The organism is Pseudomonas sp. AG1028, assembly GCF_007993955.1.
Taxonomy (GTDB): Bacteria; Pseudomonadota; Gammaproteobacteria; order Pseudomonadales; family Pseudomonadaceae; genus Aquipseudomonas; species Aquipseudomonas straminea.
The window spans coordinates 57,672-173,014 of record NZ_VIVP01000001.1 but is presented as its reverse complement, the minus strand read 5'-3'; the positions used below and the strand labels follow the sequence as shown (position 1 = coordinate 173,014).

General features: G+C 63.5%; 90 protein-coding genes, 4 tRNA genes and 1 pseudogene (2 of these 95 cut by a window edge). 51 read left to right on the top strand and 44 right to left on the bottom strand.

Features of this window, described 5'->3' with window-relative positions; genetic code table 11:
• The 7 genes from FB481_RS00725 to FB481_RS00695 all read right to left on the bottom strand — a co-directional run.
• Positions 1-3,158 carry the 5' portion of an alpha-2-macroglobulin gene (locus FB481_RS00725; protein ID WP_147174795.1) on the bottom strand. The gene continues 1,372 nt to the left of window position 1, outside the view, so the window shows 3,158 of its 4,530 coding nt (coding positions 1-3,158); its start codon is at positions 3,156-3,158; its stop codon lies off the left edge, out of view.
• The gene (locus FB481_RS00720) at positions 3,155-3,793 is read right to left on the bottom strand and encodes a DUF1175 domain-containing protein (RefSeq protein WP_093504295.1); all 639 of its coding nucleotides are present in this window, start codon (positions 3,791-3,793) and stop codon (positions 3,155-3,157) included. Before FB481_RS00720 ends, FB481_RS00725 begins: the two co-directional genes overlap by 4 nt.
• 8 nt (positions 3,794-3,801) lie before the next feature.
• Positions 3,802-5,445 carry a DUF2138 domain-containing protein gene (locus FB481_RS00715; RefSeq protein ID WP_147174794.1) on the bottom strand — a complete coding sequence of 548 codons (1,644 nt, stop codon included), beginning with the start codon at positions 5,443-5,445 and terminating at the stop codon, positions 3,802-3,804.
• A gap of 15 nt (positions 5,446-5,460) precedes the next feature.
• Complete coding sequence (locus FB481_RS00710; RefSeq protein WP_093504297.1) at positions 5,461-6,228, bottom strand: YfaP family protein; 768 nt, start codon at positions 6,226-6,228, stop codon at positions 5,461-5,463.
• A 318-nt stretch (positions 6,229-6,546) separates the two neighbouring features.
• The gene (locus FB481_RS00705; protein ID WP_147174793.1) at positions 6,547-7,488 is read right to left on the bottom strand and encodes an AEC family transporter; all 942 of its coding nucleotides are present in this window, start codon (positions 7,486-7,488) and stop codon (positions 6,547-6,549) included.
• A 145-nt stretch (positions 7,489-7,633) separates the two neighbouring features.
• A complete protein-coding gene (locus tag FB481_RS00700) occupies positions 7,634-8,194 on the bottom strand; it encodes a response regulator transcription factor (protein ID WP_147174792.1) in 561 nt (186 codons plus the stop codon).
• Between the two features lie 73 nt (positions 8,195-8,267).
• The gene (locus FB481_RS00695; RefSeq protein ID WP_013792793.1) at positions 8,268-9,527 is read right to left on the bottom strand and encodes an ATP-binding protein; all 1,260 of its coding nucleotides are present in this window, start codon (positions 9,525-9,527) and stop codon (positions 8,268-8,270) included.
• A 468-nt stretch (positions 9,528-9,995) separates the two neighbouring features.
• Between FB481_RS00695 and FB481_RS00690 the strand changes: the two genes are divergently transcribed.
• From FB481_RS00690 to FB481_RS00680, 3 genes are all read left to right on the top strand, one after another.
• Positions 9,996-11,297, top strand: coding sequence for an MFS transporter (locus FB481_RS00690; protein ID WP_147174791.1), 1,302 nt, complete (start codon positions 9,996-9,998; stop codon positions 11,295-11,297).
• Between the two features lie 179 nt (positions 11,298-11,476).
• Positions 11,477-12,181: an SIMPL domain-containing protein gene (locus tag FB481_RS00685; RefSeq protein ID WP_147174790.1), complete on the top strand. Its 705-nt coding sequence runs from the start codon at positions 11,477-11,479 to the stop codon at positions 12,179-12,181.
• Positions 12,182-12,378: 197 nt separating this feature from the next.
• Positions 12,379-13,977: an ABC transporter substrate-binding protein gene (locus FB481_RS00680; RefSeq protein WP_093504244.1), complete on the top strand. Its 1,599-nt coding sequence runs from the start codon at positions 12,379-12,381 to the stop codon at positions 13,975-13,977.
• 266 nt (positions 13,978-14,243) lie between these two features.
• On the opposite strand, the pseudogene FB481_RS00675 reads toward FB481_RS00680, so the two are convergent.
• Positions 14,244-14,372, bottom strand: a pseudogene (locus tag FB481_RS00675) (aminopeptidase P family protein); the annotation flags it as partial.
• 274 nt (positions 14,373-14,646) lie between these two features.
• Here FB481_RS00675 and FB481_RS00670 point away from each other — a divergent pair.
• Positions 14,647-16,245: an ABC transporter substrate-binding protein gene (locus tag FB481_RS00670; protein WP_147174789.1), complete on the top strand. Its 1,599-nt coding sequence runs from the start codon at positions 14,647-14,649 to the stop codon at positions 16,243-16,245.
• A 272-nt stretch (positions 16,246-16,517) separates the two neighbouring features.
• Here the strand turns inward: FB481_RS00670 and FB481_RS00665 are convergent, their stop codons facing one another.
• The gene (locus FB481_RS00665; protein WP_147174788.1) at positions 16,518-17,747 is read right to left on the bottom strand and encodes a Xaa-Pro peptidase family protein; all 1,230 of its coding nucleotides are present in this window, start codon (positions 17,745-17,747) and stop codon (positions 16,518-16,520) included.
• Positions 17,748-17,934: 187 nt separating this feature from the next.
• On the opposite strand from FB481_RS00665, the gene FB481_RS00660 reads away from it, so the two are divergent.
• From FB481_RS00660 to FB481_RS00630, 8 genes are all read left to right on the top strand, one after another.
• A complete protein-coding gene (locus FB481_RS00660; RefSeq protein WP_147174787.1) occupies positions 17,935-18,501 on the top strand; it encodes a helix-turn-helix domain-containing protein in 567 nt (188 codons plus the stop codon).
• 171 nt (positions 18,502-18,672) lie between these two features.
• Complete coding sequence (locus tag FB481_RS00655) at positions 18,673-20,268, top strand: ABC transporter substrate-binding protein (RefSeq protein WP_093499791.1); 1,596 nt, start codon at positions 18,673-18,675, stop codon at positions 20,266-20,268.
• A 207-nt stretch (positions 20,269-20,475) separates the two neighbouring features.
• Complete coding sequence (locus tag FB481_RS00650; protein WP_147174786.1) at positions 20,476-22,071, top strand: ABC transporter substrate-binding protein; 1,596 nt, start codon at positions 20,476-20,478, stop codon at positions 22,069-22,071.
• 69 nt (positions 22,072-22,140) lie between these two features.
• Positions 22,141-23,151 carry an ABC transporter permease subunit gene (locus FB481_RS00645; RefSeq protein ID WP_093499795.1) on the top strand — a complete coding sequence of 337 codons (1,011 nt, stop codon included), beginning with the start codon at positions 22,141-22,143 and terminating at the stop codon, positions 23,149-23,151.
• Between the two features lie 14 nt (positions 23,152-23,165).
• A complete protein-coding gene (locus FB481_RS23140) occupies positions 23,166-23,321 on the top strand; it encodes a hypothetical protein (RefSeq protein ID WP_167363071.1) in 156 nt (51 codons plus the stop codon).
• The gene (locus FB481_RS00640; protein WP_147174785.1) at positions 23,318-24,226 is read left to right on the top strand and encodes an ABC transporter permease subunit; all 909 of its coding nucleotides are present in this window, start codon (positions 23,318-23,320) and stop codon (positions 24,224-24,226) included. The genes FB481_RS23140 and FB481_RS00640 overlap by 4 nt, the downstream gene beginning before the upstream one ends.
• A gap of 63 nt (positions 24,227-24,289) precedes the next feature.
• On the top strand, positions 24,290-25,264 hold the full coding sequence (locus tag FB481_RS00635) for an ABC transporter ATP-binding protein (RefSeq protein WP_093499799.1): 975 nt from the start codon (positions 24,290-24,292) through the stop codon (positions 25,262-25,264).
• On the top strand, positions 25,264-26,232 hold the full coding sequence (locus FB481_RS00630; protein WP_093499801.1) for a peptide ABC transporter ATP-binding protein: 969 nt from the start codon (positions 25,264-25,266) through the stop codon (positions 26,230-26,232). The genes FB481_RS00635 and FB481_RS00630 overlap by 1 nt, the downstream gene beginning before the upstream one ends.
• Positions 26,233-26,455: 223 nt before the next feature.
• Here FB481_RS00630 and FB481_RS00625 read toward each other — a convergent pair whose 3' ends face one another.
• From FB481_RS00625 to rtcR, 7 genes are all read right to left on the bottom strand, one after another.
• Positions 26,456-28,978, bottom strand: a complete 2,523-nt coding sequence (locus FB481_RS00625; RefSeq protein ID WP_178109811.1) for a sulfite reductase flavoprotein subunit alpha — start codon at positions 28,976-28,978, stop codon at positions 26,456-26,458.
• Between the two features lie 158 nt (positions 28,979-29,136).
• Entirely contained in the window at positions 29,137-31,359 is a 2,223-nt protein-coding gene (locus tag FB481_RS00620) for a TonB-dependent siderophore receptor (protein WP_147174784.1), read from the bottom strand.
• A 143-nt stretch (positions 31,360-31,502) separates the two neighbouring features.
• Positions 31,503-32,597, bottom strand: a complete 1,095-nt coding sequence (locus tag FB481_RS00615) for an alpha-hydroxy acid oxidase (RefSeq protein WP_093499806.1) — start codon at positions 32,595-32,597, stop codon at positions 31,503-31,505.
• 2 nt (positions 32,598-32,599) lie between these two features.
• Positions 32,600-33,280, bottom strand: coding sequence for a Fe2+-dependent dioxygenase (locus FB481_RS00610; RefSeq protein WP_147174783.1), 681 nt, complete (start codon positions 33,278-33,280; stop codon positions 32,600-32,602).
• Between the two features lie 148 nt (positions 33,281-33,428).
• Positions 33,429-33,893 (bottom strand): hypothetical protein, encoded by a 465-nt coding sequence (locus FB481_RS00605; RefSeq protein ID WP_147174782.1) that lies wholly within the window; start codon positions 33,891-33,893, stop codon positions 33,429-33,431.
• Between the two features lie 134 nt (positions 33,894-34,027).
• Positions 34,028-35,362, bottom strand: coding sequence for an NADP-specific glutamate dehydrogenase (gene gdhA, locus FB481_RS00600; protein ID WP_147174781.1), 1,335 nt, complete (start codon positions 35,360-35,362; stop codon positions 34,028-34,030).
• Positions 35,363-35,556: 194 nt separating this feature from the next.
• Positions 35,557-37,161: an RNA repair transcriptional activator RtcR gene (gene rtcR / locus FB481_RS00595; RefSeq protein WP_093499814.1), complete on the bottom strand. Its 1,605-nt coding sequence runs from the start codon at positions 37,159-37,161 to the stop codon at positions 35,557-35,559.
• A gap of 275 nt (positions 37,162-37,436) precedes the next feature.
• Between rtcR and FB481_RS00590 the strand changes: the two genes are divergently transcribed.
• The 6 genes from FB481_RS00590 (at position 37,437) to rtcA (ending at position 43,007) form a co-directional block, all read left to right on the top strand.
• The gene (locus FB481_RS00590) at positions 37,437-37,826 is read left to right on the top strand and encodes a zinc-ribbon domain-containing protein (protein ID WP_218571893.1); all 390 of its coding nucleotides are present in this window, start codon (positions 37,437-37,439) and stop codon (positions 37,824-37,826) included.
• A 4-nt stretch (positions 37,827-37,830) separates the two neighbouring features.
• Positions 37,831-39,057: an RtcB family protein gene (locus FB481_RS00585; protein ID WP_147174780.1), complete on the top strand. Its 1,227-nt coding sequence runs from the start codon at positions 37,831-37,833 to the stop codon at positions 39,055-39,057.
• A 5-nt stretch (positions 39,058-39,062) separates the two neighbouring features.
• Entirely contained in the window at positions 39,063-40,415 is a 1,353-nt protein-coding gene (locus tag FB481_RS00580) for a HEAT repeat domain-containing protein (RefSeq protein WP_147174779.1), read from the top strand.
• 47 nt (positions 40,416-40,462) lie between these two features.
• Positions 40,463-41,041, top strand: a complete 579-nt coding sequence (locus FB481_RS00575; protein WP_147174778.1) for a hypothetical protein — start codon at positions 40,463-40,465, stop codon at positions 41,039-41,041.
• A 16-nt stretch (positions 41,042-41,057) separates the two neighbouring features.
• A complete protein-coding gene (locus FB481_RS00570) occupies positions 41,058-41,846 on the top strand; it encodes a nucleotidyltransferase domain-containing protein (RefSeq protein ID WP_147174777.1) in 789 nt (262 codons plus the stop codon).
• A gap of 135 nt (positions 41,847-41,981) precedes the next feature.
• A complete protein-coding gene (gene rtcA / locus FB481_RS00565; protein WP_147174776.1) occupies positions 41,982-43,007 on the top strand; it encodes an RNA 3'-terminal phosphate cyclase in 1,026 nt (341 codons plus the stop codon).
• Positions 43,008-43,289: 282 nt separating this feature from the next.
• Here the strand turns inward: rtcA and ettA are convergent, their stop codons facing one another.
• Positions 43,290-44,954: an energy-dependent translational throttle protein EttA gene (ettA, locus tag FB481_RS00560; protein WP_093499824.1), complete on the bottom strand. Its 1,665-nt coding sequence runs from the start codon at positions 44,952-44,954 to the stop codon at positions 43,290-43,292.
• A gap of 392 nt (positions 44,955-45,346) precedes the next feature.
• On the opposite strand from ettA, the gene FB481_RS00555 reads away from it, so the two are divergent.
• Positions 45,347-49,516 (top strand): EAL domain-containing protein, encoded by a 4,170-nt coding sequence (locus FB481_RS00555; protein ID WP_178109810.1) that lies wholly within the window; start codon positions 45,347-45,349, stop codon positions 49,514-49,516.
• 373 nt (positions 49,517-49,889) lie between these two features.
• Positions 49,890-51,143, top strand: coding sequence for a serine hydroxymethyltransferase (glyA, locus tag FB481_RS00550; protein ID WP_093499827.1), 1,254 nt, complete (start codon positions 49,890-49,892; stop codon positions 51,141-51,143).
• A 307-nt stretch (positions 51,144-51,450) separates the two neighbouring features.
• Here the strand turns inward: glyA and FB481_RS00545 are convergent, their stop codons facing one another.
• Positions 51,451-51,834: a hypothetical protein gene (locus tag FB481_RS00545; RefSeq protein WP_093499829.1), complete on the bottom strand. Its 384-nt coding sequence runs from the start codon at positions 51,832-51,834 to the stop codon at positions 51,451-51,453.
• Positions 51,835-52,021: 187 nt separating this feature from the next.
• Between FB481_RS00545 and FB481_RS00540 the strand changes: the two genes are divergently transcribed.
• On the top strand, positions 52,022-53,653 hold the full coding sequence (locus tag FB481_RS00540) for a hybrid sensor histidine kinase/response regulator (RefSeq protein WP_147174775.1): 1,632 nt from the start codon (positions 52,022-52,024) through the stop codon (positions 53,651-53,653).
• A 155-nt stretch (positions 53,654-53,808) separates the two neighbouring features.
• On the opposite strand, the gene FB481_RS00535 is transcribed toward FB481_RS00540, so the two are convergent.
• The 5 genes from FB481_RS00535 to FB481_RS00515 all read right to left on the bottom strand — a co-directional run bounded on the left by FB481_RS00535 (position 53,809) and on the right by FB481_RS00515 (position 57,838).
• The gene (locus FB481_RS00535) at positions 53,809-54,462 is read right to left on the bottom strand and encodes a response regulator transcription factor (RefSeq protein ID WP_178109809.1); all 654 of its coding nucleotides are present in this window, start codon (positions 54,460-54,462) and stop codon (positions 53,809-53,811) included.
• Positions 54,463-54,640: 178 nt separating this feature from the next.
• Positions 54,641-55,240 (bottom strand): acyltransferase, encoded by a 600-nt coding sequence (locus FB481_RS00530; RefSeq protein ID WP_256662691.1) that lies wholly within the window; start codon positions 55,238-55,240, stop codon positions 54,641-54,643.
• Between the two features lie 126 nt (positions 55,241-55,366).
• Positions 55,367-56,329, bottom strand: a complete 963-nt coding sequence (egtD, locus tag FB481_RS00525; protein ID WP_147174773.1) for an L-histidine N(alpha)-methyltransferase — start codon at positions 56,327-56,329, stop codon at positions 55,367-55,369.
• A gap of 2 nt (positions 56,330-56,331) precedes the next feature.
• Positions 56,332-57,615, bottom strand: coding sequence for an ergothioneine biosynthesis protein EgtB (gene egtB / locus FB481_RS00520; protein WP_093499838.1), 1,284 nt, complete (start codon positions 57,613-57,615; stop codon positions 56,332-56,334).
• A 146-nt stretch (positions 57,616-57,761) separates the two neighbouring features.
• A tRNA-Ile gene (locus FB481_RS00515) sits at positions 57,762-57,838 on the bottom strand.
• Positions 57,839-58,121: 283 nt separating this feature from the next.
• Here FB481_RS00515 and FB481_RS00510 point away from each other — a divergent pair.
• From FB481_RS00510 to argE, 5 genes are all read left to right on the top strand, one after another.
• On the top strand, positions 58,122-59,609 hold the full coding sequence (locus tag FB481_RS00510) for a sensor domain-containing diguanylate cyclase (RefSeq protein ID WP_147174772.1): 1,488 nt from the start codon (positions 58,122-58,124) through the stop codon (positions 59,607-59,609).
• Positions 59,610-59,774: 165 nt separating this feature from the next.
• Positions 59,775-61,076 (top strand): NAD(P)/FAD-dependent oxidoreductase, encoded by a 1,302-nt coding sequence (locus FB481_RS00505; protein WP_093499842.1) that lies wholly within the window; start codon positions 59,775-59,777, stop codon positions 61,074-61,076.
• A complete protein-coding gene (locus FB481_RS00500) occupies positions 61,076-61,501 on the top strand; it encodes a RidA family protein (protein ID WP_093499844.1) in 426 nt (141 codons plus the stop codon). Before FB481_RS00505 ends, FB481_RS00500 begins: the two co-directional genes overlap by 1 nt.
• Before the next feature lie 10 nt (positions 61,502-61,511).
• Positions 61,512-62,189: a DUF1028 domain-containing protein gene (locus FB481_RS00495; RefSeq protein WP_093499846.1), complete on the top strand. Its 678-nt coding sequence runs from the start codon at positions 61,512-61,514 to the stop codon at positions 62,187-62,189.
• A complete protein-coding gene (argE, locus tag FB481_RS00490; RefSeq protein ID WP_147174771.1) occupies positions 62,182-63,345 on the top strand; it encodes an acetylornithine deacetylase in 1,164 nt (387 codons plus the stop codon). The genes FB481_RS00495 and argE overlap by 8 nt, the downstream gene beginning before the upstream one ends.
• A 288-nt stretch (positions 63,346-63,633) precedes the next feature.
• Here the strand turns inward: argE and FB481_RS00485 are convergent, their stop codons facing one another.
• Positions 63,634-64,557 carry a LysR family transcriptional regulator gene (locus FB481_RS00485; protein ID WP_147174770.1) on the bottom strand — a complete coding sequence of 308 codons (924 nt, stop codon included), beginning with the start codon at positions 64,555-64,557 and terminating at the stop codon, positions 63,634-63,636.
• Positions 64,558-64,846: 289 nt separating this feature from the next.
• Here FB481_RS00485 and FB481_RS00480 point away from each other — a divergent pair, with 289 nt between their 5' ends.
• Positions 64,847-65,899 carry an ABC transporter substrate-binding protein gene (locus FB481_RS00480; protein ID WP_147174769.1) on the top strand — a complete coding sequence of 351 codons (1,053 nt, stop codon included), beginning with the start codon at positions 64,847-64,849 and terminating at the stop codon, positions 65,897-65,899.
• Between the two features lie 60 nt (positions 65,900-65,959).
• Here the strand turns inward: FB481_RS00480 and FB481_RS00475 are convergent, their stop codons facing one another.
• The 4 genes from FB481_RS00475 to FB481_RS00460 form a co-directional block, all read right to left on the bottom strand.
• Positions 65,960-66,808 carry an ureidoglycolate lyase gene (locus FB481_RS00475; protein ID WP_147174768.1) on the bottom strand — a complete coding sequence of 283 codons (849 nt, stop codon included), beginning with the start codon at positions 66,806-66,808 and terminating at the stop codon, positions 65,960-65,962.
• A 31-nt stretch (positions 66,809-66,839) separates the two neighbouring features.
• Positions 66,840-67,583 carry an SDR family oxidoreductase gene (locus FB481_RS00470; protein ID WP_093499857.1) on the bottom strand — a complete coding sequence of 248 codons (744 nt, stop codon included), beginning with the start codon at positions 67,581-67,583 and terminating at the stop codon, positions 66,840-66,842.
• Positions 67,580-68,974, bottom strand: coding sequence for an MFS transporter (locus FB481_RS00465; RefSeq protein WP_147174767.1), 1,395 nt, complete (start codon positions 68,972-68,974; stop codon positions 67,580-67,582). Before FB481_RS00465 ends, FB481_RS00470 begins: the two co-directional genes overlap by 4 nt.
• A gap of 257 nt (positions 68,975-69,231) precedes the next feature.
• Complete coding sequence (locus tag FB481_RS00460) at positions 69,232-70,173, bottom strand: LysR family transcriptional regulator (protein WP_027909883.1); 942 nt, start codon at positions 70,171-70,173, stop codon at positions 69,232-69,234.
• 382 nt (positions 70,174-70,555) lie between these two features.
• Here FB481_RS00460 and FB481_RS00455 point away from each other — a divergent pair, with 382 nt between their 5' ends.
• Together FB481_RS00455 and FB481_RS00450 are read left to right on the top strand one after the other, a co-directional pair.
• Positions 70,556-71,734 (top strand): fumarylacetoacetate hydrolase family protein, encoded by a 1,179-nt coding sequence (locus FB481_RS00455; protein ID WP_147174766.1) that lies wholly within the window; start codon positions 70,556-70,558, stop codon positions 71,732-71,734.
• A gap of 54 nt (positions 71,735-71,788) precedes the next feature.
• A complete protein-coding gene (locus FB481_RS00450) occupies positions 71,789-73,573 on the top strand; it encodes an IlvD/Edd family dehydratase (protein ID WP_147174765.1) in 1,785 nt (594 codons plus the stop codon).
• Between the two features lie 73 nt (positions 73,574-73,646).
• Here the strand turns inward: FB481_RS00450 and FB481_RS00445 are convergent, their stop codons facing one another.
• Positions 73,647-75,059, bottom strand: coding sequence for an amino acid permease (locus FB481_RS00445; protein WP_147174764.1), 1,413 nt, complete (start codon positions 75,057-75,059; stop codon positions 73,647-73,649).
• 879 nt (positions 75,060-75,938) lie between these two features.
• Positions 75,939-77,888: a DNA topoisomerase III gene (locus tag FB481_RS00435; protein ID WP_147174762.1), complete on the bottom strand. Its 1,950-nt coding sequence runs from the start codon at positions 77,886-77,888 to the stop codon at positions 75,939-75,941.
• Positions 77,889-78,026: 138 nt separating this feature from the next.
• Here FB481_RS00435 and FB481_RS00430 point away from each other — a divergent pair, with 138 nt between their 5' ends.
• From FB481_RS00430 to FB481_RS00415, 4 genes are all read left to right on the top strand, one after another.
• Positions 78,027-78,269, top strand: a complete 243-nt coding sequence (locus FB481_RS00430; RefSeq protein ID WP_013792851.1) for an exodeoxyribonuclease VII small subunit — start codon at positions 78,027-78,029, stop codon at positions 78,267-78,269.
• Entirely contained in the window at positions 78,266-79,153 is an 888-nt protein-coding gene (ispA, locus tag FB481_RS00425) for a (2E,6E)-farnesyl diphosphate synthase (protein ID WP_147174761.1), read from the top strand. The genes FB481_RS00430 and ispA overlap by 4 nt, the downstream gene beginning before the upstream one ends.
• 119 nt (positions 79,154-79,272) lie before the next feature.
• Complete coding sequence (gene dxs, locus FB481_RS00420; RefSeq protein ID WP_147174760.1) at positions 79,273-81,159, top strand: 1-deoxy-D-xylulose-5-phosphate synthase; 1,887 nt, start codon at positions 79,273-79,275, stop codon at positions 81,157-81,159.
• Positions 81,160-81,243: 84 nt separating this feature from the next.
• Positions 81,244-83,487 (top strand): methyl-accepting chemotaxis protein, encoded by a 2,244-nt coding sequence (locus tag FB481_RS00415; RefSeq protein ID WP_372239513.1) that lies wholly within the window; start codon positions 81,244-81,246, stop codon positions 83,485-83,487.
• A gap of 65 nt (positions 83,488-83,552) precedes the next feature.
• Here the strand turns inward: FB481_RS00415 and FB481_RS00410 are convergent, their stop codons facing one another.
• The 4 genes from FB481_RS00410 to FB481_RS00395 form a co-directional block, all read right to left on the bottom strand.
• Complete coding sequence (locus FB481_RS00410; protein WP_147174758.1) at positions 83,553-84,563, bottom strand: AI-2E family transporter; 1,011 nt, start codon at positions 84,561-84,563, stop codon at positions 83,553-83,555.
• 145 nt (positions 84,564-84,708) lie between these two features.
• Positions 84,709-85,122, bottom strand: coding sequence for an MFS transporter (locus FB481_RS00405; RefSeq protein WP_147174757.1), 414 nt, complete (start codon positions 85,120-85,122; stop codon positions 84,709-84,711).
• Positions 85,119-85,736, bottom strand: coding sequence for a GTP cyclohydrolase II (gene ribA, locus FB481_RS00400; RefSeq protein ID WP_027903065.1), 618 nt, complete (start codon positions 85,734-85,736; stop codon positions 85,119-85,121). Before ribA ends, FB481_RS00405 begins: the two co-directional genes overlap by 4 nt.
• Before the next feature lie 111 nt (positions 85,737-85,847).
• Positions 85,848-86,279, bottom strand: a complete 432-nt coding sequence (locus tag FB481_RS00395; protein ID WP_147174756.1) for a DUF192 domain-containing protein — start codon at positions 86,277-86,279, stop codon at positions 85,848-85,850.
• A 165-nt stretch (positions 86,280-86,444) separates the two neighbouring features.
• Between FB481_RS00395 and FB481_RS00390 the strand changes: the two genes are divergently transcribed.
• Positions 86,445-88,028 carry a peptide chain release factor 3 gene (locus FB481_RS00390; protein ID WP_147174755.1) on the top strand — a complete coding sequence of 528 codons (1,584 nt, stop codon included), beginning with the start codon at positions 86,445-86,447 and terminating at the stop codon, positions 88,026-88,028.
• 99 nt (positions 88,029-88,127) lie between these two features.
• On the opposite strand, the gene FB481_RS00385 is transcribed toward FB481_RS00390, so the two are convergent.
• The 3 genes from FB481_RS00385 to FB481_RS00375 form a co-directional block, all read right to left on the bottom strand.
• Positions 88,128-90,533, bottom strand: coding sequence for a membrane-bound PQQ-dependent dehydrogenase, glucose/quinate/shikimate family (locus FB481_RS00385; RefSeq protein ID WP_147174754.1), 2,406 nt, complete (start codon positions 90,531-90,533; stop codon positions 88,128-88,130).
• A gap of 450 nt (positions 90,534-90,983) precedes the next feature.
• A complete protein-coding gene (locus tag FB481_RS00380; protein WP_147174753.1) occupies positions 90,984-92,636 on the bottom strand; it encodes a PglL family O-oligosaccharyltransferase in 1,653 nt (550 codons plus the stop codon).
• A gap of 55 nt (positions 92,637-92,691) precedes the next feature.
• Positions 92,692-93,162, bottom strand: a complete 471-nt coding sequence (locus tag FB481_RS00375; RefSeq protein WP_147174752.1) for a pilin — start codon at positions 93,160-93,162, stop codon at positions 92,692-92,694.
• 260 nt (positions 93,163-93,422) lie between these two features.
• On the opposite strand from FB481_RS00375, the gene pilB reads away from it, so the two are divergent.
• The 7 genes from pilB to FB481_RS00340 all read left to right on the top strand — a co-directional run bounded on the left by pilB (position 93,423) and on the right by FB481_RS00340 (position 100,382).
• The gene (gene pilB / locus FB481_RS00370; RefSeq protein ID WP_147174751.1) at positions 93,423-95,123 is read left to right on the top strand and encodes a type IV-A pilus assembly ATPase PilB; all 1,701 of its coding nucleotides are present in this window, start codon (positions 93,423-93,425) and stop codon (positions 95,121-95,123) included.
• Positions 95,124-95,125: 2 nt separating this feature from the next.
• A complete protein-coding gene (locus tag FB481_RS00365; protein ID WP_147174750.1) occupies positions 95,126-96,349 on the top strand; it encodes a type II secretion system F family protein in 1,224 nt (407 codons plus the stop codon).
• A gap of 3 nt (positions 96,350-96,352) precedes the next feature.
• Entirely contained in the window at positions 96,353-97,225 is an 873-nt protein-coding gene (locus tag FB481_RS00360) for an A24 family peptidase (RefSeq protein WP_147174749.1), read from the top strand.
• A gap of 257 nt (positions 97,226-97,482) precedes the next feature.
• On the top strand, positions 97,483-98,091 hold the full coding sequence (coaE, locus tag FB481_RS00355; RefSeq protein ID WP_147174748.1) for a dephospho-CoA kinase: 609 nt from the start codon (positions 97,483-97,485) through the stop codon (positions 98,089-98,091).
• Entirely contained in the window at positions 98,088-98,288 is a 201-nt protein-coding gene (gene yacG, locus FB481_RS00350) for a DNA gyrase inhibitor YacG (protein WP_070884463.1), read from the top strand. Before coaE ends, yacG begins: the two co-directional genes overlap by 4 nt.
• Positions 98,289-98,322: 34 nt before the next feature.
• The gene (locus FB481_RS00345; protein WP_147174747.1) at positions 98,323-98,850 is read left to right on the top strand and encodes an MOSC domain-containing protein; all 528 of its coding nucleotides are present in this window, start codon (positions 98,323-98,325) and stop codon (positions 98,848-98,850) included.
• 233 nt (positions 98,851-99,083) lie between these two features.
• Positions 99,084-100,382 carry an NAD(P)/FAD-dependent oxidoreductase gene (locus tag FB481_RS00340; protein WP_093499904.1) on the top strand — a complete coding sequence of 433 codons (1,299 nt, stop codon included), beginning with the start codon at positions 99,084-99,086 and terminating at the stop codon, positions 100,380-100,382.
• Between the two features lie 376 nt (positions 100,383-100,758).
• On the opposite strand, the gene FB481_RS00335 is transcribed toward FB481_RS00340, so the two are convergent.
• From FB481_RS00335 to FB481_RS00325, 3 genes are all read right to left on the bottom strand, one after another.
• Positions 100,759-100,834, bottom strand: a tRNA-Lys gene (locus FB481_RS00335).
• A gap of 5 nt (positions 100,835-100,839) precedes the next feature.
• Positions 100,840-100,916 (bottom strand) — tRNA-Pro (locus FB481_RS00330).
• Positions 100,917-100,925: 9 nt separating this feature from the next.
• Positions 100,926-101,001: transfer RNA gene (locus tag FB481_RS00325), tRNA-Asn, on the bottom strand.
• A gap of 190 nt (positions 101,002-101,191) precedes the next feature.
• Here FB481_RS00325 and FB481_RS00320 point away from each other — a divergent pair.
• The 6 genes from FB481_RS00320 to FB481_RS00295 all read left to right on the top strand — a co-directional run bounded on the left by FB481_RS00320 (position 101,192) and on the right by FB481_RS00295 (position 108,769).
• Entirely contained in the window at positions 101,192-103,444 is a 2,253-nt protein-coding gene (locus FB481_RS00320; protein WP_147174746.1) for a DUF1631 domain-containing protein, read from the top strand.
• A 9-nt stretch (positions 103,445-103,453) separates the two neighbouring features.
• The gene (locus FB481_RS00315; protein WP_093499908.1) at positions 103,454-103,786 is read left to right on the top strand and encodes a PilZ domain-containing protein; all 333 of its coding nucleotides are present in this window, start codon (positions 103,454-103,456) and stop codon (positions 103,784-103,786) included.
• A gap of 165 nt (positions 103,787-103,951) precedes the next feature.
• Complete coding sequence (gene fdhD / locus FB481_RS00310; protein ID WP_178109808.1) at positions 103,952-104,785, top strand: formate dehydrogenase accessory sulfurtransferase FdhD; 834 nt, start codon at positions 103,952-103,954, stop codon at positions 104,783-104,785.
• The gene (locus FB481_RS00305) at positions 104,782-107,103 is read left to right on the top strand and encodes an FdhF/YdeP family oxidoreductase (protein WP_147174744.1); all 2,322 of its coding nucleotides are present in this window, start codon (positions 104,782-104,784) and stop codon (positions 107,101-107,103) included. The genes fdhD and FB481_RS00305 overlap by 4 nt, the downstream gene beginning before the upstream one ends.
• 310 nt (positions 107,104-107,413) lie before the next feature.
• Positions 107,414-108,133, top strand: a complete 720-nt coding sequence (locus tag FB481_RS00300; RefSeq protein ID WP_147174743.1) for a TorF family putative porin — start codon at positions 107,414-107,416, stop codon at positions 108,131-108,133.
• A gap of 204 nt (positions 108,134-108,337) precedes the next feature.
• Positions 108,338-108,769, top strand: a complete 432-nt coding sequence (locus tag FB481_RS00295; RefSeq protein ID WP_147174742.1) for a glycine zipper domain-containing protein — start codon at positions 108,338-108,340, stop codon at positions 108,767-108,769.
• A gap of 42 nt (positions 108,770-108,811) precedes the next feature.
• Here the strand turns inward: FB481_RS00295 and FB481_RS00290 are convergent, their stop codons facing one another.
• Complete coding sequence (locus tag FB481_RS00290) at positions 108,812-109,246, bottom strand: thioesterase family protein (protein WP_147174741.1); 435 nt, start codon at positions 109,244-109,246, stop codon at positions 108,812-108,814.
• 72 nt (positions 109,247-109,318) lie between these two features.
• The gene (locus FB481_RS00285) at positions 109,319-110,482 is read right to left on the bottom strand and encodes an iron-containing alcohol dehydrogenase (protein WP_147174740.1); all 1,164 of its coding nucleotides are present in this window, start codon (positions 110,480-110,482) and stop codon (positions 109,319-109,321) included.
• A 412-nt stretch (positions 110,483-110,894) separates the two neighbouring features.
• Between FB481_RS00285 and FB481_RS00280 the strand changes: the two genes are divergently transcribed.
• A complete protein-coding gene (locus FB481_RS00280) occupies positions 110,895-111,398 on the top strand; it encodes a hypothetical protein (RefSeq protein ID WP_147174739.1) in 504 nt (167 codons plus the stop codon).
• Positions 111,399-111,516: 118 nt separating this feature from the next.
• Here the strand turns inward: FB481_RS00280 and FB481_RS00275 are convergent, their stop codons facing one another.
• Together FB481_RS00275 and FB481_RS00270 are read right to left on the bottom strand one after the other, a co-directional pair.
• Positions 111,517-111,936, bottom strand: coding sequence for an HPF/RaiA family ribosome-associated protein (locus FB481_RS00275; protein WP_093499922.1), 420 nt, complete (start codon positions 111,934-111,936; stop codon positions 111,517-111,519).
• A 106-nt stretch (positions 111,937-112,042) separates the two neighbouring features.
• Positions 112,043-112,645 carry a nitroreductase family protein gene (locus FB481_RS00270; RefSeq protein WP_093499924.1) on the bottom strand — a complete coding sequence of 201 codons (603 nt, stop codon included), beginning with the start codon at positions 112,643-112,645 and terminating at the stop codon, positions 112,043-112,045.
• Positions 112,646-112,873: 228 nt separating this feature from the next.
• On the opposite strand from FB481_RS00270, the gene FB481_RS00265 reads away from it, so the two are divergent.
• The 3 genes in view from FB481_RS00265 to FB481_RS00255 are tightly spaced (each overlapping or abutting the next) and all read left to right on the top strand, a layout consistent with a single transcriptional unit that may run on beyond the window.
• Complete coding sequence (locus tag FB481_RS00265; protein ID WP_147174738.1) at positions 112,874-114,004, top strand: ABC transporter permease; 1,131 nt, start codon at positions 112,874-112,876, stop codon at positions 114,002-114,004.
• Positions 114,001-114,780, top strand: a complete 780-nt coding sequence (locus FB481_RS00260; protein WP_147174737.1) for an ABC transporter ATP-binding protein — start codon at positions 114,001-114,003, stop codon at positions 114,778-114,780. Before FB481_RS00265 ends, FB481_RS00260 begins: the two co-directional genes overlap by 4 nt.
• Positions 114,781-115,343 carry the 5' portion of an MlaD family protein gene (locus tag FB481_RS00255; protein ID WP_093499929.1) on the top strand. 355 nt of this gene lie beyond the right edge of the window, so 563 of the gene's 918 nt are visible here — the first part of the coding sequence; it begins with the start codon at positions 114,781-114,783; its stop codon lies beyond the right edge, outside the window.

Sequence of the window (115,343 nt, the reverse complement as noted above, 5' to 3'; positions counted from 1 at the left end):
TCGACACCGCCATAGGGGTAGTCGAGCAGGTCGTCCAGCGCGGCGTTGAACAGGCCCGCGCCGCTGTCGGCCACGCGCAGTTGCACCTGGCTGGCATCGGCCGGCAATTGCAGCGGCGTGCTGCCCGGGAACACCGACAGGTGCTCGCTGCGCACCTGCTGCCAGCCGGGCGCCACGGTGCTCAGCTTGACGGCCAGCGCGTCGGCGATCTTGTCGGCCTGGCGCAGCTCGGCGCTGAAATCGCCAGCGGCGATCACTGCCTCTTCGACCGGCAGGTAGTTGATGCCCTTGGCCAACATCACCTCGCGGCGCTGCTCCTGCTCGCCATGACGAATCAGCAGCTCGGCCTTGGCGCCCGCCTCGCCCTGGTTGAAGGCGAACAGGCCCAACGCCGGTTTGTCACCGACGCGGAAGCGGCTCGGGCCGCTCCACTTCAGGTACAGCGGCTTTTCCGAGCGCACGAACTGGCGCTTCTGACCGACATCGCCGTCAGCGCTGACTGCTCGGGCGGTGATGCGCCAGCGGGTCAGCGAGTCCGGCATGCGGAAGCTGAAGCTCGCCTTGCCGTTGGCATCGGTGACCAGATCCGGCTGCCAGGCAGCGGTGTCGACTTCTTCGCGGCGCGGGCGCTCCAGCACCTTGACACCACGCTCGCTGCGGTTGGCGCGGCCCGGTGCACTGGGAATGCCCGGCAGGGCCAGGTCGTAGCTGATGAACGACAGGCTGGCGCTGGTGCGCACGTTGTTGCGGCGCGGGTGATAGAAGAACTGGTCGATGCCCGGGGCGATTTCCGGTTGCAGGGCGTAGATCATCTCGTCCACCACGCTGACCGTCAGGCGCGTCGGCACCGGCTTGCCTTCGAACAGGGTGCTCAGCTCGACGGTGACCAGCTCGCCCGGTTGCACCACCTCCTTGTCGGCCTTGATAGCGATGTCGATCTGCGGCGTGGCGACCTTGATGCCGGCGTTCTGGAAGCTGTAATCGCCGCCGCGGGTATACAGCGCCGAGAAGGTGATGTTCGGCGAGAAGGTCTTGCCGACCGGAATCCGCGCGCGGTACTGGGTGTCGGACAAACGCTCGAGCTTGAGCCAGTCGCCGCCCTTGGAGAGCAGCGCGGTGGCTTCGACCTTGTCGCGCTCCAGGGTCAGCAGCGCATCGCTGACCGGCTCGGGAAAGGTGATCAGCGCCAGGGCTTCGTCGCCGGCCTGGTACTCGGCCTTGTCGAGCACGATCTCGATGGTGCCGGCCACCGATTTGACGCCTTCGCCGCTGACCGAATGGCCGGTGGCGCCGAGGATCAGGCCACTGTCATCCTTGAGGGTGATGCTGTAGGTACCGGGGCGCTCGAAATTCAGCTCGAAGCCCTTGGCATCCGCCGCCAGCTCACCGTTGCCGGTGCTCTGATCTTCCAGGCGCACCCACTCGTAGCGGGCCGGTTTACGTTCACTGGCGCCTTCACTCTGATAGGTGAAGTTCACCGCCTGGCCGGCCGAACTGAAACGCTGCGGCGCGCTCAGGCGATAGCGGGCGGCGCCGCGCTCGATGAGGATTTCCTTGCTGGTCTTGACCCGGTAGGCGGCGCCATCGCTGGCGAACACGCTGAGCAGGTAGCGGCTCGGCTTGTCGGCAGCCGGCAGGTCGAGCGCCGCGCGGCCCTGGCTGTCGGTGCTGACTTCGCTACTGGCCAGCTCGACCGGGAACTGGCCGAGGTACTGCAGTTCGTTGTCGACCATCGACAGCTGCTGGGCACGCAGGCTCAGCTGCACCTTGGCGTTGGCCACCGGCTTGCCGTCCGGGTAAAGCAGTACCAGGGCGCCCTTGACCGGCTCGCCGGTGCGAAAGTCCGGCTTGTCGAGATCCAGTGACACCTCGAAGTGCGGCTTGATGTACTCGGCGACGCGGAAGGCGCTGCTGTACAGCCCGTCGCGGTAGGCGAAGCGCAGCTCGTAGCCGCCCGCCACGGCGTTGTCCGGCAGCTGGAAGCGAGCCTGGCCGCCACGGGCGCTGTCGAAATCGAGCTTCTGGGTCTGCAGCACGGTGCCGTTGGCATCGAGCACGCTGAGGCTGATCGGTGCGGTGCCGGCCGCTACGGATTCGCGGGCGTTCTTGAACTCGCGGCCGACGATCTTCACTTCCACCCAGTCGCCGGGGCGGTACAGCGGGCGGTCGGTGAAGGCGTACAGCTTGGTGTCATAGATTTCGCTGTCGTAATAGAAGTTCTCGGAAACGAACACGCCGCCGTCGACGTCCTCGCCTATCACGTAGGAGCGCTCCGGGCTGGCGTGGCCCAGGCGCAGCAGGCCCTGGGCGTCGGTCTTGCCGCTGGTCATCACGCCCACGCCATCGCTCCACAGCAGCTTGGCGTCGGCTACAGGGGTGCCCTGGTGCTTGTCGGCCGTCCACACCAGCAGCTCGCCGCCAGCGATCTTGCTGACCGCCACGGTGTTGGAGACGAACACCACGGTGGTGGCGCGGTACTTGCCGATGATCGCTTCGGCCAGATACAGGCCCGGCTTGAGCTTGCCCAGCGGCACGTAGACGTTACCCGAGGCGACGCTGACGAAGTTGCTCGACGAGCCGGACAGGTCGACGCCGGCAGGCGGCTCGATAGGCTTGGCTTCCCACAGCGGGTAGCGGAACTCGGCGACCAGCGGCAGGCCCTTCATCGGCGCGAATTGCACCTGCGGGGTGTACTCGGTGGGAGCGGCGATGGCGTTGCCCATCTTCAGCTCCGGCGCCTCCTCGGTGACCTGCTTGCGCGACTCGTAGGAGAAGGCGCGCTGCATCACCCGGCGGGATTTGCGGTACCAGTTGTCCCACAGGTACGACAGGGTGTTGGACAGCCCCTCGCCCTTGAACTGGCCCTCGGCGACCACGCGGTGCAGGTTCTTCTGGCGCTTGAGGAACTCCAGCGGCTGGTCGATGCGGTACAGGCGCATGTCCACGCCGCCGTAGCCTTCCATCCGATAACGGCGGTAATCGCGGCCCGGCGCCTCGAGGCGCACGGTGGCCACTTCATCGGCAGCGAAGCTCGAGTCGGCGAGCAGGAAGAACGACTCGCCGGCCAGCGGCGTGTAGCCGCTGGCCGGCACTTCGTCTTCGGAGTGAGCGGCCAGGGGCATGAGCGCCAGCAGCGCGACGGCGAGCAGACGGTTCATCGCGCGAGGAAATTCAGCCGATAGATGCCGATAAAGTTGGGGTTGGCGTCGTCGGGTATCCATCGGGTGTCCTTCCATGTCATGAGTTGTTGCAGGCTGACGGCACGCATGCCGTTATCCGTGGGAGTGGTGGTGCCGGTGTGGTAAACGATGTCGCGGCCCATCCAGATCATCAGGTGCTGGTCGTCGCCCTGGTCGAAGAACATCAGGTCGCCGGGGCGCGCCTGGTTCAGGTCGCGACCGACCAGAGCGCTGTTGAACTGGATCATCTTGATCGCGTTGACGTAGGGGCCGCGCTTGCCGCCGCCCTGCTCCCAGTTCTGCGCCAGCGTGCGTTGCGCGTCGCTCAGCTGCAGCTCGGGCGGCAGGTAACGATTGGACAGGCCATTGGCGCGCAGCCACTTGGCGTCGTGCACCTTGAGCGCCTCGTTGGCGGCGAAACGCACTAGACCTACGCAATCCTGCTGATACCAGCGCGGGCTCGGGCCCTGGCGCAGCTGCTCTTGGGCGATACGCACGAACCAGGCGCGAAAGATCTGCGACTGCTCGGGATCGAGGCCGGGCGCCTGCTCGGCGCGCGCGCACAGGCCAAACGCGAACAGCGCCGCAGCCAGCAGCACGCGCCAGGCCGGCATGGCAGTGATCAAAGCGCGCGCCATTCGAGCGGAATCCACTTCCAATCGTCATCGGCTTCGGTGTCTTTGGGCAGCGTCAGCGCGAACTGGCCATAACCGCCGAGGGCGCGCAGCTTGGGCAGCAGGTGGGTGTCGGCGGCGTTGCGGAATACCGGCTCGTAGTTGGCCGGCAGGCTGTCCAGGGTTTCCTGTTCGAGCAGGCGCGACAGGCCTTCGGGCGCCAGGTATCCGGGCACCACGCCGTCGGCTGGCAGCACTTCGGCCAGTGGCGGGAAACGCTTGTTCAGCGTATCGAGCGCCTTGTTAACCAGCCGGTCATCCAGGGAGAACAGCAGGGTCTGGCCTTGACGCGCCAGGCTCACCCGGAAAAAGCCCTGAGAGACCAGCGCATCGGGGATGGCGCCCTGCTCCGCCGGGTACTGGCCGAAGTTGGAGCCCACCTCGCGGCGCCAGGTGTGGCCATCGGCCGTGGCCTGGCTTTCCACCGGAAAGCGACCGTTCTCGGCATTGGGCTCGAAGGCGCCGATCATGCCGTCGAACAGCCCGCCGATGGCCTGATCCAGCTCCGGCGTGGCGGCTTCATCCAGATGGGCGACCAGCAGCGGCGAGTGCAGCCGCGAGTCGGCGTACCAGCACAGGCCGGCAACGTTGCCCAGGCGCTTGCGCAGCTCTTCGCTGGCCTGCTCGCTGGCGCCGACCTTGGCCAGCAGTTTTTCGGCGCTGCCCGGCGCCACCGGCACCGCCACGCAAGCGCTGGCGCCCATGGGCATGGCTTTCCAGATCGCCGTGAAGTCCATGGCCGGCTGGTCGTCCACTTCGTTCAGTGCCAGGAAGCTGCTCCAGCCGCCCTCGCCCTTCTCGAAACGCACCCCGGCAAAGGCCGGGAAGAAGCGCTGATAACCGAGTGCGACGTACTCGCCGCTCAGGGAAATGCGCTGCTGCTCGGTTTCGCGAGCCTTGAGGCCGAAGCGCTTGGCGAAGGGATTGTCACCATCGAGCAGTGCCTCGACGGATTCGGTGGCGTCGCGGCCGAGCTTGTCGCCCTCGCCGAACAGCATGCCGGGCGATGACAGCACCAGCAGTTTGTCGCCATGGCTGGCCAACAGCAGGGCGCGATCACCCAGGTAATTGAGGCGGTACAGCGGCACGCTGCTGCCATCGACGCGCAGCTCACCGGCCTGGCTGAGCTGGGTGTCGTCCAGCGCCACATGGGCCAGGGGCTCGAGTACCTTGGCCAGGCCGCCGCGCTGCATGACCATCACGAAGTGCTTGAGCTTGCCGTCGGCGCCCTTCCAAAGGGCGACGTCGGCGGGCTGGTCGAGCAACTCGTCGAGCAAGTTGTCGCGCAGTTTCAGGTCACGCTCGTAGATGATCCGCCGCAGGCTGCCGACCAGCCCGAGGCGGTCGGCGTTGTGCTCGTAATAGAACACGAAGTCCTCGGTGAGGGTGTCGCGCAGCAGCGGCACGGCCAGCAGGTCCTTGGGCAGACGGCTGAGCGAGGCGCTTTCGATCAGCGCATCGGGGTGTTTGAGGTCCAGGCCCAAGGCGCTGCGCTCACCGAGTTCGCGTGAGTCCTGACCGCAGGCAGCCAGCAGGCCGGCCGTCAGCAGCAGAGCGACGTGGCGCAGGTGGGCAGTGGTATTCCGGTTCATCCGAGCCTCGGGATATCAGTAATTGAAGGATTTCACGAAAAGCAGCTCGCCAATGGCGCGCAGCGGTACCACGAAGGTCTCGCGCTTCTCGTTGACGGTGTTCTCGTTGAAGATCAGGTTGATCTGCGCGGTGATGATCTCGTTCTGGTTGCTGCCGGCCTCGAAGTTGTAGCCCTCGCTGCCCAGGTTGCCCCAGTAGTTCACGTAGATCAGGTAGGTACCTTGCAGCGGCGCAGTCATGGTGAACATTTCCGGGCCGGGACCATCGACGCTGTCGACATCCAGGCCGCCGCCATTGGTGAGTACCGGGTGGCTCCAGAACGCGTGCTGGCCATCCGGGGTGACCACATGCAGGTCGAGCTCGGCCTTGGGATCGTCCCAACCGAGCACCATGCGGATTCGCGCCGGCGTGCGCAGGTTATTGGCCTCGTAGAACTGCACGCGCTTGAGCGATTTGCCCTCGCCAGCCACCAGCTCCACGCTATTGGAGCCCGCACCAAAGGCGTAAGGCCGGGCAAAGCTGCCCTGCTCATCGGTGTACAGCGGCAGCGGGTTGCCGTTGACCACTAGCCGATGTGGCGCACGCAGCTGACCGATGTTCTTGAGAGTACCTTCGATCAGGCTGCGCCCACGCTGGGCGCCGCGGTCGATGGGCGGCGTCGGGTACGCCACACGGGCGTCGCTATCGCCATCGTTGAGGCCGTAATAGCGCCAGCCGCCGCTGGGGCCTTGCAGGGAAACGGACGGTGCGGTCTGCCCAGGCTCGGCCCAGCTCAATGGCATGGCAAGCAGGGCGCAGAGCAGCAGCACCAGCCGCGAGGCGACCGGTGCGCGCCGAAAGGCTCGGCATCGCAGAGGGAAACGAACCACCGCACTGCACTCCTTGTGCTGGCTCAGCAGCGCTGGCGCCCGCACTCACACTGTTGGCTCTGAGAAAAGAAATCGCTGCGTGCGGCGTCATCAGCCGCATTGGGCGGCGCCGTCACATCAGGTTACACGCTGGGCAGGAATGCTAGCGAGTTGCCCGGAGGCTGACAATCGTGGCACTTGCGAATCGGTACTGGATCACAATCAACGCGCGTCCGCTCACAACAATCGCCGTCAAACCCATCCCGCCCACTGCAACAGCAACAACCCGACGTTGGTGGTGACCACCGCGGCCAGCGTAGTGATCACGATGATAGCTGCGGCCAGCTGGTAGTTACCATTCACCGCCCGGGCCATGACGAAGCTCGACGCTGCCGTTGGGCTGCCCAGATAGAGGAACAGGATCGCCAGGTCGGCGCCGCGGAAGCCCAGAGCCCAGGCGCCGATGGTCGCCAGAAATGGCAGCCAGACCATCTTCATCAGGCTGGAGCTGACCGCCATGGCGCTGCTCTCGCGCAGCGAGGCCAGGGACAGCGTGCCGCCGATGCAGATCAGTGCGAGCGGCAGGGTCATCTGCGCGAAGTACTCGGCGGAGACCATGGTCCAGTGCGGCAGCGGCACCCTCCAGTAGGCGACGGGAATGGCCGATAGCACGCCGATGATCAGCGGGTTGGTGAAAATGCTCTTGCACAGCGACCAGGGGTCGGCCTTCATGCCTGGCGCGTAGATGTTCAGCACAATGGCCGACAGCACGTTGTAGCATAGGATCACGATACCACCGAGCACCGCGCCTACCGACAGGCCATAGTCGCCGAACATGCTGGTGGCCAGGGCCAGACCAACGATGCCGTTATTGCCGCGAAACGCACCCTGGGTATAGATGCCGCGGTCTACCTTCGGGCAACGCCAGATCGACCACAACCAGGCCAGGGCGAAGCTCGCCACGGTAGCGAATACGAAGTAGCCGATCAGCGCCGGTTGCAGCGCGGTGCTCAGGTCCGCCTGGACGATGCTGATGAACAGCAGCGTCGGCATGGTGCCGCGAAACACCAGGGACGAGGCGGTATCGATGAAGGGGTCGTCGATCCAGCGCAGCCGCTTGAGCAGCACGCCGAGAAACAGCATGGCGAAGACGGGGGCGGTGATCGCCAGTGTCTGCTGGACTACAGCGAGCATGGAGGTTCCGAAGGGTGAAGAGGCCATGGAAAGCGCCGACGCGCCTGCGCTCAGGCACGTCGATAGGCTGCTAATGATAGCAAGGCTTCAGCCCCTCGGGCGGGCGCTTGTCAAGGCGCGCCGCTCGCAAGCAATGCGACTGACCTTAGCGGCGAACCGGGCGCTTCTGCAGTTTGCGCTGCAGGGTACGGCGGTGCATACCCAGGGCGCGGGCGGTCGCCGAAATGTTGCCCTCATGCTCGGTCAGCACGCGCTGGATGTGCTCCCACTGCAAGCGATCCACCGACATGGGGTTTTCCGGCACCAGGGTGTCGAGGTCGGCGTGCTGGGTCAGCAATGCGGCGAGCACGTCATCGGCATCAGCCGGCTTGCACAGGTAGTTGCAGGCGCCGCGTTTGATGGCCTCCACGGCGGTGGCGATGCTCGAGTAACCGGTAAGGATCACCACGCGCATCTCGGCATCCAGTTCCAGCAGCTTGGGCAGCAGCACCAGGCCGGAGTCGCCTTCCATCTTCAAGTCGAGCACGGCGTAATCGGGCAGATCCTGGGTAGCCAGCGCCAGACCTTCCTCGGCGGAAGCGGCGGTGGACACGCGCAGCCCGCGGCTGCTCATGGCGCGGGCCATCACGCGGGTGAAGGTGGGGTCATCGTCGACCAGCAGCAGGTGGGGCTGTTCTTCGCTTTCCAGCAGCGTTTCGTCACTCATGGGTCCACTCCTCAAAATATGCTCGCGGCCTGCCGGCTCGGCAGTACGGCGTATCGACAAACCTGCGCCGGGCTCACACCCGGGCGTAGGCGCGCGGCAACTTGAGCTCGGTGAGCGTGCCGCCTTCTTCATGGTTATACAGCTTCACCGTGCCGCCGGCGCGGCTGACGCTGGCCTGGCTGAGAAACAGGCCGAGGCCGAAGCCCTTGCCTTTGCCCTTGGTGGTGAAGAACGGCCGGCCCAACTGCTCGGCGATAGCCAAGGGTACACCGGCGCCGTAGTCACGGATGCTCAGGCGTACCCACTGGTGATCCCAGTCCAGGCTGATTTCCAGGTTGTCCGGGCAGGCATCGGCGGCGTTGTTGAGCAGGTTGAGCAGCGCCTGAGTGAGGTCGGCCGGCGGCATCAGCTGCGGCGACTTGCCCACACCCAGGCACTCGTAACGGTAGCTGGCTTCGGGGCGCATCAGGTGCCAGCGGTTTAGGGTGGTTTCCAGCCAGCTGACCGCCGGCATTTCCACCACGGCCTGGCGACGGTCCGCCTCGGCGGCGCGCACCAGGTGCTGCAAGGTTTCCTTGCACAGCTTGACCTGCTCCTGCAGCAGCGCCAGGTCCTCCTGCAGCAGCGGATTCTGGTGCTCGCGGCGCAGCTCCTTGATCAGCACGCTCATGGTTGCCAGCGGCGTGCCCAGCTCGTGGGCGGCGCCGGCAGCCTGGGTGGCGACGGCCAGCAACTGCTGGTCACGCATGCCCTCCTCGCGGCGCTCGGCGCGCAGTTTTTCCTGCTGGCGCAGTTCCTCGGCCATCTTGGCGACGAAGAAGGTGATCAGCCCCGCCGCCAGGGCGAAGCTCAGCCACATGCCGTACACCAGCAGGCTCTCGCGTGGCCCCACGGGCAGTTGCAGCGGGTGCGACCAGACCAGCAGCAGCGTGTAGGACGCCAGCGCCATGCCGCCGAGAATCATGGTGAACAGCCATGGCAGCGTCGCGGCGGCGATGGTCAGCGGCACCAGGTAATAGGACACGAAGGGGTTGGTGGAGCCGCCCGAGTAATACAGCAGCACGCTGTGGATGATCAGGTCGAAGCCCAGGTGAATGGCGTACTCGGCCTCGGTAACCGGCCAGGGCCCGCGCAAGCGCAGCGCCGTCAGCAGGAACAGCACCAGGGACGCGCCCAGGGTGATGCTCAGCTGCAGCCAGGGCAGCGGCAACAGATCGGATTTATACGCCAGGCCAACCGAACCGGCTTGCGCGGCCAGCACCAGGAGGCGAATCAGGGTCAGCCGCCAGAGGTTCTGGCGACTGGCGGACAACAACTGAACAGGGGCCAGCATCAACTCTCCTAAAGGCTCATGGCGAGCCCGGCGAGTATAACCAAGGCCACCTGCCGGCTGATGCGGCAACGCGCCGCAGCAGCCCAGGCGGCAGGCTCGATTGCATCGTCATGCGCGTGCGCACGCGCAAGTCATGAGGTACAGCCCGCTGCCCTCATCCTTACCGGAATAAGAATGGCACCACGCCACATGTCATCGTACAACACAGCTATATCGCCGTTTTTCGCGGCAGGTTCCCGCCTATACCGCGCGACAAAACCGAGCAATAACGCACGTCAAAACGGTTAAAAACCCGTAAATCAACGCCTAATTCTTCTTTAGTTATAAAAATAAAATTCAATATTCATATATTTATGTTGTATGACAACATATTTCTTGAGAGCGTATATATGTAACAAATTGTCTCAGAGCGCTCACGAAAGCAGCCCTGAACAATCACCAGTCTCCAAGAATAATTCAGGTGAAATAATGAGAATAAAAGGTATCCGGTGGTGGATGGTCAGCCTGGTCACTGCCGGCCTGGTCATCAACTACCTCGCTCGCAACACCCTGTCGGTCGCCGCCCCTACGCTGATGACCGACCTCGCCATCAGCACCGAGCAATACGCCAAGATCGTCGCCGCCTGGCAGATCTGCTACGCCCTCATGCAGCCCATTGCTGGCTGGGTCATCGACTTCATCGGCACCAAACTGGGTTTCGCGGTGTTCGCCATTGGCTGGTCCATCGCCTGCGCATCTGCCGCGCTGGCTACCGACTGGAAGAGCATGGCGTTCATGCGCGGTCTGCTCGGCATCACCGAAGCGGCTGGCCTACCGGCTGGCGTGAAGGCCACCACCGAATGGTTCCCGGCCAAGGAGCGCTCGGTGGCCATCGGCTGGTTCAACATCGGCTCCTCCCTTGGCGCGCTGCTGGCGCCACCCCTGGTGGTCTGGGCGATCCTGCACAGCGGCTGGCAGCTGGCGTTTCTGATCGTCGGCGGCTCGGGCCTGGTGTGGACGCTGCTGTGGGCCTGGCTCTACAAGCACCCGCGTGACCAGAAGCGCCTGGGCGACGAAGAGCGCGACTACATCCTTTCTGGTCAGGAAGCCCACCTGCACAGCGAGAAGCGTGAGAAAGGCGCCTGGAAAGGCATCTTCAAGGTGCGCAACTTCTATGCAATCGCCGCCGCGCGGGTGCTGTCCGAACCGGCCTGGCAGACCTTCAACGCCTGGATTCCGCTGTACCTGATGACCGAGCGGCACATGAACATCAAGGAAATCGCCATGTTCGCCTGGCTGCCCTTCCTTGCCGCCGACATCGGCTGCGTGCTCGGCGGCTACCTGAGCCCGTTCTTCCACCGCTACTGCAAGGTATCGCTGTTCACCTCGCGCAAGATGGTGCTGCTGTTCGGCGCCAGCTGCATGATCGGCCCGGCCTGCATCGGCCTGGTGGAAAGCCCGTACACGGCGATTCTGTTGCTGTGCATCGGCGGTTTCGCGCACCAGACGCTGTCCGGCGCGCTCTACTCGATCACCTCCGACTCCTTCAAGAAAGATCAGGTGGCCACTGCTACCGGCCTGGGCGGCATGTGCGGCTACCTGGGCGCTGCAGCCTTCACCCTGGTGTTCGGCGTGCTGGTCACCCAGATCGGCTACAGCCCGCTGTTCGTGGTACTGGCGATCTTCGATATCGTCGCTGCCATTCTGGTCTGGACCGTCGCCCGCGAACGGCATGACACCGGAGCGCCGGCGCCCACCCCGCTGCCTGACGCCCACGTCACTCCCGCCTGACCGCACACCACGCCCGGCACTGGCTGGGCGTGGTTCCCCGCTGCGCCGTCTACTGTCTGAAAAGCGCTGTCTACCTGCCCTGCAAAAAAATTTGCCGAACCTTGACCCGGTTACCCGATGTCCTTCGTCTACCTTGATGAACGCGGCAGCCAGCCGCACGTAACCGAAAAGGAATCGCCATGCTGCCACTGTCCCGCCTCGCCACCGCACTGGCCTTCACCACCGCCGGCCTGCTGAGCATCGCCGCGCACGCCGAAGAGCCGCGCTACAACCAGATTTCCCTGAGCACCCAGGTCAGCCATGAAGTGGCCCACGACCTGATGCAGGTCACCCTGTACACCGAAGCCCAGCAAAAGGACCCGGCGGCACTGGCCGCCGAGATCACCCGCACCCTCAATGCCGGCCTGACCCAGGCCCGCGGCGTGAAGGGCGTGACAGTTTCCCAGGGCAGCCGCAACAGCTACCCGGTATACAGCGAGAAAGGTGAAGAAATCAGCGCCTGGCGCGAGCGTGCCGAAATCCGCCTGGAAAGCGCCGACTTCGCCGCCCTCTCCAAGCTCACCGGCGAGATGCTGAAAACCCTGAAGATGGGCGTCATGAGCTTCAGCATTGCCGACGCCACCCGCAAGAAGGAAGAAGACGCGCTGATCAAGGACGCCGTCGCGGCCTTCAAGGAGCGCGCCCAGCTGACCACCGAAGCCCTGGGCGGCAAGAGCTACAAGCTGGTCAGCCTGAACCTCAACAGCGGCGGCTTCGTACGTCCACCGATGCGCATGGAGGCCATGAAGGCCTCGGCGTTTTCCGACAGCGCAACGCCAGAGGTCGAAGCCGGTACCAGCCAGGTGACCATGAACGCCGACGGTGTGATCGAGGTGCAGCTGTAATCCGCCTGCCGGCGTCACAAAAGAGGAGGTTGCGAGCGTGCTCGCAACCTCCTCTTTTTTTGCCCGGCGCTTTTCGGCACAGCCCGTGCATAGGCTGAAACAAGGTCTAGGCTCAAGGCAGGCTCGTCACCATCCGACACGCCACGCTTCAACGCAGCAGACCCCTCAGGAAAAATCACAACAGACATGAGGTAACCATGCACAAGAACGCCTTTATTCAGGCTTTTGTCGTCGCCGGCCTGATAGCCAGCGCCCCCTTCGCACAGGCAGCCGGCAATCTGGTGTACTGCTCCGAAGGCAGCCCCGCGGGCTTCGACCCGGGGCTCTACACCACCGGCACCGATTTCGATGCCGCAGCGGAAACCGTCTTCAACCGCCTCTCGCAGTTCGAGCGTGGTGGCACCTCGGTGATGCCGGGCCTGGCGGAGAAGTGGGACATCAGCGATGACGGCCTCACCTACACCTTCCACCTGCGTAAAGGCGTGAAATTCCACACCACCGACTACTTCAAGCCGAGCCGCGAATTCAACGCCGACGACGTGCTGTTTACCTTCAACCGCATGCTCAACAAGGACGACCCGTTCCGTAAGGCCTACCCCACCGAGTTCCCGTACTTCACCGACATGGGCATGGACAAGAACATCGCCAAGCTCGAAAAGGTCGACGAACACACGGTGCGCTTCACCCTCAACACGGTCGACGCCGCCTTCATCCAGAACATGGCCATGAGCTTCGCCTCGATCCACTCCGCCGAATACGCCGCCCAGCTGCTCAAGGCCGGCAAGGCATCGGAAATCAACCAGAAGCCCATTGGCACAGGCCCGTTCGTGTTCAGCCGGTACCAGAAGGACGCGCAGATCCGCTACAAGGGCAACAAGGAATACTGGAACCCGGATGACGTGAAGATCGACAACCTGATCTTCGCCATCAATACCGACCCGTCGGTGCGCATGCAGAAACTGCGTGCTGGCGAGTGCCACGTCAGCGTTTACCCGCGCCCCGCCGACCTGGAAACCCTGAAGAAGGATCCCAAGCTGCAGATGCCTGATCAGGCTGGTTTCAACGTCGGCTACCTGGCCTACAACACCGAGCACAAGCCGCTGGACAAGCTGGAAGTGCGCCAGGCGCTGGACATGGCGATCAACAAGCCGGCGATCATCAATGCCGTGTACCAGGGCGCCGGCCAGGTGGCGGTCAACGGCATGCCGCCGACCCAGTGGTCCTATGACGACACCATCAAGGACACCCCCTACAACCCGGAAAAGGCCAAGGAGCTGCTCAAGGCCGCCGGCGTGAAGGAAGGCACCGAGATCACCCTGTGGGCCATGCCGGTGCAGCGCCCGTACAACCCCAACGCCAAGCTGATGGCCGAGATGCTGCAGGCCGACTGGGCCAAGGTCGGCATCAAGGCACGCATCGTCAGCTACGAGTGGGGCGAGTACAACAAACGCGCCAAGGCCGGCGAGCACGACACCCTGCTGATCGGCTGGACCGGCGACAACGGTGACCCCGACAACTGGCTGGGCGTGCTGTACGGCTGCGACTCCATTGGCGGCAACAACTACAGCCGCCTGTGCAACAAGGAGTTCGACGCGCTGATCAAGAAAGCCAAGGCGATCAACGACCGCGACGAGCGTACCGCGCTCTACAAGCAGGCCCAGCAGCTGCTCAAGGCCGACGTGCAGAACACGCCAATCGCCCACTCCACGGTGTACCAGCCGATGAGCACCCGGGTGAAGGACTTCAAGATCAGCCCGTTCGGCCTGAACTCCTTCTACGGTGTGAGTATCGAGTAATCCCTGCAGCGTGAATGAAAACGCCCGGCCAATCGGCCGGGCGTTTTCGTTTCCGGGAGCCTGTTCGTGATCTTGCAGATCGACTTCAGCGCGTTGCCTGCAAAAGGTGAGAGCGGCCAATGAATGCGTGGCTTTGTAGGAGGGGCTTCAGCCCCGAGCTCTTTGTTTGCCTTGATAAAAAGCTCGCGGCTAAAGCCACTCCTACCAGATCGCCCGATGTCCGCTTTTGCCTTTCATATCGCCCAGAAATCGGCTCCAGGGACGCTTCAGGCATTCAACCCGAATGGATCATCCACCGAGTGGCTGGGCTGGGTAAACCAGCACGGGCCTTCGACCGTCATATAGAAGTGATCTTCCAGGCGGACGCCGAACTCACCCGGCACGCAGGCCAGCGGCGTGTCGTCACGCGCCAACGAAAGCGGGTGCTCAGCCAGCCCATCACGGGGTTCGCGACTATGCGCAAATAAGCAGGCTCGCCACCACTAAAGCGGCAAGCACTGGCCGGCACCAGACAGAGCCCGTGAGCGCGATCCAGTACGGCATCGCATAGGCAATGGGAAAAGGATCGCAAACGGGTTATTAGCAGCAAACCAGATGATCTTGTAGAAAAAATCCAGAGTGCGGCATGCTCCATCGACACACCGGTTCACACCTGTCGACAGGACATTCATGGACAAGACCCTATTCAAACCCTTGCTACTGACCACCGCACTGTTGGCCTGTGCGCCAATGGCCCAGGCCGCCAGCACCCTGGTTTACTGCTCCGAGGCCAGTCCGGCCGGCTTCGACCCCAGCCAGTACACCAGCGGCACGGATTTCGATGCGTCGGCGGAAACCGTGTTCAACCGCCTCACCCAGTTCAAGCGTGGCGGCACCGAGGTCGAACCGGGGCTGGCCACCGAGTGGCAGGTGGCCAATGACGGGCTGAGTTACACCTTCCACCTGCGCAAGGGTGTGAAATTCCATACCACCGACTATTTCACGCCGAGTCGGGACTTCAACGCCGACGACGTGCTGTTCACCTTCAACCGCCTGCTCGACCCCGAGCAGCCATTTCGCAAGGCCTATCCTTCGGAGTCGCCCTACTTCACCGACATGGGCCTGAACACCACGATCAAGAGCGTGGAAAAGCTCGACGACTACACCGTGCGCTTCAACCTCAACAATGTCGATTCCGCTTTCGTGCAGAACCTGGCGATGAGCTTCGCCTCGATCCAGTCGGCCGAGTACGCCGCCAAGCTGCTCAAGGAAGGCAAGGCTGGCGAGATCAACCAGAAGCCGATCGGCACCGGGCCGTTCGTGTTCAAGCGCTACCAGAAAGATTCCAGCATCCGCTATACCGCCAACCGGCAGTACTGGAAGCCCGAAGACGTGAAGCTCGACAACCTGATCTTCTCGATCAACACCGACGCCGCCGTGCGCCTGCAGAAGCTCAGGGTCGGCGAATGCCAGGTCAGCGGCTACCCGCGGCCCGAAGATATCGAACTGGCCGAGAAGGACCCGAACCTCAAGGTACTCAGCCAGCCGGGCTTCAACCTGGGCTTCCTGGCCTATAACGTCACGCACCCGCCACTCGACCAGCTCAAGGTGCGCCAGGCATTGGACATGGCCATCGACAAGCCGGCGATCATCAAGGCCGTTTACCGCAGTGCCGGGCAAGTGGCCGAGAACGCCCTGCCGCCTGGCCAGTGGGGCTTCGACCCGAAGATCAAGGACGCCCCGCACGATCCGCAAAAGGCCCGGCAACTGCTCAAGGAGGCCGGCATCGTCCCCGGCACTCAGATCAACCTGTGGGCCATGACCGTACAGCGCGCCTCCAACCCCAATGCCAGGCTCTCGGCCCAGATGATTCAGGCCGACTGGGACAAGATCGGCATCAAGGCCAATATCGTCAGCTACGAGTGGGGCGAGTACATCAAGCGCGCCAAGGCCGGCGAACACGACGTGATGATCTACGGCTGGACCGGCGACAACGGCGACCCGGACAACTGGCTGGGTGTTCTCTACAGCTGCGCAGCGGTCAAGGGCAGCAACTATGCCAAGTGGTGCGACCCCGCCTATGACAAGCTGGTCACCCAGGCCAAGACCACCAGCAACCGCGACGAGCGCATCAAGCTGTATCAGCAGGCCCAGCAGATCCTCAAGGCTCAGGTACCGATCACCCCGATCGCCAACTCCCGGGTGTTCCAGCCCATGCGCAAGGAGGTGCAGGACTTCCGCATCAGCCCGTTCGGCCTGACGCCCTTCTACGGCGTCAGCATCGACTGAACCAGCGCGGTGAATGAAAAACGCCCGGCCAATTGGCCGGGCGTTTTCGTTTCCAGGGACCTGCTCACAATCTTGCGGATCGACTCAGCGCATATCTGCAAAAAAGGCAGGAGCGGCCGGTCGCGTAATCCGTAGGAGGGGCTTTAGCCCCGAGCTCTTTGGTGACCTTTATAAAAAGCTCGGGGCTAAAGCCCCTCCTACATTCTCACCGGCCACTTCTGCCTTGCAGCAGTCTCTTTAATGTAGCCTCAAAGATAAGCCCAAGGGGCGGTTCAGGCATTCAACCCGAATGGATCATCCACCGAGTGGCTGGGCTGGGTAAACCAGCGCGGGCCTTCGGCCGTCATGTAGAAGTGATCCTCCAAACGGATGCCGAACTCGCCAGGCACACAGATCATCGGCTCGTTGCTGAAGCACATGCCTTCGGCAAGCGGCGTATCGTCGCCACCGACCAGGTACGGGCCTTCGTGGATGTCCAGGCCGATGCCGTGACCGGTGCGGTGCGGCAGGCCCGGCAGTTTGTAGGCCGGGCCCAGGCCGGCGGCTTCCAGGCTGCGGCGGGCTGCCGCGTCGACACTGGCGCAGGGCGCGCCGAGCACGGCGGCTTCGAAGGCAGCCTGCTGGGCGGCCTTTTCCTTGTTCCAGAACTCGCGCTGGCGCTCGCTCGGCGTGCCGAAGACGTAGCTGCGGGTGATGTCCGACAGGTAGCTGTGCACCTGGCAGCCGGTGTCGATCAGCACCATGTCGCCGTCCTTCAGGGTCTGCGCATGTTTGACACCATGGGGGAAGGCGCTGGCCGGGCCAAACAGCACGATGCAGAAGATCGAACCCGGCGCGCCGACCTTGCGGTGTGCCTGACGAATGAATTCGACGACTTCGGTGGTGGTGATGCCTTCGTGAAGGATGCTCGCCGCGGCCTTGTGCACTTCCAGGGTCATGTCCTTGGCGCGTTGCATCAAGGCGATTTCGGCGGCCGACTTGCGCTGGCGGCACAGGGCGGTAACCGACCCGGCGTCGACGAAACGGTAACCGCTGGTCAGCTTGCGAATGCCCTCGAACATGAAAAAAGGCAAGGAGGAACAAAGACCTACCTGAGGCGGCGTACCATCGTTGGGCGTTACGCCAAGGCGACGCAGGCAGCGCAGCAGCAGCGCGTAGGGGCTCTCGTGCTCCTCCCAGGTGTTGATGGTGCCCGGCACCTCCTGAAAATCACGCACCGTGCCTTCCTCGAAGGCGGGAGCCAGGTATTCCACCTCGCCGCTGGCCGGCAGGATGGCGCCGACCATGCGCTCGCTGGGGTTCCACTTGACCCCGGTGAAGTACTGCAGGTTGCTGCCGGCAGCCACGAACAGCGCCTCGATGCCCTGCTCACGCATCAGCGCCTGGGCCCGTGCGATGCGTGCCCGGTACTCCGCTTCACCGATCGGCTGCGCGCCGGCCGTCATGTCCTGCAAGCGCGCCAAGGCCTGCTCCGGCGTGCTACCGCCCACTCCCAGTGTCATCTGCACATCCTCGTCTGGCGACGGCAGCGGAGATCGCTGCCGGGTCATTCACTGCGGCAAAATTTAAGTGCAACTTAAATTTTGGTCAAAGCATTTTTCAGTGGCACTTAAATAGTGCGCAATCTGACGGCTGAAGTCCCTACGCTGGCTGGGTATACTGCGCCCACTCCAACAACGAACTTTGCCCATGACCGCAGATCGCATTGGCGAACGCCTGCGCCGCTACCGGCGGGCCGCCGGCAAGACCCTCAACCAGGTGGCCGCCGACGCCGGCCTGACCGCCAGCTTCCTGTCCCAGGCCGAGCGCAACCTCACCGGCGTGTCGATCTCGTCCCTGGCGAGCATCGCCAAGTCCCTGAACGTGCCGCTCAACGCCCTGTTCGACCAACCCGTGCAGGCGCAGCCCGACTCCCACGTCAACGAGCGCGTGCGCTACACGGTTGGCGGCCAACTGCTGGCCTACGAGCGCCTGTCCAGCTCTTTTCCCGGCAACTCGATCAACGCCGTGAAAATGAATATTCCGGTGGGCTACGAATCGGAGCTGATCGCCCACGAGGGCGTGGAGTTCTCCTACGTGCTGGCCGGGCATATCGTCTACACCATCGAAGGTCGCGACTATCCGCTCGGCCCTGGCGACTCCGTGCATTTCGATGCCGGCAAGCTGCACCGGCTGATCAACGCCGCCGACGAGCCCGCCGAAGTGCTCACCATGACCACCATGCAATTGTTCGGCGATAGCCCAGCGCAAGAGTGATTTTCGCCCCAATTCAGGGCAAATATGCGCAATGTTAGTGCCGCTTAATTTTTGTTGACCGAAATTTCAGCATGACTTAATTTCGAGCCCGACCCGGTGGGCTATCCGCTTTCACCGCATATCGAGCTCGCGCTGAACCCAGGCGCGAACAAAAAGAAAAAAGAGGTTCGCATGCGCATGTCTCTCCTGTGCAAGGCTCTGCTCACGGCAGGTCTGCTCTCCAGTGTTTCGCTCGCCCAGGCCAGCAATCTGGTGTATTGCTCCGAAGGCAGCCCAGGTGGGTTCGACCCCGGCCAGTACACCACCGGTACCGACTTCGATGCGGCGTCGGAAACCATCTTCAACCGCCTGGCCGAATTCGAGCGTGGCGGCACCAAGGCTCAGCCGGGCCTGGCGACTTCCTGGGACATCAGCGAAGACGGCCTGACCTACACCTTCCACCTGCGCGAAGGGGTCAAGTTCCACACCACTGATTACTTCAAGCCGAGCCGCGAATTCAACGCCGACGACGTGCTGTTCACCTTCAACCGCATGCTCGACCGCAACCACCCGTTCCGCAAGGCGTACCCCAGCGAGTTCCCGTATTTCACCGATATGGGCCTGGACAAGAACATCGCCAAGGTCGAGAAGAAAGATGACCACACCGTGGTCTTCACCCTCAAGGAAGTGGACGCCGCGTTCGTGCAGAACCTGGCGATGAACTTCGCCGGCATCCATTCCGCCGAGTACGCCGACCAGTTGCTCAAGGCTGGCAAGGCCGCAGAAATCAACCAGAAGCCCATCGGCACCGGCCCGTTCGTGTTCAGCCGTTACCAGAAGGACGCGGCGATTCGCTACAAGGGCAACAAGGAATACTGGAACCCGGATGACGTGAAGATCGACAACCTGATCTTCTCCATCAACACCGACGCTTCGGTGCGCGCCCAGAAGCTGCGTGCCGGCGAGTGCCAGATCACCCTCAACCCGCGCCCGGCCGACCTCAAGGGCCTGCAGGCCGACAAGAACCTCAACGTGCCGACCGCCCCGGGCTACAACCTGGGCTACATCGCCTACAACGTGACCCGCGCGCCGTTCGACAAGCTCGAGGTGCGCCAAGCGCTGGACATGGCGGTGAACAAGAAAGCCATCATCGACGCCGTGTACCAGGGCGCCGGCCAGCTGGCCGTCAACGGCATGCCGCCGACCCAGTGGTCCTACGACGAGTCGATCAAGGACGCGCCCTACAACCCGGAAAAGGCCAAGGAACTGCTCAAGGCCGCCGGCGTGAAGGAAGGCACCGAAATCACCCTGTGGGCCATGCCCGTGCAGCGCCCCTACAACCCCAACGCCCGTCTGATGGCCGAAATGCTGCAGGCCGACTGGGCCAAGGTCGGCGTCAAGGCACGCATCGTCAGCTACGAGTGGGGCGAGTACATCAAGCGCGCCCACGCTGGCGAGCACGACGCCATGCTGATCGGCTGGACCGGCGACAATGGTGACCCCGACAACTGGCTCGGCACCCTGTACGGCTGCGCCTCGGTAGACGGCAACAACTTCTCCAAGTGGTGCAACGCCGAGTACGACAAGCTGGTAGTGGCCGCCAAGCGCGTGACCGACCAGAACGAGCGCAGCGAGCTGTACAAGCAGGCTCAGGTGGTGCTCAAGCGTGAAGTGCCGATCACCCCGATCGCCCACTCCACCGTCTACCAGCCGATGCGCACCAGCGTGAAGGGCTTCCAGATCAGCCCGTTCGGGCGTAACAGTTTCATCGGTGTCAGTAACGACTGATGGCGTAACGGCCGGCTAGCGGACAACCGCGAGCCGGTCAGCCAACCGACAAGCCCGAGTGACCCGCGCGATGAGCGCTCAGGCCTTGGGCTTGGCCACTGGCTAATCATGCCGCAAGACCGATGATGCACATCTCTGAACCACGGCTCACGGCCTGCCCCTTGCAGGCCGTACGTCTATGCTGACCTCAACCGCGGGGGACATCCGATGAAGACACTACCGCTACGCGCTGCCCTGGCCGCCCTGGTTCTCGGCGCCGCCGGCAATCTGGCCGCCAAACCGCTGGTGGTATGTACCGAGGCGAGCCCCGAGGGTTTCGACATCGTGCAGTACACCACCGCGGTGACCGCCGATGCCTCGGCCGAGACGGTGTTCAACCGCCTGGTCGACTTCAAGCCCGGCACAACGGACATTCAGCCGGCGCTGGCCGAAAGCTGGGAGATCAGCGACGACGGCCTGACCTACACCTTTCACCTGCGCAAAGGCGTGAAATTCCACACCACCGATTACTTCACGCCGAGCCGCGAATTCAACTCCGACGACGTGCTGTGGAGCCTCAATCGCCAGCTCGACCCCAAGCACCCGTGGCACGCCAAGGCCAGCGTGGGCTATCCCTATTTCGAGAGCATGGCGTTCCGCGACCTGCTCAAGTCGGTGACCAAGACCGACGACCACACCGTGGTCATCACCCTGAACCGCCCCGAAGCCCCGTTCCTGCGTGACATGGCCATGCCCTTTACCTCGATCTACTCCGCCGAATACGGCGACCAGCTGCTCAAGGCCGGCAAGACCGGCGAGCTCAACAGCAAGCCGATCGGCACCGGGCCGTTCATCTTCCAGCGCTACAACAAGGACGCCCAGGTTCGCTTCAAGGCCAACCCCGACTACTTCCGCGGCAAGCCGCCGGCCGACCCACTGATCTTCGCCATCGCCACCGACAACAACACCCGCCTGCAGAAGCTGCGCGCCAACGAGTGCCAGGTGGCGCTGTACCCCAAGCCTGATGACGTGCCGTCGATCAAGGCCGATGCCAACCTCAAGGTCGACGAGATCGAGGCCATCGTCACCGGCTATATCGCCATGAACACCGAGCACAAATACCTGAGCGACGTGCGCGTGCGTCGGGCGATCAACCTGGCCTTCGACCGCCAGCGCCACGTCGAACAGCTGTTCGGCAAGGGCAACGCGCTGGTGGCGGTCAATCCGTACCCGCCGGTGCTGATCGGCTACAACGACGATAACCGCAACCCGCCCCGCGACCTCGACAAGGCCCGAGCCCTGCTCAAGGAAGCCGGCGTGCCGGAAGGCGCCGTGATCACCCTGTTCACCCGCAGCGGCGGCGGCCAGACCAACCCCAACCCGCGCCTGTCGGCAGAAATGCTCCAGGCCGACCTTGCCGAGATCGGCCTGAAGCTCGATATCCGCGTGATGGAGTGGGGCGAGATGCTGCGCCGTGCCAAGAAGGGCGAAGGCGACCTGGTGTCCTCCGGCTGGGCCGGCGACAACGGCGACCCGGACAATTTCCTGACCCCGCTGCTGAGCTGCGATGCGGCGAAAAACGGCGAGAACTATGCGCGCTGGTGCAACCCTAAGTTCCAGGACCTGATCACCCAAGCCCGCGGCGTGACCGACAACGATCAACGTGCCGGCCTCTACCGCCAGGCTCTGGCGATCTACGCCGAGGATCAACCCTGGATCAACGTGGCCCACCCGAAACTGTTCACCGCCATGCGCAAGAACGTCGAGGGCTATCACATCAGCCCACTGACCAATAACAACTTCGCCACCACCCAGGTGAAGTAGATAAAAACACACCGTCGGCGGTACACACGCCGGCGGGCTGCCTGACCGGCCAATGAGGTACCTCCCACGATGTTGAGTTTTATTGCCCGGCGCCTGGGCCTGCTGATCCCCACGTTCTTCGGGGTTACGCTGCTGACCTTCGCGCTCATCCGCATGATCCCCGGCGACCCCGTGGAAGTGATGATGGGCGAGCGGCGCGTCGACCCGCAGATGCACGCCGAAGCCATGGAGCGTCTGGGCCTGAACAAGCCCCTGTACGCCCAGTACTTCGATTACATCGGCCAGCTGGCCCAGGGCGACCTGGGTGAATCGCTGCGCACCCGCACCCCGGTGTGGAGCGAGTTCACCACCCTGTTCCCCGCCACCCTGGAGCTGACCCTGGCCGCGCTGCTGTTTTCCGGCACGCTGGGGCTGATTGCCGGGGTGATCGCCGCGCTCAAACGGGGCTCGTTATTCGATCACGGGGTGATGGGCATTTCCCTGGCTGGCTATTCGATGCCGATCTTCTGGTGGGGCCTGCTGCTGATCATGTTCTTCTCGGTGTGGCTGGGCTGGACGCCGGTATCGGGACGTATCGACCTGCTCTACGACATCCAGCCGGTGACCGGCTTCATGCTGATCGACACCCTGCTGTCCGACGAGGAAGGCGCGTTCGGCAACGCCCTGCGCCACCTGATCCTGCCGGCCATCGTGCTGGGTACCATTCCGCTGGCGGTGATCGCCCGCATGACCCGCTCGGCGATGCTCGAAGTGCTGCGTGAGGACTACGTGCGCACCGCCCGCGCCAAGGGCCTGTCGCCGGCCCGCGTAGTGTTCGTGCACGGCCTGCGCAACGCACTGATTCCGGTGCTCACCGTGTTCGGCCTGCAGGTCGGCACGCTGCTCGCCGGGGCGGTACTGACCGAAACTATCTTCTCCTGGCCGGGCATCGGCAAGTGGCTGATCGAGTCCATCGGTGCCCGCGACTACCCCGTGGTGCAGAACGGCATCCTGCTGATCGCCTGTCTGGTGATCCTGGTCAACTTCGTGGTGGACATCCTCTATGGACTCGTTAACCCACGCATTCGCCACCAGCGCTGATAAAGGAGCCTGAAATGTCCCTGCATTTGGCTCGCTGGAGCTATTCAGAAAACACCAACGTATTCGTAGCCTGGGTTGAGCAGCGCGATACCCAGGTCGCTCTCTCCCGGGTGTCGCTGCGCTCGACCCGGGCTACGCCAAAATCAGCTATTCATGAGGTGCGAGCATGACCTCGACCACTACCACGCCCATCGACCAGAGCCTGGTCTACCCCTCGCCGCTGAAGGAATTCTGGCGCGCGTTCAGCCACAACAAGGGCGCCGTCGCCGGCCTCGGTTTCATGCTGCTGATCGTGTTCTGTGCGCTGTTCGCGCCGTGGATCGCGCCGTACTCGCCCAGCGAGCAGTTCCGCGACGCCCTGCTGACCCCGCCGGTCTGGCTCGAAGGTGGGCAATGGCAGTTCATTCTCGGCACCGACGAAGTCGGCCGCGACCTGCTCTCGCGCCTGATCCACGGCGCGCGCCTGTCGCTGCTGATCGGCCTGGCCTCGGTGGTCATCTCGCTGATTCCCGGCCTGCTGCTGGGCCTGGTCGCGGGCTTCTTCCCGCGCCTGATGGGCCCTTCGATCATGCGCCTGATGGACATCATGCTGGCCCTGCCCTCGCTGCTGCTGGCCGTGGCCATCGTCGCCATTCTCGGCCCAGGCCTGATCAACACCGTGATCGCCATCGCCATCGTCTCGCTGCCTTCCTACGTGCGCCTGACTCGCGCCGCGGTGATGGGCGAGCTGAACCGCGACTACGTCACCGCCGCCCGCCTGGCCGGCGCCAGCCTGCCACGGCTGATGTTCATCACCGTGCTGCCCAACTGCATGGCGCCGCTAATCGTGCAGGCGACCCTGAGCTTCTCCTCGGCGATTCTCGACGCCGCCGCCCTGGGCTTCCTCGGCCTCGGCGTGCAACCGCCAACGCCTGAGTGGGGCACCATGCTGGCTTCGGCGCGCGACTACATCGAGCGCGCCTGGTGGGTGGTGACCCTGCCAGGCCTCGCCATCCTGCTTAGCGTGCTGGCGATCAACCTGATGGGCGACGGCCTGCGCGATGCGCTGGACCCGAAACTCAAGAATGCGATCTGAGGAGGCCGCCATGAACCTGTTCTGCACCACGGCCGCCCCCTGCAATTCGATGGAGGCCACCCGATGAGCCTGCTGGAAATAGACAACCTGAGCGTGCGCTTCGGCGACGCCAACGCCGTGCCGGTGGTCGACGGCCTCGACCTGAAAGTCGACAAGGGTGAAGTGCTGGCCATCGTCGGCGAGTCCGGCTCAGGCAAGTCGGTGACCATGATGGCGCTGATGGGCCTGATCGATGCCCCCGGCATCGTGCGCGCCGACCGCCTGACCTTCGACGGCACGGACATGCTGACCCTCAAGGGCCGCCAGCGTCGACATATCGTCGGCAAGGACCTGTCGATGATCTTCCAAGACCCGATGACGGCACTGAACCCCAGCTTCACCGTGGGTTTCCAGATCGAGGAAGTGCTGCGTCAGCACCTCGGTCTCAAGGGCAAGGCTGCCCGCCAGCGTGCCCTGCAACTGCTCGAACGCGTGGAAATCCCTGGTGCCGCCAGCCGCCTCGACGCCTTCCCGCACCAGCTCTCCGGAGGCATGAGCCAACGCGTCGCGATCGCCATGGCGATTGCCGCCGAGCCCAAGCTGCTGATCGCCGACGAGCCGACCACCGCCCTGGACGTGACCATCCAGGCGCAGATCATGGAGCTGCTGCTCGACCTGCAGCGCGAACAGAACATGGGCCTGGTGCTGATCACCCATGACCTGGCCGTGGTCGCCGAAACCGCCAACCGGGTCTGCGTGATGTACGCAGGCCAGGCCGTGGAGCTGGGCCAGGTGCCAGCGCTGTTCGACGCGCCGACCCACCCCTACACCGAAGCGCTGATCAAGGCGATTCCCGAGCACAGCCTGGGCGCCACGCGCCTGTCGACCTTGCCCGGCATCGTGCCCGGTCGCTACGACCGACCCCACGGCTGCCTGTTGTCGCCGCGCTGCCCCTACGTGCAGCCCAAGTGCCGCGAGCAGCGCCCGGCCCTGGAACCCCACGAGCGCGGCGCGGTGCGCTGCTATTTCCCGCTCAATCTGAATGCTGAGGTGGCGTGATGACGACCGTTCTGACCGCACGCCAACTGACGCGCCACTACTCCGTGTCCCAGGGGCTGTTCAAGCCCGCCGCCACGGTACAGGCGCTCAATGGTGTGTCCTTCGAGTTGCAGGCTGGCAAGACCCTGGCCGTGGTCGGCGAATCCGGCTGCGGCAAATCCACCCTGGCCCGCGCCCTGACACTGATCGAGGAGCCCACCTCGGGCTCGCTGCAGATCGCCGGCCAGGAAGTCAACGGCGCCAGCGCGCAGACCCGCAAGCAACTGCGCCGCGACGTGCAGATGGTGTTCCAGAACCCCTACGCTTCGCTCAACCCGCGCCAGAAGATCGGTGATCAGCTGGCCGAACCGCTGCTGATCAACACAGGCCTGTCGCGCGCCGAGCGCCGCGAGAAAGTGCAGGCGATGATGAATCAGGTCGGCCTGCGCCCCGAGCACTACCAGCGCTACCCGCACATGTTCTCCGGCGGCCAGCGTCAGCGCATCGCCCTGGCCCGCGCCATGATGCTCAACCCCAAGGTGCTGGTGGCCGACGAGCCGACCTCGGCGCTGGACGTGTCGATCCAGGCCCAGGTGCTCAACCTGTTCATGGATCTGCAGGAAGAGTTCCAGACCGGCTACGTGTTCATCTCCCACAACCTGTCGGTGGTGCGCCACGTCGCCGACGACGTGCTGGTGATGTACCTCGGCCGCCCAGCGGAAATCGGCCCCAGCGAAAAGCTCTACGAGCGCCCGCTGCACCCGTACACCAAGGCGCTGCTGTCAGCCACGCCGACCATCCACCCGGACCCGAGCAAACCGAAGATCAAGATCGTCGGCGAGCTGCCCAACCCGCTCAACCCGCCACCCGGCTGCCCGTTCCACAAGCGCTGCCCATACGCCACCGAACGCTGCCAGACCGAGCTGCCGCTGCTGCGCCCGCTCGATGGCCGGGAAGTGGCCTGCCACCACGCCGAGCAGTTTCTCTGATCGCCCACCGGGCGCAGCTAGACGCTGCGCCTGGCGGAACAAGAGCCTGTTCACGATCGTTCTGCCGGGCTTTATCTATGTGATCGCTACGTAACTGGATCGGCCGTTCGCGTAAATTGTAGGAGGGGCTTTAACTCCGAGCTCTTTGCTTGCCTTAATAAAAAACTCGCGGCTAAAGCCGCTCCTACGCAACCTTTGAATGTCCGGTTCGCGAGCACGCTTCTCAGTACACATCCCGCCGATACCGCCCCTGCTCCACCAGCCCTTCCACAACAGCCTCACCCAGCACGTCTCGCAGTACCTGATCCACACCCGCCGCCATACCCTGCAAGCTGCCGCACACATAAACCGCAGCACCCTCGGCAATCCACGCCCGCAGTTCATCCGCGGCCTCGCGCAGGCGATCCTGCACGTAAATGCGCTTCGCCAGATCACGGGAAAAGGCCAGATCCAGCCGCTGCAATTGACCGCCTTCGAGCCAGGCCTGCAACTCGTCACGGCAGTAGAAGTCGTGCTCGGCGTTGCGCTCGCCAAACAGCAACCAGTTTCGCGCGTGCCCGGCAGCGATGCGCGCCTTGAGCAGGCTGCGCAGGCCAGCCAGTCCCGTGCCGTTGCCGATCAGGATCACTGGTCGGTCATCCTCTGGAACATGGAAACCGCTATAACGCCGTACCCGCGCCAGCAACTGCTCGCCAACCGGTAGGTGCGCAGTCAGCCAGCCGGAGCCGGCACCCAGCTCGCCATTGGCCAGCTGCTGCTGCCGCACGATCAGCTCCAGCACGCCATCCTCGGGCAACGAGGCGATCGAATACTCACGACTGGGCAGCGGTACCAACGCCTCGAGCAGCGCCTGGGCGTGCAGGCCGACCAGGTGGCTGGCGCTGTAAGGCAGTTGGCGACCAGCCAATGCCTCAGCCAGCGTGTGGCCCAGTGGTTCGATGATGACGGACGCCAGCGCCTGCAAACCGTGGGCCTGCAACCAGCGCTGCACCTGTGCTTCGCCATTGCGCGGAAGAATTTCCAGAATGTCGCCGGCCTGCCACTGCGCACCGGCTGGCGGCTGCAGGCCGACCACCCAGGTGCCCGCGCCCTGGCTGCCCGGGTTCAGGCAACGACGTTCACGCAGCACCCAGCCATCGAACGGCACCTGCTGCACGGCCATTGGCTGCACGCCAGTCAGCTCGGACAACTGGCGCTGCCAGTTCTGCAGAGCAGCTTGGTCATCGCCATCCACCTCGATACGCTCGCCCAGGCGCTGGGCGCCACGCCCGGCCAGCCAATCGTCGACACGCCGGGCAAAGCCGCAGAACTGCGCATACTGGCGATCCCCCAGAGCCAACACCGCGTAACGCAGGCCGTGCAGATCCAGCGTCGCCGCCAGCCACTGGCGCTCAACGCCACGGGCGCTATCCGGCGCTTCACCGTCGCCAAAGGTGCTGAGCACCAGCAGCGCGCGAGGCGTGGCACTGAGCCTGGCGGCGTCGATTCGCGCCAGCGGCTGCACCTCCACGGCCAGGCCGGCGGCCTGCAATTGCCCGGCGGTCTGCCAGGCCAGTTGCTCGGCAAAGCCGCTCTGGCTGGCGAAACCGACCAGCCAGGGCTCACCACCCTCGCTCCCGGCAAGCGCTTGACGAGCGGCCAGCGCTGCACGCTTCTTGCGGCGACGGTCCAGGTACAGCAGCAGGCCGGTGACGAAGAACAGCGGCATCACCAGGCTGGCAACCATCATCAGGATGCGCCCGGTCATGCCGAAATACTCGCCGGTGTGCAGGGCGTAGACGCTGGCCAGCAGGCGCGCCTTGAAGGACTTGTCGGCATAGCGCTCGACCTGCTTCGCCTCGCCGGTCAGTGGGTCGAGTTGCATCTGGTCGAAGGCGCGGGTGTGCTCGGCGTCGCGCAGCATGAAGAACACCCGCGCCAACTGGCCGGCTGCGTTGGGCAACTGCAGGCTATAGACGCCAAGACGGTCACCGGCCGTGCGCTGAATGCCCTGCCAGAGGTTGGTGTAGTTCACCGGCGGCATCGCTTGCCCTTCGGGTGGTGGCCCGCGGCGACCGCGCTCCTCGCCAGCAGCCCGCGGCTTGTCACTGAGCAGGCTCTCCAGCCCGCCGCGGTACCAGTCGTAGGACCAATACAGGCCGGTCAGCGCTGCACACAGGTACAGCGGCAGGCACCAGGTGCCGACCACCGAATGCAGATCCCAATTGAAGGCGCGGCCCTTCTTGGCCCAGTCGAACGTCAGCCAGGCGCGCCAGCTCCACACCTTGCGCGGCCAGCGCAGGTAAAGCCCGGATAGGCAGAAGAACACCAAGGCGATGGTGCAGGCACCGGTGATCTGCCGACCGCTCTGGCCCATGGCCAGAAAGCGGTGCAGCTGCAACATCAGGCCGAAGAACTGCAGGCCGCGAGGGGCCTCGAAGATCTCGGCTGTATAGGGGTCGACGAAGCGTATCCCGCCGCGCCGTTCACCAGGCGGCGGCGTCAGGAACACCCGCGTCGGCTGGCCGCCCTCGGTATCCACATACAGCCCGGATACGCTGAGCCCCTGAGCCTGCAAGCGCTCGACCATTTCGCCCGGTTGCAGCACATCGCCCGCCTGAGCGGTCACCGCCATCTCGGGGTTGATCGCCAGCAGGATCTCTTCCTGAAAGCTGTACAGCGCGCCGGTCACGCCCATCAGGGCCAACACCAGCCCGGCGGTGATGCCGAAAAACCAGTGCAGTTGGAACAAGACTTTCTTGAACACGATTAACACTCAGCAGATGGACACGACTCGAAGCCGCGCGACTCTAGATGAGAAGCATTTGAAATGCTCGTTTTTTACCTGCTCTTTACCAATCAGCGAACGCCACACAGGCAAAAGCCCCGTCGACGCCAGACGTCAACGGGGCTCAAGGGCGCCTATCAGAAGCTGTAAGTCGCCGACAGCAGCGCCGAACGACCATCTCCATACTCGATGGCCGAGGAACGCGCCGCGGCTCCCGCTTGCTGACGAACGCGCTCGACGTAATCCTCATCGAACAGGTTGTTCACGTTGAGCTGCAGGTCAAGGTTCTCGTTGACCTTGTAGCCGACCATGGCGTTGTGCAGCCAGTAGTCGTCCAGCTTGGCGCGGGTGCTGGAGCTGACGTTGCGCTCGCTGACGTAACGGGCGCCGTAGCCGATGCTCCAGCCGGCGGGCAGCTTGTAGGTGGTCCACAGGTTGAAGGAGCGCGGCGGCGTATTGCCCAGCGCCTGGCCTTCGCGGTCGGCACCGGCTGGTGTGTCGGCGGCCTTGAGGGTTTCGCTGTCGAGGAAGGTGTAGTTGGCGAACACGTCCCACTGCTCGGTCACGTGACCGGTCAGGCCCAGTTCGACGCCGTCGACGCGCTGCTTGCCGGCCAGCTGCGTGGAGCCATCGGACATGGTTTCCCGAGCATTGCTCTTCTCGACGCGGAACACGGCGGCGTCCAGTTCGACACGGCGTTCGAACAGTTCCCACTTGGTGCCCAGCTCCCAGGTTTCGTTCTTCTCGGGGGCAAGGTCAGCCGTGGCAGCGGTCAGGCCACCGCCCGACGACGCCAGGTTCTCGGCAGAGGGGTTGTAGGAGTTGCCCCAGGCCACATAGAAGCGTCCGTTCTCCACCGGTTTGTAGACCAGGCCAAGCCGGCTGCTGGCCTTGCGATCATTGGACTCGAAACGGGTGGTCGGCTGGTGAGTGGCGTCGAATGCCCGCGCCTGACCGTCCATCCAGTCCACTCGTACGCCGCCGTTGATGTCCCACTGCTCGTTTAGGGCGATGGTATCGAACAGGTAGATGGCCTTGTCGACCAGCTTGGTCTCGGTGTAGCCGCTGGTGGCCTTGTTGGTGGCGCCGGCCCAGTAGCCCGGCGGGTTGCCGAGATCGAAGATTGGATAGGGCCCGGCACTGGTCAGGTTGTAGCTGTAGGTGCGCAGGTCCAGGGTTTCGCGGGAGATTTCCGCACCGACCACCAGGTTGTGAGCCAACCCGAAGGTATCGAAGGCGGCCTTGAGGTTGCTCTGGTTGATCCACATTTCGGTCTCGGCATCGCGGCCGTAGCCCTGCGGGCCTGCCGGGCGGTAGCTGCCGGCCGGCACCCCGGTGGTGTTGACGTGGGAGGCGGACACCGTTGTGTCGCGGTTGACCCGGCTGTAGCGGGTCAGGTTCTGCAGGCTCAGGTTGTCGTTGAAGTCGTGCTCGAAGTTGGCGGTGAGCGCGCTCTGCTCGATCTTTTCCTTGTCCAGGTTCTTCCAGCCGAAGTAGGCGTCGCGGTTCACACCTGCCAGGCGTTTGCCATCCAGGGCCGGCACGCCGTAATCGGGCAGGTTGTCGTCCTCCTGATGGTGCAGGCTGAGGGTCAGCCGGGTCGCCTCGCTGAAGCCCAGGCGCAGCGACGGGGCAATCCCCCAACGCTTGCGGTCGATCTCGTCGCGGCCGGCCACGTCGTTCTGGTGGCCCATCAGGTTCAGGCGTACGGCGCTGTCGGTGCCCACGCCTTCGAGCGGCTGGTTGGTGTCCAGGGTGGTGCGGTAGTAGTTGTCGGTGCCAAGGCTGCCGCCGATGCGGGTGAAGGCACGGTTCTGCGGCTGCTTGCTGATCACGTTGATGCTGCCGCCAGTGGTGCCGGCGCCGCCGAATACCGAGTTCGGGCCCTTGATGACTTCCACCTGGTCGATGTTGAAGGTGTCGGTACGGCTGGTCTGGGCGCTGTCGCGCAGGCCGTCGATCTGCATGTTGGCATTGGCGCTGAAACCGCGGATGTTGATGCTGTCGCCCGAACCACCGCCGCCCTCGCCGGCATTGAAGGTGATACCCGATACGTTGGACAGCACCTGGCGCAGGCTCAGGGCCTGTTGCTCTTCGATGACCTTCTTGGGTACCACGGTGATGGTCTGCGGGGTATCAAGCAGCGGCGCAGTCATCTTCGCGGACGCGGACTGCTCGACCTTGGAGCTTTCCGCTTCCTGGGCCTGGATCTGTATCTCCCCCAACTGCAGCGAGCCGGCACGCGCAGTGGTCTCGGCCGCCAGGCTGGCCAAACTACAGGACGCCAGCGCCAGGCCAATGGCCGAGGCGAGCAGGCAGGGTTGTGGACGACGTGTCAGCGTTTTTTTTGTGTGTTGCATGGTATGTCTCCCCAGAAAGCCGGGAAGAATAATTGATAATTATTATCATGCAACAACAATAATCATTCATATCCGTATGTATAGCGGCCGTGCTCCGACCTGCCAGCTCCAGCACCAATTTCTTCGAATGAAATGCCCCGCGATCAGCGGGCCAGCACGCGCTTGTCGATGGCCGCCAGGTCGCGACACCCTGTCAGGGCCATCGCCACCTCCAGCTCGGCGCGCAGCAGTTGAATGACATGCGCCACCCCCGCCGCGCCGGCTGCCGCCAGCCCATGGATGTACGGCCTGCCAATCAGCACCGCATCGGCGCCGAGGGCGAGGGCCTTGAGAATGTCGGTACCGCGACGAATGCCACCGTCGAACAACAGCGGCAGGCGGCCCTGCAGCGCATCGGCAATCGGCTCTAGGCAGTCGAGGCTGGCCGCCATGCCGTCGAGCGTGCGGCCACCGTGATTGGACACGATCAGGCCGTCCGCGCCCTGCTCTAGCGCTTCGCGGGCGTCCTCCACTTCGGTCACGCCCTTGAGCAACAACGGCAAGCGGGTGATCGAGCGAAGCCAGCGAATGTCCGCCCAGGTCGGCGCCGCGGCGAGCAGGCTACCGCCCAGCAGCAGGGCGCCATTGCTTGCCGCCGGCTGCGCGGCGGGCGCGCGAATGCCCTGCAGATTGACCGCCTGCACGTCGGCCGGCAGCACGAAGCCGGCACGTTGCTCGCGGTTGCGCACGCCGTTGACCGGCGCATCCACGGTCAGTACCAACGCGCGATAGCCGGCCGCTTCGGCGCGCCTCACTAAAGCTTCGGTGAAGTCACGATCAGGCTGGACGTACAACTGGAACCACAGCGGATTGCTGGCCGCAGCGGCGATGTCCTCTAGGCTCGCGCTGGCCTGGGTGCTGACGATCATCCCGGCCTGCAGAGCATCGGCGGCCATCACCGTGGCCAGTTCGCCGTCCGGGTGGGCGAGCTTCTGGAAGGCCACCGGCGCCAGCAGAATCGGAAAATCGTGGGTCACCCCGAACAATTCCCGGCGCGTGTGCCCACCGCTCAGGTCGCGCAATACCCGGCTGCGCAAACGCAGGCGCTGGAACGCCTCCAGGTTGGCCTGCAGAGTCAGCTCATCGGCCACACCACCGTTGACGTAGGCCCAGGCCTGCTCGCTCATGCGCGCCTGGGCGTAGGGTTGGTAATCGCTGACCGAGGCGATGCTCGGGGGAATCTGCTGCAGCTTCTCCATGCTCAGGTGTTCGCCCAGTGCCGCAGCAGGTTGTGGTACACGCCGGTCAGGCGGACCACCTCGGGGCTTTCCGGCAACTGCTGGCTGATGCCCTGGATGGCCTGATCCAGCTCGAACAGCATGCTGCGCTGGCCATCCTCGCGCACCAGGCTCTGGATCCAGAAGAACGAGGCGAGGCGTACGCCACGGGTCACCGGCATCACCCGGTGCAGGCTGGTGCCGGGATACAGCACCAGGTGCCCGGCCGGCAGCTTGATGCTGTGGCTGCCGTAGGTGTCCTCAATCACCAGTTCGCCGCCGTCGTACTCATCCGGCTCGCTGAAGAACAGGGTGGCCGACAGGTCACTGCGCACCCGGTGCGGCGTGCCGGGCACGCTGAAAATGGCGTTGTCCACATGATTGCCATAGGTGCCGCCGCCGGCATAGCGGTTGAAACGCGGTGGCAACACCTTGAGCGGCAGCGCGGCGGCGACGAAGCGCGGGTTGGCACCCAGGCAATCGACGATGAAGTCGCCGATCTGTATCGCCAGCGGATCATCCTGGGCCAGTTGCTGATTGTCCTTCGCGCGCTGGGCGACATGCCCGGCCGTGCCGCGACCATCCTGCCAGGCGCCCTGCTCCAGCGCGACACGGCACTGGCGCAGCTGCTCGGGCGCCAGCACATCAGGGATGGTCAACATCATGAACGGACTCTCGCGAACGCCTAGTAGAGAATGATTCTAAGGCGCAACAAGTGGGCGAGAGAAGCCAGCCCATGAAAAATAAACGCCTGCACCGAATCCAGTGCAGGCGTAGCGGTATCCAGGAAGGAAAAACAGCGCTCTCGGCAGCTCAGCGCAAACGCCACATTTCGAACGGCCTGGCCAACACGAACAGATCGCGAGCGACGCTTTCCGGGTACTGGTCGAGCGGCGGCGCATCGGGCAGGTACAGCGCGGCGGCGTCGAGGGTCGACAGCGAGAACTCCAGCTCCATACCGGCGGCCTGGAACAGCGCGATGATCGCTTCGACTTCCGCCGCACAGCTGCAATTGACCCGGCGCCCGGCGTAGAAGACGTTGAGCTGGTCGCAGACCTTTTCGGCAACCAGACCGGTGGCCTCGGCTTCGAGCAGCGACAGGCCGAGGTCTTCCTCACAGGCCGCATCCAGGGTGATGGGGCTGACCGTCGGCTTGACGATGGCGGACATACTCCTGCCTGGCACCGCGGCACCGACTTCGATGGGGACAGGCCCCTGCACGCTCTGGTAGAAGCGAACGGCCATGGCGCCTTCGAGCATTCCCGGGATCTGTTTCACGACTCCACTCTCATCATCGACTCAACGAACGCGGCACCATCCTGCGCCGCAACGGGACGGCATTGTCGGCGCCTGATGTTTAAGCAATGTGACAGTGGCAGCGCAGCCGGATTGCCCGGCTGCGCATGCGGGCGTCAGACCACGCCCTGGGCTAGCATGGCGTCGGCCACCTTGACGAAGCCGGCGATGTTGGCGCCCTTGACGTAGTTGATGCCGCCATTCTCCTCGCCGTGACGCACGCAAGCGTTGTGGATGGACTGCATGATGCCGTGCAGTTTCTCGTCCACCTCGCCTTCGCTCCAGTGCAGGCGCATGGCGTTCTGCGACATTTCCAGGCCGCTGACCGCCACGCCACCGGCGTTGGAGGCCTTGCCCGGGGCGAACAGGGTGCCGTGCTCGATGAACAGGTCCACCGCATCCAGCGTGGTCGGCATGTTGGCGCCCTCGGCCACGCACACGCAGCCATTGCCGAGCAGCGCGCGGGCGTCGTCGAGGTTCAGCTCGTTCTGGGTCGCGCAGGGCAGTGCGATGTCGCACGCCAGGCCCCAGGGGCGCTGGCCGGCCTGGAAGCGCAACGCACCGCCGTCGAGTTCGCTCAGGCGGCCACGCTTCTGGTTCTTCAGCGCCATCACGTCCTGCCAATGCTGCTCGCTGAGGCCCTCTTCGACATACAGCGTGCCTTCGGAATCGGAGAAGGAAACCACCTTGCCACCTAGGTCCATGACCTTGCGCGCCGCATACTGCGCCACGTTGCCGGAGCCCGAGATGGCCACGCGCTGACCGTCGAAGTTGCGCCCGCGAGTCTTGAGCATTTCTTCGGCGAAGTACACGCAGCCGTAGCCGGTGGCTTCCGGGCGGATCAGGCTGCCGCCGTAGGTCAGGCCCTTGCCGGTCAGCACCGAGGTGAACTCGTTGGCCAGGCGCTTGTACTGGCCGAACAGGTAACCGATCTCGCGGCCACCGACGCCGATGTCACCGGCCGGCACATCCAGGTTGGCGCCGATGTGGCGGTACAGCTCGGTCATGAACGACTGGCAGAAACGCATCACCTCGGCGTCGCTCTTGCCCTTGGGGTCGAAGTCCGCCCCGCCCTTGCCGCCGCCCATGGGCAACGAGGTCAGGGAGTTCTTCAGGGTCTGCTCGAAGGCCAGGAACTTGAGCACGCTCAGGTTCACCGAGGGGTGAAAACGCAGGCCACCCTTGTACGGGCCGATGGCGCTGTTCATCTGGATGCGCAAGCCTCGGTTGACCTGCACGCGCCCGGCATCGTCGACCCACGGCACGCGGAACAGCACGGCACGCTCCGGCTCGACCAGACGCTCGACGATGCCCGCCTCCAGATAACGCGGATTGGCCTGCAGGAACGGCCACAGGCTACGCAGCACTTCCTCCACCGCCTGGTGGAATTCGGGCTGGTGAGGATCGCGTTGTTTCAGGCCTTCGAGGAAATGATCGACGGACATGCTCATGCAGGCTCCCTGGCGTCTTGCTGCGCCGCGCAATGAAAAGTGGCGGGACTCTAGCAAGAACGCCACGCCCTTAAAAAGGGCAAAATGACGCCTTTATGAAACTTTTTGGTGCTTTACTATAAATACACCCTCAAAAACAGGGCTTTCAACAACCCCTGTAGCGCACCAAACAAGCCTCATTGCGCACCATAAAATCACTCCTCGCGAATGGACTGCCAGCTCAAGCCGAAACGCGCCAGGTACTTGCGCAGGCGATCCGCGTCGTTGGGCTGGGCCTTGGCCTGGCGACTGATGTCGAACAAACGCCTGCCCGCCTCGGACAGGCTGCCCGCCTGTCGACAGATATCGATCACCGCCTGCAGTTGCAGACGGTCGAACAGGTCGATATCACCTGCGGCCTCGCCCAACAGAGTCGACAGGTCATCCTCCGCTCCCGAAACGCCCCAGGCGCGCCGCAGCCGCTCGATCTCTTCCTGTACCTGACCCTCGTCGATGCGCCCGCTGTCGGCCAGGGTCGCCATGCGCGTGATCGAGGCCGACAGCTCGCGGAAGTTGCCTTGCCAGGCGGCTTCGCCGGAGCTGGCGAAGGCCAGGTAGCGGCGCCGCGCCTCCAGGTTGAAGCGCACCATTCGCCCTTGTTCGCGCGCATGGCGCTCGAGCTCGAAATCGATGTTCGGCTCGATGTCTTCGCGGCGCCCGGCCAGGCCCGGCAGCTCGAAGGTCCACAGGTTGATGCGCGCATAAAGGTCTTCACGAAACAGCCCTTCGGCGACCCGGACGCGCAGGTCGCGATGGGTGCCGGCGATCAGCAGGAAGTCGCTGCTCACCTCCTTGTCCGCCCCCATGGGAAAGAAGCGCTTTTCCTCGACGGCCTTGAGCAGCATGGCCTGCTCGTCCAGGCCCAGTTCACCGATCTCGTCGAGAAACAGCATGCCGCCATCGGCGGCGCGCAGCAGGCCATCGCGGGCATTTTGCGCACCGGTGAAGGCGCCCTTGATATGACCGAACAACGCCGACATGGCGCCGTCGCCGCGCAGGGTCGCGCAATTGACCTCGACGAAGCGGCCATCGACCAGATGACGGCTGCGCTTGAGCTCGTAGACGCGCCGGGCCAGGAACGACTTGCCCGCACCGGTCGGGCCGATCAGCAGCATCGGTGCCGAGGAACGCACGGCGACCCGCTCGATCTGCTCGATGGAGCGATTGAACGCCGCGTTGCGCGTGGCGATGCCGGACTTGAGAAACGCCAGCCCCTCCAACCGCTCATGCTGGAAGCGCGTGGCGATACGGTCGTACCGCGACAGGTCGAGGTCGATCAGCGCATGGGTGCCGGTGACCTGCGCCTGCTCATCACGCTTGCGCGCCGGCGAGGTCTGCACTAAACGCGCCGGCAGGTAGCGCGCCTCGGTGAGCAGGAACCAGCAGATCTGCGCCACATGGGTCCCGGTGGTGATGTGCACCAGGTAGTCCTCACGCTCGGTATCGAAGGCATAGCCGCTGGTGAAGTCATGCAGCGCGCCATACACCTCCTCGAAATCCCAGGGGTTGCGCAGGTGCATCGGCTGCAGGCGCACCTCGGTTTCCGGGGATATCTGCTCGATGTCGGCGCGGATGCGCTCGGCCAGGCTGATATCCCGTGCGTCGGTGCCGTGGATCAACTCCAGGCGATCGATCAGCAAATCCGGCTGCTGACACAGCCCGATACTCGGCCGCCACTTGTTCCAGCGATTGGCGCCCTTGCCGACCCGATCCAGAGTGGCGCCGATGAAGCCGATGGCGACGGTTTTCTTTGCTCTCATAGTTTATCCATAGAGATAAATCCTGATAACAGAATATCCAAAACCTCAGACCAGACCAGCCCTCGATAACTTCATGAGAATCCTTAAATATATAAAAATATATAAATATCAATAATTTAAAAATAATAACCGCATCCACAAAAAAACTGGCACGGCTATCGCTATATCCATCCTGAGCGATCACTGATGCAGCTTGCAGAAAGCTGAATCGGCAAGAAACACGGGAACGCTTGAGCAGGCCTGGAAAGAACCTGCGCAGCGCAGGAGAAGATGCCGTGAAAAGCAACAAGCAACGCCGCTGGGAAATCCGTGAGGCACGCGCAAAACGCAAGCTGCGCCAGGCTGCATCGGCCAGCTGGCCTGCGAGCCAGATGCCGCCACCCGGCAGCATTGCGGTCAACCGCGCCAGCCTCGCGCCTTACTACAGCTATGACGAACCGCTTTTCGTCCAGCGCGGTTGGTACCAGGACCTGCCATTCACCTGTCGCGATTGCGGCGCTGGGCAGATCTGGACGGCAGCTCAGCAGCGCTGGTGGTACGAGGTGTGTAAAGGGCAGGTATTTTCCACGGCAATACGCTGCCGGGCCTGCCGATTGAACAAAAGGATTCGCGATGGCCGGGAACGTCCCAACGCCGCCCGGGCCATAACGCAAGCAGGAGCATGACGAGATGAACGAGAAAACCTACAACCTGCTGGAAGTCGCCAACGGCAAGCCGATCAAACTGTGGACGCAAGGCGTTCCCGTCGAGGAAGACGCCAAGCAGCAGTTGATGAACACCGCGAAGATGCCCTTTATCTTCAAGCACCTGGCCGTGATGCCGGACGTGCACCTGGGTAAGGGATCGACCATCGGTAGCGTGATTCCCACGGTCGGCGCAATCATCCCGGCAGCGGTCGGGGTGGATATCGGTTGCGGGATGATCGCCGCACGCACCTCGCTGATGGCTCACGACCTGCCGGACAACCTGGCCGGCCTGCGCGTCGCCATCGAGAAGGCCGTACCCCACGGGCGAAGCAATACCCGTGGAGGTCGCGACCGGGGCGCCTGGGAAAACGTGCCGGAGATGGCCGACCATGCCTGGTCGGCGCTGAGCGAGCGCTTCAAGGCGATCACCGACAAGTACCCGCGGCTGGAGAAGACCAACAACCGTAAACACCTGGGAACCCTGGGAACCGGCAACCACTTCGTCGAGGTGTGCCTGGACGAAGCGAACCGGGTCTGGTTCATGCTGCACAGCGGATCGCGCGGCGTGGGTAACGCCATCGGCAACCTGTTCATCGAACTGGCCCAGGCCGATATGCGCCAGCACATCGCCAACCTGCCGGACCGTGACCTGGCCTATTTCGAGGAAGGCAGCCAGCACTTCGCCGACTACGTGGAAGCGGTGGGCTGGGCCCAGGATTTCGCCAAGCAGAACCGTGCGTTGATGATGCACGCGGTGATCACCGCGGCCCGCGGGGTGATCGCCAAGCCGTTCGACGTCGCGCTGGAAGCGGTGAACTGCCACCACAACTACGTGCAGAAGGAACGCCACTTCGGTGAAGAGGTGCTGGTAACCCGCAAAGGCGCGGTGTCGGCGAAGAAGGGCGAACTGGGCATCATCCCCGGCTCCATGGGCACCAAGAGTTTCATCGTGCGCGGCCAGGGTAACGAGGAGGCGTTCTGCTCTTGCAGCCACGGCGCTGGCCGCACCATGAGCCGCACCAAGGCCAAGAAGCTGTTCACCGTGGAAGACCAGATCAAGGCCACGGCCCACGTCGAATGCCGCAAGGACGCCGACGTGATCGACGAAATCCCGATGGCCTACAAGGACATCGATCAGGTCATGGACGCCCAGCGCGAGCTGGTGGAAGTGGTGCACACCCTGCGTCAGGTGGTGTGCGTTAAAGGATAGAGATGATGAAACACCTGAAAGAGTGGCTGCAGCGGCTAAAAGGCCGCCCAGCCTCCGGCGACTACTGGGAAGACCGTCGCCATCACGAGGCATTGGAAGCCCTCGCTGACTGCAAGGGCGAAGGCGACTGGCTCACGCTGAGCTGTCATGGCAACGGTTTCGTGCGCGAGGTGGCGGTGCGTGAACTGAGTGAGTTGCCTTCACCAGAAGCCCTGGCTGCCCTGCTCGAACGGCTCAACGATTGGGTGCCCCAGGTACACCAGTTGGCCGATGCAGGCGTACGACGCTACCTCATGTCCGAGCATGCGCCGGCTTTACTGTATGCCCTGCAACCGTTGATGGCGCTTGCTGAGCGCCAGCGCGCCGACCACACAGAGACACTGGCGCTAGCCCGCACGGCACTGCAGGGCGCCGAGGTGCGCGATACGGTGCTGGCGACATTCGTCGTGCATCACGGCAAAAGTGCGCGGTTCCTGTTCGACCTGCTGCTGGAGGCAAGCGACGACCCCGTCAGCCTGCTCGGCAAAGCACTGGTACATCGCGAGATGACGGTACGCCAGATGGCGGTTTCGGCCTGCCAGAACATGCCCGCGGAACAGGCCGTGCCGCTGTTGCAGCACGCACTGGCCACGCCTGGCGCCAGCGTGCGGGTCAAAGCCCTGCATGCGCTGCTGAGCAAGCTCGACGACCCACGCGAGATGCTACGTGGCGCCCTGCTGGACGCCTCGCCCGCGGTGCGCAGCCTGGCTCGCTGGGCGGCGCCGCGCTGGCAGCTCGACGCACGGGAAGTGCTCGCAAAGCGACTGGACGCCGCCCTGCCAACGTCCAAGCGCGAATGGCTGGGCGTACTTGGCCTGACCAGCGAACTGCAGGTCAGCCTGGGTGAGCACTGGCGCGCTGCGGCGCTACGCTCGCCCATGGCCAGCGTGCGCCTGGCTGCGCTGACGAGCCTCGGCGACGAGCACCTGGGCGAGCAATTGGCGATGCTGGACGATCCGGCCGACAAGGTGTTCGCCAAGGCCTGCGAACGCATAGGCCGCCAGCCCTGGGATGCACTGGAAGCGGAGCTCGACAGGCGCCTGGATCGTGACTGGCACTGCCTGCAGGACCACCGCCGGGCCGCCCTGATGGCGCTGCGGCCACGCTGGCAACAACTGGCCTACCTGCTGCGTCGCCTGGATAACGATGTCCAGCAGCGCAACTACTGGCTGACCTCGATCGCCAATTGGTGCCAGCAGCAATACCTGATGGTCGACCCGACCACAGCGCCAGCCAAACGCCGCAGGTTGCTTGCCCGGGTTGCCGAACTGCAGGACAACGGCGCCCTGCCGCCAGGTTGCGTGACGCGCCTGACGTGAAAAAACCGCCTGCTCGAGGCATGCGAATAACGGGATGAGGTGAGGCCATGCTGCAAATGATGAAAAGCCAGCGACTCGATGAACTGCGCACCCGCCTGGAAGAGGCGGGCTGCGTGTTCGATTTCGTGGTGACCATGCTCGACCCGACCGCCACACCTGGCGAGGCGGAGCATCGGCAGGCCCTGGAGTTGCTGTTCGAGACCATCCAGGCGCGCGCTCGGATCTGGCAACAGAACCTGATCGCCCAGCATGCTAGTTACGCAAACCACCGCTGTTCCGAACTGACGGCGGATCTCGCTCAGGCCCGCTCACAGCCGCTCACTAACGACGCAATCCGCGAGCTGGCCAGCGAGAACAGCCTGCTGTGCCGCAACTTCCGTAACCCGCCCTACGGCACTCAGTTGCAGGTGGCGGACTTCCGCGAATGGCTGCACATGCTGCGGCTGTATCCCGATGAACAGCTGCAGGTGTTCGATTGGGTCGGCCATGCGCACGAAGATCCGCAGCGCAGCGCCTGGAGCGACTATTTCGACGACGGCAAGGAATGGTGGGGCATCTGGTGCCTCACGCTATACAACCCGCGACGTCGGACATTGTCCGCGCTGGCCGCCAGCGCGACAGACTAGACAAGGATGCAAAGACATGGATATGCAACAACGCCACCCCCTCAGCGACGCCATGCGCGCGCGGGTGCTGGCTGAACTCGAACGGGTCGAGCGCGAACACAACGTGAAGGTGCTGTATGCCTGCGAGTCGGGCAGCCGCGCCTGGGGCTTCGCCTCGACGGATAGCGATTACGATGTGCGCTTCGTCTACGTGGAAAAACCGGACTGGTTCGTCCAGGTAGATGAAGGCCGCGACGTGATCGAGCGCCCGCTGGACGACGAGTTGGACGTCAGCGGCTGGGAGTTGCGCAAGACCCTCGGCCTGCTGCGCAAATCCAACCCGACGCTACTGGAATGGCTCGACTCGCCCCTGGTGTACCGCCAGGAAGATCAAGCCACGGCGCGCCTGCGCGAGCTGGCCGAGCATTTCTACAGCCCGCCGGCGGCGCGTAACCACTACCTGTCGATGGCGAAAAAGAACTTTCGCGGCTACCTGCAGGGCGAGACGGTGCGCCTCAAGAAGTACTTCTATGTGCTGCGCCCGCTGCTGGCCGTGCTGTGGATAGACCAGGGCCGTGGCCGCCCGCCGATGACCTTCGCCGATCTGTTGCAGACGGTTGACGATGCGCCGCTGCTGGCCGAAGTGGACGAGCTGCTGGCCCTCAAGCGTAGCGCCGACGAGTCCACCTACGGCCCGCGCCGCCCTGCCCTGCACGCCTTTATCGAGGCACAGCTGGAGCGGCCAGTGCCGGCGCTGCCGCGTACCCAGGCGGACAGCGGCCTGCTTGACGCCTACCTGCGCGAAATGGTCAGCCGCTACGCCTGAGCCACGTTCGTAGCCCGGGTCGAGCGCAGCGACACCCGGGACGATCTCCCGATCTACTACAGAGAGGGACGCGGAGCGTCCCGATGGGCGTTCCCACGCAGAGCGTGGGAACGATCAACGATCAAAGGATTCACCATGAAAAAGGATATTCTCGAGCTCGACGGCGCCATCGGCGGCGGGCAGGTGCTACGTACGGCGCTGAGCCTGTCGATGATCACCGGCACGCCGTTTCGCATCATCAACATTCGCGCCAGGCGCAGTCGCCCGGGCCTGCTGCGCCAGCACCTGACCGCCGTGCTCGCCGCCGCCGAAATCAGCGGCGCCGAGGTCGAGGGCGCCGAACTGCACGCCACCCGCCTGGTGTTTCGCCCCGGCCCAATCCGCGGTGGCGAGTACCGCTTCGCCATCGGCTCGGCGGGTAGCTGCACCCTGGTGCTGCAAACCGTTCTGCCGGCCTTGCTGCGGGCCGCCGAGCCAAGCCGTGTGCAGATCAGCGGCGGCACCCACAACCCGGCCGCGCCGCCGTTCGACTTCCTCGACCGAGCCTGGGTGCCCTTGCTACGGCGTATGGGCGGCCGGGTCGAGTTGCAGCTGCATCGCCATGGCTTCGTACCGGCCGGTGGCGGCGCGCTGGAAGCCTTCATCCAGCCGTCGCTGCTGATGCCCCTGCACCTGCCCGAGCGGGGCGCACTGCTGGAACAACGTGCCGACGTGCTGCTGGCCGGCATTCCCGGCCACGTGGGCGAGCGCGAGCTGGCGCGCGTCGGCAAACGCCTGCAGTGGCCGGACGCCAACCTGCACTGCACCTGGCTGGACCAGGAGCATGGCCCGGGCAACATCCTGACCCTCACGGTGGCCTGCGCGCAGCTCACCGAGCAGTTCTGCGCCTTCGGCCAGAACGGCGTACGTGCCGAGGCGGTGGCCGATCGCGCCATCGAGCCGTTGCGCCAGTGGCTGGCCAGCGGTGCGGCGGTGGCAGAGCACCTGGCCGACCAGTTGCTGCTACCGATGGCGCTGGCAGGCAGCGGCAGCTTCACCACTACGCACCTGAGCGAACATCTGCAGAGCAATATCCAGGTGATCGAAGCTTTCTGTCCGGTGGCGGTTCGTTGCACGCCGGCGGGCAAGGTATTAAGGGTCGAGGTGAGTAGCCGCGCCTGAGGCCTGACCGCGGTCGTGGTGTACCAGCGAACACATATCTCATGGATCGGCGGCAGTAAGGCAGAAGCGGACATCGGGACGCCGCTGCTCTTGTAGGAGGGGCTTTAGCCCCGAGCTTTAGATGGGTGAAAAGAGCTCGGGGCTAAAGCCCCTCCTACACGTTTACGCAAACGTCAGCTCCCGCCACTTTGCAGTCATCGAAACGATAGCAATTCGAAAACGTGCCCAAAAACCCAGCCATAAAAAAACGGAGCCCTGAGGCTCCGTTTCGTGAGGCGACGCTTACTGCGCCAGCTTCTTGTGCCGTACCCGATGCGGCTGGGCGGCGGCGTCGCCGAGGCGCTTCTTGCGGTCGGCTTCGTACTCGGTGTAGTTGCCTTCGAAGAAGATCACGCCGTCATCCTCGTAAGAGAGGATGTGGGTCGCCACGCGGTCTAGGAACCAGCGATCGTGAGAGATCACGATGGCGGCGCCAGGGAAGTCCAGCAGTGCTTCTTCCAGCGAACGCAGGGTCTCCACGTCGAGGTCGTTGGACGGTTCGTCGAGCAGCAGGACGTTGGCGCCCTCCTTCAGGGTCAGGGCCAGGTGCAGACGGCCACGCTCACCACCGGAGAGGTCCTTGACGAACTTCTGCTGGTCGGCGCCCTTGAAGTTGAAACGGCCCACGTAACCGCGGGACGGAACTTCGTAGTTGCCGATCTTGATCATGTCCAGTCCATCGGACACCGCTTCCCAGACGGTCTTGCTGCCGTCGAGGTCTTCGCGGCTCTGGTCGACGCAGGCCAGTTGCACGGTTTCACCGATCTCGATACTGCCCGAGTCCGGGGTTTCCTTGCCCATCAGCATGCGGAACAGGGTCGACTTACCGGCACCGTTACCACCGATCACGCCGACGATGGCGCCCTTGGGTACGCTGAACGACAGGTCTTCGACCAGTACGCGGTCGCCGTAGCCCTTGGTGACGTTCTTGAACTCGATGACCTTGTCGCCCAGGCGCGGACCGGCCGGGATGTAGATCTCGTTGGTCTCGGCGCGTTTCTGGAATTCCTGGGACTGCATTTCCTCGAAGCGCTGCAAGCGAGCCTTGGATTTCGACTGGCGGGCCTTGGCGCCTTTGCGCACCCACTCCAGCTCTTCCTTCATGGCCTTCTCGTGGGCCGACTGCTGCTTGGACTCCTGGGCCAGACGGTCGGATTTCGCTTCCAGCCAGCCGGAATAGTTGCCTTCGTACGGAATGCCCGCGCCGCGGTCGAGTTCCAGGATCCAGCCGGCGACGTTATCGAGGAAGTAACGGTCGTGGGTGATCGCCACCACGGTGCCCGGGAAGTCGTGCAGGAAGCGCTCCAGCCAGGCCACCGAGTCGGCGTCCAGGTGGTTGGTCGGCTCGTCGAGCAGCAGCATGTCGGGGGCCGACAGCAGCAGACGGCACAGGGCCACACGGCGCTTCTCGCCACCGGACAGGTGCTCGATCTTCGCATCCCAGGCTGGCAAGCGCAGGGCGTCGGCGGCGACTTCCAGCTGACGCTCCAGGTTGTGACCATCGCTGGCCTGCAGGATGGCCTCGAGCTTGGCCTGCTCGGCAGCCAGCTTGTCGAAGTCGGCATCCGGCTCGGCATAGGCGGCGTAGACTTCGTCGAGGCGCGCCTGGGCGTCCTTGACCACGCTGACCGCTTCCTCGACCACTTCACGCACGGTCTTGCTCGGGTCCAGCTGCGGCTCCTGGGGCAGGTAGCCGACGTTGATGTCCGGCATCGGCCGGGCTTCACCGTCGAATTCCTTGTCCACGCCCGCCATGATGCGCAGCAGGGTCGATTTACCGGCGCCGTTGAGGCCCAGCACACCGATCTTGGCGCCCGGGAAGAACGACAGGGAGATGTTCTTGAGGATCTCGCGCTTCGGCGGCACGACCTTGCTCAGCCGATGCATGGTGTAGACGTATTGAGCCAAAATTCAGACCTCACTAATAAATGGCGACGATGGCGCGCACCCTATGCCAAGACGCCGCCTCACGCAAACGGATAAATGCCGCACTGGGTGGGGCGTCGAGCTGCAACGCGCAACGGCATGCACGGCAATCACCGGCACAGACTACAGTACAGCGATGACCGGGTATTTTCGGCGATCTGCACGCGACTAGGAAGAGCCTCCAATGCAGGACATTCGTCGCTTTGGCTGGCACTTAGCCACATTTATGGCATGCTAGCCGACTTGGGAAGCGGACGTCCCTGTTTAACCTTTATTAGCGCATAACCTGCTTACCCGACCTCGCCGTTGCAGGACGTCATCACGTGTCAGCTGCCGAAACCATTCGCCCTCAACGCGATACCACGATCACGCCCATGCGTCGCTCCCTCAAAGGCGTCCTGGTGGTGCTGGTGCTCGGCCTGCTGGTGCTCCTGTTCTGGCAGATGCAGTTCGAGTTCCGCCAGCTCAAGGACAACCAGCGCACGCTCAGCCTGGCCGTCAGTGAACAGCTGGCCAAGCAACTGAGCCTGAACATGGCATCGCTGGCCAACGCTGGCGCTGCGGTCCTGCGGGCCACCCGCGGGCCGGCCGACTCGTTCGAACAGCAACAGCGCTATCTGGACAATCTGCGCGTGGTCTTCCCGACACTGCAGCGCCTCGTCCACCTGGATGCCAGCGGTCAGCCACGCCCCGGCAGCCCCATGCCGCCGGCCGAGCAGGCATTGCTCGCCGAGCTGATCGGTCGCACCGGCCAGCACAGCTATTACTACGTCTTCGACCCTATCGATGGTGGCCACCTCGACCTGCTGCTGCGCGAGGACGACGGCTACTGGGTAGTACGGCTGCACGCCGGCGCCCTGGGCAGTTGGCTGCCCAACGGTACCCAGGAAGATGTGTCCTGGCAGCTTGAAGACACCACCAGCCTCCGTGTCATCGCCGATTCGCGCGGCGCCATGGCCGGGGAACGCAACTTTCCCATGATCACCGCGGCCAACCAGGCGCAAACCATCGTGCTGCAGGATCTGCCGGGTTCCGACTGGCAGCTGCGCGCGATGCTCGACGAGGTCAGGGTGCAGGCCCGGGTGTTGCCGGAAATGCTCGGCAAGATCCTGCTGTTCACCCTGTGCAGCCTGCTCACCCTGTTCGCCCTCTATCGCCTGGTGCGTGAACAGGGCCATTTGCACGAACTCAATGCCGCTTCGCGGCGCTCCCTGCACCAGGCCGCCAGCGCCCTGGGTGCCATCGAGGAGCGAGTGCTGGTCACCGACGTCACCGGCCGGCTGACCTACCTCAACCCCCAGGCCGAAACCATGTTCGGCGTCAGTGCCCCGGACGCAGGCCAGTGGCATCTGTTCGAACTGCTGCCGAGTCTCAACCCGCTGCTGCTGCACGCCACCGCCTTTCGCAGCGACGAAGGTCCCGACCTGGTGGAGATCCGCCTGCACAACCAGAGCCGCCTGTTCACCGTCACCCGCAGCGACCTGCGCGACGCGTCGCGCCTGCTGGGCTTCGTCTGGGTGCTGCGCGACGTCACCGAGCAACAGCAGGCGACCCGCGTGTTGCAGGAAACCCGCCGCCGCTACCAGGATATTTTCGATGGCACCGGCACGGCGCTGTGCGTGCTGGACCTGGCCGGCCTCTATCACTTTCTGCGCGAGCAGAGCCTGAAGAATGGCGCTGAGCTGATCCCCTGGCTGGAAGCCAACCCGCAGCGTCATGGCGAACTGCTGCAGCACATGCGCTTCACCGAAACCAACCAGATCGCCCTGCGCCTGCTTGGCGTCAGCAATACCGAGCAGGCGTGGGAGCAGCTGATCAATCGCGGCTCGGTGCGCGCCCAGGGCTTCCGCGCCCAGCTCAGCGCCGCCCTGCTCGATGGTGGCGGCCACCTGGAACTGGAAAGCCATATAGACGGCGACAATGGCATTACCCGCCACCTGTGGCTGGTGATGCGCCTGCCGGAAAGCCCCGAGGACCTGCACGCCGTCGCCCTGAGCATCAGCGACATCAGCAGCCGCAAACGCATGGAGCTGTCGCTGGTCGAGCGCGAGCGCTTCTGGGCCGAGGTGGTGCGCGCGGTACCGGACACCCTCTACGTCACCGATCTGGCCACACAGACGATCCTGTTCAGCAACCACGACATCGCCAGCCGCTTGGGCTACGAAGCCGGCAGCCTGACCAACCAGATCGACCGGTGGTGGCGGCAGGTCATCCATCCCGACGATCATGAGCAGCTAGAACGTGCACGCAATATGCAACGCGTGCTTGCCAACGGCGTACCGCTCGAGTCCCAGGCCCGCGTGCGCCACCGAGACGGCTCCTGGCGCTGGTTCAGCATCAGCGAGCAAGCCCTGGCCCGCGATGCCAATGGCTGGGTCAGCCGCCTGATCAGCGTGGCCCGAGATATTACCGGGCAGATCGCCCGTAACGAATCGCTGCGCGAGAACGAGCACCGTTACCGCATGCTCGCCGAAAGCATCAGCGATGTGATTTTCTCCACCGACAGCCAGCTGAACCTCGATTACGTCAGCCCCTCGGTGCAGACCGTGCTGGGCTACCCGCCCGCCTGGGTGCAGGCCCATGGTTTCGGCAGCCTGGCTACCAACCCGCAGCAACTCGGCGCGGTCTACGCGCTGCTCGGGCGCATCCGTAGCGCCCTTGGCGTGCATCAGCAAATGCACGAGCTGCGCCAGACCCTCACACCGCAACTGTTCATCGTCGACTTCCTGCGTGCCGACGGCCGCAAGATTCCCATGGAGCTGCGCCTGGTGCCAATGTGGGACGATAACGGCAAGTTCGAAGGTCTGCTCGGCGTGGGCCGCGACGTGGCCCAACAACGCCGTGCCGAGAAAGACCTGCGCATGGCCGCGACGGTCTTCGAGCACTCTACGGCGGCGATTCTGGTCACCGACCCGGCGGGCTACATCGTGCAGGTCAACAACGCCTTCAGCCGGGTCAGCGGCTACAACGCCGAGCAGGTGCTCGACCAGTTACCGGGCATGCTAACGGCCGACAGCCAGCAGAGCACCCACCTGCATTACGTCCTTACCCAGCTGCGCCAGCGCGGCACCTGGGAGGGCGAAATCTGGCTCAAACGCCGCGATGGCGAGAACTTCCCGGCGTGGGTCGGCATCACCGCTGTCCATGACGAGGAAGGCGACCTGGTCAGCTACGTGTGCTTCTTCAGCGACATCAGCGAGCGCAAGGCCAGCGAACAGCGCATCCATCGCCTGGCCTACTACGACGCCCTGACCCAGTTGCCCAACCGCACGCTGTTCCAGGATCGTCTGCACACCGCTCTGCAGCACGCCGAACGGCACCGCGAGTGGGTGGTGCTGATGTTCCTCGATCTGGACCGCTTCAAGCCGATCAACGATTCCCTCGGCCACGCCGCCGGCGACCGCATGCTCAAGGACGTGGCCGTACGCCTGGCCGCCTGCGTCGGCGAGGACGACACCGTCGCGCGCATGGGCGGCGACGAATTCACCCTGCTGCTGCGCTCCAGCGCCAGCCGCGATGCGGCCCTGCACCGCGCCATCCACGTCGCCGAGCAGATTCTCGACAGCCTGGCCCAGGCCTTCGTGCTCGAAGGCCGCGAGTTCTTCGTCACCGCCAGTATCGGCATCGCCCTCGGCCCGCAGGACGGCAACGAGCCGAGCCAGCTGATGAAGAACGCCGACACCGCCATGTACCACGCCAAGGAGCGCGGCAAGAACAACTTCCAGTTCTACCAGGCGGCCATGAACGCCAGCGCCCTGGAGCGTCTGGAGCTCGAAGGCGACCTGCGCCACGCCCTGGAACAGGGCGAATTCCTGCTTCACTACCAGCCGCAGTTCTCCGGCAACGGCAAGCGCCTGACCGGTGTCGAGGCGCTGCTGCGCTGGCAGCACCCCAAGCGCGGCCTGGTGTCACCCAGTGCGTTCATCCCGGTGCTCGAAGAACTCGGCCTGGTGGTACAGGTCGGCGACTGGGTGCTGACCGAGGCGTGCCGTCAGCTGAACATCTGGCACCACAACAAGATCCGCGTGCCCAAGGTGTCGGTGAATCTCTCGGCGCGCCAGTTCAGCGACGGCGACCTGCGCCAGCGCATCGAACGCATCCTCGTCGAGAGCCGCATTCCGGCCGCGTGCCTGGAGCTGGAGCTGACCGAAAGCATCCTCATGCAGGACGTTGGCGCCGCGCTGCAGACCCTCACCGACCTGAAGAATCTCGGGGTATGCATCGCCATCGACGACTTCGGCACTGGCTACTCGTCGCTCAATTACCTCAAGCAATTCCCCATCGACGTACTGAAAATCGACCGCAGCTTCGTCGACGGCCTGCCCCACGGCGAGCAGGACGGGCAGATCGCCCGTGCCATCATCGCCATGGCCCACAGCCTGAACATGTCGGTGATCGCCGAAGGCGTGGAAACCCAGGAGCAGCTCGATTTCCTGCGCACCTACGACTGCGACGAGGTGCAGGGCTACCTGCTGGGCCGGCCCATGCCCGCCCATCGCTTCGAGGCGCAGTTCTGCGGGCGCAGCCTGTTCATGCTCGAGTGACGGCACGGCAAGCGGCGTCGAGAACCTGCTCACGATCTTTTCAGGCGACATTACAGAGGCTGCTACTAGGCAGAAGCGGCCGTTCGCGTAACCCGTAGGAGGGGCTTCAGCCCCGAGCTTTTTATCAAGGCAAACAAAGAGCTCGGGGCTGAAGCGGATCGCCGCCCGGCCCCTCCTACAAAAGTGTTCTGCTCACCGACCGCTCCCGCCACTTTGCAGTCAAAGCGCTGAAGTCGCGCCGAAAGATCCTGAACAGGCACTTCGTGAGCGCCACTTGTCCCGCTCATGACCACGCTTCATATGCCTGGCCAGCCCGGATGCGGTAGAATCCGCCCCCTCTTTACTCCGCCCAGCTGACTTTCAGGGGATTGCCATGTTCAGCCGTGATTTGACCATTGCCAAGTACGACGCCGAGCTCTTCGACGCCATGCAGCAAGAAGCTCTGCGCCAGGAAGAGCACATCGAGCTGATCGCCTCGGAAAACTACACCAGCCCAGCAGTGATGGAAGCCCAGGGCAGTGTGCTGACCAACAAGTACGCCGAGGGCTACCCGGGCAAGCGTTACTACGGTGGTTGCGAGCACGTCGACGTGGTCGAGCAACTGGCCATCGACCGCGCCAAGCAGCTGTTCGGCGCCGACTACGCCAACGTCCAGCCGCACGCTGGCTCGCAAGCCAACGCGGCGGTGTACCTGGCCCTGCTCAGCGCCGGTGACACCATCCTGGGCATGAGCCTGGCCCACGGCGGCCACCTGACCCACGGTGCCAGCGTTTCCTCCTCCGGCAAGCTGTACAACGCCGTGCAGTACGGCATCGACGGCAACGGCCTGATCGACTACGACGAAGTCGAGCGCCTGGCCGTCGAGCACAAGCCGAAGATGATCGTTGCCGGTTTCTCGGCTTACTCCCAGGTGCTGGACTTCGCGCGCTTCCGCGCCATCGCCGACAAGGTCGGTGCTTACCTGTTCGTCGACATGGCCCACGTGGCGGGTCTGGTCGCTGCTGGCGTGTACCCGAACCCGGTGCCGTTCGCCGACGTGGTCACCACCACCACCCACAAGACCCTGCGCGGCCCGCGCGGCGGCCTGATCCTGGCGAAGAAGAACGAAGAGATCGAGAAGAAGCTCAACTCCGCGGTCTTCCCGGGCGCCCAGGGCGGTCCGCTGGAGCACGTCATCGCCGCCAAGGCGATCTGCTTCAAGGAAGCGCTGCAGCCTGAGTTCAAGGCTTACCAGCAGCAGGTGGTGAAGAACGCCCAGGCGATGGCCGAAGTGTTCATCGAGCGCGGCTTCGACGTGGTGTCCGGCGGCACCCAGAACCACCTGTTCCTGCTCTCGCTGATCAAGCAGGACATCTCCGGTAAGGACGCCGACGCCGCGCTGAGCAAGGCCTACATCACCGTCAACAAGAACTCGGTGCCTAACGACCCGCGTTCGCCGTTCGTGACCTCGGGCCTGCGCTTCGGCACCCCGGCCGTCACCACCCGCGGCTTCAAGGAAACCGAGTGCCGCGAGCTGGCTGGCTGGATCTGCGACATCCTCGCCGACCTGAACAATGACGCGGTGATCGACGCCGTGCGCGAGAAGGTCAAGGCCATCTGCGCCAAACTGCCGGTTTACGGCAAGTAAGCGCCAGCGCTGCGATAGAGAGCCCGGCTGATGCCGGGCTTTTTTATGCCTGCGGGAAAATGTGCTGGCGACAAGCCCAGTCCCGCGTAGCCCCCGCCCGGAGGCGAATGCTGGCCACGCCGCAATACCGCTACGTGCCAACCATCGCTTCGCGCCGCGGGCGGCGCTCCCACAAAAAAGCGGCCACCCCACCATTGCGCAGGAGCCCCGACCCGGGGCGAATGGCGGCCACAACGAAAAAACCGCGCAATGGCGCGGTTTCTTCGGCGGGTCTTTCCAACGGGGTTGCGCGGCTAGGCCGCTTCCATCAACGCGATGCTGCAGCCGGTGCAGCCGCCGCCGTGCACGGCGACCCGGCACCCAGGCCAGCAGTCATGCTCTCGACGTTATTGAGCACGTTGTTGCCCTGGTTGACGCGCTGGGCCTTTTCGGCGGCGTCGACGCGCTGGGCATAGGTGGTGGAGGTGCCTTGCAAGCTCTGCTGGGTTTCCAGCACCGAGTTGGCGATGCTCAGCAGGCTACGCCCCGAGGCGATCAGGCTGTCCGACGTGCTCGGCGTGCACGGCGCGGCACCGTTGGCCACCTGGGAGCTGTGCAGGCCCTGGCTTTGCGTGTTCTGTGGCAGGCAGCCAGCGAGCGTCGCCAGCATTGGCACGACGAGCAGAGCCCCAATCGTTCCGTTGATGTTCATCTAGAATCCCTCGGTCACTGGGCTCCGGCCCGTGCCGAAGCGATGGCGGGATTCTAGGAAGCGGGTTGGCACACCGAAATAGCACAGGTGTGCTAGAGGCACTTTGCTCCCTGGCGCGCGCCTTGCGCAGCTACGCAGCAGCGGCCTATGGTGGCCGGATATCCGCGTTAGCACACAGGGAACCGTCATGCTGGCCACTGCCTCGCCTACCTACGATGTCGAACGTGCCCAGGCCGTCGTGCGCCTGATCATCGCGCCGATCGCGATCTGCTACACCCTGCTGATGCACCTGCGCTCGGCCATCGACCCCACGCTGGCCGGCTGGATTCTGCTGCTCGAGTGCCTTTTCCTGGCCGCCTCACTGGCCCTGTGGATCGACATCCGTCGACGCCCCGGCCACTACCCGGTGCGCCGTGTGCTGACCATGCTCAGCGACTACACCTGTATCACCGTAACCATCGGCTTTGGCGGCGAACCGATGCTGCCGGTCTACGCCATCCTGATCTGGGTCACGGTGGGCTACGGCCTGCGCTATGGCTCCAGCTACCTGCTGCTGGCGACCATCCTGGCCACCCTGTCGCTGGCGATCATCGCCAGCGTCTCGGCTTACTGGCAGTCGCAGCCCTACCTGATCATCACCCTGCTGCTCACTACCCTGATGGTGCCGGCCTACATGCACGCCCTGCTCAAGCGCTCGCGCCTGGCCGCCGAAGCCGAGCAGGCCGCCAATCGTGCCAAGTCGCAGTTCCTCGCTCAGGCCAGCCACGACCTGCGCCAGCCCATCCACTCCATCAGCCTGTTCACCGCCTGCCTGCGCGACAGCCGCCTGGATGGCGAGCAGCACCGCCTGGTGGAGAACATCGACAAGTCCCTGAACAGTGTCGCCCGGCTGTTCCGTACGATTCTGGACATGTACTCGCTGGACAGCGGCAAGGTGGTCGCCCATATGGAGCCGCTGCCGCTAAGAGGCCTGCTACGCCAGCTGATCCAGCAAAACACCGAGGCGGCGCGCTGGGCCGGCGTGGAGATCCGTCTGCACTGCCCGGACGTATACGTGCACGCCGACCAGAGCCTGCTGACCACCATGCTGCAGAACCTGCTCACCAACGCCCTCAAGTACGCCCCCGGCCAGCCTGTGCTGATCGGCTGCCGGCGGCGTAGTTCGACGCTTTCCATCGAGCTCTACGACAAGGGTCGCGGTATCGCCGAGGCGCATCTGGAAAACATCTTCGAGGAGTTCTACCGCGTGCGGCAGACCCGCGACAGCGACGTGGAAGGCATGGGCCTGGGGCTGACCATCGTGCGCCGGCTGGGCAAACTGATGGATCTGCAGGTGCGCATCCGCTCGGTGGAAGGCAAAGGCACCCTGGCGGCCATCGATGGCCTGCAGCTGGCCAGCGCGCCGGTCCAGCAGGCGACAGCGCAAGCGTCCAAGCCGCAGGCGCCGAGCATGCTCAACGGCCTGCGCATCTGCCTGATCGAGGATGACCACAACGTGCTGCTCGCCACCGCCACCTTGCTGAAGAAATGGGGCTGCGTGGTCGACACCTACACCTCGCTGCCCGACGTGGCGGCGGATATCGACCTGGTGGTGACCGACTTCGACCTCGGCCTGGAAGCCTCCGGCGCCGACTGCATCGCCCACGTGCGCGCCCTCGCCGCCCGCCAGGTGCCGGCCATCATCATGACCGGCCACGATGTACGCCGCGTGCAGGAAGCGGTGGGTGATGACCAGATACCGATTCTTTCCAAACCCGTGCAGCCGGCAGAACTGCGCTCGCTGCTGGTGGCCCTGAAGCTCAAGGCCCAGGCGGCCTAGCCCACAGACCGTCAAGGCTCTGTACGAGAAGTCTCCGAGCGAAGGTCAGGCGAGGCAAAAATTGGTGAGGAAGCGGAGTTTACGAGCTGTAAATGAGCATTCCGAACCGCTTTTTAACAAAGCATCACCGAGCGCAGGTACTTTTCGTACAGAGCCTAGCGCAGCCCGGCCTTGGCGCCCATCGCCGCTGCCGCCGCACGGCTGCCCACATCCAGCGTGCGCATCAGTGCCGACACATGGATGCGCACGGTAAAGGGCGAGATATCCAGCTCACGGGCGATCTCCTTGTTGGCCAGGCCGCGCACCAGCAGGCGCAGCACGTCCTGCTGCCGTGGCGTGAGCTGCTCCAGCAGGTGCCGCGCCTCGGCGAAGGCCGGCACCCCAGCCGGCCCCAGGGTCAGCACGAAATCACCGTCACGCACCGCCTGCAGCGCCTCGGCGATCTCGTCGGGCGGCGTCGCCTTGCCGATAAAGCCATCGGCACCGGCCGCCATCACCTCGTCGATCAACTCGCGGTTGTCGACCATCGACACAATAACGATGGAGCTGCGCGTGAAGCGCTGGCGCAACGCGCCGATGGCCTCCGGCGACTGCCCGGGGAACAGCAGGTCGAGCATGAACAGGCTCGGCGGTGCGCCGGCAACGGCCAGGGCCAACACCTCGTCCATATCGCCGGCTTCGAGAATGCAGGCGTGGGGGAACACCCGCTGCGCAATGCGGCTCAGCCCCTCGCGGAACACCGGATGATCATCGGCCACGATGATGCGCTCTTGTGGCGGGCGTTCGAGAATGGGGGAAGTGTCGGTCATGGGCTCAGACTAAGGTCATATACCTTGCGCGTGCCAGCACTGGTTCACAGACTTGACCGACGAAACGAAAGACTGTTCGCCGCAAGCGCAGCGCCAAAGCCCGAACGACGACCTTCGGCACCACTGCAAAACCAGGCGAGCCACGGCAGCAATGGCACATGGCTCGCAAGGGGACGCGTTACCAGCCCATATTGAAATGAATGCCCGGATTAAAGCCGAAGCGCGGATCGGCGATGATCAGCTCGTCCTTACCCTTCTCCCGGGCAACACGCACTTTCAGGGCTTGCGGTTCAACGAGCTTATCCAGCGACGCCCGGCTTGCCGCCTTGAGGATTTCCGGGTTCTTCACCCATTCATCGACGCTGGCCGGAGCCACGGTGAAGCTCACGGTCCAAGCGCCGGACAGGGCCGGCGGCAGGTCGCGCTCGGCCTCTTCGTCGATGACCTTGATATCGCTGATCTGGTAGCTGTCCGTGTAGCAGAACCCGGAGCGCTCGGCGTCGTATTCGGCCTGGCCCTTGTCCGTCAGCTGGTAGCCATCGGCGCTCTGGGCGATGAAGCCGATGTCTTCGAACGGCCGGGTGATGGCGCCGTTCTTGCTGGCCATGTCGGGCGCAATCGGAAAGCGCTTGAACAGCGTCGAGGTGGCGCAGCCTTTGCTGGAAATACTGTCGGCCAGCGTTTTGGAAATTTCCGACTCCGATGGCGCGCTTTGCCCACAGGCGGAGATCAGGGCAGACAGGGTGACGAGGGTTATCAAACGTTGCAAAGCTGGCATCCTTTTCGAGGGGTGTGCAATCGGCGCGGCGCCTGAAGAGGTTCAGGTCTGCCACGCCGATGCTACAGACACCATCGCACTGCAATTGTTACCAAGATTTGCTGCGGGGTTATTGACCGCGCGCCCTCACTCGCGCCGCAGAAAATGCACGCTGAACAGCTGGGCGGGGTCGCGCCACATGGCCACCGACGCGAAGCCGCACTCGCTTGCCAACGCCCGGAAAGTGCCGGGCGTGTACTTGTAGGAATTCTCCGTGTGCAGGGTTTCGCCGGCAGCGAAATCGAACAAGCGGTCTTCGATGCGCACCTGCTGATTCTCGCGGCTTACCAGGTGCATCTCGATGCGCGAGGCCTGCTCGTTGTAGAACGCCCGATGCTCGAAGCGCTGCGAGTCGATGTCGCTGTCCAGTTCGGTGCGGATGCGCTCGAGCAGGTTGAGGTTGAACAACGCGGTGACCCCGGCCGCGTCGTTGTAGGCACGCTCCAGCACCTGGCGGTCCTTGACCAGATCCACGCCAATCAGCAAGCCGCTGCCGGCCGGCAGCGCCTGGTGCAGATTACGCAGAAAGGCGCGCGCCTCGATCGGGTCGAAATTGCCGATGCTCGAGCCCGGAAAGAACGCCAGCGGCCGTTGCCCCAATGCCTCGGCGGGTAGTTTAAGCGGCTGGCTGAAATCGGCGCACAGCGCGTGCACGTCCAGCCAGCGGTAGTCGGCGGCCAGCCGGCGCGTGCAGATATCCAGGAATTCGCGGGAGATATCGATGCCCAGGTAACGCGCCGGGCGTAGGGCCTCGAGCAGCAGGCGAATCTTGCGGCTGGCGCCACTGCCCAGCTCCACCAGGCTGGCGTTGCGCCCGGCCAGTTCGGCGATGGCGTCCGCCGCCAGGCGCAGGATGGTTTCCTCGGTGCGCGTCGGGTAGTACTCCGGCTGCTGGCAGATCAGCTCGAACAGTTGCGAGCCGCGGTGATCGTAGAAGAACTTCGGCGACATCGCCTTCGGACTGGCCGCGAAGCCGCGCAGGGCCTCGTCACGCAGCGCCTGCTGCTCGAGGTTCTGGGGGTGTTCGTGGGTACGGATTGCCAGTGCCATGCTCAGAGCTCCTTGGCCAGGCGCAGGCCGGAGAACTGCCAACGCATGGTGGGGTAGAAGAAGTTGCGGTAGGTGGGGCGCACGTGGTCTTCCGGCGTGGCGCAACAGCCGCCGCGCAACACCATCTGCCCGGACATGAACTTGCCGTTGTACTCACCCAGGCTGCCGCCCAATGGACGAAAGCCGGGGTACGGCCGGTAGGCGCTGGCGGTCCACTCCCACACATCGCCATACAGCTGCTGCAGGCAATCACCGGCCCCCGCCGCTACCGGCTGCAGGTGATCGTTCTCTACGAAGTTGCCCCACACAGGCTCGTCCTGGGCGGCGATTTCCCACTCTTCCTCGCGAGGCAATCGCGCCTGGGCCCAGGTGGCGAAAGCCTCGGCCTCGAAGTAGCTGAGGTGGCAGACCGGCGCAGCCAGATCCAGCTCACGCGGCCCGCCGAGGGTCAGCTCCAGCCAGTCGTCGCCCTCGCGTTCCCAGTAAAGCGGCGCCTGCCAGCCGGCGCGCTGGATGTGGTCCCAACCGTCCGCCAGCCAAAGCGCGGTGCTGCGGTAACCACCATCGCGAATGAACTCAAGATATTCACCATTGCTCACCGGCCGGTTAGCCAACTGGAAGGCCTCGGCGAACACCCGGTGCTGCGGCCGCTCGCAATCGAAGGCAAAGCCCTCGCCGCTAAAACCGACCTGGCGCAGCCCGGCGGGAAACTCGATCCAGCGCAGCTCGCTCGCCTGACCGCCGCCGGGCTTGAGGTCATGCCGGTAAACCGGCCGCAGCGGGTTCTGCGCCAGGATGTGCTTGATATCCATCAACAGCAGCTCCTGATGCTGCTGCTCGTGCTCCAGCCCCAGCTCGATGCGCTGCAACACCTCGTCGGGCAACTCAGCACCGCGCTGGCCGAACAGCTGCTCCATGGCCAGATCGACATGGCTGCGATAGGCATACACCTCGCTCACCGTCGGCCGCGACAACACCCCCCGCCGCGCCCGCTCGAAGGGCGTGCCGTGGGTCTTGTAGTAGGAGTTGAAGAGATGGTCGTAGCGCTCGTCCAGCGGGCGATAATCCGCCAGGAATGGCTGCAATATGAAGGCCTCGAAGAACCAGGTGACATGAGCTAGATGCCACTTGGGCGGGCTCACGTCCGGCATGCTCTGGATCACATGATCCTCGGCCTCCAGCGGCTCGCAAAGCCGCTCACTGGCAGCGCGTACGCGCTGGTAACGCTGCCAGAGCTGTTCGACGTGCAGTGGTGAAGTGGCGATCCTGCTGGTGCGGTCTCGCATAACACGCATCCTGTGCCGGCGCCGCGAAACGCGACGGTTCTAGAGCCGACTGGATGGGGGTGGGAAAGGTTCAGAGAAAGTGGCTGGGTGGCGACGATGAGTAGTCGGCAATGGGGAGAAAGCCGCGCAATGCGCGGCTTTGAAGGTGGTGGGCCCACACGGACTCGAACCGTGGACCAAAGGATTATGAGTCCTCTGCTCTAACCAACTGAGCTATAGGCCCCCAGAAGGCTGGCGGAGTATACCGATGCACTTCGCCGAGTGCCAATCCGATGCGCCACGGCTTGCTGGAACGCCCGAAAGGGTTCATTGGATGACAAACGATTGCGCGCCCGCGCTCAGCAAAACCGCGTGCAATCCCCCCGCCGTTTTGTTCATAATTTGCACGACGTTCCTATCCCGCCGTGCCACCACGCTGACGATATGAGCCCAACCAGCCTAGCCGGGCCCGCACCTTGACGAGTCAGACCTCCAAGATCACTTACCTCAGACGCCTGGTCGCGATCATGACCAGTGTGGTGGGTTTGGCCGTGGTGGTGCTCACTTTCCTGCAGGTCGAATGGGACAGGCGCGAGTCGCTGCGCCAGCATGTCGCCGATATGGAGAACCTGTCGGCGGCACTGACCCGCCAGGCAGAATCGACCATTCGTGATGCCCATGCCGTGCTGCTTGGCATGCAGCGCAAGTTGCAGGTCTCCGGTTATGGCCCCGAGAGCCTGAACGAGGTGCTGGAGGTGGCGCGGGCGCAGTCGGCGATCCTGACAGACGTGCAGGGCTTCACGGTACTCGATGCCAATGGCCGGCCCCTGGTCACCACGGTGCGCAACCCGATCACCAGTTACTCTGCCCTGGATCGCGAGTACTTCCTCGTGCATCGCAATAATCAGGTCAGCGGCTTGTACATTGGCCCGCCGGTGAAGAGCCGCATGAGTGGCGAGTGGGTGATTTCCCTGTCCATGCGGCTGAGCGATGCCAGTGGCGAGTTTCACGGCGTAGTGATGGCGACGCTACTGGTCCAGCACTTCGTGGACTTTTACCAGACCATCGACCTGGGCAGCCAGGGTGTGATCGGCATGGCCAAGCGCGACGGCACCTTGTTGGTCAGGTCGAAGGACTCGGACCAACACGCCGGTCTGAACATGTCCAGCAGCCCACTGCTGCGCAAGGTGAACGAAGAGGGTGTGACGCGCGGCAGCCTGGTGCTCACGGCGATGATCGACGGCGTGAGGCGTATCTACGGCTTCGATACCAGCGATGAATACCCGATTCTGGTGGCTGCTTCACTCGGTGAAGAGGAGGCGATGGCCGCCTGGCGCAGCCGCTCGCTGCAGAACTGGTCGCTGGCTGCCTGTGTACTGGTCATCCTGTTTTCCATGGGCTGGCTGATCTGGCGTGCGCTCGGCCGCCAGGGCCGCATGGAAGCGCGCCTGCAGAGCATGCACCGGGATCTGGCGCTGGCCAACCATGCGCTGGAAATCATGGCCGGCGAGGATTCCCTGACCGGCCTGGCCAACCGCCGCCGCCTGGACGAAGCATTGCGTGCTGCCTTTCAGTCCGCCGCGGCCCAGGCTCAACCGCTGTCGTTCGTACTGCTGGACGTGGACTACTTCAAGCGTTTCAACGACCAGTACGGTCATCCCGCCGGTGATGAAGCGCTCAAACAGGTGGCGGCGATACTCAAGCGCCACGCCAAGCGTGCCGCGGATACCACCGCGCGCTACGGCGGCGAAGAACTGGCGCTGATCCTGCCAGGCGCGGAAAGCACGGCAGCGATGGCCGTGGCCGAGCGTATCCGCGCTGACGTCGAGGCGTTGGCGATCGCCAACCAGGGTTCGCCCTACGCCAATCTCACCTTGAGCATTGGCGTCGCCTCTTGTACTCCCGGGCAGGCGATACAGACGCCCGCCGACCTGGTCGCCGCAGCCGACGTCGCCCTCTATGCCGCCAAAAGTGCCGGCCGCAACCGCGTGAACCTCGCCGCACAGCCCGTCTGACAGGCACTGCAGCCATGCCCAGCTTTTTGCTGGGCAACGACTACAAAAACGCTAATTTCGCTATCCCCCACCTCTGAACACAATGGCCTCAACGCACGAACGGCTCGTGCCGGCCAGGGCCATCCCTGTGCATGGGCGCCGGGCCTCCTTCAGAGGGACGCAACGATGGCTGTTGAAACAACCCGAACAGACACCCTGGTGGTGGGCGCCGGCCAGGCCGGCGTGGCGATGAGCGAGCACCTGACCAAACTCGGCGTGCCGCACCTGGTGCTGGAACGCGAACGCATCGCCGAGCGCTGGCGCACCATGCGCTGGGATTCGCTGGTCGCCAACGGCCCGGCCTGGCACGACCGCTTCCCCGGGCTGGAGTTCGACATCGACGACGACGCCTTTCCAGGCAAGGAACAGGTGGCGGCCTACTTCGAAGCCTATGCGCGCAGCTTCAATGCGCCGATCCACACCGGCGTGGAAGTGCACAAGGTTCGCCGCAACGCCAATCGCCCCGGCTTTACCGTGGAAACCTCCGAAGGCGTGATCGAAGCCAATCGCGTGGTGGCCGCCACCGGCCCCTTCCAGCGCCCGGTGATTCCGGCCATCGCCCCGCAGGATGAACGCCTCACGCAGATCCATTCCGCCGAGTACCGCAACCCGCAGCAACTGCCCGCCGGCGCCGTGCTGGTGGTGGGCGCCGGCTCCTCGGGCACGCAGATCGCCGATGAGCTGATGCAGTCTGGCCGTCAGGTTTACCTGTCCGTCGGCGCCCATGACCGGCCGCCACGCAGCTACCGCAACCGGGACTTCTGCTGGTGGCTGGGCGTGCTTGGCGAGTGGGACCAGGAGACGCCGAAAGCCGGCCGCGAGCACGTGACCATCGCGGTCAGCGGCGCCTATGGCGGCAAGACCATCGACTTCCGCCGCCTGGCTCACCAGGGCATGACGCTGGTCGGCCTGACCCGCTCGTTCGACAACGGCGTGGTGCAGTTCGCCGACGATCTGGCCGACAACATCCGCCGCGGTGACGAGAACTATCTGGCGCTGCTCGATGCGGCGGACGCCTACGTGAAACGCAACGGCCTCGACCTGCCGGAGGAACCCGAAGCGCGCATCATCCCGACCGATCCCGCGTGTATGAACGAGCCGCTGCGCGAGCTGGACCTGATCGCGGCCGGCGTGACGTCGATCATCTGGGCGACCGGCTTCGCTACCGACTTCAGCTGGCTGGAAGCCGACACCTTCGATGCCAACGGCAAGCCCCAGCACCAGCGCGGCGTGTCCCGCGAGCCGGGCATCTATTTCCTCGGCCTGCCGTGGCTGTCGCGCCGTGGCTCGTCGTTCATCTGGGGCGTATGGCACGACGCCAAGCACGTCGCCGACCACATCGCCACGCAGCGCAAATACACCGCCTACCGCGATGCCGAGCAGCGCCAGGCCGCAGCCCCCGTCACCCGCCTGCAGGGAGTCAAGTGATGCCCACCCATACCCGTATCCGCATGTTCAACACCAAGGACACCTACCCCAACCAAACCCTGGACAACGACCTCTGCCAGGCCGTGCGCGCCGGCAACACGGTGTACGTACGCGGCCAGGTCGGCACCGACTTCGACGGCAACCTGGTCGGCCTCGGCGACCCGCAGGCGCAGACCGAGCAGGCGATGAAGAACCTCAAGCAGTTGCTCGAAGAAGCCGGCAGCGACCTGTCCCATATCGTCAAGACCACCACCTACATCATCGACCCGCGCTACCGCGAGCCGGTGTACAAGGAGGTCGGCAAATGGCTCAAGGGCGTGTTCCCGATTTCCACCGGGCTGGTGGTCTCGGCCCTCGGCCAGCCGCAGTGGCTGATGGAGATCGACGTGATCGCGGTGATCCCGGACGACTGGCCAGCCCAATAAGGAGGCGTGCATGACCTTTTCCATCGTCGGACGCTGCCCGGAAACCGGCCAGCTGGGCATCGCCATCAGCTCGTCGAGCATCGCCGTCGGCGCGCGCTGCCCCTGGCTGCGTGCCGGCGTCGGTGCGGTGGCCACCCAGAACGTCACCCTGCCAGCCCTCGGCCCGCAGATTCTCGATCTGCTCGAGCAGCAGGCATTGGAGCCAGGCGACGCCTTGCAGCGCGCCCTCGGCGCCAATGGCTGGAGCCAGTATCGCCAGGTGACGGTGATCGACAGCCAGGGCCGCACCGCCCTGTTCAGCGGCAAGGAAGCGCTGGGCCTGTACAACGCGGTGGCCGGCGAGCAGTGCGTGGCAGCCGGCAATCTGCTGGCGAGCGAGGCGGTGATCCAGGCCATGGTCGAGGCCTTCAAGAACGCCAGCGGGCAACTGGCCGACCGCCTGCTCGCCGCCATGCACGGGGCGATGGCCGCCGGCGGCGAGGCCGGCCCGGTGCACTCGGCGGCGCTCAAGGTGGTGGGCGACCTGGTGTGGCCGATCATCGACCTGCGGGTCGATTGGGCGGACGAAGACCCCATCGGCCAGCTCGACGGTCTGTGGCAGGCCTACCGGCCGCAGATGCAGGATTACCTGACCCGCGCCCTCGACCCGACGGCGGCGCCAAGCTACGGAGTGCCGGGCGATGAATGAGCCAACCAGCCGCGCCCTGCTCGAGCGGCTGATCGGCTTTGCCACGGTCAGCCGTGATTCCAACCTGGAGCTGATCGAATTCATCCGCGAGTACCTGGCGGGCTTTGGCGTGGACAGCGAGCTGTTCCATAACGCCGAAGGCACCAAGGCCAACCTGTTCGCCACCATCGGCCCGCAGGATCGCGGCGGCGTGGTGCTGTCCGGCCATACCGACGTGGTGCCGGTCGACGGCCAGGCCTGGACGGTCGAACCGTTCCAGTTGAGCGAACATGACGGGCGCCTGTACGGCCGCGGCACTGCCGACATGAAAGGCTTCATCGCCTGCGTGCTGGCCGCGGTACCGAGCCTCGTGCAACGCCCGCTGCAGGTGCCGGTGCACCTGGCGTTTTCCTATGACGAGGAAGTCGGCTGCCTGGGCGTGCGCTCGATGCTCGCCGAGCTGGAAAAACGCCCGCACAAACCCACCCTGTGCCTGATCGGCGAGCCGACCGAACTCAAGCCGGTACTCGGCCACAAAGGCAAGCTGGCGATGCGTTGTGAAGTGCACGGCGCGGCCTGTCACTCGGCCTACGCGCCCTACGGCGTGAACGCCATCGAATACGCGGCGCGGCTGATCGGCCACCTGGGCGAAATCGGCGCACGCCTGGCCCAGCCCGAGCACCACGATGCGCGCTTCGATCCGCCCTTCTCCACCGTGCAGACCGGCGTGATCAAGGGCGGCCGCGCCCTGAACATCGTGCCGGCCGAATGCGAATTCGATTTCGAGGTGCGCGCACTGCCGGGCTTCGACGCCCAGCGCGTTCCGGACGAGCTGCAGCGCTACGCCGCCGAGCAATTGCTGCCGAAGATGCAGGCGGTGAGCGCCGCCAGCGATATCCGCCTGCACCCCCTGAGCGCCTACCCGGGCCTCGCCACACCGCCCGACAGCGAAGCGGCTCGCTTGCTGGCCAGGCTCTGCGGCTCGAGCGACTTCGGCACCGTGGCCTTCGGCACCGAAGGCGGCCTGTTCGACGGTGCCGGCATCCCCACCGTAGTCTGCGGCCCCGGCAGCATGGACCAGGGCCACAAGCCCGACGAGTTCGTCAGCCTGGAACAGCTGCATGGTTGCGATGCGCTGCTCCAGCGCTTGGCGGATTACCTCTGCGACCCGGGCTGAACCGCAACCTGTAGCCCGATGTTGAGCAACGCGATACCCGGGGCATGTTCCCTGGGTGTCGCTGCGCTCGACCCAGGCTACGACCAATGTGGGAGCGCGCCATGCGCGCGAAAAAATCGCGGGCATGGCCCGCTCCCACAGGTGTAGATGCTGATATGAGTAGCTCGTAGGATGGGTGAAACCCATCAACACTGCTGAACACCACCGGTAGCCTGGGTTGAGCAACGCGATACCCAGGACATTTTCCCGGGTGTCGCTGCGCTCGACCCGAGCTACCCGAGCACCGCCCTATTGCGCAGCTTGCTCGCTCAGTTCGCCCAACCGCTCCCGGCAAAAATCCACGAACAGCTGCGCCGGTTTGGTCAGTTGCCCGCGTTTGAGGCGCGCCGCCACCAGCCCGGAGGTGGCCACCGGCTCGGCGATGTCCACAGTGACCACGCGCTTGCCATCGTAGGTGCATTCGGAGTGCGGCTTGGTGACCAGCAGGGAGAAGCCGAAGCCCTGGCCGACCATGCCGCGCACCATTTCGATGGACGGTGAGCTGAAGACGATATTGGGCGTCAGCCCCAGTTCGTGAAACAGGCTGACGAAGTAGGTTCGGCTGGGTTGCACGTCGAGCAGGATCATCGGCTCCAGGCACAGGTCGCGCAGCGACACCTGGGCCTGGCCGGCGAAGCGGTGCTGCTCGGGCAGCAGCACGTAGGGTTTCTGCGGTGGCATCAGCGGCTCGGTGGCGATGGTGCCGTCGAGGTCGTGCTCGTAGAGAAACGCCAGGTCGAACGAGCCAGCGGTCAGGCCCTGCACCAGCTCCTGCTGCTCGCCATCGCGAATGCGGATGTCCACGCCGGGGTAACGCTCGCGAAAGCCGGCGATCAGTTGCGGCAGGTACAGCGGCGCGACGGTTTCGAAGCAACCGATGTCGATCTGCCCAGCGACGATATCGTTGTCGGCCAGGGCGTTCTGTTCGAACTCGCGGGCCATGCGCAGCAGTTGCTGGGCCTTCTCGTAGAAGCGTGCGCCGCTGGGCGTCAGCGACACGCCCTGGGCGTGATGACGGATGAACAGCTGCACGCCGAAGCTTTCTTCCAGCCCCTTGATGGCCGTGGAAATGGACGGCTGGGCGATGTACAGCTGGCGCGACGCCTCGGCCACGCTGCCCGCCTCCACCGTGGTGACGAAGTACTTGAGTTGCCGCAGGGTATAGGAAGCCACGTGTCGATCTCGCTGCAGTTACTGCCTGCACCTTACTCCAACACGGCGCCCTGGCGGGGCTCTGCCTTGCAAAGGTTTTTCGTAAGTCCCGAGCATATTTTTACTAATTTTCCTGCGCGCCGGACTGACGCACCATGGCCCTCACCTGAACGACAGTTCCCGCCCAGCCCGCACTCAGGGCGGCACAACAACAAAGATTCTGCTGACGCGTGACACAACGCGCAGCTTCGCCGCTTCGGCCCTACTGCCCCTGTTCCAACTAAAACGAAAAAACAGCGAGGGAGTTTCCATGTTCAAGCACTTGCGTCCATCCATCCGCACCGCCATCGGTCTGTCCCTGCTGGCTGGTGCCAGCAACGCGGCGCTGGCCGCCGACAGCCTCACGGTGATCTCCTTCGGCGGCGCCACCAAGGTCGCGCAGACCGCCGCCTACTTCAAACCCTTCGAGCAGAGCGGCGCCGCCCGCGTGGTGGCCGGCGAGTACAACGGCGAACTGTCCAAGGTCAAAGCCATGGTCGATGTCGGCCAGGTGACCTGGGATGTGGTCGAGGTGGAAAGTCCGGAGCTGCAGCGCGGCTGCGAAGAGGGCCTGTTCGAGCGCATCGACCCGGCCATTCTCGGCGATGCCAACCAGTACATTCCCGGCACCGTGAGCGAGTGCGGCGTGGCCACCTATGTGTGGTCGATGGTGATGGCCTACAACGGCGAAAAACTGAAAACCGCACCCACTTCCTGGGCAGATTTCTGGGATCTGGAGAAATTCCCCGGCAAGCGCGGCTTGCGCAAGAGCGCCAAGTACACCCTGGAAGCCGCCCTGCTGGCCGACGGCGTGAGCCGCGAGGACCTCTACAAGGTTCTGGGCACTAAGGAAGGTGTCGACCGCGCCTTCAAGAAGCTGGACGCCATCAAGGGTTCGATCCAGTGGTGGGAAGCCGGCGCGCAACCGCCGCAGTGGCTGCTGGCCGGTGACGTGACGCTGTCCGCTGCCTACAACGGCCGTATCGGCGTGGCCCAGAAGGAAGGCGCCAACTTGAAGATCTCCTGGAACGGCAGCCTGTACGATCCCGAGCACTGGGCCATCGTCAAGGGTAGCCCGAACAAGGCCCTGGCCGAGCGCTTCATCAAGTTCGCCAGCCAGGCCGACACCCAGAAGGTGTTCTCCAGCCAGATCCCCTACGGTCCGGTGCACAAGGAGACGCTGCCGCAACTGCCGGCCGACGTGCAGGCACAACTGCCGACCGCCGAGGCCAACATGGCTGGCGCGCAGCTGGTGAATGCCGAGTTCTGGATCGACCATGGCGAGGAGCTGGAGGAACGATTCAACGCCTGGGCGGCGCGCTAAGCCTCAGCCTGAGTCGCCAAAAAGAAAGGGGCCTCGCGGCCCCTTTTTTTGGTCTCAGGCTCAGTCAGCCTGCACCGTGACCTGCTGCTGTTCACCCAGCCCGGCGATACCCAGCCGGATGGTCTGCCCGGCGCGCAGGAACACCGGGTTGGGCTTGATGCCCAGGCCCACGCCCGGTGGCGTGCCGGTGGAAATCACGTCGCCCGGCTGCAGGCTCATGCAGCGGCTCAGGTAGGCGATCAGTTGCGGTACGTTGAAGATCAGCGTGCGCGTGTTGCCCTGCTGGTAACGATGACCGTCGACCTCCAGCCACATGTCCAGATTGTGCGGGTCGGCGATTTCGTCGCGGGTCACCAGCCAAGGGCCGAGCGGGCCGAAGGTGTCGAAACCCTTGCCCTTGTCCCAGCTGCCGCCGCGCTCGAGCTGCCACTCACGCTCGGACACGTCGTTGATCACGCAATAGCCGGCGACATGGTCCATGGCGTTGGCCTCGTCGATGTATCGCCCGCCCTTGCCGATCACCACGCCCAGTTCCACTTCCCAGTCGGTCTTGGTCGAGCCGCGGGGAATCTCGACGGCGTCATTGGGGCCACAGATGGCGCTGGTCCACTTGTTGAAGATGATCGGCTCCTCTGGCACGTCCATCCCCGATTCGGCGGCATGGTCGGCGTAGTTGAGGCCGATGCACACGAACTTGCCGACCTGGCCGACGCAGGCGCCAATGCGCGGGTTGCCGGTCACGACTGGCAGGCTGGCCACATCGATCTTCGACAGCGCGGCGAGGCCCGCAGGCGTCAGCACGTCGCCGGCGATATCGGCCACATGCCCGGAGAGGTCACGAATCTGGTTGTCAGCGTCCAGCAGGCCTGGCTTCTCTGCGCCCTTGGCGCCGTAACGTAGCAGTTTCATGTGGGGTCCTTGTTCAGGTTCAAGACGTAGCTCAGATGCTCATGCCGCCATCGATCACATGCAGCGCACCGGTGGTATAGGAAGACGCATCGGAGCCGAGATAAAGCACCAGCCGAGCAATTTCCTCGGCGCTGCCGAGGCGGCCCATGGGCTGGCGGGCGACGAACTGGCCGTACACCTGCTCCTCGGCCACGCCCTGCAGCGCCGCCTGTTCGGCGATACGTGCGCGCAGCGAGGGCGACTCCACGGTGCCCGGGCAGATGGCATTGCAGCGAATGCCCTGGGCGATGTAATCGGCGGCCACCGACTTGGTCAGGCCGACCACCGCGGCCTTGCTGGCGGTGTAGGCGCAGCGGTTGGGCACGCCCTTGATGCTCGACGCCACGGAGGCCATGTTGATGATCGAGCCGCCGCCCCGGGCCAACATGCCCGGCAGCGTGGCGCGAATCATCCGGTACATGGCGGTGACGTTGAGCTGCAGCGAGCGCTCCCACGCCGCCTCGTCGCAGTCCAGGATGCTGCCGGCGTGGACGTAGCCGGCGCAGTTGAACAGCACGTCCACCGCACCGACCTGCTCGCTGAGCGCGGCGATGGCCTCGGGCGAGGTGACGTCCAGCTGCAGGGCGGTAAGGCCCGGCTCATCCTGCAGTGCGCCGATCGCGATGTCGGTGGCGATCACCTCGGCACCCGCGGCCACGAAGGCCCGGGCGCTGGCCAGGCCGATACCCTGGCCAGCGGCGGTGATCAGCACGCGTTTGCCGTGCAGCTCGTTCATGCTTTCTCCAGAGTCAGGCTGCCGGTGAGCGTGGCGACCGGCGTGCGGCTGGGCGTGCCGAGCATGCTGCGCGGGATGGCCATGATCAGCGCGCCGCTGACGAACAGGCAGGCGGCCAGCACGTAGGTGCCGTTGTTGATGTCGCCGGTCATGGTTTCCGCCATGGCGGTGATCATCGAGCCGGTGAAGCCGGACAGGTTGCCGAACGAGTTGATGATGCCGATGCCGGCCGCTGCCGCGATGCCGGACAGCACGGTGCCGGGCAGCGTCCAGTAGATCGGCATCAGGCTGAGGATGCCGGAGGCGGCGACGCTCAGGAACAGCACCGAGAGCACGATGTTGTGGGCGAAGTAGGCGCTGAGCATCAGCCCGACACCGCCGATGAAGGCAGGAATCGCGGCATGCAGACGGCGCTCGCCGGTGCGGTTGGAATGCCGTGCGTTGAGCAGCATCGCCACCGCGGCCACGCCGTAGGGAATGGCGGTCAGCAGGCCGATGTGCAGGCTGCTGGTGATACCGGCGCTCTTGATGATCGACGGCATCCAGAACGCCAGGCCGTAGAAGCCGGTGTTGAAAGTCAACAGAATCAGCACCAGCAGCCACACGCGCGGGTTGAGGAAGGCTTCGCTGAGGCGCGAGGCCTTGCCGGTGCTGTCCTGCTGCAGGTTGGCCTTGAGCAGAGTCTTCTCGGCGGTGGACAGCCACTTGGCCTTGTCGATGTTGTCGCACAGGCAGACGATCACCACGACGGCCATGACGATCGACGGCAGGCCTTCGATCAGCAGCATCCACTGCCAGCCGGACAGCCCGTGCACGCCCTGCATGGCGGTCATCAGCCAGCCAGAGAGCATGCCGCCGATAACCAGACTGATCGGCAGCGCCAGCAGGAAGCCGGACATCACGCGGCTCTGCCGGTGGGTCGGGAACCAGTAGTTGAGGTAGAGGATCACGCCCGGGAAGAAGCCGGCTTCACAGATGCCGAGCAAAAAACGCAGGGTGTAAAACATGGTGCTCGACTGGATACCGAAGAACTGCGCCAGCGGCACGGTGAAGGCCACGGCCATCGAAACCAGTGCCCAGGTGAACATGATGCGGGCGATCCAGAAGCGCGCGCCGAGGCGGTGCAACAACAGGTTGCTCGGCACTTCGAACAGGAAATAGCCCCAGAAGAACATGCTCGCGCCCAGGGCGTAGACGGTGTTGCTGAACTGCAGGTCTTCGAGCATGTCCAGCTTGGCGAAGCCGATATTGACCCGGTCGAGATAGGCCGCCATGTAGCACAGCAGCAGGATGGGCAGGATGCGCAGGATGACCTTGCGGTAGGTGCGGTCCTCGAAGGAACTGTCGTGGTCGCGTGCTGGCGCGGCCGATTGCTCGGTACGTGGTTGCATGGTGGTGACCCTTGGGCATGCGCGCATGCCTGATTGTTTTTATTGAAATGGGCTTCGCCGGGCGGCGCCTGGCGACACAGCAGTGATTACAGCGGTGAGGCTCCCTGACGGTGGATGGGCCACCCGGCAGCTTGCCGTGCCGGGCTCGACGGTCGGGTGCGTGCCCGACCGCAGTGGCGATGGCCGGTAATCTATGCCGCGGATCGATTCAATCCCAATGGCATTTGCTGATTAATCGATAACGTTGCGTTATCGAATCAGTCACGCTCGCGCTGCGCATTGGCGAGCAGGATGTCAGCGAATTCCCGGGCCGGGCCCAGCAGCTGATCGCCCTTGCGGGTGAGAATTCCGTAGTCCTGGGGCATCAGGTAGAACGGCGTGTCGAGCTTCTTGAGCAGACCGCTGCCCAGGTGCTCCAGCACCATGGCCTCGGGCAACATGCCGATCATCGGCCCGCCCTGCAGCACCTTGAGGAAGGTCTGCATGGAGATGGTTTCGATGGTGTTGCGCGGCACCTCCACCCGGGCCTTGGCGAACACTTCCTCCATGCGCCCACGGATCGGCGTGCCCTTGGGATAGAGAATCCACGGCCAGGTCACCAGTTGCTCCAGGGTCATGGGCCCGGCCTCGCACAGCGGGTGACGGCTGTTGACCACGATGCAGAACGGCTCCGGCGCCAGCGGCTGGAAGTCATAGCGCTGCTGCTGGCTCTGCTCGGTGAAGCGGCCGATGGCCAGATCCAGGTTGCGCTCCTCCAACATTTCCATCAGGTGGTCACTGGTCTGCTCGACTACTTCGATGGCCAGCAGTGGCCAGCGCTGCTTGATCTGCACGATGGCCTCGGGCAGCGCCACCGCCGTGGCGGCGAAGATGCCGCCGACCTTGAGGTGACCATGGCCGCCAGCGCTGAGGTTGTTGATCTGCTCGACGAAGGTGCGTGCGTCATTGAGCGCCAGGTGAGCGTAACGCAGCACCTGGGCGCCCAGCGGCGTGGGCTGCATGCTGCGCGGCAGGCGCTCGAACACGGCGAAGCCGAGCAGGCTCTCGATCTCCTTGAGCATCTTGCTCAAGGCTGGCTGGCTGAGGTTCATCTGCTGCGCCGCCAGATGCATGTTGCGGGTGCGACCCAGGGTGTCGAGGAGCGTCAGGTGGCGGAATTTCAGCCAGTTGCAGAAGCTCGAGAACGACAGATCCGACATGGGCAGCTCCAGGCATTCAATAACGGCAGGTTATTGATAATTGAAAATATGCCATTGGAGTTTATCCACATCGCCGCCTAGGGTCTGTTGAAGTTTCACGCACGGCCGCGCCGGAGCCCGTTTTTGCGCGAGGCAAGGCACGAGATGCGAAGTTTGGTGGGCCAAATGAGCCATCGAGTAACGCAGCATCGCGCAAAAACGGGCCCGGCCCTGCGGGTTGCGCGAGAAATCTCGCCATGCGTTGTTGGAGGACTTGGCAAGGGAACAACCATTCCCTGCGTCCTCCGCCTAGCCTGGCGAGATTTCTCGCGGCAACGCGGCTCGCGTTGAAACCTCAACAGACCCTAGCGTCCAGCTTTCATGCACCCCGGAATTCATCGCCATGTCGATCCGCCTGACCCCTGAAAACACCCTGCCCGCCGACGCCGCCACGGCCACGCTGATCGGCCGCGCCTGGGTTCCCGGCGCCATTGCCGGCCCTTCACCCATCGTGCTGCGCGCCGACGGCGTGTTCGATCTGTCCGCGCGCTTCGCCACCCTCAGCCAGTTGCTGGAACTCGATGATCCGCTGCAGGCGGTGCGCGACACGCCCGGCACCTTCGTCGGCAGCATCGAGGCGCTGCTGGCCAACACCGGCGCCCACGCCGACCAGAGCCAGGCGTATCTGCTGGCGCCCGCCGACCTGCAGGTGATCAAGGCCGCCGGGGTGACCTTCGCCGCCAGCATGATCGAGCGGGTGATCGAGGAAAAAGCCGCTGGCGACGCCGCCAAGGCGCAGAGCGTACGAGCCATCGTGCGTGAGGCCATCGGCGACAACCTGCGCGCCGTGCAGCCCGGCTCGCCCCAGGCGATGCGCCTCAAGGAGCTGCTGATCGAGCAGAACATGTGGTCGCAGTACCTGGAAGTCGGCATCGGCCCGGACGCGGAGATCTTCACCAAGGCGCCGATTCTGGCCGCCGTGGGCAGCGCCAGCGAGATCGGCATCCACCCGATCTCGCAATGGAACAACCCGGAGCCGGAAGTGGTGCTGGCGGTCAACAGCCGTGGGCAAATACACGGTGCGACCCTGGGCAACGACGTCAACCTGCGCGATGTGGAAGGCCGCAGCGCGCTGCTACTCAGTAAGGCCAAGGACAACAACGCCTCCTGCGCCATCGGCCCGTTCATTCGCCTGTTCGACGAACACTTCGACCTCGATACAGTGCGCAACTGCGTGGTCGAGCTGCAGGTTGAAGGCACCGACGGCTACCGGCTCACCGGCTCCAGCTCCATGGACCAGATCAGCCGCGACCCGCAGAACCTGGCGAGCCAGACACTCAATGCCTCACATCAGTACCCTGACGGCTTCCTGCTATTTCTCGGCACCCTGTTCGCGCCCACCGAGGACCGCGACCACCCCGGCAGCGGCTTTACCCATAAAATCGGCGACCGCGTGAGCATCAGCAGCCCGCGCCTCGGCGCCCTGCACAACCAGGTAACCACCAGCGACAAGGCCGCCCCCTGGACCTTTGGCATCACCGCGCTGATAAAGAACCTCAGCGCCCGCGGCCTGCTGGGCTAAACCTCGCCGTATTCCAGCGCCACGCGACTCATTCAAGAACAAGAGAAACGAATCATGACCGACCCCAAACGCCCGCTGCGCAGTCAGCAGTGGTTCGACGATCCCGACCACGCCGACATGACCGCAATCTACGTCGAGCGCTACATGAACTACGGGCTGACCCGCGCCGAGCTGCAGTCGGGCCGGCCGATCATCGGCATCGCCCAGACCGGCAGCGACCTGACGCCCTGCAACCGCCATCACCTGGAGCTGGCCCAGCGGGTCAAGGCCGGCATTCGCGATGCTGGCGGCATTCCCATGGAATTTCCGGTGCACCCGATCGCCGAGCAGAGCCGTCGCCCCACCGCAGCCCTGGATCGTAACCTCGCCTACCTGGGCCTGGTGGAAATTCTCCACGGCTACCCGCTCGACGGCGTGGTGCTGACCACCGGCTGCGACAAGACCACCCCGGCCTGCCTGATGGCCGCGGCCACTACCGACCTGCCGGCCATCGTGCTGTCCGGCGGGCCGATGCTCGACGGACACCACAAGGGCGAGCTGATCGGCTCGGGCACCGTGCTCTGGCACGCGCGCAAATTGATGGCCGCGGGCGAGATCGACTACGAAGGCTTCATGGAAATGACCACCGCCGCCTCGCCGTCGGTGGGCCACTGCAACACCATGGGCACGGCCCTGTCGATGAACGCCCTGGCCGAAGCACTGGGCATGTCGCTGACCGGCTGCGCCAGCATTCCCGCGCCCTACCGCGAACGCGGGCAGATGGCCTATGCCACCGGCAAGCGCATCTGCGAGCTGGTGATGCAGGACGTGCGCCCTTCGCAGATCATGACCCGCGAAGCCTTCGAGAACGCAATCGCCGTGGCCTCGGCCCTCGGCGCCTCGAGCAACTGCCCGCCGCACCTGATCGCCATCGCCCGGCACATGGGCATCGAACTGAGCCTCGACGACTGGCAGCGCATCGGCGAGAGCGTGCCGCTGCTGGTCAACTGCATGCCGGCCGGCAAGTACCTGGGCGAGGGCTTCCACCACGCAGGCGGCGTGCCGGCGGTGATGCACGAGCTGCAGAAGGCCGGGCGCCTGCACGAGGGCTGCATGACGGTCAGCGGCCGGCGCATTGGCGAGATCGTTGCCGACAAAGTGACCGGCAACCGCGACGTGATCCTGCCCTACGACGAGCCACTCAAGCACAGCGCCGGTTTCATCGTGCTCAGCGGCAACTTCTTCGATAGCGCGATCATGAAGATGTCGGTGGTCGGCGAAGCCTTCCGCAAGACTTACCTGGCCGAGCCTGGCAAGGAGAACTGCTTCGAAGCGCGGGCCATCGTCTTCGAAGGCCCCGAGGACTACCACGCGCGCATCAACGACCCGGCGCTGGATATCGACGAGCGCTGCATTCTGGTCGTACGTGGCGCTGGGCCGGTCGGTTATCCGGGAAGTGCCGAGGTGGTCAACATGGACCCGCCGGCGGCACTGATCAAACAGGGAGTAACCTCCCTGCCCTGCCTGGGCGATGGCCGGCAGAGCGGCACCTCGGCCAGCCCGTCGATCCTCAACATGTCGCCGGAAGCGGCGGTCGGCGGCGGCCTGGCGCTGCTGCAGACCAACGACGTGCTGCGCGTCGACCTCAACGCCCGCTCGGTGAACCTGCTGATCGACGACGAGGAGATGCAGCGTCGCCGCGCCGCCTGGAAGCCCAGCTACCCGGCCTCGCAAACACCCTGGCAGGAGCTGTACCGCCAGCTGGTCGGCCAGCTCTCCACCGGCGGCTGTCTGGAGCCGGCCACCCTGCACATGCGCATCATCGCGCGCAGCGGCGGCATGCCGCGGCACTCACACTGAGGGCCTTTCGACCGAAACAAAAAAGGGGCGCGCCTTCGCAGGTACGCCCCTTTTTTCGATCACCGGTTTGCGGTCAGTTCGCGAGCTTCTTCGCTGCGCGTTTATGAACCAGCACACCCAGCGCAACCACCACAGCCGCTGCCGCACCAGTGGAGATGACCAGCACCTGATACTCCTCGACGAACGCCATGGTCACCAGGGAGCCGATGATGAACAGGATCACCAGGTAGGTCAGCCAGGGGAACAGCCACATTTTCAGGCGGATGTCCTTGCCCTCGGCTTCCAGCTTGCGGCGCATGCGCAGCTGCGAGAAAGCGATCACCAGGTACACCAAAAGGGCGATCATGCCGGTGGTGTTCATCAGTGTGTCGAGCACGTCTTTCGGGCGCAGGGTTTCACTGAAGTTGATCAGCGCCACGAAGATGGCCACCGAGCAGGAGGCGATGATCGCGAACACCGGCACGCCGGTTCCGGTACGGGTGATCTTCAGGAAGCGCGGCGCGTCGCCACGGGTAGACAGCGAGAACAGCATGCGCGAGGCGGTGTAGTGCGCCGATATCATGCAGCTGCTCACCGAGGTCAGCACCACGAAGTTCATCACCAGCTCGGCGTAGGGAATGCCCAGCAGTTCCAGGGTGCGGCGGTAGGAGCCGTAGCCGGACTGCGCCATCATCGGGTCATTCCACGGCACCAGGCATACGATCAGGAAGATCGAGCCGATATAGAACAGGCACACACGCCAGACCACCGAGTTGGTCGCCTTGACGATCTGATTGGCTGGGTCCTTCGCCTCCGAGGCGGCGATGGTGACGATCTCAGCGCCCAGGAAAGCGAACATCACGCCGAGGATGGCCACCACCACCGACTCGATACCGTTGGGCATGAAGCCTTGAGCAGTCAGGTTGCTGAAGCCGCGCGCCTCGCCCATCGGCCACAGGCTGAGCACGGCCAGGCTGCACACTGCCAGGAAGCAGATGATCGCCACCACCTTGATCAGCGCGAACCAGAACTCGAACTCGCCGTAATTCTTGACGTTGAAGAAGTTGATGCTGATCAGCACCAGAGTGGCGGCCAGCACGAAGACGTTGACGCTGACCTCCGGGAACCAGCCATTGAGGATGGTGCCCGCCACGTACGCTTCCCAGGCCATGAGGATGACCCAGAACCACCAGTACAACCAGCCGATGGTGAAGCCGGCCCAGCGGCCGATGGCGCGCTCGGCATAGGTGGAGAACGAGCCGGTGTCCGGTGACGAGGTGGCCATTTCCCCCAGCATGCGCATGATCAGCACGACCAGAATGCCGCCTGCCAGATAGGCCAGTACCGCGGCCGGCCCGGCGCTGTGGATCACGCTACCGGAGCCAACGAACAACGCCCCGCCGATCACGCCGGCGATCGACATCATGGTGAGGTGCCGGGGCTTCAATGACGCACTGAGCTTGCTCTCAGGCTCCTGCTTTGCCTGTTCGGCGGATACTGCATCCATAGAAGGACTACCTCTTATTGATTTTGCTGGAAACAGTTGAAGCCAGGCCGCTGCGCATACCGCCAGGCGGCGCGCCAGCAGGCTTCGCTGCGTGATCGCATTCCATGTGAGCGTTTCCGGATCCGGCGAACCGGTCTCGGGCAACAGTTCCTTGCCGAAATCCATCCGGTTGAAGCAGAGAAAGCTCCGTCAAAAACCCTGACTGCCGAGCCATTTACCGCCGCAGTGCTGCCTGCAAAAACGCCGACGCACCGATTTGAATGTTCGTTTTACTCCACAACTCGCTCGAAACCAGGCCCTTTTCAGCGCGGCTTTCGCCGCTGAAACCAGCGCCACCAGCAGGTGGCAATCCCAGTAGAGACAGCCACTAACGGCATTAAATCCACCGCCACACAGGCGAATGAAACCCGTTCGTTAAATTCAACGGGGCCGGATGGTAACGGAAAATTTACATTTGGGAATACTCTGCTCGTGCAACGAACAGATGGGTGGCATTGCGAACATTGGCCTGCCGATGCCAAAGAACGGCTGAGTTGTAAGGGCGAATGGCATTTCATCTACCACTGCCTGGCGATGGCAGAGGGAGACAAGGACAGTCGTAGGATGGGTGAAACCCATCGGCCATTGATGGGTTTCACCCATCCTACCGAACGACAAGGGAATGCCTGCGCCGCCAGCAATTACCTACTTCGATTTGGCCTTTCTACTGCCGGCGCCTGCGCCGCTGGCAAAGCCCCTCAGATCGTTCCCACGGCCCGCGTGGGAACGCCAGCGGAGGACGCTCCGCGTCCAGTATCAAGCGATCCAACCGACCATAAAGCTAGCGCGGAGCGACCAAGCCATGCACTCCCACGCCGGAGCGTGAGAGTCATCGGTCGTTTACTTCGACTTGGCCCTTGCGGGGCCAGCACCTGCACGCTTGGCCGGGGCAGCTTTCTTACGTGGGGCACCCTTGCGCTTGCCCTTCCACGCCGGCCTGCCACCCGGCGGCGGACCGCTGATGGTCAGTTGCAGCCCGCGGCAGCGCTCGATCTGCTTGCTCATCCAGGCCGACTGTTTGGCGACGAACTCATCTAAAGGCATCTCGCCGCTCTGCACCATATCCAGCGCCTGCTCCCAGATCGCCGTGGTGCCAGGGTCGGCGATGGCGCGGGGTACTGCATCGATCAGCCCGAAGGCTGCCGAGGTGGCGGCCAGGGTCTTGCCCTGCTTGATCAGGTAACCGCGGTCGAGCAGGCCCTGAATGATGCCGGCACGGGTGGCTTCGGTGCCGATGCCGGTGGTGTCCTTGAGCTTCTGCTTGAGCAGCGGATCTTCGACCAGCCGCGCAACGTTCTTCATCGCCTGGATCAGATCACCCTCGGTGAATGGTTTGGGCGGCTGGGTGAATTGATCCTTGAGCGTCACTCCGCGCACTGCGCAGTGCTGGCCTTCATAGAGTGCGGGCAAGGCCTGGGGCGCAGGCGCCTCACGGCCCTTGCTCGGCGCCAGGGCTTCGGGCAGCGCGCGCTTCCAGCCCGGCTCGACGATCTGCTTGCCGACCGCGCGCAAGCTGTGGCTGGCGCAATCGAAATCCGCCTGGGTGCGATCGTATTCGTGGTTGGGCAGGAACTGCGCCAGGTAGCGGGCGCGGATCAGCTCATAGACCGCGCGCGGCCGGCCACTCAGTCGAGCCAGCCCGCCGGCTGCCAGAGTCGGGATGATGCCGTGGTGCGCGCTGACCTTGGCATCGTTCCAAGCCCGCGAGCGGCGCTGCGCCTGGGTATGCGCCAGCACCTCGCGCAGGCCCGGATCGGCCTGCCCCAGTGCGGCGAGAATGGCCGGCGCTTCGGCATGCTGGCTGAGCGGCAGGTAGCCGCAATCGCTGCGCGGATAGGTGATCAGCTTGTCGGTCTCGTAGAGTTTCTGGGCGATGTCCAGGGTTTCCTGGGCGCCAAGGCCGAGCTTCTTCGAACACACCTGCTGCAGCGTACCGAGATCGAACAGCAACGGCGGCGCTTCGCGCATACGCTCGGTCTTGAGCTGTTCGAGCACGGCATGCTCGGCCCCCTGCATGGCCTCGGCGGCGCGCTGGGCAACCGCTTGCTTGAGGCAGCGGCCCTGCTCGTCACAGTCGTCCTGGGGCGCGCGCCACCCAGCGGTGAACGGCGTGCCATTGCTATCGAGGGTGACGTCGATGGCCCAGAACGGCACCGGCACGAAGTCGGCGATGCTGCGGTCGCGGTCGACCACCAGGCGCAGGGTCGGCGTTTGCACGCGGCCGACCGGCAATACGCCCTGATAACCGGACCTGCGCCCCAGCAGGGTGAACAGGCGGCTCATGTTCATGCCGATCAGCCAGTCAGCCCGCGAGCGACCGAGCGCCGACTGATAGAGGTTGTAGGTGCTGGCGCCCGGCTTGAGGGCCGCCAGGGCCTTGCGGACCGAGGTGTCGTCCAGCGCCGACAGCCACAGGCGCTGGATAGGCCCGCGGTAGCGGCAATGTTCGAGCAGCTCGCGGGCGATCATCTCGCCTTCGCGGTCAGCGTCGGTGGCGATCACCAGTTCGCTGGCCTCGCCGAGCAGGCGCTTGATGGCCTTGAACTGAGCGGCGGTCTTGGGCTTGATGCGCATCTTCCACTGCTGCGGCACGATGGGCAGGTCGTCCAGCACCCAGCGCTTGTAGCGTGCGTCATAGGCATCCGGCGGCGCCGTTTCCAGTAGATGGCCGATGCACCAGGTCACCGTCACGCCGCTGCCCAGCCAGCAGCCGTCACCGCGCCGCGTGGCGCCGAGCACGCAGGCGATGTCTTTGGCTTGGGACGGCTTTTCGCAGAGAAACAGACGCATCGGCTAGGGCCAGCAGGAAATGGACAAGGGCAAGAATACTGTATATCCATACAAATCGCCCACCCGCGCTGATTTGCTCGCGAATGAGCCCTCTGCTAGTGTCGCGGCGACCGCGAACCCGCCTGAGACCTGCTGACCATGGCCCGCAAGAAAGCCGCGCTCGACTTCGAGCAATCCCTCACCGAACTGCAAACCATTGTCGAGCGCCTGGAGAATGGCGAACTGTCGCTGGAAGAATCGCTGAGCGCCTTCGAACAAGGCATCGGCCTGACCCGCGAATGCCAGGCCGCCCTGACCCAGGCCGAGCAGAAGGTGCAGATCCTCCTGGAGCGCGACGGCGCCCTGGAAGCGGCGCCGTTCGAAACGGACGAGCCGCTATGATCGCCGCCTACCAGGCGCGGTGCCAGAAACAGGTCGACGCCGCCCTCGAACCGCTGTTCGCCTCGCCACGCGCCGAACTCGAACGCCTCTACGCCGCCATGCGCTACAGCGTTTTCAACGGTGGCAAACGCGTGCGCCCTTTGCTCGCCTACGCCGCCTGCGAAGCCCTCGGCGGCAGCGCGCAACAGGCCGATGGCGCGGCCTGCGCGGTGGAACTGATCCACGCCTATTCCCTGGTGCATGACGACCTGCCGGCCATGGACGACGACGACCTGCGCCGCGGTCAGCCGACCACCCATATCGCCTTTGACGAAGCCACCGCCATTCTCGCCGGCGATGGCCTGCAGAGCCTGGCTTTCGACGTGCTCGCCAACCCCCGGCACAACCCGCACAGTGCCGAGATTCGCCTGAGCATGTTCCAGGCTCTGGCCCAGGCTGCAGGCCCGGCCGGCATGGTCGGTGGTCAGGCCATCGACCTCGGCTCTGTAGGCCATCAGTTGCAGCAACCGGCGCTGGAAGTCATGCATCGCCACAAGACCGGCGCGCTGATCGAAGCCGCCGTGCGCCTCGGCGCACTGGCCAGTGGCCGCGCCGACGAACAGGCGCTGGCTGCGCTGAGCACCTACGCCCGCGCCGTCGGCCTGGCCTTCCAGGTGCAGGACGACATTCTCGACGTGGAAAGCGATACAGCGACGCTGGGCAAGACCCAGGGCAAGGACCAGGCGAACGACAAGCCGACCTACCCGGCGCTGCTCGGCATGGCCGCCGCCAAGAGCTACGCTCTGGAGCTGTGCGACCAGGCGCTGCAGGCCCTGCAGCCCTTCGACAAGGCCGCCGAGCCACTGCGCGAACTGGCTCGTTATATCGTCGAACGGCGCAACTGAAACGCTGTCTATCTGACATCGCTGCTGCGGCAACCGCGCCCAAGTCCTCCCTTGGGCACAGGTGATCGCATCAGGTAGACTGCTCCACTTATTTTCGAATTCTTATAACGACTCGCCTGATGCCGACGACTTTCCACGAGATTCCCCGCGAACGCCCGCTGACGCCGCTGCTCGACCGCGCCAACACGCCGGATGAATTGCGCCGCCTTGGCGAGGCCGAGCTGGAGACCCTGGCGGATGAACTGCGCCAGTACCTGCTCTACACGGTCGGCCAGACCGGCGGACATTTCGGTGCCGGCCTCGGGGTGATCGAACTGACCGTCGCCCTGCACTATGTCTTCGATACGCCCGACGACCGCCTGGTATGGGACGTGGGGCACCAAGCCTACCCGCACAAGATTCTCACCGGCCGCCGCGAGCGCATGGGCAGCCTGCGCCAGAAGGACGGCATCGCCGCCTTTCCGCGTCGCTCGGAAAGCGAGTACGACACCTTTGGCGTCGGTCATTCCAGCACCTCGATCAGCGCCGCATTGGGCATGGCCATCGCCGCCCAGCGCCAGGGCAGCAAGCGCAAGTCGGTGGCGGTGATCGGCGACGGCGCCCTGACTGCCGGCATGGCTTTCGAAGCACTCAACCATGCGGCGGACGTGAAGGCCAACATGCTCGTGGTGCTCAACGACAACGACATGTCGATTTCCAAGAACGTCGGCGGCCTGTCCAACTACCTGGCCAAGATTCTCTCCAGCCGCACCTATGCCAACGTGCGTGAAGGCAGCAAGAAAGTGCTGTCCAAACTGCCCGGCGCCTGGGAAATCGCCCGCAAGACCGAAGAGCACGCCAAGGGCATGCTGGTCTCGGGCACCATGTTCGAAGAGCTGGGCTGGAACTACATCGGCCCCATCGACGGCCACGACCTGCCGACCCTGCTGGCCACCCTGCGCAATATGCGCGACCTGGAGGGCCTGCAGTTCCTCCACGTGGTCACCAAGAAGGGCAAGGGCTTCGCCCCCGCCGAGGTCGACCCGATCGTCTACCACGCCATCACCAAGCTCGAGCCCATCAACGCACCGGCCAAGGCGAAGAAACCGTCCGGGCCGAAATACTCCAGCGTGTTCGGCCAGTGGCTGTGCGAAATGGCTGCCCAGGACGAACGCCTGATGGCGATCACCCCGGCCATGAAGGAAGGCTCGGACCTGGTGGCCTTCAGCGAGCGCTACCCGGATCGCTACTTCGACGTGGCCATCGCCGAGCAGCATGCGGTCACGCTGGCGGCGGGCATGGCCTGCGAAGGCGCCAAGCCGGTGGTAGCGATCTACTCGACCTTCCTGCAGCGCGCCTACGATCAGCTGATCCACGACGTCGCGGTGCAGAACCTCGACGTGCTGTTCGCCATCGACCGCGCCGGCCTGGTCGGCGAAGACGGCCCGACCCACGCGGGCAGCTTCGACCTTTCCTATCTGCGCTGCATTCCCGGCATGCTGATCATGACGCCGAGCGATGAAAACGAGCTGCACCACATGCTCACCACCGGCTACCAGTTCGCTGGCCCGGCGGCGGTGCGCTACCCGCGCGGCAGTGGCCCCAATGCGCCCATCGACCGCGAACTCACGCCACTGCCGATCGGCAAGGGTGTGGTGCGTCGCCAGGGCAAGGGCGTGGCTCTGCTGGTGTTCGGCGTGCAGCTGGCCGAAGCTCTGCGCGTCGGCGAAACCCTGGACGCCACGGTGGTCGACATGCGCTTCGTCAAACCCCTCGACGAAGCGCTGGTCAGCGAACTGGCCGCCAGCCACGATCTGCTTGTGACCATCGAGGAGAACAGCGTGATGGGCGGCGCCGGCAGCGCCGTCAGCGAATTCCTCGCCGGCCAAGGCACCCTCAAACCGATGCTGCACCTGGGTCTGCCCGACTACTACGTCGAGCATGCCCGCCCCGACCAGATGCTCGCCGAGTGTGGCCTGGACGCGGCCGGCATTGAGAAGGCGATCCGCACCCGCCTGAAAGGCTAAAGATACGCAAGCTCCGGACCGACGAACGGCTCATATTTTGCATCAATTTCTTGCCGAAATTGGGCATATGTAGACCATCGTTCGATGGCCGGAGTTTGTATGCAACTGCGTAGCCACAAGATGGACTTTCACGGCCGCGAACGTCGCTGGCTGCCCTGGTTAGGCAAGGCAGGTAAGCTGGCCATGCGCTGGTCCTGCCTGCTCAATGCCGGGCAGATGGCCCGGGTGGAGAAAACCTTCGCCGGATTGGCGCAGACTCGCGTCGACCTGCTCCTCAACTGGGCTCAGCAGCACTGGCAGGCCCTCGAAGTACTGGGCAGCGGCCTGACCTCAGCCTGGCCTGCCATCGCTCCCGGCAGCCTGCAACGGGCCCTGGCCCACATGCCCGAAGCCTCCGAACTGTTCGTGGTCGACACCACCGGGCATATTGTCGCCTCCACCCATGCCCCGCGCCAGGGCGCCCGCTACGATGCGCAAGTCTTGGCCGCCGGCCTGCGTGCACCATTTCTGCTCGGTCCGTACAGCGACGAGCTGACCCTGCAACTGGGCGCCACCACCTCGAAGTTTCACGACGCCGTCACCCTGGTGTTCCACCAGCCGCTGAGCCATGCCGGCCAGGTGGTCGGCTGCCTGTGCGCGCGGATTCCCAACGACGTGATGAGCGATCTGATCCAGCGCGAGGCCGGCCACGTCTACCGCGACTCTGGTGACAACTACCTGTTCATGGTGCAAAGCGCCTACAACCCTGCCATCGCCCAGGGCACCGCACTGTCGCGCTCGCGCTTCGAGGACGACGCCTTCACCGGTGGCGACAACCTGAAACAGGGCATCCCGACGCCGTTCGGCACTGTAAAGGTGCGCAAGCACACCGAATTCGAACTGCGCTTCACCGCCCCGGCCACCGGCGAGCTGCACCCGGGTGTGCGGGAAACTATTCGCCACGGCAGCAACCTGTTCGTGCTCTACCCCGGCTACCCGGATTATCGCCACGTACCAGTAGTGGGCGCCGGGCTTACCCTGCGTATGCCGGGCTCACCGGACACCTGGGGGCTGATGTGCGAAGGAGACCTGGAAGAGGTTTATCGCCAGCGCAGCCTGAGCTTCTCGCTGGCCAGCCAGTTGCTGGCCGGCCTGGCCTTGCTGGGTGGCCTGCAGTGGTGGCTGACGCAGCAGTTGCCCGAGCACGCTGCGCCCCTGACCTTCGCTGCCGCCGGCGGGCTGCTGCTGGCCTTCTGGGCCTTCAGCCTGCGCGCACGGGCGCGCTCACTACAGTCGCTATCGGACTTCTTCCTGGACACCGCCGAATGTGGCGCACCGCTGAGCAACCGCCTGGCGCTGGAACGCTTCACCAGCGACGAGGCCGGCATCCTGGCCGGCTGGGTGAACAGTTTCGTCGACAAGATGGACCACACCATGCAGGGCATCGTCGCGGCCGGTAGCGCCCTGCAGGGCACCTCCACCGGACTGAGCGGTACCGCCAGTAATGCCAGCCAGTGCGCGGCCCAGGGCCAGGCCGCCGCGGTGTCCACCGCAAGGGCGATGCTCGAAGTCAATCACAGCATCGGCGAAGTCGCCCAGCATATTCACGACAGCGAGCAAGCCTCCCGCCAGGCCCTGAACCTGACCCGCCACGGCGCCACGGCGGTGCAGCACAATGCCGATGACGTGGCCCTGCTGGCCAGCCGTATCGAGCAGTCGAGCCAGGCCCTCGAAGCGCTGAGCCGGCAGACCGAAGAGATCCAGCACATCAGCGAGGCTATTCGCGGCATCGCCGACCAGACCAACCTGCTGGCCCTCAATGCCGCCATCGAAGCGGCACGTGCCGGCGACAGCGGTCGCGGTTTCGCGGTGGTCGCCGACGAGGTTCGCGGCCTGGCCAGACGCACCGCACAGGCCACCCAGGAGATCGCCACCACGCTCGGCAGTGTTCGCCAGCAGACCCTCGATACCCAAACGGCCATGCACAGCTGCCAGCAAGCCGCGCAGAGCAGCGTGGCGCGCTCGGGCGAGGCCAGCGAGGCACTGGGGCGCATCGAACAGGAAGTGGCCGGCATGCAGGATCGCCTTGGCCAGATCAGCGCGGCAATGAAGCTGCAGTTGAGTCAGGTGCAGGCAGTCAACGGCCAGGCCCAGGCGATCACCGGGGCCGCCGAACGCAGCAGCCAGAGCGCCAGCGAAACACTGCAGGCGGCTCAGTCACTGGCTCAGCTGGTGCTCGACCTGCACAAGACTGCCAGCCGCCTGAGCCGCCATGAAAATCTCGGCGGCAACAGCGCATCACCCCTCGGGCAACCAACAGCATTCAACCTCAACGTAACTGCGCACTAGCACTCCCGAAGATCGCCATGGCTCGTAGCCTGGCGTTGACACAAACAGCCACTGCAAAGCCAGGCCTACACCCAGCCCTGGGCCTTGAATTCACTCTTCACGTAGGCGTAATAGACCGGCGCCGCCACCAGGCCGGCGATGCCGAAGGCGGCCTCGAACACCAGCATGACCAGCAATAGCTCCCAGGCCCGCGCCTTGATCTGCCCGCCGACGATGCGCGCATTGAGGAAGTACTCGACCTTGTGGATGACGATCAGGTAGGCCAACGCCCCCAGCGCCACCCAGATCGACAGCGACAGGCCGACCACGAAGATCGCGGTGTTGGAGATCAGGTTGCCGACCACCGGCAGCAGGCCGGCCAGGAAGGTGATCAGGATCAGCGTCTTGGTCAGCGGCAGGTGCACGCCGAACAGTGGCAGCACGCCAATCAGGAAGATCGCGGTGAAGGTGGTGTTGAGCAGGGATATCTTGATCTGCGCGAAGACGATATTGCGAAACGCCTCGACGAAACGCTGCACGCGGGTCAACAAGGCGCCGGCAAGAGGCTTGAGCTGATCAGGCTCAGGCACACTCTGCAGCGCGATCACCGCGCCGAGAATCATGCCGATCAGAATGGTCACGAACATGTGCACGGCGCCCTTGCCGAGCAGCTGCAGTTCGCTGATATGCCCGCGCAGCCAGTCGTGCAGCGCCACGCGGATGTCGTCGACGTTGGCCGGCAGGTAGGCCACCAGCGCTTCGGGCAACTGCTCGCGGGCGCGGTCGACCACACCGAGCAGTTTGCCCATCATCCGCCCCGGGTTGTTGAGTTCGTGCATCAGCAGCGAAAAGCCGCCAGCAAAGATCAGCCCGAGCACGGCGATCACCAGCACGCTCAGCACGCCGACCGCCAGCACACGCCCCATATGGCCGGCGAGCAGGCGCTGCATCGGCCGCGCCAGGCGGTTGACCAGTTCGAATACCAGAAGACCTGCCAACAGGCTGGGCAGCAATTTCAAAGGGAAGACCAGCAGGAGCGCACCGCCAACGATCAGGGCGCTGGCTGGGGAAAACCAGGGGGATACGGGGGCTTTCATAACGTCTGCAATGAACCGGAAGGCGTTCAATCTGCCAGTTGCCGGCGCGCTTTACCAGTGTCATCGCACAACCCGAGCGCAAGCCCTGACGGCGATCAACAGGCAGGCGACAGCGCTTCGCGAGTTGGCGCCCTAGCGACGAAAGTCAGAGTTGACGGGGAATGCGGTAAAGATAGAGAACCACGATGCTGGCCAGCGCCAGCAGGATCTGCGGCACCGCTTCCAGCCCGGCGAATACTGCCAGAGCGGCGATCCAGGCCGGCAGCCCCGCCCCTAGCAATGCCGGCCGCCGGCGCTCGGCCAGGGTCAACCAGGCGGCGGGCTCGTCAGTGGTATTCAGGGCTTTCGCCGTAGCGAACAGGGCACGCTTGTAGGCGCTGAACAGTGGCAGGCTGACGAACAGCGAGGCCAGCCCGGCGATGAACAGCGGCATGGCCAGCACGCCGGGTTGGCGCCCGGCACCGAACAGCAGATTGATCACAAACAGCGGCGCCAGGGTCAGTGCCAGTTGCCGCCACCAGAGCAGGGCCAACCGGCGCTTGACCGCGGCGCGGGTCAAGGCCGCTCGACCTCGCCTTGGTGCAGCTTGCCGAGCATGTGACCGAGCTTGCCGGCCTTGGTGGCCAGGTACTTGCTGTTGTGCGGGTTGTGGCCCAACTGCAGCGGCACGCGGTTGGCTACAGGAATACCCATGTCGCCAAGCGCCTTGACCTTGCGCGGGTTGTTGGTCATCAGCTTGAGCGAGCTGATGCCCAGGTGCTTGAGCATCGGCAGGCAGATGGCGTAATCACGCATGTCGGCACCGAAGCCCAGGCGCTCGTTGGCTTCGACGGTGTCGGCGCCGCCATCCTGCAGCTCGTAGGCGCGGATCTTGTTGAGCAGACCGATGCCGCGACCTTCCTGGCGCAGATAGAGCAGCACGCCGCGGCCTTCCTCGGCGATGGCACGCAGGGCGCCCTCAAGCTGGAAGCCGCAATCACAGCGCAGGCTGAACAGCGCATCACCGGTCAGGCACTCGGAATGCAGGCGCCCCAGCACAGGCTCGCCGTCGGCCACATTGCCGAAGGTCAGCGCGACATGCTCCTTGCCCGTGGCCTCCTCGAGAAAACCATGCATGGTGAACACACCGAACGGCGTCGGCAGTTGGGAGGCGGCGACGAACACGACAGACACCGGATGCTCCTGGTAGCGGAAAGGAATGGGGATTTGCGAGGGGTGATAGTGTAACAGCAGCATCAAGAGCCGCGTCAGCCGAATTACCGATCAAAAGGATCGAGGGCCGGCTCAGCCTTCGGCGTAGTCACAGTCGATGCTCACCCGGCTGCCGACCGCCACACCAAGGCCGGCGAATTCGCCCCTGGCGACCTCGATGATATAGCGCACCGGCTCATCCGAGGCGTGGCGCTGCAGGCTGAAGGGACGCATGTCGACCAGCTTGCGCACTGTGCCGCCGTTGTCGATAAAGGCCGCCGACAGCGCGACGCGGGTGTCCTTCATCCACAGCTCGCGCAGCCCTTCCTGAGGCCAGGCGAAGAGCATGCCGTCGCCAACGTCATCACGACCGGACAATCCGATGGTGCGCGTATCAGCGGTGCCCGCCAGCGGCAGATCACGAGCATGGCCAGACGGGAAATCAACCCGGCATTCGGGCAGCTGCGCCAGCGCCATGTTCGAGGCAAGGCCCAAGGCGACGCAAAAAAGAGCGGAATGCTTCATGCCAATCCAATGCGAGAACAGAGCGCCGATCTTACGTCATTCGTCGCACCGGTGACGCGACAGACGAGCACAGCGGATACCCCAGCGCCTGTGCATTTGCCGCTATAATCGCGCATTTTTCCGGGCCGCCCTGGCCCGCTCACGCTTTCAAGCAGGCACGCATCCATGACCACTCAGGCCGCCGAAGTCGCCAAGCGCCGTACCTTCGCGATCATTTCCCACCCCGACGCCGGTAAGACCACCATCACCGAAAAGCTGCTGCTGATGGGCAAGGCGATCGAAGTGGCCGGTACGGTGAAGTCGCGCAAATCCGACCGCCACGCCACCAGCGACTGGATGGAAATGGAGAAGCAGCGCGGCATCTCCATCACCACCTCGGTGATGCAGTTCCCCTATCGCGAGCACATGATCAACCTGCTCGACACCCCGGGTCACGAAGACTTTTCGGAAGACACCTACCGCACCCTGACCGCGGTGGACAGCGCGCTGATGGTGCTCGACGGCGGTAAGGGCGTCGAGCCACGCACAATCGCGCTGATGGACGTCTGCCGTCTGCGCGACACGCCCATCGTCAGTTTCGTCAACAAGCTCGACCGCGACATCCGTGACCCCATCGAGCTACTCGACGAGATCGAAGCGGTGCTGAAGATCAAGGCTGCGCCGATCACCTGGCCGATCGGTTGCTACCGCGACTTCAAGGGTGTGTATCATCTCGAAGGCGACTACATCATCGTCTACACCGCCGGCCACGGTCACGAGCGCACCGAAACCAAGATCATCAAGAAGCTCGACTCCGACGAAGCCCGCGCGCACCTCGGTGACGAGTACGAGCGCTTCGTCGAGCAGCTGGAGCTGGTGCAGGTCGCCTGCCACCCGTTCGACCAAGACGAATTCAACAACGGTCAGCTGACCCCGGTGTTCTTCGGCACCGCGCTCGGCAACTTCGGCGTCGACCATGTGCTCGACGCCGTGGTCGATTGGGCGCCACGCCCACTGGCGCGGGTCGCCAACGAGCGCCCGGTAGAGCCAACCGAAGAGAAATTCAGCGGCTTCGTATTCAAGATCCAGGCGAACATGGACCCCAAGCACCGCGACCGCGTGGCCTTCATGCGCATCTGCTCGGGCAAGTACGAAAAAGGCATGAAGATGCGCCACGTGCGCACCGGCAAGGACGTGCGCATCGGCGACGCCCTGACCTTCTTCTCCAGCGAGCGTGAAATGCTCGAGGAAGCTTGGGCCGGCGACATCATCGGCCTGCACAACCACGGCACCATCCAGATCGGCGACACCTTCACCGAAGGCGAGGCGCTGGGCTTCACCGGCATCCCGCACTTCGCCCCTGAGCTGTTCCGCCGCGTACGCCTGAAGGATCCGCTGAAATCCAAGCAACTGCGCCAGGGCCTGCAGCAGCTCGCCGAGGAAGGTGCCACCCAGGTGTTCTTCCCCGAGCGCAGTAACGACATCATCCTCGGCGCCGTCGGTGTGCTGCAGTTCGACGTGGTCGCCAGCCGCCTGAAGGAGGAATACAAGGTCGAGTGCGGCTACGAGCCGATCACCGTGTGGTCGGCGCGCTGGATCGAGTGCGACGACAAGAAGAAGCTCGAGGAATTCTCCAACAAGGCCGTGGAGAACCTCGCCGTCGATGGCGGTGGTCACCTCACCTACCTGGCGCCGACCCGCGTCAACCTGAGCCTGATGGAGGAGCGCTGGCCGGATGTGAAATTCCGCGCGACCCGCGAGCATCACTGATCGCGCTTTTTCATGCTCAATAAAAACGGCCCTCGACGGGCCGTTTTTTATGGACTTTTGGTAGCCCGGGTCGAGCGAAGCGACACCCGGGTTTCCTGCCTATTTATCCTCAGGCAACGCCCAGGCCGTCACCGAATCACCGATCTTGGTGCCGAACGAACCGTGCCCGCCGGCCATCTGCACCACGTATTGCCTGCCGGTCTTTTCGGACACGTAGGTCATCGGCGTCGCCTGGCCGCCAGCCGGCAGACGGCCTTTCCACAGCTCCTTGCCGGTCTTCAGGTCATAGGCGCGCAGGTAGTAGTCCAGCGTACCGCTCATGAAGGCCACACCACCGGCGGTGACGATCGGCCCGCCAAGTGCTGGGGTACCGACCGGGAACGGCAGGCCCAGCGGCGCGCTGTCGCGACTGGTACCGTTCTTGTGCATCCACACCTTTTTCATGGTGCGCAGATCGACGGCCGTCACGTAACCCCAAGGCGGCGACTGGCATGGCAGGCCGAGCACCGACAGGAAGGGCTGCAAGCGCACCATATAAGGTGCCCCAAGGTTCGGTTGCAGGCCGGTTTCGCCACCGCCCATCTGCTCGTCGGGGTCGACCTCGCTGCGCTTGACCATCTGCGAGATGAACGCCAGATAGTTGGGCGCGCCGAACAGCAACTGGCGGTTCGGATCCACAGCCACCGATGGCCAGTTGAACACCCCGACGTTGCCTGGATAGATCAACGAGCCGCCCTGCGACGGCGGTGTGAAATCGCCCTCGTAGCGCAGCTTGCGGAACTGGATGCGGCAGAGCATCTGGTCGATCGGCGTACCGCCCCACATGTCGCGCTCGCGAAGCGGTTCCTGCGGTGCATACGTCAGGGCCGAGGCAGGCTGGGTAGCGGCGGTGGTGTCACCGTAGTCGGTGCCTTGCGGCACCGGCATCTCGTTGACCGGCACGATGGGCTCGCCGGTGCGCCGGTCGAGCACATAGAGATCACCGCGCTTGGTCGCCTGGATAATGGCCGGCACCTTGCCCTGGGCGCTGTCGATATCCACTAGGGTCGGCTGCGATGGCAGGTCGCGGTCCCAGAGATCGTGGTGCACGGTCTTGAACTCCCAGCGCACTTTGCCGGTGGAAAGGTCCAGCGCAACCAGGGTGGCGGTGAAGCGTTCGGCCAACTCGTTACGTGGGATCGACCACTGATCCGGGGTCTGGTTACCCATCGGTAAATACACCAGCCCCAGCGCCTCGTCGGCGGTGGGAATCGTCCACACGTTGGGCGTGCTGCGCACATAGGTGTCGCCCGGTGCCAGCGGCTCGGTGGCGTCGGGATTGCCCGGATCGAAATTCCACACCAGCTCGCCGGTCTTCACGTCATAGGCGCGAATCACGCCGCCGGGTGAGTCCACCGAACCGTTATCAGTGATCGAACCGCCCTGGATCACCAGCTTGCTGGTCACCACGGGCGGAGATGTCGGCAGAAAGACGCCTAGTGCGCCCTCACCCAGCCCGGCCTTGAGATCCACCGTGCCGGCATCGCCGAAGTCTTCGCACGGCTGACCGTCCTCGACATCCAGCGCCATCAGAGTGCCGTCGTTGGTCGGCAGGAACAGGCGTTTTTCACAACGTGCGGCGGGCTGGTTGGGCTGCTCGGCTACATCGGCGGTGGCCGCAGCAGCGGTGCCATCGTGATAGGCCAGGCCACGGCAGGTCATATGCTGGTAGTACTCGGCATCGCGATTGATGCTCGGGTCGAACCGCCAGCGCTCTTCGCCCGTGTCCGCATCCAGCGCGATGGCCACGCTGTGGGGCGTGCAGATAAAAAGGGTGTTGCCAACCTTCAGCGGCGTGACCTGATTGGTCAGCTCATGGGGATCGCCCTCCCCCGGCAAATCCCCCGTATGAAACTCCCAGGCTTTCTCCAGCTTGCCGGCATTCTCAGGGGTGATCAGATCAGCGCTCGAGTAACGATCACTCTGCTTCGAACCACCATAAGCCGGCCACTCACTCGGCGAGCGCTGGGCAAGGCCACCAGCCGCCCCACCCTGCATCTGTGCGTCACTGAATTCGCCGTCGATGGAGTGGTAATCCTGGGTCAGCGAATAACCGGCCATCGCCGCACCAGCCAAGAGGCCTAGGCCCAGAACGCCGGTGGCGCCGTCACGCCAGAGGCCGTTACGCCCGACATGCCGATTGACGAACGGCAGGAACAGCCAGAGACCAAGGATGCACCACAGGTCGATTCGCGGTGCCATTTGCCACCAGTCGAAGCGGACTTCGTAGAGGGTCCAGGCGAGTGTGCCTAGAAGGAGCAGGCCGTAGAGGCCAATCGCGATTCGCCGCTGCGCAAACAGCAGGCCTGCAACGATAAGCAGGCCAATGCCTGCCACAAGGTAGTACCAGGAACCGCCCAGCGCCGCGAGATAACCGCCCCCGCCGGCAATAACCAGCCCAAGCAGGAGCATCGCCAGCGCGGTCAGGGTAATGCGTAGGGGCCGACGGCCGTCTTCCATAGTCATGCGGGAACTCTCCACCCAATGCATTCACGGCCAGCCAAAGCGAAGCCTTTTGAAACATCTATTCGGCAATGCTCAGTGGAAAAGGGGGGAGGGCTTTTGGTTCAGGTTTTTTCCCAAATGGGTTGGCAAGGCTTGGTTGCTGCAGTTGATGCGGCAGAGTCGAAGTAATCGATTGATTGCCCCTCGCCACTTATCCGAGTGGGCCGCCATACCGCATGCAAAAAATCTTAGGCCGTATTAGCCGAAGGCGTAATTCGCCGGAAATCCTTAATGCCGCCGATCCCAGAAAGTAAAACGCCCCGCACTAGGCGGGGCGTTCAGTACGGCGACAGATACAAAAGATGCGAGGTAAAAGAATGATTACGGGCTTCGCCACTCACTACGCCTTCGGCTAATCCTAGCCTCAGCTATGGGGATCCGGACACATGTAGTTCGGCGTACCTCGATACATCAGTGGATATACTGCAATTGCGGATAGCGCTTACCCATCAGCTCTATAGATTGCAGAGCTTCCATGTAGTGCTCCTCGCCATGCAGCGCACGAAGAATTGATAGCTGTTCACGTGCCTCATCAGTATGCCCATTAAGCCCCAAGGCAAGCGAATAACGGAATAAGCTTGGAGGATAGGGGTAGCGATGTGCCACTTTACGCATCCATATTAAATCCTCTTCACTCATTCCTGGCTCAGCAGGGGTTCGCACAAATCTAATAAATTCTCTTAGCTGAGTGAATAACTGAACTGGAGGGGCGATATGATTTGATTGTACGCTTCCTATTTTCGCTGTCTCGAAACGCATCAACCGATGCTCCTCCTCAACAACGCGATATTCACTCCAAGCCCAAAACAGCAGCATCGCAAGCACACACACAATGCCGTATTGAAAAGACGATGGAACCTTAATCGTCTTAACAACAGAATCTTCCGAAACTGCCACACCTAACAACAGCCCAACAGGCAATAGCAAGAAGGCATACTCCAGCGGATATTCGAGCATACCATGAAGTATTACAACGGAGGCCGCCATAACTGAGCATAGGCTTTCGATAGAACGTGAGCGCCTCAAAACTTGAAATAACCAGCCACCTAAAAACAGGATAACTGCACTACCGACTACCGGGCCATTCCACAGCAAAATATCCAGCAAGATGTTGTGACTATGCTCCGTCATCAGGGATACGGGGTAGGCTTGCGAAATATGTGCCTGGGCCACACTCACTTGGTTCCAACCATAGCCCCATAGAGGTCCATTAAGCACAGCGTGTAGAAGCTGCCACCACAAATCGAGACGCTCTAGCGACTGCATCCGCTCATAGGGGTTAGCACTTGACAGCAATAGCGTGCTAGAAATCGTGGGCAGCAACACAACCATGCAAGCATATAACCCAACCATGCTAGCAAACCCAAATCTTGTTAAACGAAAATCCCGCCGGTACTTGAATACCCAGTAAAGCAACATCACAGGAAAAACCAGCCACGGGGTACGCGACTGGGTTAACGCCACACCAAAGAGCAATACAAGAACAAGCATCCAAAATATAATATGCGAGAACCTATGTTTTTCGTAAAAATATACAACACCGAACAAGCCCATAACTAGCAATGTAGCCAAATTATTGGGCTGCCCCATATTTGCGAAGGGTCTCCCGCCTGGAGGCATATCAGCTGTCCACAAGCTGCCCGAAAGCAATAACCACTGCCTAGCAGCTATCCAAATCGATAGTACAGCTGCCAGAATCAGGAAGATAAAAAAGCGAGAAATGAATTCTTCTCTCAAGCCCTTCCTATCTGAAAGGCCGCTTGAAAAAGAAAGCGAGAACAAAAAGAACAACAAGTATGCTGAAGCCAAAAATGCATCACCCCAGAAAAATATTGTCCCTAGCCACCACTGAAAAACTGGCAAAAAAGCAAAAAAAACAAGAATTAAAATTCGCCAATCCAGCCGAATCGAAATGGGAAACAATATCCACAAAAGCAAGACTGCCGAAACAGCTGAAAAATCCTGATAAGCTGTATTGAATGGTGGAACATGGTTCGGCAGCAACCATGAAATAAGTAGAAGAAAAAAAGGTATTACTCGCGGCGTTCTAATCAAATCATGCATACGTTGACCATAAAAAAGCCCCGCCAAGGCGGGGCTCTATAATCTAAACCATTCGTTAACCGCGGCAAGAGCCTGGCAGGTATTTAGCAGGAATAGTCGTACCATTAGCACTGCTACCACAGATCCAACGATTGATCGCACCACCAGCTGTAGGTGCAGTAACCGCGGTTGCCGAAGAAGATGGGATCAGGGTCAAGACTTTGCCATCAACGTCAGAGTTGATGCCTGTACCAACGGTTACGTCTACCCGACCAGCGTTGGTGGTTTCAACTTTTGCTACATACTTTGATGTAGCGCTTGCACTCTCACAACCCCAGTTTCCTGCGGTAGGGAGTGTAGTGCTCGACTGGACGGCCTCAGTAATGGTAGTGCGGCAAGCAGAAGCTGCAAGAACTACTTCAGACACTTTAGCTCGGGCTGTGTAATCTTGATATGCAGGCAGAGCAACCGCCGCCAAAATACCAATAATGGCAACTACGATCATCAATTCGATAAGGGTGAAACCCTTTTGCATTTGAGCTTTCATGTAACTCTCCAGTCATTAAGTGTCAGGCAGACAAGCCTGGCGATGACACTGCAGAAGCCGTGCCAACTTTCGATCCCCGGCCTCTGACCACAATTACTGCCAACGCACTCACATAATCACCACTCCTGGCGAAGCCATCGCCTTCGCGCCAAACACATTGATGCGCACCTTGTGACACTTTCCGTCACCTTGACATCGCCAATTTGGCAGCCCCAGGCATCTACGCTATAACGCACCCATCCATTGATACCGAGGTGCCCATGAGCGAGAACATTCCCCTTTCCGGCTTGGCCAAGCAGGTGGTGCTGGCCGAGCTGCTGGACGAGAAGGCCGCTCAACAGGCGCAGGTTCAAGCCAAACGCAACAAGCTCTCTCTTGTTCACTACCTGGCTCAGAACAAGCTGGTCAAAAGCCGCGCATTGGCTGAACTGACGGCGGATCAGTTCGGCATCGCCTATTTCGATCTGAGCGCCCTGGACAAGGAAAGCCAGCCGAAAGACTTGGTTAGCGAAAAGCTCGTACGTCAGCACCGCGCTCTACCGTTGTGGCGCCGTGGCAACAAACTGTTCGTGGGGATCTCAGACCCCTCTAACCACCAAGTCGTCACTGATATTCAGTTCAGCACCGGCCTTTCTACCGAAGCACTGCTGGTCGAGGATGACAAGCTGGGCGACGCCATCGATAAGTTTTTCGATACCGGCCATAGCGGCCTGGAGGACTTGGGCGATGTGGATCTGGACGGTTTGGAAACCGAGACTGTCGACGACGACAAGAAGCCGGAGGGCGGCCAGGATGCCGATGACGCTCCGGTGGTGCGCTTCGTCAACAAGATGCTGCTCGACGCCATCAAGGGCGGCTCTTCGGATCTGCACTTCGAGCCCTACGAGCGCACCTACCGCGTGCGTTTCCGTACCGACGGCATCCTGCACGAGACAGCTCGCCCGCCGATCCAGCTAGCACCACGCATCTCTGCACGCCTCAAGGTCATGGCCGGTCTAGACATTTCCGAGCGACGCAAGCCGCAGGACGGCCGCATCAAGATGAAGATTTCCAAGAGCAAATCCATCGATTTCCGCGTCAATACCTTGCCAACGCTGTGGGGCGAGAAAATCGTGATGCGGATTCTCGATTCTTCCAGCGCGCAAATGGGTATCGACGCCTTGGGTTACGAGGAAGACCAGAAGGAACTGTACCTCAACGCCCTCAAGCAGCCGCAAGGCATGATTCTGGTGACCGGCCCGACCGGTTCCGGCAAGACGGTATCCCTGTATACCGGCCTCAATATTCTCAACACGCCGGATGTGAATATCTCCACGGCCGAAGACCCGGTGGAGATCAACCTCGAAGGCATCAATCAGGTCAACGTAAACCCCAAGCAGGGAATGGACTTTACCCAGGCGTTGCGCGCCTTCCTACGTCAGGATCCGGATATCATCATGGTTGGCGAGATTCGTGACCTGGATACCGCTTCCATCGCCATCAAGGCCGCGCAGACCGGCCATATGGTGATGTCGACCCTGCATACCAACAGCGCAGCGGAAACTCTCACCCGCCTGCGTAATATGGGTGTGCCCTCCTTCAACATCGCCACCTCGGTCAACCTGATCATCGCTCAACGCCTGGCGCGCAAGCTGTGTTCGTCCTGCAAAAAGGAAGTCGATATCCCGCGCGAAGCATTGCTGGAGGAAGGTTTTCCGGAGGACAAGATCGGCAGCTTCAAGATCTACGGCCCGGTTGGCTGCGAAAACTGCAAGAACGGCTATAAAGGTCGTGTCGGTATTTATGAAGTGGTTAAAAACACGCCGAGCCTGCAGCGGATTATCATGGAGGAAGGCAACTCCATCGATATTGCCGCGCAAATGCGCAAAGACGGCTTTAACGACCTGCGCACTTCGGCCCTTGTGAAGGCCATGCAAGGCGTGACCAGCCTTGAAGAAGTCAACCGCGTGACCAAGGATTAACCATGGCAGCAGCAGCAAAAGCGCCCAAGACCAGCACCTTTGTCTGGGAAGGCAAGGATCGCAAGGGCAGCATCGTCAAGGGCGAGCTCAACGGTCAGAATCCCGCACTGGTCAAGGCGCAGTTGCGCAAACAAGGCATCAACCCGACCAAGGTGCGCAAGAAAGGTATGAGCCTGGGCGGCACCGGCAAGAAGATCAAACCGCTTGATATCGCCCTGTTCGCCCGCCAGATGGCGACCATGATGAAGGCCGGCGTGCCACTGCTGCAGTCGTTCGACATCATTGCCGACGGCGTGGAAAAGCCCAGCATGCGCAAGCTGGTAGATGAGCTGAAGCAGCATGTGGCGGCAGGTAACAGCTTTGCTGCCGCGCTGCGTACCAAACCTCAGTATTTTGACGACCTGTTCTGCAACCTGGTTGACGCCGGTGAGCAATCCGGTGCACTGGAGAGCCTCCTTGACCGAGTGGCTACCTATAAAGAAAAAACCGAGGCGCTCAAAGCCAAGATCAAGAAAGCCATGAACTATCCGATTGCCGTCATCGCAGTCGCGATCATCGTTTCGTGCATTTTGCTTATCAAGGTGGTGCCTCAGTTCAAAGAGGTTTTTTCAAGTTTCGGTGCTGAACTGCCGGCTTTTACGCTTTTTGTTATTGGCATATCCGAAGGACTGCAGGAGTGGTGGTTCATCTTTCTGATTGCCCTGATCGGCGCGGGCTACGCCTTCATGCAGGCCAAACAACGCTCGGAGAAATTCCGAGACGGCTTGGATCGCACCATTCTCAAGGCACCTATCGTAGGCAATATTGTTTACAAAGCTGCAGTTGCCCGTTACGCCCGCACACTGTCAACGACCTTCGCAGCTGGTGTACCCCTTGTCGAAGCGCTGGACTCCGTTGCAGGCGCAACCGGCAACGTGGTCTTCCGCAATGCTGTAGCCAAGGTCAAGCAGGATGTCACCAGCGGCATGCAGCTAAACTTTTCCATGCGTTCGACCAATGCTTTCCCAGCCATGGCCGTTCAGATGACGGCGATTGGTGAAGAGTCCGGTGCGCTGGATACCATGCTCGACAAGGTGGCCAGCTATTACGAGGCGGAAGTAGACAATGCTGTGGACGGCCTTACCGCACTAATGGAGCCCATGATCATGTCCGTACTTGGCGTCCTCGTCGGTGGCCTCATCATCGCCATGTACCTGCCAATCTTCCAACTGGGCAACGTCGTCTGACCCATGACAATAATTGACTTCCTGGCCGGCAACATGCCGGCCTTTGTTTTCTGCGCTCTAATAATCGGCCTGCTGGTTGGCAGCTTTCTCAACGTAGTGATCCACCGTCTGCCAAAGATGATGCTGCGCGACTGGCGCACTCAAGCGCGTGAAGTGCTTGAGCTACCAGCCGAGCCAGCGGGCGAGACCTACAATCTGGTACTTCCCCACTCCAGCTGCCCTCACTGCCAGCATGAAATTCGTCCTTGGGAAAATATCCCGGTCATCAGCTATCTGTTTCTGCGCGGCAAATGCGCTGGCTGCAAGGCGAAGATCAGCCTGAGCTATCCACTGGTCGAGCTGAGCTGCGGCCTCATCTCGGCCTATATCGCCTGGCATTTCGGCTTTGGCTGGCAAGCGGCGGGCATGCTGGTGCTGGCCTGGGGCCTGTTGGCGATGAGCCTGATCGACGCCGATCACCAACTGCTACCTGATGCACTGGTGCTGCCACTGCTATGGCTGGGTTTGATTGCCAACAATTTCGGGCTATTCACCAGTCTGGAAGATGCCCTATGGGGCGCCGTCGCGGGGTACCTGAGCCTCTGGTCGGTGTTCTGGCTGTTCAAGCTGGTGACCGGTAAGGAAGGTATGGGCTATGGCGACTTCAAGCTGCTGGCAATGCTCGGCGCCTGGGGTGGCTGGCAGATTTTGCCGCTGACCATTCTGCTGTCTTCGGTGGTCGGCGCCGTGCTTGGTGTGATCATGCTGCGCCTACGTGATGCCAGCACCAGCACACCGATTCCCTTTGGCCCCTACCTGGCCATTGCAGGCTTTATCGCACTGTTGTGGGGTAAGCAGATTACCGAGGGTTACTTGCAGTTTGCCGGGTTCAACTGACGCGCAAAGACCTGGGTAGAGTGCGGCGCCAATCAACCCAGACACTGGATGACCGCGCCAAAGCGGTTCGACATAACGATCGTTTCGCGCCGAGGGCGACGCTCCTACGCCAACAGTGAGTCGCCTGACATCGCGCAGGAACCCCGCCACAGGACGCAGGGGGGGAGGCGCCACACAGTCGCGCCATCACCACTGATTCGCACATGCGCAGCTGCTCCTTTACAATCCGCCCCTGATTTTCTAAGGGGCAGCTCATCATGAAACCCTGGACGCTTGGGCTCACCGGCGGCATCGGCAGTGGCAAAAGCGCCGTGGCCGCGCAGTTCGCCGCATTGGGCGTGGATGTGGTCGATGCCGACCAGGCCGCTCGCTGGGTCGTCGAGCCCGGGCGCCCTGCCCTGACGGCCATAGCCGAGCACTTCGGCGAACAGGTGCTACAGGCCGACGGGCAATTGAACCGTTCGGCACTGCGTGAGCTGATTTTCCAATCGCCCGCCGAACGCGGTTGGCTGGAAAAATTGCTGCATCCATTGATCGCCGCAGAAACCGCGCAGTTTCTGGCCAATGCCAAGCCGCCCTACGCCATCATGGTCTCGCCGCTATTGATCGAATCCGGCCAGTACAAACTGACCCAGCGTATCCTGGTGGTCGATGTGCCCGAGAAGCTGCAGATCGAACGCACCATGCAGCGCGATCGGTTGTCTGCCGAACAGGTGCGCGCCATCATGGCCGCCCAGGCCAGTCGCGAAACACGCCTGAGCCACGCAGATGACGTACTGGTAAACGACCGTGACCTGGCCTGGGTCGAACAGGAGGTCGAACGCCTGCATGCCTTTTACCTGACCTTGAACGGAGGCCAACCATGACCACACCTACTCTCGTCGCCTGCCCAACCTGCGCAGCGCCCGTGGAATGGGGCCCGCAGAGCCCGAGCCGGCCGTTCTGCTCCGAGCGTTGCAAGCTGATCGACCTGGGTGCCTGGGCATCGGAAGAACACGCGATTCCTGGCAATCCGCTGGAGGACGATCTGTTCTCCGATGATCTGCCGCCCAGCCGGCACTGAGCCGCCCCAGCCACCGAGACGGCGGAACCATACCTTGAGGCCTGAAGCCTACCCAGCCAGCCCGCTCCAGGCACTTATCGCTGCCGTGCCGCAACAGGGTCAGGTGCGCTGGATCGGCGTACGCCCCGAGCGCCTCGGCGACATGCTGATTCTCGACGCGGTCGAGGCGCGCCGTGAAGCGGGCCTGACCGGCGATCATTCCAGGCCCGGCCCACGCAATGCCCGCCAGGTCACCTTGATCCAATGGGAGCACCTGGCCGTGATCAGCGCCCTGCTCGGGCGCGACGCTCAGCATGCGATAAAGCCCGAGGACCTCAGGCGCAATATCGCCGTCAGCGGCATCAACCTGTTCAGCCTCAAGGGCCGACGCTTTCGCATCGGCCAGGCGATTCTGGAAACCACCGGCTGGTGCCAACCCTGCGCCAAGCTTGAGCAACGCCTGGGGCTGGGTACCTTTCAGGCCGTTCGCGGCCATGGCGGGATTACCGCGCGGGTGATTCACAGCGGAATCATCCGCCTGCGCGATCCGCTCGAAGTCGAGCCACTGGAGCGCGTTGAATAACCATGCCGTCTCAGCCGTGGCGCGCGCCACGCTGCTAGAATGCGCGCACCGATTGAACCCAAGCGGTCGGCTTTCTGTCGATGAGTTGACGCAACACACGCATCCTCGATGCAGCACCACCCGTTTTCTGACGCGCAGGTACCCGCCTGCGTGGATTGGCACATGAGTCGCCTGGCGCTGGAGCACCGCTCGCCCGGACTCGCCACCGATTTCCTAGCCTTGTGAGACTCACCATGACCCATCGAATCGTCATTGTCGGCGGCGGCGCCGGCGGCCTGGAGTTGGCTACCCGCCTCGGCCAGAAACTCGGTAAGCGCGGTAAAGCACACATCACCCTGGCCGATGCCAACCTCACCCATATCTGGAAACCGCTGCTGCACGAAGTGGCCGCCGGCTCGCTGAACTCCACGGAGAACGAGCTGAACTACGTGGCCCAGGCCAAGTGGAACCACTTCGAATTCCAGCTCGGGCGCATGAGCGGACTGGACCGCGAGCGCAAGACCATTCAGCTGGCCGCCACCCTGGACGAAGACAACCGCGAACTGGTGCCCGCCCGCGAGCTGCCCTACGACACGCTGGTCATTTCGGTGGGCAGCACCACCAACGATTTCGGCACCGAGGGGGCAGCCAACCACTGCATTTTCCTCGACACCCGCGAGCAGGCCGAACGCTTCCACCGCAAGATGCTCAGCCATTACCTGCGCGCCCACGCTGGCAAAGGCGATAACGATCAGATCAGCGTCGCCATCGTCGGCGCCGGCGCCACCGGCGTTGAGCTGGCCGCCGAGCTGCACCACGCCGCACGCGAACTGGCGGCCTATGGCCTGGATCGCATCCGCCCTGAAAACATGCGTATTAGCCTGGTCGAAGCCGGGCCGCGGGTATTGCCCGCCCTGCCGGAGCGCATCAGCGCGCCCGTACACAAGACCCTGCAAAAACTCGGTGTGAACGTCATGACCGGGGCCGCGGTGAAAGAGGTCACCGCCGAGGGACTGGTACTGGCCAACGGCGAAACCATCCCTGCCAGCCTCAAGGTCTGGGCGGCCGGTATTCGCGCGCCGGCCTTTCTCAAGGACCTGGATGGCCTTGAGAGCAACCGCATCAACCAGCTGGTCGTCACCAGCACACTGCAGACCACGCGTGACGAGAACATCTTCGCCTTTGGCGACTGCGCGGCCTGCCCGATGGGCGATGGTAGCGAGCGAAACGTACCGCCACGCGCCCAGGCAGCCCATCAGCAAGCTTCGCTGCTGGTCAAGTCACTGACGCTGCGCCTGCAGAACCAACCGCTGCCAAGCTACACCTACAAGGATTACGGCTCGCTCATCTCGCTGTCGAGCTTCAGCGCGGTCGGCAATCTGATGGGCAACCTGATGGGAAGCGTGAAACTGGAAGGCTGGTTGGCGCGGATGTTCTACGTCTCGCTATATCGCATGCACCAGATGGCGCTATACGGCCCCTTCCGCACACTGTTGCTGATGCTCAGTGACCGCATCGGCCGTAGTACCGATCCGCGGTTGAAGCTGCATTAACTCGAAGCGCACTTGTCGTCGGGTGGACGACGCTTCATTCGTCCACCATTCTGCAAAAGCCGCGGGGGCTGAAGAAAGCGTCTGCTGCGCGAGCCGATCGCCTATCTTCTTTACTATCGCAATGGTGGACAAAAAGAGCGTTGCCCACCCTACAGCTGCAAACCTGTGGGAGCGGGCCACGCCCGCAATTTCGCGCATGGCGCGCTCCCACAAAAGCGTGCCACTCCTTCGGCCACGCTGGCTGTTTCCGCCCGCGAGGGTGAGACCCAGCGTCTTGTCGCGCAAAGCCGAATAAGGGCGGCCCTTGAACTAACCAAAGCCCAGAAAGCAAAAAACCCGCCTTTTGGCGGGTTCTTTACTCAAGCCGAGCTTGAAATGGTGGGTCGTGTAGGATTCGAACCTACGACCAATTGGTTAAAAGCCAACTGCTCTACCAACTGAGCTAACGACCCAAATATGGTCGGGGTGAGGGGATTCGAACTCCTGACATCCTGCTCCCAAAGCAGGCGCGCTACCGGACTGCGCTACACCCCGAGGAAAGATTGGCTCCGCGACCTGGACTCGAACCAGGGACCCAATGATTAACAGTCATTTGCTCTACCGACTGAGCTATCGCGGAACTATGTTCTTTCTTTTCTCTGTTTGCGTTGCCGCTGCAGAGGCGCGCCATTTTACGGTTTCGCAAACCGCTGTCAACCCCCTAAATTGCTTTTATGACAATGCTTTGCGAACGGGTAGTCATTTGCTTTACCTTCGAGGCATACCTGCACAGCCTGATGCACCGCACCGGGCCTTATTCAGGATCTCAGATGAGCACTCAAGGCACGCCGCCATCCCCCGGCATCTCCAGCACGCTGGCCAGCAGAGGCATCCAGCCGCGCTTCAGCGAGTTGGGACAGAGCTGCCGCAAGCTGGTGCTCAATCACCTGGCGGATCATCTGACACGCACCTTTGCCCAGGTCGACGACACTCTCTTTCAATGCGCCGAGCAAGCGGAGAACAATCAGGTTCAGGCCATGTTCTTCGACAGCATGCGCGAAGTGCGCAGGCTGCGGCCACAGATCGAACGCCACTATCACCTGAATATCTCCAAAGGCATCGCTGACTTCCTCGACGGCAAGCTGGTGGTCAGCCAGCCCAAGGACGTTCCGACCGAAGACCTGGCGCTGATCGACAATGAGGCCTACGAGGAAGCGCTGCAGGTCACCAACATGGCGCAGCGAGTTCAAACGCGTTGCGCTCAGGCGCTGTTCGCGCTGGACAAACGCCTGGCGTTGCTAAACAACGGCCAGCCCGTACCTGCCGAGCTCAATCCATTTTCCCCGAAGAGCATTGCCAACGCTCTGCTGACCGCACTACAACCGAGCCAATTGCCGCTACGAATCAAGCTGGTGCTCTACGGCCTGTTCGACAAACAGCTGATGCACGGGCTGGACGCGCTCTATGAAGCCCTTAATAGTCGACTGATCGAAGCAGGCGTGCTGCCCAACCTCAAATTCTCGGCAGCGCGCAATCCGCAGTCGCCTTCACCTGCCGCAAGCAGCCCCGCAGCCAATACGCCACAGGCCGCAGCTGTCGACTTGGCGGCGAACCCACCCGGCGATGCCGCGCAGTTAGCCGAAGGGCTCGACCACCTTCTCGCCGAATATCGCAAACAGCAGCACGCCATAGGCCCACTCTACGGTTCGCCAAGCATGGCCAGTTTTGCGCCGCCAGGTGCCAGGCGTAGCTACGAGGCAGGCGAGCTGCTCGACGCACTCAATCGGTTGCAACAGGCCTCCGCCGCCGACCTCATGCAACACCCGGATCGTCCGCTGCAGGTGACTGACCTGAAAACCGAGCTTCACCGCCAACTCGCCAGCCAGACCGAGGCGCCCCAGCAGCACCGTGTCGGCAGCCATGAAACCGATGTCATCGACCTGGTCGGGATGATCTTCGACTTCATCCTCGATGACGAGAACCTGCCGCAACCCTATAAGGTCGCCCTCTCCCACCTGCACACGCCCTGCCTGAAAGTGGCGCTACTGGATCGCGCGCTATTCAGCCAGCCCCACCATCCAGCCCGCCGGCTGATCAATGCCATGGCCCAGGCCGGCGTACTCTATGGCGTCCAAGAGGACAGTTACGGCCTGCTGAGCAAAGTGCAGTGGATGGTGCGCCAGGTGGTTCAGCAGTTCAGTGGCGACCTGCGCCTGTTCGAGATACTGCTCGGTGAGTTCGACGAGTTCACCCGCGGTATCAAGCAGCGGGTGGAGCTTCAGGAGCGCCGCGCCGTGGAGACAGCCAAAGGCCGCGACAAGCTGCTCGGCGCCCGCCATAACGCCGCGAAGGCCATCGCCCAGGCACTGGCCAGACGCTCGCCGCCGCCGATAATCCGCCAATTTCTGGAGCGCACCTGGATCGACGTGCTGGTATTCGTGCAGCTACGCCATGGCGCCAGCAGCCCTGAATGGCAGCGCGCCAGTGAAACAGCCGAGAACCTGGCGTGGAGCGGCACCCTGCTCGATGCCGCGCAACGTGATCGCCTGCAGCGCCTGCGCATTGAGATGCTCGATGAGTTGCGCAATGGCCTGATGCTGCTCGGCGGTTATCACGAAGATGATATTCGCCGCCTGCTGCAGGACCTGGTGGCCTGTCAGCACGCCGTCCAGGCCGGTCAGCCGCACCTGGCCTCCAAACTCAGTCTACCAAGCCCCAACGCCCTCGGAGCCATGCTCGACGATGAGGCAGCGCTTCTCGCCACGGCACGCAAGCGCCAGCCAGCCGATCAGGGGCTGATCAGCCAACTTGAAAAGCTTGAGTTCGGCACGTGGTTCGACTTCATTCTGGGCGGCAAACGGCAAACCCTGAAGCTCTCTTGGTACAGCCCCACCACCCATAACTGCATGTTCGTCGACCGCAACGGCCAGCGCGCTGCGGTCAAATCGGTGGAACAACTGGCCGAGGAACTGCAGCAGGGCACGGCGCGGCGCAGCAAGCCCGAACGCGCGGCGCCGATGGTCGACCGCGCTCTACAGGCCGTCTATCGCGTGCTCCAGCAACTGACCGGACGAACCATCTGAGAGCCTTCCATGGATGATCGTCGCCAACACCCTCGATACACGGCCGCCGCGCTGCTCGAGCTCTATGAGCAGCACGGCGAAACCTGCCTGGGCCGCATCGCTGATCTGTCCAGCGAAGGCTTCATGCTCTGCAGCACTGCGCCTCAGCCCCCCGACATCTTGGTCGAATGCCGCCTGGTGGGCGATGACGTGGACGACCTGTGCTTTACCGCCGACTGCCTATGGAGCCGTGAAGGCGAGGCGGGCCAGCCGTCCTGGGCGGGCTATCACATCATCGACATAGACGCGCTCAATACCCAGAAGCTGCAGAAGCTTCTCAAGCAGCTGCAGGCTTGCAGCTAACCGCGCCACATCGCCAGAACGGCGCCATAGAGCGCTTTCCGCACATCCGATAAACGACATCGATCACAGTATCGGCAACAGCGATTAGACGCTTGCCCAGTAAACGCCTAGGCTTCTCTGTGTCAATCCGCCGCAGGGGAGCTTGCCGTGCCCCGGTCAGCCGAGATGTCCGCCATTTCCAGTCATAACGATGCTGCTGACCAGCAGCCGCAAGGTTATGCCTATGCCGAGCTTGGCAGCCCGGAAAACCAGGGCTCTGCCGTTCTGGCCCAGGAAAGCGCACTGGCCATCAGCTACAACGGCATCAGCCATGCTGTGATGATGGTGTCGCCTACGGCGGTCGAAGATTTCATTGCCGGGTTCAGCCTGAGCAGCGCGGTCGTCGACTCCATCGACGATATTTATGACATCCGCCTACACCACCTCGGCCCGGCCATCAGCGCCGAAGTGGAAATCAGCAGCCGCGCCTTCTGGGCGATGAAGCAGCAGCGCAGGCAACTGGCCGGCACCAGCGGTTGCGGCCTGTGTGGCGTGGAAGCGCTTGACCAGGCGTTGCCGCAGCTGGCCACTCTGGAGAAAGTCGAGCTACCCGACGCCGCGCACCTGGTCGATCTACGCGAGCGCATCGCCGCCGTACAGGACTTGGCGCGCCGCAGCGGCGCGCTGCATGCCGCGCTATATGTCGACGCAAGCGGCGAAATCAAAGCCTGCCGAGAAGACATAGGCCGGCACAACGCGCTGGACAAGCTGATCGGCGCGTTGCTGCGCGAGAAACACGATGTACGCCAGGGCTTTGCGGTGGTCACCAGCCGCTGCAGCCTGGAACTGATTCACAAGGCGGTCAGAGCCGGCATCGGCAATCTGGTCAGCCTGTCGGCACCGACCGCCCTGACCGTGCAATGGGCGCGCCGGCACAACCTCAACCTGATTCATTTGCCCCACCACAGCGCGCCGCGGGTCTACAGCCCTGCTCCGCCTGCAAGAGAAGAACAGCCATGAGCCTGCAACCCGTGAACCCGCGTTACAAACCCTACAAAGGCGCTGCCGCCGGTTGGGGTGCGCTGATCAGCGTCACCCAGTTCTGGCTGGACAGCAAACAGCCGTTCAAGAACCTGCGCGCGCTGCTCAAGACCAACCAGAACGGCGGCTTCGACTGCCCGGGCTGCGCGTGGGGCGATTCGCCGGAAGACGGCCGCATCAAGTTCTGCGAGAACGGCGCCAAGGCCGTCAACTGGGAAGCCACCAAGCGCCGCGTCGATGCCAAGTTCTTCGCCAGGTATTCGGTCAGCCAGTTGCGCGAGCAAAGCGACTACTGGCTGGAATATCAGGGCCGTCTGACCGAACCGATGCGCTATGACGCGGCCACCGACCGCTACGTGCCGACCTCCTGGGACGACGCCTTCAGCCTGATCGCCAAGCACCTGAAGAACCTTGCGACCCCCAACCAGGCCGAGTTCTACACCTCGGGCCGTGCCAGCAACGAGGCGGCGTTCCTCTATCAGCTGTTCGTGCGCGCCTATGGCACCAACAACTTCCCCGACTGTTCGAACATGTGCCACGAAGCCAGCGGCGTCGCACTGATCCAGAGCGTCGGCATCGGCAAGGGCAGCGTGACCTTCGCCGACTTCGAACACGCCGATGCCATCTTCGTGCTTGGGCAGAACCCGGGCACCAACCACCCGCGCATGCTCGAGCCGCTGCGTGAGGCGGTCAAGCGTGGCGCCCAGGTCGTCGCCTTCAACCCACTCAAGGAGCGTGGTCTGGAGCGTTTCCAGCACCCGCAGCACGCCCTGGAAATGCTCACCAACGGCTCCGAGCCGCTCAATACCGCCTTCTTCCGCCCAGCCCTGGGTGGCGACATGGCGGCGCTGCGCGGTATCGCCAAGTTCCTGCTGCAGTGGGAGCGCGAGGCGGTCGCCAAGGGCGAGAAACCTGTGTTCGACCACGCCTTCATCGCCGAACACACCGATGGCGTCGATGCCTATCTCGCCGTGCTCGACGAAACCTCCTGGGAGTCGCTGGTCGAGCAGTCCGGCCTGACCCTGGCGGAAATCGAGCAGGCAGCGCTGATGTACCGCCGCGCCGAGAAAGTGATCATGTGCTGGGCGATGGGCATCACCCAGCACGTCCACTCGGTGGCCACCATCCAGGAAATCGTCAACCTGCAATTGCTGCGCGGCAACCTCGGCCGCCCCGGCGCCGGCCTGTGCCCGGTTCGCGGTCACAGCAACGTGCAGGGCGACCGCACCATGGGCATCAACGATCGCCCGCCAGTGCTGCTGCTCGACAATATCGAGAAGCGCTTCCAGTTCAAGGTGCCCCGCGACAACGGCCACAACACCGTTGAAGCCATCAATGCCATGGTCGACGGCCAGGCCAAGGTGTTCATCGCCCTGGGCGGCAACTTCGCCCAGGCCACGCCGGACAGCCCGCGCACTCACCAGGCGCTGCAGAACTGCGACCTGACCGTGCAGATCAGCACCAAGCTCAACCGCAGCCACCTGACCACCGGCAAGGATGCGCTGATCCTGCCTTGCCTGGGCCGTACCGACATCGACATCCAGGCCAGCGGCCCGCAAGCGATCACCGTTGAAGACTCCTTCAGCATGATCCACGCCTCCTACGGCCAGCTGGAGCCGCTGTCCAAGGAGATGCGTTCGGAGCCGGCCATCGTCGCCGGCATCGCCAAGGCTACCCTGGGCAATCACCCGGTCGACTGGGACGCGATGATCGCCGACTACAGTCGCATCCGCGACCTGATCGCCGACACCATTCCCGGCTTCCAGGATTTCAATGCCCGTGTCCAACATCCGGGCGGTTTCTACCTGGGTAACTCGGCCGGCGCACGTCAGTGGAAAACCAACACCGGCAAGGCCAACTTCAAGTCCAACGCCCTGCTCGCCGACCTGCTGCCACCCCAGGTGCGCAACAGTGGTCAGACACCGGACCTGATCCTGCAGACCATGCGCTCCCACGACCAGTACAACACCACCATCTACGGCCTTGATGACCGTTACCGTGGCGTTCGCGGCCAGCGTGACGTGCTGTTCGTCAACGAAGCCGATCTCACCCGCCTGGGTTACAAGCATGGGCAGAAGGTGGACATCACCTCACTGTGGGACGACGGCGTCGAGCGCAAGGTGGTCGGCTTCACCCTGCTGGCCTTCGATATTCCGGCCGGCCAGGCAGCTGCCTACTACCCGGAAGCCAACCCGCTGGTGCCGCTGCAGAGCGTTGGCATTGGTAGCCACACGCCGACCTCGAAGTTCGTCGCCATCCGCCTGCACGCTGCGCAGGAAACCACACGCATTCTGTAAACGCGGCCACACCGTCTTCACCTCGGGCTACCAGCCCGAGGTGAAGAGCTCTTAGCTCCCTTCCGAGAAAAAGCTGCAGTTCGTCGGAAATGCGGCACTTATCGACGAAACTTACCCTCTGATGTCCCTTTGCCGTTATCCACCTCGGTTAACGTGTCCACAAGCGCTCAATCGAAGCGCGTAGTTGCGCCCACGCCACGATGTGGCCCTTCGGGTTTCTGCCAAACGAGTGACAACCGTGCCATTGACTGCCAGGCCTCTCCGAGCCGCCCGGCATCAACGTCATTGGCCAGCAACGGGAGGGAATACCATGCGGTTTTCATCTGCCGTCCTGCTTGGGGCGGTGCTGCTCAGCCTGAACGCCCAGGCAGCGCTCATGGAGCGCGAATTGGGCGACTACGAACTGACGCTGGGCACCACGCCAAGCCGCAGCATGGCGCAAGGGCTGGTCAAACCCGAGAGCGGCGGCACCTTTCATGGCGGGCTAGACCTGAGCCACCCGAGCGGTTGGTATCTGGGCCAGTGGTCGCCCAGCCTGGGCATCAGCCCGGGCAGCAAGATGGAGATCAACAGCTACGTTGGCTACCGTCAGCAGTTCGTCGACTCGCTCGGTTATGAAGTCGGCACCATTCGTTACAGCCACCCTGGCTACAGCTATCTGGACAGCCAGGACCTGTACGCCGGCCTGACGTACGACAAGCGCCGCTTCGGCTTCTCCTTCAGCAATGACCCGAACCTCTTCAACAGCACGATGTTGGCCGATCTTGGCCGTGTGAAGCTGTTGGGCATGTCGGTGATCGTGCGCTACGGCAATCACCTGCTCGAAACACCCAAGCAGATCGCCGGCGGCGGGCGAGTCAGCTCGTTCAATGACTGGTCAATGAGCCTTTCGCGCCCATGGAAAGGCATCGACTTCGACTTTTCCTATTCGGACTCGACCCTGAGCGGCGACGCCTGCGCGGCCTATTCGGGCCACAACACCGAGTGCGAAGGCTGGTTCTCGATCAAAGCGTCGCGGTCCCTTTTCTAGACGCTTCGACTGGCCAAAACCTCCGTAAGCAACTGAACCCTAAACACATCTTGATACATTCATCCATGTATCTTTAATAGCACTCAAGGGAATTTCGTATGCGCGCCCGCTCTAAGGAGATGTCATCGGCACTGTTCGATGGCCGTTGGAACCATGGCCATGCCATGGGCTACGCCCGCAAGGGTCATCTTCGAGGGTTACGCGATGCGTACATTCCTTAGCGCACTGGCCTTCAGTGCAATGATTTCTCCCCTGGCTTATGCCGATACCACCAAGACTGCCATTGGCAGCGGTGTTGGCGGCGCGCTGGGCAATATTGTCGGTCAGCAGCTGGGAGGCAGCACAGGCGCTGCAATCGGTGCAGGCCTGGGTGGCGCCGCCGGTGGTGCCATCAGTTCACGCAACAAGACCGAAGCAGCGCTGGGTGGTGGCCTGGGCGCGGCCGGCGGCTCGGTACTGGGCAATCAGTTTGGCGGCAGCACCGGATCGACCATCGGTGCAGGTCTGGGCGGCGCAGCTGGTGGCGCGCTGGCCAATGAGGTGGCGGACAGCAACCGCCATGAAACGCGCTATCGCGACGGCCATCGCCATGGCAAGAAGCACCACAAACGTCACCAAAAGCATCGTCACCGCTAATCATCACTTCATCATCAAGGGCGCTTCGGCGCCCTTGATCGTTCAGGCCGCCAGCAGACGCTCCATCGCCTGGCGTAACACCTGGGGAATAGTCACCGGCTGGTTGCTCTGACGATCCACGAACACATGCACGAAGCGCCCTGCCGCACAGGCCTGTTGGCGTCCCTCCCTAAAGACCGCGAGCTCGTACTGCACCGAGCTGTTGCCCAGCTTGCCGACCCGAAGGCCGACCTCGATGCGCTCGGGAAAGGCAATCGACTCGAAATAGTCACAGCTAGAACTCACCACGAAACCCACCACCTCGCCACGGTGAATATCCAGGCCGCCAACCTCGATCAGGTAGCTGTTCACAGCCGTATCGAAATAGCTGTAGTAGGTGACGTTGTTGACGTGGCCATACAGGTCGTTGTCGTGCCAGCGCGTGGTGATCGGCTGGAAGTGACGATAGTGCTCACGCAGGTGCTGCGGCTGTTGCATGGGTGCCACCTCGCAGAAAGACAGGAGCCGGCATGGTGCCGGCCTCCTGCCGAGGTGACAACTGCGCCCTGCTCAGTAGGCAACTTGATAGATGGCCAGTGCGTGGGCCTGGGTCATTTGCCGAGGATTGTTGACCAGTAGCCGCTCATGCAGCATGGCGTCGGTGGCCAGGCGCGGCAGCAGATCCTGCTCGACGCCCACATCGCGCAGGCGCGCGGGCAAACCGCTGCGCTCACTGAGATCGGCCAGCTCGATGATGAACTGCTCGGTGTGATCCGTAGCATCGCCAGCGCGCAGGCGCTCGCCCAACAGCAGGGGCGCCAATTCCTCGTAGAGCGGCGCCGCTACCGAAGCGTTGAAGCCCAATACATGGGGCAACAGCACCGCCGTGCTGACGCCATGGGGTACATGACAATGCCCACCCAATGGATACGCCAGCGCATGCACTGCCGCCAGCGGCGCATTGGCATAGGCCTGCCCGGCCAGGCAGGCGCCCAGCAGCATGGCCTGTCGCGCCTCGAGATTGGTGCCGTTATGCACCGCATCGTCCAGGTTAGCGCCCAGCAGGCTCAAGGCTTCACGGGCGAGCATGTCGGACAGCGGATTCTTGCGCCGCGCGCCCGTGTAGGCCTCCACGGCATGCCCCATGGCCAACATACCGCAGGCGGCAGTGACCGGCGCCGGCAACTGCAGGGTGAGTTCGGCATCGAGCAAGGCGAGATCCGGCAACAGCCGTGCAGAAACAACCGCGACCCGCGTCGCATGCCTGGTCGTGACCACGGCGATGGGCGTGACTTCGGAACCGCTGCCAGCGGTGGTCGGCACCTGGATCAGGGGCAACCGCTGCCCCGCTGCCTTGTCGACGCCGTAGAGATCACTCAAGGTTTGCCGACAATCGGGATGGGCCAGCTGGGCGACCAGCTTGGCCACATCCAGCGAGCTGCCGCCGCCAAAGCCGATCACCAGATTGGCCTGAACTTCCCGGGCGAACTGTGCAGCCTTGTCGATCACGGTTTCCGGCGCCTGTGCCACCACGCCATCGAATACGTGCAGCGCCACCCCGCTCCTGGCGAAGGCGCTACGTACCGCTTCGCAGAAATCCTGCCGGGCCACGCCGGCGTCGGTCACCAGCACCACGGAGCGCGCGCCCCAGGCCTGACATAACGGCACGAGCCGCTGAACGGCTCCGGGTTCGCAGATGAGATGGGAGGCTGTGGCAAAGCTGAATGGCTGCATGGCGCGGTCCTCGTTCTGTGCGGCGCGCTGTCGCGCGCAAGAAAGACCGTGCCCCTGTCACCCTCGCACCGCAGCGTCTCGGCATGGCCTCTGTTCATAGTAGGCCGTGAGCCCATATCTGCCCGGAAAAGCACGCAGCAGCTGCCATTCGTCGATTGGTTGGCTGCCGCCGATAGGCGCTCGGCTCAAGGGGCGTCAGCACGCCTGCCATGTGGTTGCTTCAGGCGATATCGCGCAGCCCAGCAATCACGCGGCTTTCCAGCATATGCACGAAGATCGTCTCCGAAGACGACAATTACCCCCGTAAAAAGTGCTAGTCCATCCCGTTCTTGAGCTTATGACATATCCGCCTAAAGCCTGCCGCTGGCTCGATTTAGACTTCAGTCATCGAAGCGAAAGACGGAGGTGACTCATGCCCCTTTCCATCGACGGCATGAATATCGGCCAGTACAGCTATCGGCCACTTGGCAATACCAACAACGGTCTGCAGAGCAGTGCAATTGACCGGTCAACACCCGCGGCGCAGCGCTTGAGCGACGCTCAGGAACAGCTGCTGGAGCGCCGACGCCTGGATCAGGAGCGCCAGGAGCGGCTAAGCGAAGCCCGTGAAGAGCGGATCGCCCAACAGGAGGAGGCAGAGGAACGCGCATTGCAGGCGCGTCAGGAGCGCCAGGAAGCAGCCCGAGCGCTCGAGGAGCAGCAACGCGAACAGCGGCTTGAGGCACTTCAGGAGCAGCGTCAGGAAGTGCTCAACCCACTGTCCGCCGAAAGCCTGGCCCGCCAGCGCGTGCAGACGGAAGTAACCCCACCGGCGGCAAATACCGCACAGGTCAGCCCACGGCTCGCTGCCGAGGCAATTTCGACCTACCGCCAGACCGCATCGCCGGACTTTATCGGCCGCAGCTTGGTAGCTTGATAACCGCCTGAAAAAACCAGCCCCCGATCAGATCATTTGTTCGATCTGATCGGGGGCTGGTTTTTTATGAATAGTTTGCAGCGAGGGCGCTCATTGTGACGTGAACGCCCTGATTAGCTCACTCTTTGCCGAGGGCCTCCTGGCGCTCCAGGAACTCCTCCTGCAGCAGCGCATCGGCGTTTTCCGCCTCGCCTTCGAGCTGTTGTTGCAGATGACCAGTGCCGACCGGCTTGGTCTCAAGCTTGCCCACCAGATGTTCGAGAGCATGGCGCATCTTCTCCGCAGCACCGTCGATGGCCTGCTCCAGGGACTCGGCCTTGTGGGTCACGGACAGCGGCTGGTGCCCCTTGGGGCGCGCTTCGATCTGGCAGCGTTTATCATCGGCGCCACTCTTGCCGCCGTTCTCGTCGCTGATATGCACTTCCACCCGCGACAGGAATTCATCGTACCGGTCCAGTCGATCCGCCACGGATGCGCTCACCCATTCGTGTAGACGTGCGCTGCCTTCGATATGGTTGCTGTTCACATGAACTTGCATGGTCTTCCTCGCTTCTGACGGGTCTACGAGGTTGGAGGCAGGCGGGTGGGACTAGGTTCCTGCTGATTGCCGCCGCTGCCGGTGAATACGACAGCGGCGGTTATGATCAGAAGCGGTCGCGGATCACGGCTTCATCGAACGGTAGCTTACCGATGCGCGGCTTGGCCTCGACAGCCTTCTTGCCAACGGCAACCATCAGGCCAATCACGTGGTTGTCCGGCAGGTTGATCAGCTTGGCTACGGCGTCGAAATCAAAGCCGTCCATGGGGCAGGAATCCAAGCCTTTGCCGCGGGCGGCGAGCATCAGGGTCTGCGCTACCAGGCCACAGCTGCGCATGGTTTCGTCGCGCTGCACCTGTGGCTTGCCGCGGTAATAGTTGTCGATGGCGCCGGCCATGAACTGCTGCACCTCGGCAGGTGCGCCTTCCCACACGCGGCTCGCATTCTTTTCCCAGCTGTCGAGCTGGGCACAGATCACCACCAGCATCGAAGCATCGGTCATCTGTGCCTGATCCCAACCTACCGCACGAATCTGTTGACGCAGAGCTGGGTCGCTGACTTCCACCAGGCGCACGTGCTGCAGGTTGAAGGCCGTTGGTGCGAGCAGCGCCAGTTGCAGCAACTCGTTCTTCTCTTCAGCGCTCAGGGTAAAACCGGCGTCGTAGCCTTTGACGGCGCGGCGGCTGCGAATGGCTTCATCGATATGCATGGCAAACTCCACAGGATGGAAAACACAGCATGCTAGGCAAGCCGAGGCGCCAGCGCTACTGGAGCATTCCGATGCAATTCATCGCCTGTAACGATTTATCCGAACCCCTGCCGCGCCCTGCGAGTCGATTGACCAGAGCCAACAGGGCCCGCCCTGATACCGGTACGCCGCCGCTGCGGCCTATTGCCGGCTGTTCCAACGCAAGCACCGAGCGCTAAGCTGTCGACCATGACCCACTTGCCCTACATCAGCCTGCCCGCTGCCGACGCCGAAGCGCTGAAGGTAGGTGGAGACTGGACGCTCGCCCACTACGCCACGCTGCTGGCGCAGGTCGACAAAGCGCGGTCGGCACTGGGCGAGCACAGCCGCACCGACCTCAGCGACCTAAATGCCCTGGACACCGCCGGCGCCAGCCTGCTGGTCGAACTCATCGGCGCCAAGCGGCTGATCGCCCTGCTGCCCGAAGGCGCGCTCAGCGAGGAACGCCGCGCCCTGCTGCACACCGTCGCCACCGCCATGCAGCACGACCAGCAGGCAGCCGAGCACCCGCCCCGCTCCAGCTGGCGTGAGTTCTTCGGGCATATCGGTGAGGTGGTCGAAGGCGTCTGGCACAAGGCCGTAGGCCTCTTGGGTTTCGTCGGCCTGACGCTCAGCACCATGCTGCTGATTCTGCTCAACCCGCGGCGCTGGCGCCTGACATCCCTGGCGTCGCACCTCGAACAGATCGGCCTCAACGCGGTGCCGATCATTGCCCTACTGACCTTTTTGGTCGGCGCCGTGGTGGCCTTTCTGGGCGCTACCATTCTTCGCGACTTCGGCGCGACCATCTACACGGTCAATCTGGTGGCCTTCTCTTTCCTGCGCGAGTTCGGCGTGCTGCTGACCGCCATCCTCATGGCCGGCCGCACTGCAAGCGCCTTCACCGCGCAGATCGGCTCGATGAAGGCCAACGAGGAGATAGACGCGATCCGCACCCTGGGCCTCAACCCCATGGAGTTGCTGGTGCTACCGCGGGTTTTCGCCATGCTGATCGCCCTGCCACTGCTGACCTTTATCGCCATGGTCTGCGGCATGCTCGGCGGTGCCATGGTGTGCCTGATCACCCTGGATATTTCACCGTCGATGTTCCTGCACCTGCTGCAGGAGAACATCCCGCTCAATCACTTTCTGGTCGGCATGGGCAAGGCACCGATCTTCGCCTTCCTGATCGCGGTGATCGGCTGCCTGGAAGGCTTCAAGGTCACCGGCAGCGCGCAGTCGGTGGGCGAACGCACCACCTCCAGCGTGGTGCAGTCGATCTTCGTGGTCATCGTGGTCGATGCCGTGGCCGCGCTGTTTTTGATGGAGATGGGCTGGTGAAGGGCGAAGCGATCATCCAGGTCCGCGACCTGACCAATCAGTTCGGCCCGCAGGTGGTGCATCAGCACCTGGATCTGGACCTGTATCGCGGCGAAGTGCTCGGCGTGGTGGGCGGCTCGGGCACCGGCAAGTCGGTGCTGCTGCGCACCATCGTCGGCCTGCGCGAGCCCAACGCCGGCACCGTGCGGGTGTTCGGTGAGGATCTGCTGACGCTGCCCGCCGGGCGCCGCTCAGCGCTGGAACGGCGCTTCGGCGTGCTCTACCAGCGCGGCGCACTATTCTCCTCGCTCACCGTGCTGGAGAACATCGCGCTGCCGCTGATCGAGCATGCTGGGCTAAATCGCGCCGAGGCCGAGCGCCTCGCCAGATCCAAGGTGGCGCTGGTCGGCCTGCCCGGCTACGCCGGCGACAAGTACCCGACCGAGCTGTCCGGCGGCATGGTCAAGCGCGCCGCCCTGGCCCGCGCCCTGGCGCTGGAGCCGGACATCCTGTTTCTCGACGAGCCGACCGCCGGACTCGACCCGATAGGCGCAGCGGCCTTCGACCAGTTGATCCGCACCCTGCGCGACGCCTTGGGGCTCAGCGTATTTCTGGTCACCCACGACCTGGATACGCTCTACACCCTGTGCGACCGCGTCGCCGTGCTGTCGCAGAAGCGGGTGCTGGTGGCCGACACGCTTGACGTGGTCGCCGCCACCGACGATCCCTGGATACACGACTATTTCCATGGCCCGCGCGGACGCGCGGCCGAACAGGCTGCAGCGAGGATTAGCTGAATGGAACCACGGGCCCATCACGTCTTGATCGGCATGTTCACGGTGGCGGTCGTCAGCGCCATCCTGATATTTGCCCTTTGGCTGGGCAAATCCAGCGCCGACAAGCAATTCAACCACTATGAGGTGATCTTCACCGAGGCGGTCAACGGCCTGTCCCAGGGCAGCGCCGTACAATACAGCGGCATCCGCGTCGGTGACGTCACCAGCCTGACCCTGGACCCGCAGGACCCGCGCAAGGTGCACGCCAATATCCGCATCACCAGCGCCACGCCAATCAAGGAAGATACCCGCGCGCGCCTCACCATCACCAATATCACCGGCGGCGCGGTGATCCAGTTACACGGCGGCTCCCCCGAGAGCCCGGCGCTAAAAGCCAGCAACGGCCGCACACCGGTGATCATCGCCGACCGCTCGCCGCTGTCGCGGCTGATGGCCAATGGCGAAGACCTGATGGTCAGCGTGACGCGCCTGCTCGATCGCGCCAATGCCATGTTCTCCCGCGAGAACACCGAGAACATCGCCAAGACCCTGCGCAACCTGGAACAGATCACCGCCAGCGTTTC

Coding starts and splice junctions, on each gene's coding strand:
- FB481_RS00720 (WP_093504295.1), bottom strand. CDS start 3,793: ATGCCGGCCTGGCGCGTGCTGCTGGCTGCGGCGCTGTTCGCGTTTGGC.
- FB481_RS00715 (WP_147174794.1), bottom strand. CDS start 5,445: ATGAACCGGAATACCACTGCCCACCTGCGCCACGTCGCTCTGCTGCTG.
- FB481_RS00710 (WP_093504297.1), bottom strand. CDS start 6,228: ATGCCATTGAGCTGGGCCGAGCCTGGGCAGACCGCACCGTCCGTTTCC.
- FB481_RS00705 (WP_147174793.1), bottom strand. CDS start 7,488: ATGCTCGCTGTAGTCCAGCAGACACTGGCGATCACCGCCCCCGTCTTC.
- FB481_RS00700 (WP_147174792.1), bottom strand. CDS start 8,194: ATGAGTGACGAAACGCTGCTGGAAAGCGAAGAACAGCCCCACCTGCTG.
- FB481_RS00695 (WP_013792793.1), bottom strand. CDS start 9,527: ATGCTGGCCCCTGTTCAGTTGTTGTCCGCCAGTCGCCAGAACCTCTGG.
- FB481_RS00690 (WP_147174791.1), top strand. CDS start 9,996: ATGAGAATAAAAGGTATCCGGTGGTGGATGGTCAGCCTGGTCACTGCC.
- FB481_RS00685 (WP_147174790.1), top strand. CDS start 11,477: ATGCTGCCACTGTCCCGCCTCGCCACCGCACTGGCCTTCACCACCGCC.
- FB481_RS00680 (WP_093504244.1), top strand. CDS start 12,379: ATGCACAAGAACGCCTTTATTCAGGCTTTTGTCGTCGCCGGCCTGATA.
- FB481_RS00670 (WP_147174789.1), top strand. CDS start 14,647: ATGGACAAGACCCTATTCAAACCCTTGCTACTGACCACCGCACTGTTG.
- FB481_RS00665 (WP_147174788.1), bottom strand. CDS start 17,747: ATGACACTGGGAGTGGGCGGTAGCACGCCGGAGCAGGCCTTGGCGCGC.
- FB481_RS00660 (WP_147174787.1), top strand. CDS start 17,935: ATGACCGCAGATCGCATTGGCGAACGCCTGCGCCGCTACCGGCGGGCC.
- FB481_RS00655 (WP_093499791.1), top strand. CDS start 18,673: ATGCGCATGTCTCTCCTGTGCAAGGCTCTGCTCACGGCAGGTCTGCTC.
- FB481_RS00650 (WP_147174786.1), top strand. CDS start 20,476: ATGAAGACACTACCGCTACGCGCTGCCCTGGCCGCCCTGGTTCTCGGC.
- FB481_RS00645 (WP_093499795.1), top strand. CDS start 22,141: ATGTTGAGTTTTATTGCCCGGCGCCTGGGCCTGCTGATCCCCACGTTC.
- FB481_RS23140 (WP_167363071.1), top strand. CDS start 23,166: ATGTCCCTGCATTTGGCTCGCTGGAGCTATTCAGAAAACACCAACGTA.
- FB481_RS00640 (WP_147174785.1), top strand. CDS start 23,318: ATGACCTCGACCACTACCACGCCCATCGACCAGAGCCTGGTCTACCCC.
- FB481_RS00635 (WP_093499799.1), top strand. CDS start 24,290: ATGAGCCTGCTGGAAATAGACAACCTGAGCGTGCGCTTCGGCGACGCC.
- FB481_RS00630 (WP_093499801.1), top strand. CDS start 25,264: ATGACGACCGTTCTGACCGCACGCCAACTGACGCGCCACTACTCCGTG.
- FB481_RS00620 (WP_147174784.1), bottom strand. CDS start 31,359: ATGCAACACACAAAAAAAACGCTGACACGTCGTCCACAACCCTGCCTG.
- FB481_RS00615 (WP_093499806.1), bottom strand. CDS start 32,597: ATGGAGAAGCTGCAGCAGATTCCCCCGAGCATCGCCTCGGTCAGCGAT.
- FB481_RS00610 (WP_147174783.1), bottom strand. CDS start 33,280: ATGATGTTGACCATCCCTGATGTGCTGGCGCCCGAGCAGCTGCGCCAG.
- gdhA (WP_147174781.1), bottom strand. CDS start 35,362: ATGAGCATGTCCGTCGATCATTTCCTCGAAGGCCTGAAACAACGCGAT.
- rtcR (WP_093499814.1), bottom strand. CDS start 37,161: ATGAGAGCAAAGAAAACCGTCGCCATCGGCTTCATCGGCGCCACTCTG.
- FB481_RS00585 (WP_147174780.1), top strand. CDS start 37,831: ATGAACGAGAAAACCTACAACCTGCTGGAAGTCGCCAACGGCAAGCCG.
- FB481_RS00580 (WP_147174779.1), top strand. CDS start 39,063: ATGAAACACCTGAAAGAGTGGCTGCAGCGGCTAAAAGGCCGCCCAGCC.
- FB481_RS00575 (WP_147174778.1), top strand. CDS start 40,463: ATGCTGCAAATGATGAAAAGCCAGCGACTCGATGAACTGCGCACCCGC.
- FB481_RS00570 (WP_147174777.1), top strand. CDS start 41,058: ATGGATATGCAACAACGCCACCCCCTCAGCGACGCCATGCGCGCGCGG.
- rtcA (WP_147174776.1), top strand. CDS start 41,982: ATGAAAAAGGATATTCTCGAGCTCGACGGCGCCATCGGCGGCGGGCAG.
- FB481_RS00555 (WP_178109810.1), top strand. CDS start 45,347: ATGCGTCGCTCCCTCAAAGGCGTCCTGGTGGTGCTGGTGCTCGGCCTG.
- glyA (WP_093499827.1), top strand. CDS start 49,890: ATGTTCAGCCGTGATTTGACCATTGCCAAGTACGACGCCGAGCTCTTC.
- FB481_RS00545 (WP_093499829.1), bottom strand. CDS start 51,834: ATGAACATCAACGGAACGATTGGGGCTCTGCTCGTCGTGCCAATGCTG.
- FB481_RS00540 (WP_147174775.1), top strand. CDS start 52,022: ATGCTGGCCACTGCCTCGCCTACCTACGATGTCGAACGTGCCCAGGCC.
- FB481_RS00535 (WP_178109809.1), bottom strand. CDS start 54,462: ATGACCGACACTTCCCCCATTCTCGAACGCCCGCCACAAGAGCGCATC.
- FB481_RS00530 (WP_256662691.1), bottom strand. CDS start 55,240: ATGCCAGCTTTGCAACGTTTGATAACCCTCGTCACCCTGTCTGCCCTG.
- egtD (WP_147174773.1), bottom strand. CDS start 56,329: ATGGCACTGGCAATCCGTACCCACGAACACCCCCAGAACCTCGAGCAG.
- egtB (WP_093499838.1), bottom strand. CDS start 57,615: ATGCGAGACCGCACCAGCAGGATCGCCACTTCACCACTGCACGTCGAA.
- FB481_RS00510 (WP_147174772.1), top strand. CDS start 58,122: ATGACCAGTGTGGTGGGTTTGGCCGTGGTGGTGCTCACTTTCCTGCAG.
- FB481_RS00505 (WP_093499842.1), top strand. CDS start 59,775: ATGGCTGTTGAAACAACCCGAACAGACACCCTGGTGGTGGGCGCCGGC.
- FB481_RS00500 (WP_093499844.1), top strand. CDS start 61,076: ATGCCCACCCATACCCGTATCCGCATGTTCAACACCAAGGACACCTAC.
- FB481_RS00495 (WP_093499846.1), top strand. CDS start 61,512: ATGACCTTTTCCATCGTCGGACGCTGCCCGGAAACCGGCCAGCTGGGC.
- argE (WP_147174771.1), top strand. CDS start 62,182: ATGAATGAGCCAACCAGCCGCGCCCTGCTCGAGCGGCTGATCGGCTTT.
- FB481_RS00480 (WP_147174769.1), top strand. CDS start 64,847: ATGTTCAAGCACTTGCGTCCATCCATCCGCACCGCCATCGGTCTGTCC.
- FB481_RS00475 (WP_147174768.1), bottom strand. CDS start 66,808: ATGAAACTGCTACGTTACGGCGCCAAGGGCGCAGAGAAGCCAGGCCTG.
- FB481_RS00470 (WP_093499857.1), bottom strand. CDS start 67,583: ATGAACGAGCTGCACGGCAAACGCGTGCTGATCACCGCCGCTGGCCAG.
- FB481_RS00465 (WP_147174767.1), bottom strand. CDS start 68,974: ATGCAACCACGTACCGAGCAATCGGCCGCGCCAGCACGCGACCACGAC.
- FB481_RS00460 (WP_027909883.1), bottom strand. CDS start 70,173: ATGTCGGATCTGTCGTTCTCGAGCTTCTGCAACTGGCTGAAATTCCGC.
- FB481_RS00455 (WP_147174766.1), top strand. CDS start 70,556: ATGTCGATCCGCCTGACCCCTGAAAACACCCTGCCCGCCGACGCCGCC.
- FB481_RS00450 (WP_147174765.1), top strand. CDS start 71,789: ATGACCGACCCCAAACGCCCGCTGCGCAGTCAGCAGTGGTTCGACGAT.
- FB481_RS00445 (WP_147174764.1), bottom strand. CDS start 75,059: ATGGATGCAGTATCCGCCGAACAGGCAAAGCAGGAGCCTGAGAGCAAG.
- FB481_RS00435 (WP_147174762.1), bottom strand. CDS start 77,888: ATGCGTCTGTTTCTCTGCGAAAAGCCGTCCCAAGCCAAAGACATCGCC.
- FB481_RS00430 (WP_013792851.1), top strand. CDS start 78,027: ATGGCCCGCAAGAAAGCCGCGCTCGACTTCGAGCAATCCCTCACCGAA.
- ispA (WP_147174761.1), top strand. CDS start 78,266: ATGATCGCCGCCTACCAGGCGCGGTGCCAGAAACAGGTCGACGCCGCC.
- dxs (WP_147174760.1), top strand. CDS start 79,273: ATGCCGACGACTTTCCACGAGATTCCCCGCGAACGCCCGCTGACGCCG.
- FB481_RS00415 (WP_372239513.1), top strand. CDS start 81,244: ATGGCCGGAGTTTGTATGCAACTGCGTAGCCACAAGATGGACTTTCAC.
- FB481_RS00410 (WP_147174758.1), bottom strand. CDS start 84,563: ATGAAAGCCCCCGTATCCCCCTGGTTTTCCCCAGCCAGCGCCCTGATC.
- FB481_RS00395 (WP_147174756.1), bottom strand. CDS start 86,279: ATGAAGCATTCCGCTCTTTTTTGCGTCGCCTTGGGCCTTGCCTCGAAC.
- FB481_RS00390 (WP_147174755.1), top strand. CDS start 86,445: ATGACCACTCAGGCCGCCGAAGTCGCCAAGCGCCGTACCTTCGCGATC.
- FB481_RS00385 (WP_147174754.1), bottom strand. CDS start 90,533: ATGACTATGGAAGACGGCCGTCGGCCCCTACGCATTACCCTGACCGCG.
- FB481_RS00380 (WP_147174753.1), bottom strand. CDS start 92,636: ATGCATGATTTGATTAGAACGCCGCGAGTAATACCTTTTTTTCTTCTA.
- FB481_RS00375 (WP_147174752.1), bottom strand. CDS start 93,162: ATGAAAGCTCAAATGCAAAAGGGTTTCACCCTTATCGAATTGATGATC.
- pilB (WP_147174751.1), top strand. CDS start 93,423: ATGAGCGAGAACATTCCCCTTTCCGGCTTGGCCAAGCAGGTGGTGCTG.
- FB481_RS00365 (WP_147174750.1), top strand. CDS start 95,126: ATGGCAGCAGCAGCAAAAGCGCCCAAGACCAGCACCTTTGTCTGGGAA.
- FB481_RS00360 (WP_147174749.1), top strand. CDS start 96,353: ATGACAATAATTGACTTCCTGGCCGGCAACATGCCGGCCTTTGTTTTC.
- coaE (WP_147174748.1), top strand. CDS start 97,483: ATGAAACCCTGGACGCTTGGGCTCACCGGCGGCATCGGCAGTGGCAAA.
- yacG (WP_070884463.1), top strand. CDS start 98,088: ATGACCACACCTACTCTCGTCGCCTGCCCAACCTGCGCAGCGCCCGTG.
- FB481_RS00340 (WP_093499904.1), top strand. CDS start 99,084: ATGACCCATCGAATCGTCATTGTCGGCGGCGGCGCCGGCGGCCTGGAG.
- FB481_RS00320 (WP_147174746.1), top strand. CDS start 101,192: ATGAGCACTCAAGGCACGCCGCCATCCCCCGGCATCTCCAGCACGCTG.
- FB481_RS00315 (WP_093499908.1), top strand. CDS start 103,454: ATGGATGATCGTCGCCAACACCCTCGATACACGGCCGCCGCGCTGCTC.
- fdhD (WP_178109808.1), top strand. CDS start 103,952: ATGTCCGCCATTTCCAGTCATAACGATGCTGCTGACCAGCAGCCGCAA.
- FB481_RS00305 (WP_147174744.1), top strand. CDS start 104,782: ATGAGCCTGCAACCCGTGAACCCGCGTTACAAACCCTACAAAGGCGCT.
- FB481_RS00300 (WP_147174743.1), top strand. CDS start 107,414: ATGCGGTTTTCATCTGCCGTCCTGCTTGGGGCGGTGCTGCTCAGCCTG.
- FB481_RS00295 (WP_147174742.1), top strand. CDS start 108,338: ATGCGTACATTCCTTAGCGCACTGGCCTTCAGTGCAATGATTTCTCCC.
- FB481_RS00290 (WP_147174741.1), bottom strand. CDS start 109,246: ATGCAACAGCCGCAGCACCTGCGTGAGCACTATCGTCACTTCCAGCCG.
- FB481_RS00285 (WP_147174740.1), bottom strand. CDS start 110,482: ATGCAGCCATTCAGCTTTGCCACAGCCTCCCATCTCATCTGCGAACCC.
- FB481_RS00280 (WP_147174739.1), top strand. CDS start 110,895: ATGCCCCTTTCCATCGACGGCATGAATATCGGCCAGTACAGCTATCGG.
- FB481_RS00275 (WP_093499922.1), bottom strand. CDS start 111,936: ATGCAAGTTCATGTGAACAGCAACCATATCGAAGGCAGCGCACGTCTA.
- FB481_RS00270 (WP_093499924.1), bottom strand. CDS start 112,645: ATGCATATCGATGAAGCCATTCGCAGCCGCCGCGCCGTCAAAGGCTAC.
- FB481_RS00265 (WP_147174738.1), top strand. CDS start 112,874: ATGACCCACTTGCCCTACATCAGCCTGCCCGCTGCCGACGCCGAAGCG.